Raw genomic sequence first — 107,490 nt, forward strand, 5'->3', positions numbered from 1 at the left:
CCACCCCGCGTCGGTAAACACAACCTTACGGGAGATGGGCCGAGGCGCCAAATCGGGCACCCCGGCCCCCCGTTTCAGCCCTCGCGCGGAGCGATCACACGGGCACCGAACCGGAACTCGCGCTCCTCGCCCGCAGCGAGCCGAACCTGCTGTGCACAGTCCGGTCGGTTGAAGGCGTTCGTCAGGCTCTCGACCGGCTCGAGCGCGATCGACGCCCGCGCCCGGCTGCCCAGCCCATCGCCCGTGTAGACGTGCATGTTGCCCCGCTCCTGCCACACCTCGACCCCGGCGCCCGTCGCCGGGTCGAGGACCCGGGTGCGCGCCAGGCCGTCCGCGTCGGGCACGAGGTCGGTGAACGCGGTGTCGAGCGTGGTCCCGGCGAGCCCCAGCGGCCCGACGGCGGCACGCACCTCCCGGGCCGCCTCGCCGTCGAGCGGGATGAGGCCCGCGTCCGTCGCGACCGTCGCACGCGCCGGCACGTGCAGCTCGAGCGCGTCGATCGTGGCATGGCCCGGGACGCGGAAGTACGGGTGCCAACCCGCCGTGACCGGCGCGGCCAGCCGTCCCACGTTGCGGTAGGACCAGGTGACGTCGAGCGACTCCTCGGTCAGCTCGAACCGGATCCTCGTCTCGAGGTCGAACGGGTAGCCCGCGACGTCGGTCGACCGGACGCGCGTCGCGAGCTCCACCGAGACCGCCCCGTCGACGGAGTCCTCCGCGTCGACGCCCGGCACGAGCTCCCAGTCCTGGAGCCGGACGAAGCCGTGCAGGGTGCCGACCTCGCCCGATGCGGGCGGGACGTGGTGCGTGACGCCGTCGAACGTGTAGGTGCCCGCAGCCACGCGGTTGGCGAACGGGAGCATGAGCCCCGAGCGCGTCGCCTCCTGCGCGAGCAGCTCGGACTCGGCCGCGTAGCCGTCGAGCAGGTCGCGGACCTCACGCTCCTCGGAGCCTGCACCCCACGGCGCCCGCCAGGCCAGCACGGTCGCGCCACGCAGGGCGACGACGAGCTCGGCGCCGCTCGGATGGACGAGTGCGACCGTCGGCAGCGAGCCGAGCACCCCCTCGACGATGTAAGCGTTGCTGCAAACGGTTGCACTGGTCATGAGGCCCAATGTTTGCCTGCCGTACCAGAAATGACAAGCCGCGCCCTCTGGTACCGCGTGTCGTCACCCCGGCGGCGGTTCCGACACCCTCGGCAGGCGGTCCTGAGCCGTGGCGGGCCCAGACACGACGGAGCGCCGCTCCCGACCCTTGCGGATCGGGAGCGGCGCTCCGTCGTCGTGCCGGTCACCTCACCGGCCGACCACCGTCCGAGCACCCCGTGCCGGGGCGCCGTCTCACGGGGTCGTGGTTCCCCCCAGCTCCTGCTCGGCCGCGATGGCCGTCTCGAGGGCGGTCTGGAGGCGTTCCTGCGACTCGCCATAGGCCGCGAAGTCACCCTCGGCGAGGGCGGCCTGGCCGTCCTTGATCGCCTGGCTGGCTGCCTGGAGCGCCTGGTCCAGGCGGGCCCTGGCCTCGGGCGCCTCGGTCCCGGTGTCCGGCGTGGTGCCCGTCCCGGGATCGGTGCCCTCGGCCGGCGGGGTGGTCTCCCCGTCGGTCGGGATCTCCGGCAGGACCTCTCCCCCGGCGTCCCCGGCGTCGGCCCCCGACTCGCCGCCGAAGACCTGGTTGAGGGCCTCGTCGAGCGTGTCAGCGAACCCGACCTGGTCACCGAAGTTGACCAGCACCTTGCGCAGCAGCGGGAACTTGGTCCCCGTCGACGCCTGGACGTACACCGGCTGCACGTAGAGCAGGCCGCCACCCACCGGGAGCGTCAGCAGGTTGCCGTGGATCACGGTCGAGTTGCCTCGGCTGAGGATGTTGAGCTCGTTGGAGACCGTCGGGTTCGAGTTGAACGTGTTCTGCACCTGACCGGGTCCAGGCACGGTCGCGTTGCGTGGCAGCTCGAGCAGCCTGAGCTTGCCGTAGCTGTCCGCCTTGACGCCCGCGGTGCTCCCGGCCTCCGCGTCGACCGCGAGGAAGCCCGTGAGGATCTCGCGGTCGGAGTTGCCGCCCGGGATGAACGTCGTCATGAGCGAGAACGCCGGAGCCTCCTGACCCGGCATCTGGAGCGTCAGGTAGTACGGCGGCTGGTACGGCTTGGAGTTGCCCGTGCCCTCGGCCGTGGGGTCCCGCGGCACGTTCCAGAAGTCCTGACCGGAGAAGAACTCGCGGGCGTCGTCCACGTGGTAGCTCGTGAGGAGCGAACGCTGGACCTTGAACATGTCCTCGGGGTAGCGCAGGTGGCTCATCAGGTCGCCGCTGATCTCGGAGATCGGCTTGAGCGACGTCGGGAACACGTTGTCCCACGCCTTGAGGATCGGGTCCTCGGTGTCCCACGCGTACAGGTCCACGGAACCGTCGTACGCGTCGACCGTGGCCTTGACCGAGTTGCGGATGTAGTTGACCTGCTGCGGCGCCAGCGCGGCCACCGACTGCGAGGTCGCCGTCAGCGTGTCCTGGGTCGCCTCGTCGAGGGGACGCGACGCCGAGTACGGGTAGGAGTTCGTCGTGGTGTAGCCGTCGACGATCCACTTGACGCGTCCGTCGACGACGGCCGGGTAGACCTTGCCGTCGAGCGTCAGGTACGGGGCGACCTTGGCGACGCGGTCGCGCGGCGACCGGTCGTACAGGATCTGCGACTCGTCGGTCACGCGCTCCGAGAACAGGATCTGCTCGGAGCCGAACTTGAGCGCGTAGAGCAGCTTGTTGCCGAACGAGCCCACGCTCGGGCCCGCGACGGCCCCGTCCTCGGCGCCGTAGGTGTTGGTCACCTGGCCGCCCGCGTCGTCGTCCGGGTAGTCGAACTCCCACGACTTGGTGCCCTCGGGGGCGCCGACGATCGAGTACTGGTCGGACTCCGGGCTGAAGTAGATGCGCGGCTCGTACTCGGGCAGCGAGCCCACCGAGGGGATGTCGCCCTCGTAGAAGGCCGGCTGTCCGCCCGGGCCGATCTGGTTGCCGTACGCGGCGACGACGCCGTAGCCGTGCGTGTACACGGTGTGGTCGTTGACCCAGTTGCGCTGGCTCGCGCCCAGACCGTCGAGGTCGAGCTCGCGGACCGCGATCACGGTGTCGCGGCTCTCGCCGTCGATCATGTACCGGTCGACCGAGAGGGTCTCCTGGAAGTTGTAGTACTGCTTGTTCTGCTGGAGCTGGCGGAACGTGGGGCTCACGATCTGCGGGTCGAGCAGACGGATCGACGCGGTCGTGTCGGCGTCCGCGCGCAGTGCGCCCGCCTCCGCCTCGGTCTTCGCGTCGTAGTTCGCGGCCTCGACGTCGTCGAGGCCGAACGCGGACTTGGTCGCGTCGATGTTGCGCTGGATGTACTCGGCCTCGAACTCCTGGGCGTTCGGCGCGACCTGGAAGCGCTGGACGACGGCAGGGTAGATGCCGCCGATCGCGATCGCGGAGACGACCATCAGGCCGACCCCGATCGCCGGCAGGCGCCAGTTCCCGCGGATCGCCGTGAGCACGAACAGCAGCGCCACGAGGATCGCGACACCGGTCAGGATCGCCTTCGAGGGGATCACCGCGTTGACGTCGGCGTACGAGGCGCCGTCGAACTTGTCACCCGACGAGGTCAGCAGCGAGTAGCGGTCGAGCCAGTAGTTCGCGCCGATGAGGAGCATGAGGACCGCAGCCGTCACCGAGAGCTGCACGCGCGCCGCCTTGGTGGTGCGCGGCCCGTTCCCGGCCCCCGCGCCGATGCGCAGGCCGCCGTACAGGTAGTGCGTCGCGAGCGCCCCGATGCCCGCGATGATCACCGCGGCCATGAGGAAACCGACCGCGAAGCGCAGCACGGGCAGCGTGAACACGAAGAACGAGATGTCCATCCCGTACTGCGGGTCCTTGGTGCCGAACGGCTCGGAGTTGAGCGCGAGGATCACCGTGCTCCACTGCGAGGAGGCCGCCGCGCCGGCGAAGAAGCCGATGATGGCCGGCCCCGCGACGGTCACGACCTTGCGCAGCGGCTCGACGGCCTCGCGGTACTGGTCCAGCGTCGCCTGCTCGGGCGTCGAGGGTGCGTAGATGGGGCGCGAGCGGTACGCGAGCGACAGGGACAGGAAGACGAGTCCTCCCATCACCAGGAAGCCGCCGACGAACAGCGCCGCGCGGGTCCCCCACTCGGTCCACAGGACGTCCTCGAACCCGAGCTGGGTGAACCAGAGGACCTCGGTCCAGAACTGGGCGAGCAGGAACAGCAGGAGGACGAGGGCGGCCACGACTGCGACGGCAATGCCGAGCGGGCTACGTCGTCGTTTGGAGCCGGCCTCGCGCCCTGCGGGGCGTCGTGGCGCTGCGGCGAATGACACGGTGGGCTTACCTCTTTGCGTTCGGTCGAGCGTCAGGTCGTCGGGCGTCTGCACCGGCCCCCGTCGCTCGCGCCGACCTCCTGTTCTCACAGGTGGTCCACAGCCCTGACAGGGTCCGGCCACAGGCCGTCCATTCCGTCAACGGCCCGCAGCGGTTCCAGGTTCCCACAGGACCTCGGACCGGACCCGCCGACTGCGCCGACGCCGTCGGGCCTGACATGCTGGTGCCATGCCCGACACGACCGCCCCGGCCCCCAACCAGCCCGACGACCTCACCGCGCCCGCCCCCACGGGCGTGCCCGACGACGCCCCCGCGCCGATCGTCCCCCTCGCCCAGCTCGCGCTCGCCGACGCCGTCCGCGACGTCGAGGCCCACGTCGCGGCCGACGGCTGGGACTCGCCGCCCCGTGTGTTCGCGCTCGTGCGTACCGCCGACGCGATCGCCGCCAACCCCGGCCTGGCCGACCAGCTCCCGCCCGAGGTCGTGACCGCGGCGCGCGGCATCCCCGACCACCTGGTCTCGGTCGAGCAGGAGGGTCTGCCCGACGCCGAGACGCTCGAGGAGCTGCTCGGCACCCTGTCGTGGCCGCCGACGGTCGACGGCGCCGCGATCGTCGCCGAGCGCGTCATCCTGCCGCCCTCGGCCGAGGAGGGCCTGCCGACCGATCCCGCGGCCGCGCTCGCCTACCTGTCCTCGCACCCGGACCGGCAGGACGTGCGCCTCGCGGTCGGCGTCCTGCGCGACGGCACCCCGTGGTGCGCGGTCCGCACGCGGGCCAACGACGACGGGACGGACGTGGCGTTCGGGCCGGACCTGGTCCCCGGTCTCATCGAGGCGCTGCGCGCCACGTTCGAGTAGTCGCAGAGCACGGCGGCGGGGCCGGGCGACCGTGGTCGTCCGGCCCCGTCGTCGTTCCGGCAGCCGGGTCGGCAGCCGTCCCGGTGCGGCCCGTCAGGTCCTCGCGGTCACGAGGTGCACGTCGGCAGGCTCGCGCCCTCGCCCTCGCCGATCGCCACCATCGCGTCACGCGCGTCCTCGAGCGTCGCGATCTTGACGACGTTCAGGCCCTCGGGCACGTTCCCGACGACCTCGTCGCAGTTCGACTCGGGGGCCAGGAACCAGGTCGCACCGTCGCGCTTCGCACCGTAGAGCTTCTGCTGGATCCCACCGATGGGCCCGACGTTCCCCTCGACGCTCATGGTCCCGGTGCCCGCGATGACGTTGCCGTTGGCCTCGTCCTCGGGCGTGAGCTGGTCGATGATCCCGAGCGCGAACATGGTGCCCGCCGAGGGGCCGCCGATGTCGTCGATCTGGATCTTCACGTCGATCGGCAGCTCGAAGTCGGGGTCGATGAAGACGCCCAGGATCGCCTTGCCGTCGGCCTCCTGCGTCGTGATCGTGAGGTCCACGACCTCGCCGTCGCGGTCGACGCCCAGCACCACGTCCTCGCCCGGGGTCACGGTCGCGAGCTCGTCGATGAGGTCCTGGTAGGTCACGACCTCCTTGCCGTCGACCGACGTGATGACGTCGCCCTCCTCGACGACGCCGGCCGCGCCCGTGTCCTTCGCGGCGCCCTGGATCGTGAGCGTCGCGGGCACCTCGTAGCCGAGCTCGGTGAGCGCGGCCACGGTCGCTGTCTCCTGCGAGGACAGCATCTCGGCCTGGCTCTCCTCGGCTGTCTCCTCCTGGGTCACGTTGCGCGGGAACGTCTCCTCGACGGGGCGCACGGACCGCGACCGCTGGGCCCAGCCCTCGACCACCTGGAACAGGTTCGCGGGGTACCCGGGGCCGCCTGCGACCGACACCGTGGTCAGCAGGAGCTCGCCCGTCGAGTCGAACGTCTCAGCACCCTCGATCTGGATGAGCTCGCGGTCGTTCTGCTCGCCGAGCGTGTCCTGCGTGGGGCCGGGCGAGCGCACCACGTAGGGCGCGGGCATGACCGCGAGGCCCGCGACCAGGAGGGTCGTGGCCAGCAACGAGATCCCGAGCGTGAGCGAGCGGCGCGTCACGGGAGGAGGCGTGTAGTCGTCCTCGGGCGGAGGGCCGAACGGGTCGGCGCCGGGCGCGGGCTCGTGCGGGTCTCGGGGGGCGAGCGGTTCTGTCACGTCGCTATCATCCCCGAGAATCCTGAAGGTTCGCTGGCGGTGGGCCGTGAGGTTCCTGCCAGCCCCCGACGACGTCGCGCACGCCGGGAGATCCCCTCACCTCACGGGGAGCACGCCCGACGAGAGGCCCGCCCTGGGCGAGGCCACCGCCCGAGGCGGCTCACCGCCGTCGGGCCTGCCGCCAGATCGCGGCCGTCCCCAGGAACGCGACCGCCGCCCCCGCGGCCCCCAGCGCCGCGGCGTCCCGGCCACCCACACGACGGCCACCCACTGCGATCCGGCCGCGCACACCGTCCATGAGGACGTCGACGCACTCGGCGCTCGACCACGCAGGCACCCAGCCCGCCTCGTGCAGGCCGCGCGCGGAGACGGTCCACGGGTGCACGACGAACGCCATGTCGCTCGCGGGCGAGGGCAGCACGCCCACGCGGTGCAGCCGCTCGGCTGCACCGAACGCGGTCGCCGCGGGCAGGCTCACGGTCGCCAGCCCCGTGCGCTCGACCAGCTCGGCAGGAGTCACCACGTCGGGCTCGCCGAGCTCGTCGATCGCCCCGACCGTGAACGTCCCGGACAGCCCTCCGTCCGCGACGAGGCGGACCGCGGCGGCGAGGTCGTCGGTGTGCACGAGCTGCCAGGGGCGCTCGCTGCCCTTGACCACGAGCAGGCGAGGCGCCTCGAAGTGTCGCGTGAGGATCGTGTCGACCTCGGGGCCGACGACGACCGCGGGGCGAAGGACGGCGAGCCGCACGGGCTCGCCCGCCAGCCCCACCTCGTGGGCGAGCGCCTCCTCGAACGCGACGAGGTCCGCGACGAATCCTGCGGCGTCCGGAGAGACGGGGTCGGCGTCCTCGACGACGGGCCGGTCGGCGCTCGCGCCGTGCACCGTCGCGGACGTGACCGCCACGACCTGGCGCACGCCGTGCGCGGCGGCCGCACGGACGACACGGCGCGCCTGCTCGACGAGGAAGGCCCGGCGCGTCTCGCCCTTGAGCGCCCTGATCCCGAACTCCCCCGCGGGCGCGACCACGACCACGGTCCGCGCACCCGCGATCCACGGCGCGGCCAGGTCGTTGGCCTCGGCCGGCGCCCGCTCTTGGCCCCGCCCGCCGAGCGCCTCACGCACGAGCGCCGCGACGCGCCCCTCGCCCACGACCACGGTCGTGTCGTCGGCGCCCGGGCGCTCGCCCTGACCGTCCGAGGCGGCGTCCGTCGCCGTGCCGTCCCCCTGCCCGACGGCGTCGCTCGCCCGTCCGTCGTCCTCCCCGGGCGCGCTCGACGGACCGGGCGTCCCTGCCCCCGGCGCGCTGCGCCGTGAGCGAACCGAGCCCTCCGACATGCCTCGCGCCCCCTTGCTGGTCCCAGATTGTGGTTACGGTGATTCCTGACGCTATCCCGAGGAGACCCCGATGAGCAGCCAACCGCCCGACGAGTTCGCCTCCGGCGCGGGCGACCAGCCCGACGCGCAGTGGGAAGAACTCCTGCGATCCATGTTCGGCGCGGACGCCGACGAAGCGCTGCGCGAGCTGCGTGCACGCGGTCTCGACCCGGCGGCACTCGCCGCCGGCAGCGGCCTGAGCAACGACCCGGCCGCGATGAAGCACGTGCTCGCCCAGGTCCAGCGGCTCCTCGCGAGCTCGGGCAACGGCCCGGTCAACACCGACGTCGCGCACGACATCGCGCGCCAGGTGGCCGTCGCAGAGGGAGACCCGTCGCTCACGCCCGCCCAGGTGCGGTCCGCGACGGAGGCCCTGTCGGTCGCCGAGCTGTGGCTCGACGCCGTGACCGACCTCCCGCCCGCGGGAGGCAAGCGGTACGCGTGGAGCCGGTCGGAGTGGGTCGAGAAGACGCTCCCCGCGTGGAACGCGCTCGCCGCCCCCGTCGCGTCGTCGGTCGCCGACGCGCTCTCCACGGTCCTGCGTGACCAGCTCCCCGGCGGCGGGGACGCGCTCGACGCCGGGTCGTTCGGCATCCCTGGGCTGCCTGCGGGCGCGCTCGGCGCCGACTTCGACCCCGCACAGATGATGCGCCGGCTCGGTTCCGCGGTGTTCGGCATGCAGATCGGGCAGGCGACGGGGACCATGTCGCGCGAGGTCTTCGGCGTGACGGACATCGGGCTGCCGCTGCTCCCCGAGCCCGCCACTGCGCTGCTCCCCACGAACGTCGCGGCCTTCGCCGAGGGGCTCGACGCACCGCTCGAGGAGGTCCGTCTCTTCCTCGCGCTGCGCGAGGCCGCGCACGCGCGCCTCTTCACGCACGTGAGCTGGCTCCGCGGGCACCTGCTCGGGCTGGTCGAGGCGTACGCGCGCGGCATCACGATCGACCTCGACGCGCTCGAGTCCCAGCTCTCCGACATCGACGTGACCGACACGGGCGCCCTCCAGAACGCGCTGTCGGGTGGGGTGTTCGGCCTCCAGAACACCCCCGAGCAGGAGGCCACGCTGCTCCGGCTCGAGACCGCGCTCGCGCTCGTCGAGGGCTGGGTCGACGAGGTCAGCGCACAGGCCGCGCTCCCCCACCTTCCCCACGCCGTACCGCTGCGCGAGATGCTGCGCCGCCGGCGGGCGGCCGGCGGCCCCGCCGAGCAGATCTTCTCGACCCTCGTGGGGCTCGAGCTGCGGCCGCGGCGCTCGCGCGACGCCGCGACGCTGTGGGCGCTCATCGCGGTCCAGGGCGGCGCCGACGCCCGCGACGCCGTGTGGGACCACCCGGACCTGCTGCCCAGCCCGCTCGACCTCGACGACCCGTCCGGCTACCAGTCGCGGCGCGCCGAGGTCCAGGCCGAGCAGACCGACCTCGACAAGGCGCTCGCGGACATCTTCAACGAGGCCGACGGCTCGACCGACGACACCGAGGCCGACGGCTCCCCGCGCACCTAGCGCGCGGCCTGCCTCGCGGGGGTCTGCGCGCCGCGTCCGGCCGGCACGGCGTGCCGGTCGGGCGTCGCCCGTGGAGCGGGTTCCGGTGCGGCGGCGTCCTGCGCCGGCGCAGGGTGCGCCTCGACCTCGACGTGAGGCGGGGCACCCTTGTCGTCGTCCGGTGACTCGGGGGCACCGCCGTCACGGGTGAACGAGACCCCCTCGAGGAAGCCCTTGGCACGCTCCGTCCGCGGGTAGGACTCGAGCAGAGCCCAGAACCCCGGGCCGTGCCCAGCGTGCAGCAGGTGCGCGAGCTCGTGCAGCAGCACGTAGTCCAGGACCCACTCGGGCATGCCCTGGACGCGCGTCGAGATCCGGATGCTGCCGTCGATCAGGGTGCACGAGCCCCAGCGTCGGCCCTGGTTGCTGGACCAGCGCACGCTCGTGGGGTGCGCCCGTCCGTCGAGGTACTTGGTCGAGAGCTCCGTGGCGCGCGCGACGAGCTCGGCGTCGGAGGGCCTGCGCCGTCGTTCCTTGTCCGCGAGCCGGTCCAGCATCCGCTGCACCCACTCGCGTTCCTGGGCTCGCGTGAACCGCGCGGGGATCGACACGATGGTGCGCTCCCCGTCGCGGTATGCGCTGACCGTGCTCTTGCGACGACGGCTCCGGCGCACCTCGACGTACGTCTCGGCACCACCCTGGGTACCTCGCTCGGCTTCGTAGGCCACGGCACAGACCGTAGTGGTTCATCGTGACATATGCCATAGACCACGCCGACGATTCTGCGACGCGTGTGCGAGAAACCGTCGAGAAACGGTCAAGCGTTGGCCGCGCGCCGCGGACGGGGCAGGCCTGTGCAGACGCGGCTGTGGACAACGTTCGCGAGGGGCGGGGCGCTGGCAGGCTGAACCGCGCAGGCTCCGACGGAGCATCTCCGAGAGCCCACAGCCGAGGAGACGCCCATGGTCGACACATCCCTGTTCCCCGTCCGGCTGCGCCCAGGGACCATCGTGCTGCGCCGCGGCCCCGGCGAGCTGCAGTACGGCACCGACGACCGGTGGAGCGTGCTCCTGAGCGGTCTGAGCGAGGACGAGGAGGCGTGGCTCCTCGACCACGACCGCTCCTCCCGACCTCTCCTGCTGGCCCCGGCCGAGGTCCGTGCCATCCCGCCCGAGCGGCAACGCGCGATCCTGCGCCATCTGCGCGAGGCGCTCCTCGTCGTCGGGCAGCCGGACGAGGTGCGCGAGGACGTGACCGCGCCCGCACGCGGCGCGGCCGACGCCGCGACGCTCTCGCTCCTGCGCCCCGACGCGGCAGGGCACGCGACGCTGTCCCGCCGCGCGAGCGCGGCCGTCGCGATCGACGGCCTGGGAAGGTTGGGCGTCGGGACCGCGGTCGTCCTCGCCACGGCAGGGGTCGGGACCCTCCTGCTCGACGACGCCGCGCCGGTCCAGGCGACCGACGTCGGGCTCGGCGGCTACCGGCCGCGAGACGTCGGGATGCCTCGCCGCGAGGCCGCCGCGCGGCTCCTCGCGGACCTCGCACCGCAGGTGCGGGCCCGGGTGGTCAACGCCTCGCGCTGGGTCTCGCCCCACGCGCAGCGCCCGGACGTGGTCGTGGTGGTCGAGCGCCGCGTGCTTCGCCCCGACAGGTACGGGCGGTTCACAGGCGACGGGACACCGCACCTACCTGTGGTGGTGCGGGAGGCTGACGTGGTGGTCGGACCGTTCGTCCGACCGGGGCGGACGCCGTGCGTCCGGTGCGTCGAGGGGCATCGTGCCGACCTCGACCCGCAGTGGCCGCAGCTCGCGGACCAGCTCCGGGATCCTCAGCGCGAGGTCCTCGACGTCGAGGAGACCACGCTGGCAGCAGTCGGCTCGGCGATCGCCGCGAGCCAGGTGCTCGTGCACCTCGACGGGCTGACGCCCCGCGCAGCCACGGCCTGCATCGAGATCGGTGTTCCCGATGCCGTGCCGAGGCTGCGCGAGGTGGTGAGCCACCCGCGGTGCGGGTGCTCGAGCCTGACGGGTGCGGCGGCCATGTCGTCAGGCCGCCGATGATGCCGAGACGGACCCGGCTGCCCCGCGGGCAGCCGCCTCCTCGGCCTGACGGGCGAGGACCTCGGCCTTGCTCGGCCGTCCACGCCCACGCTTGCGGGCGACAACGGCTCCGTCGACGAAGACCTCGCCGCCCCAGACGCCCCACGGCTCCTGGCGCTCGAGGGCGCCGGCCAGGCAGCCCGCGACGAGCGGGCACGCCTGGCACAGGGCCTTGGCCTGCTCGACCTGGGTCGACTGCTCGGCGAACCAGAGCTCGGGGTCGTTCGTCCGGCACGGCAGGAGACCGGCGAGGAGCCGGTCGAACTCGGCCGCGTCGGACGAACCGAGGGGGGTGGAGAGGGGCTGATGGGGAGTCCAGGGGCCGGATCCGCCCTGGGCAGTGATGTTGTCGAGCAGCGCGGTGAGCCGCACGATGTCCTCCAGTGATGTCCTGTTTGCGTGTGAACTTCTTTGTCACAGGACCCGCAGATGGTCGTCGCGTCCGGGATGGTGGACGGCTGACCGGGAAGACGATCGCATTCGGAGAAACACGAAGGCCGCGGGTCCAGGTGGACTCCGCGGCCTGAGAAGGGTGGTGCCGGTGACTAGACCGGCGACGTCCTCAGTGCGGAGTCGGGCGCGGGGCGGATGACGAGGGATCCGCCGCGTCGTGCGCGGTTGCTCGGATCGGCCGACACATGTGTCGGGTTCGTCGTCAGGATCTGCTTCACCATGTTCACCCACCTCCAATCTCCGTCGAGCGCTCGCCTCTCGGCGCGCGCCTCTCCTACAAGGACTCCTGAACCATATGCCGCCCTCGGAAGGGGGCACAACTTATTTATCGAGATTCTTCTCGACGAGTTTTTCGGGTGGCCGCGAAGGGTCCGCCCGACCCCCAGGTCAGGCCCCGGATCGCGCCACGATGTCCAGCAGGGTCTCGCCGTACTTCTCGATCTTGGCCGGTCCGATCCCGTTGATCTTCGCGAGGTCCGGCACCGAGGAGGGACGCGTCTCGGCGATCGCCGCGAGCGTGGTGTCCACGAGGATCGTGAACGCCGGCTTGTCCGTCTCCTGCGCGACCGACAGCCGCCACTCGCGCAGCTGCTCGAACAGCGCGCGGTCGTACTCACCCGTGAGGTGCACCTTGTTCTGGTTGGCGCGACTGCGTCGAGGGGTGCGCGACTGCTCGTCGTCGGGCCACAGGCCGTCGAGGAACCGGGTGCGACGGCGCGTGGCCCGCCCACCAGGGTTGCGGGACCGGCCGAACGAGACCTGCAGGTGCTCACGGGCACGCGTGATCCCCACGTAGAGCAGGCGTCGCTCCTCGGCCACGGCCTCGTCCGTCTCCGCGAGCGAGATGGGCATGAGCCCCTCGCTCATCCCGGCGAGGAACACCGCGTCCCACTCGAGCCCCTTGGCCGCGTGCAGCGAGGCGAGCGTCACGCCCTCGACCGTGGGCGCGTGCTGGGCCGACGCACGCTCGTCGAGCTCCGCGACGAACGAGGCCACCGTGGGAGGCGCGTCCTCGGGTGCGACGCGCGCGACGTCGTCGGCCAGGGCCACCAGTGCCTGCATGGACTCCCAGCGCTCGCGGGCCGCGCCCCGCGCGGACGGCGGCTCGGAGGCCCACCCGGCCGACATGAGCACGTCGCGGACCGTCTCCGGCATGGGGACCGCCGGGTCCGCGGACCGGGCCGCGCCGCGCAGCAGCACGATCGCGTCACGCACCTCCTTGCGCTGGAAGAAACGCTCCCCGCCACGGACCAGGTAGGCGATGCCCGCGTCCGCGAGCGCCTGCTCGAACCCCTCCGACTGGGCGTTGGTGCGGTAGAGGATCGCGATCTCGCTCGCTCGCGTCCCCGCGGCCAGGAGCCGCCCGATCTGCGCGGCGACGCCCTTGGCCTCGGCCTCGTCGTCGTCGTAGGCGACGTACGCGACGGGCGGGCCCGAGGGCCGCTGGGCGATGAGCTCGAGAGCCTGGTGTGCTCCCCCGCGGCGCCCCGCACGCGCCAGGAGCTGGTTCGCGAGCGTCACGACCTGGGGCGTGGAGCGGTAGTCGCGGACGAGCTTGACGACCTGCGCGCCCGGGTACTTCGTGGGGAAGGTGAGGAGGTGGTGGGGAGTGGCTCCCGTGAAGGAGTAGATGGTCTGCGACGGGTCACCCACGACGCACAGCTCCTTGCGTCCACCGAGCCACTGGTCGAGGACGAACTGCTGGAGCGGGGAGACGTCCTGGTACTCGTCGACCACGAAGTGGCGGTACTGGCGCCGGACCTCGTCGGCCATGGCGCCCTGCGACGAGAGCATGTCGCCGAGCATGAGCAGGACGTCCTCGAAGTCGATGACCGAGCGCTCGGTCTTGACCTCCTCGTACGAGGCGATGAGACGAGCCACCGTCTGGTGGTCGTACCCCGCGGGCGCCGGGCGGTCGATCGCCGCGCACGCCTTCACGTAGTCGTCCGCCGTGACGAGCGAGACCTTGGCCCACTCGACCTCCGAGGACAGGTCACGGACCGCGATGCGGTCCACGCCGAGGCCCAGCCGCCGCGCGGACTCGCCGACCACGGCCGCCTTGTACTCGAGGATGCGCGGCGGGGCGCCGCCCACGACCTTGGGCCAGAAGTAGCTGAGCTGGCGCAGCGCCGCGGCGTGGAACGTCCGGGCCTGGACCCCGGTGGCGCCGAGCTCGCGCAGTCGCGTGCGCATCTCGCCCGCGGCTCGGGCCGTGAACGTCACGGCGAGCACGCTCGTGGGCGTGTACACGCCCGTCCGCACGCCGTAGGCGATGCGGTGCGTGATGGCTCGTGTCTTTCCCGTGCCCGCACCCGCGAGCACGCAGACGGGCCCGTGCAACGCGAGGGCGACATCACGCTGGTCGGGGTCGAGGGCTTCGAGGATCTGGTCCGCTGACTCGTTCGGCATCACGTCGATTCTCTCAGCCGCCGCCCACACCGGACGCCACTCTCCACAGGGTGGGGTCGTCGTCGGGCGCGGTCGCCGTCGAGCGCGACCGGGAACGCGCGACCGGGACGAGGCGTGCCAGCGCTGCCACAATCGACCGATGCGCATCTTCCGCCTTCCCCAGCACACGATCGACCGGTTCGGGAGCTCGGGAGTCGACATGACGCTCCTCCCGTTGGTCGAGCACTCCGAGCGGACGCACGTGAACGTCGCCCGCGTCCGTGCGGGTGGCACGCTGGGTGAGCATCCCGCCACGGCGCCGCAGGTCTTCGCAGTCGTCTCGGGCGAGGCCGTCGTGTCCTCGGGCACAGGCCCCGAGCAGACGAGACTCGCCCTGACGAGCGGCGAGGCAGTCGTCTGGGAGCGGGGCGAGGTCCACCAGACCTGGGCGACCACCGACGTCGTCGCGGTCGTGATCGAGGCCGGGGTCACCGGAGGAGATGCCGTGGTCGGCCTGGGGACACCGTTCGAGGAGGTCACCGACCTCGCCGAACGGCGCTGACGCCGGCACGGTCGCGCACGGGAGCTCGCCGAGCCGAGCACCCCCGACGAAGACCGCCCTCGCCCGACGGGGAACAACCGCACCCCCGCGGACGTTGCCCACGACGGCAGCACCCGGGTCCCGCACCCGGCGCGGCTGCCGGCCCGTGCGCACGCCCGGGCCCCGCGAACGAAGGAGCACCGATGGCCACGGCCCCGACCACCCCCGACGCCGGATCGATCGTCATGTACTCGACGAGCTGGTGCGGATACTGCCGTCGCCTGAAGACCCAGTTCGACTCCGCGGGCATCGGGTACACCGAGGTCAACATCGAGGAGCACCCGGAGAGCGCGGCCTACGTCGAGCAGGTCAACGGTGGCAACCAGACCGTGCCGACCGTCGTCTTCCCGGACGGGACCGCGGCGACCAACCCGTCGCTCGCCCAGGTCAAGGAGCGCCTCGCGGCCTGACCTCCCCGCTTCCGGACGAGGTGCTGTCGCGCACCACGCGGCACGTCGTCGTCGCAGAAGGCCCCGGACCGGAGTCCGGGGCCTTCTGCCGTGCTCGGATCGTGCTCCGCAGCCCGCGGTCGCGCGCACGCGCAGCCCGCACGTGCCCGGCTGACCGGCTACTTCGAGGTTCCCGCCTCGAGGATCGACACGATCGAGAAGAGCGTGAAGCAGACCGCGCCGAGCCCGACCAGGACGTGCGCGCCGACGAAGAAGCCTGGCTCGGTCATGGTCGCCTCGAAGAGGAACGCCGCGAAGAACAGGGGCATCGAGGATCGGCCCGTCGAGCACTCTGGACGACCCCGTGGTAGGTCACTCCCCCGCGAGCGGCCCCCCGAACCACTCCTCGACGAGCGCCCGCGCGATCGAGGACCGGCTCGGCAGCTTCACGTCCCCGCTCTCCGTGGCCTCGGTGAGCTGCGCCCGGGTGAACCAGCGTGCGTCGGTGACCTCCTCGCCGTCGGGCCGGATGTCCGTCGTGAGCGCCGTGGCCGTGAAGCCCAGCATGAGCGAGGCCGGGAACGGCCACGGCTGGCTCGCACGGTAGACGACCTCCCCGACCTGGACCCCGACCTCCTCGGCGACCTCGCGCCGCACGGCCTGCTCGAGCCCCTCGCCCGGCTCGACGTAGCCGGCGAGCGTCGAGAAGCGTCCCTCTGGCCAGTGCGCGGCGTGGCCCAGCAGGAGCCGGTCCTGGCCGGGCCCCGCACCCGGGTCGACGACCGCCATGATGACCGCCGGGTCCGTGCGCGGGTAGTGCTCGATGTCCTGCGCCACACAGCGCCGCACCCAGCCCGCCGCGACCGGGACGGTCGGCTCGCCGCAGCGCGGGCAGCGCTCGTTGGCCGCGTGCCAGGCCGCGAGAGCGACCGTCTCGGTCGCGAGCCCCGTGTCGAGCGGACCGAGGCGCGAGGCCAGCTCGCGCAGGCCCGCCCACTCGTGCGCCCGTACCAGGACGGACAGCGGACCCGAGGGGTCCACGCCCTCGATGTCGAGGTCGAGGTCGTCCGCGTCGTCGGGCAGGAGGAGGGCCAGGAAGGACGTGCCCGACGGCGCGTCCTCGCCGAGGAAGACCCAGCGCGGCGTGTTGCTGTGGTCGCCGGTGGCCGCGTGGGGCTCGGGAACGGCAGCGACGTCCTGAGGGGTGGCGAGCGCGAGGCCGTCCGGCCCGGCCGCGAGACGCCCCCGGTGCAGCAGGACCACGCGGGTCGAGGGGTCCGCGCGCAGCGTCGCGAACAGACCCTCCTCGGTGCGGCGATGCGCCGCACGGTCGAGCGCGGAGTCGGCGAGCGGCAGGTGCGCGGCGAACGCGCTGGGGCGTGCGAAGGGTCCCGCCGGGGACTGCGGGGTCGGGACGGGGGCTGCGGGCAAGGTCTGGTCGGTCACCTGTCGACCGTAGGTCACGCCGGGCGCGCGGCGCTCGCCGTGCTCATCGTGCACCCGGCGCGGCTCGCTTCGCGGACACACCTGCCACCGGGACGGCCTGCCGCCGCGCACCGACTACCGTGGACGCGTGCCACGCTCACCTCTCACCCTCGCCGCGCTCGCGACCGCAGCCGTCCCCGGCCTCGACGTCCGGTCGGTCCGACCGTCCGAGGCGACAGGGGACGACGACGTCGCGATCGTCACCGACGGCGACGGGCAGGAATGGGTCGTCCGCGCTCCTCGCACGCTCGCGGCCGGTGCCGCCCTCGAGGCCGAGACGGCCCTCCTGGACTCGCTGCGCCACTACGTGACGACGGGCGTCCTGTCCTTCACCGTGCCCGACGTGCTGGGTTACGCCCTCCTGCCCGAGGGCGGGCGCGCCGTGGTGCACCACCGGTACGGCGGCGTCCCGCTCGACCTCGACACCCTGCGCCCCGGCCCGGGGCTCGCCGCGGACCTGGGGCGCGTGCTCGCCGCGGTGCACGAGCTGCCGCAGTCCGTCGTCGAGAACGCGGGCCTGCCCGTCTACACGGCCGCCGAGTACCGCGACCGGCGCCTGGCCGAGGTCGACGAGGCCGCGAAGACCGGCAAGGTGCCCGCCCGGCTCCTGCGCCGCTGGGAGGCCGCGCTCGAGGACGTGTCGCTGTGGAAGTACCAGCCGGTCGTGGTCCACGGGGACCTCGGCGCAGGTCAGGTGCTCGTCGCGCGCGGGCGCGTCGTCGCCGTGACCGACTGGGCCGAGGCACGCGTGGCCGACCCCGCCGACGACCTCGCGTGGCTGCTCGTCGCGGCCCCGCCCGAGGCGATCGACTCGATCATGGAGGCGTACCAGCTGCGCCGCACCGAGCTCACCGACCCGCACCTGACGGACCGGGCCCTGCTCGCGGGCGAGCTGGCCCTGGCCCGCTGGCTGCTGCACGGCGTGCGGCACGGGCTCGACGACGTGGTCGCCGACGCCGTCGACATGCTCCTGGACCTGGACGAGGTGACGAGCGGGGACGACGAGCGGTAGCCGGAGGTCGGAGCGATCACGTGCCGCGCCCCGCCACGAGCGCCTCGAGCTCGGCCGCGTCGAGCAGCCGTTCCGGACGCACCGTCTCGTCCGAGCCCAGGTAGTAGAACGCCGCGTTGACCTTCTCGACCGGCAGCCCGGACCAGCGAGACCACGCGAGCCGGTAGACCGCGAGCTGGACCTCGCGCGTGCGCCGGGCCTCGGCGTCGCGCGGAGCCTTGCCCGTCTTCCAGTCCACGACGACGACGGCGTCCCGCGCACCGCCGGCGTGCTCGGGGCTCTCGGGGAAGACGGCGTCGATGCGCGAGCGGAACATGATGCCGCCAACGGGGGTCTCGACGTCGACCTCCACGGCGATCGGCGTGCGCCCCGCCCACTCCGAGGCGAGGAACGTCTGCTGGAGCGCGTCGAGGTCCAGGTCCGGGGAGATGTCCTCGTCGTCAGCCCCTGGCAGGTCATCGACGTCGAGCAGCGACGACGACGTGAAGTACTGCTCGGCCCACAGGTGGAACTGCGTGCCGCGGCGCGCGTGCACCGTGGGCTGCGCGGGCACCGGACGCCGCAGGTGCAGCGCGTACTCGTCCCGGTCGGCGGCGAGCCGCACGAGCCCCGACGCCGAGATGTGTGCGGGGAACGTGATCTCGCTGCTCCGGGCGTCACGGCGGTCGCGCTCCTCGAGCAGGATGCGCGCGAGCTCGCGCAGGTCCGTGCCCGAGGGGTCGAGCAGCGGCGAACGCCCCTCCTGCACCGCGCTCGGCCCAGCACCTGGCCCCTCGTCCGCCACGATCGACGCCCGGGCGTCGATCCGCTCCCGGACCCTGCTCGCGGCCGCCCGCACGATCGCGCGGGCACGCGGCTCGGTCGACGGAAGGACCACCTCGGTCGAGTCTCCGGCCGCGGCGCCGGCGGCCTCGCTCCCACCGGCGGCCGGCTCCCCGCGCGGCCAGTCGGCCTCGTGGACCAGCTCGTCGCGCGGGTTGGTCTCGTCCTTCGCGGGCATGGTGGCCCAGTCGGCGTCGCTGACGATGCCGGCCTCGGCGAGCTCCACGAGGAACGGCGAGGGTGTGCGCGGCCTGGTCGCGTCACGCCACCACGACCCGGCCAGCAGCAGCTCGGCGCGGGCGCGCGTGAACGCCACGTACGCGAGACGGCGCTCCTCGTCGACCTGGTGCTCGCCGCTCGCCGCGAGGAACTCCTTGCGTCGACCGTCGAGGTCCTTGGCGTCCTCCGCGACCTCGTGGTGGAAGACGGGCAGGTCCTCGGCGTCACCGCGCAGCGGGTACGGCAGGTTGCCCAGCCCCGTGAACCAGCCGCTGTCCGTCGGGCCCTTGTCCCCCACCGCAGTGTTGGGGAAGATCCCGTCGACCATTCCCGGCACCGCGACGACGTCCCACTCCAGGCCCTTCGAGGCGTGCACCGTGATGATCTGCACCGCGTCGGGGTCAGGCTCGCGCACTGGCAGGTCGAGGCCACGTTCCTGCGAGCCTGCCGTGCCGAGCCATGCGAGGAAGGCGCCGAGCGTCGGCAGGTCCGCCGACTGCGAGAACGTCGCGGCGACGTCACGGAACGCGTCGAGGTGCGCTCGCCCTCGGTCACCGACCTCCTCGCCGAACCCTCCCGCCGCGAGCGTGGCGGCGGTGGTGACCTCGATGTCGAGGCCGAGGGCTCGCTCGGCCTGCGTCACGAGCTCCGGCAGGGACAGGTACGTCTGCCCGCGCAGGTCACGCAAGACCTTGGCCAGCGCAGCCAGCCGCGCGTGCCCCTCCTCGGTGAGCTCACGACCGTCACGCGCAGCGCGTCCGGGCGCGGGCAGGTCGTCGAGCGCGTCGACGATCGACCGGTGGTCGACCACGTCGCCCTCGACCACGGTGAGCGTCCCGTCCTCGGCGACGCCGGGCAGCTCGGCCTCGCCCGACGCGCCTGCACCGACCGACGCTCCGCCGTCGGGCAGGGCCCCCGGAGAGGAGTCCACCGACGGGCGGCGCGCCGCGTCCCGGCGTGCCAGGTCTGCCGCCCAGCTGCTCAGCGCGTGCAGGTCCGCTGCACCCAGGTTGAGGCGCGGGCCCGTGAGGATGCGCATGAGCGAGTCGCCGCGCGACGGGTCGTGCGCGACCTCCAGGAGTGCGACCAGGTCCACGACCTCCGGTGTCGAGAGCAGGCCGCCCAGGCCCACGACCTCGACCGGCAGCCCCTTGGCGCGCAGCGCGACCTCCATCGCGAGGAACTGCGAGCGTGCACGGCACAGCACGGCCGCCGTCACCCGTTCCTGACGGCGCGTGCGCGGGCGCCAGCGCTCCGCGACGAAGTCCGCGACCGCCGAGGCCTCCTCCTCGAGCGTCGCCGCGTAGACCCCGGTCACGACGCCGCGTCCGGCCCCGGGACGTTCGTCAAGCTGCGGCACGGGCACGCGCGTGGCGCCCTCGCGCAGCGGCGCGGCCGTGACGTTGGCCGCGGCCAGGACGGCCCGGTCGTTGCGCCACGACGTGCTGAGGTATCGCACGTCCGCGGGTGCCCCCGTGCTGCCGGGCCCCGTCGTGCGGAACCGTTCGGGGAAGCGTGCGAGGCCCGACGCGCTCGCGCCACGCCAGCCGTAGATCGACTGGTTCGGGTCGCCCACGGCCGTGACCGGGTGCCCGCCGAACAACGCGCACAGGAGCTCGACCTGCGCGTACGACGTGTCCTGGTACTCGTCGAGCAGCACGACCCCGTACCGCGCCCGCTCCCCTGCCGCGACGGCAGGGACGTCCCGCGCGAGGCGGGCAGCGATCGCGACCTGGTCCCCGAAGTCGAGCGAGTCCGAGGTCCGCTTGCGCTCCTGGTAGGTCTCGACGACGTCGAGCAGCCGGTGCCGCTCCCCGAGCGAGCCGAGGAGCCTCTTGACCTCGGCGTAGTGCTCGGTGCGCTTGCCGCCGAGCGGCGTCGCGAGGATCGAGTCGACGATGCCCGCGATGCCCGCGCGGGCCTCGTCGGGGCTCAGCAGGTGCTCGCTGAGCGCCCCGGACAGCGACAGCACCGCGCCGACGACCGTGGAGAACGCGGCGTCGGTCTGGAGGTCACCCGCCCAGCTCTCGACGACCTCTGCCGCGAGCTGCCACTGGCTGGCCTCCGAGAGCAGCCGCGCGCCGGGCTCGATCCCGATGCGCAGCGCGTGGTCCCCCACGAGCGAGGCGGCGTACGAGTTGTAGGTCGAGATCGCGGGCCGGTCCAGCATCGACAGCGCCGCGCCGTCGTTGCCCAGCGCGCGGTCGAGCTGCAGGAGACGCGACTGGACCCGCTCGGCGAGCTCGCCCGCAGCCTTGCGGGTGAACGTCAGCCCGAGCACGGCCTCCTTGGCGACCCACTCGTTCGCGATGAGCCACACGACACGCGCGGCCATGGTCTCGGTCTTGCCCGACCCTGCCCCGGCCACGACCAGCAGCGGCGCGAGCGGCGCCTCGATCACGGCGACCTGTTCGTCGGTGGGCCGGGGACGACCCAGCATCTCCGCGATCCGCACGGCCGAGAAACGGGGCTCGGGCAGCTCGCGCGTGCCCTCCCCGACGGCCCCGGCCGGTTGTCCGACGGGCCCGAGGTCCAGCTCCTCGAACAGCGACTCGGCGCTCATGCGATCACCTGGCGGCCTTCCGTCATCAGGGGGCAGGACCGGCGCACGGGGCACACCGAGCACAGCTTGTTCTCGCGGGCCGTGAACACCGAGTCGGCCATGGTGTCCGCGACGTCCTCGACGAGCTCGCGTGCCCAGCTCGACCCGTCGGGCTCGGGCTCCAGCGCGGGCTGTGTCCGCAGCCCGGCGTCCTTGCCGTCTCCCACGAACACGAGCTGCGCGCCGGCGCTCCGCGTGCCCTCGGGCAGGTCGAGCGCGCCGCCCTCGACCGCGAGCTGGTACGTACCGAGCTGGGGGTTGGTCACGGCTTCCGCGACGGACGGCTTGGTCTTGCCCGTCTTGAGGTCCGCGACGCGCACCGCGCCGTCCCCGGCGTCCTCGACCCGGTCGATGACCCCGCGCAGCACGGCGCGGCCGATCTCCAGCTCGAACGGCGCCTCGACCAGGAGCGGCTCGCCCGAGGCCTGGAGGTATCCCGCGAGGCGGCCGACCATGTCCTCGGCCTTGTGGCGTGTCTGGGTCGTGGGCCAGCCCGGCGTGAGCGCGAGCTCGGGCCAGCGACGGTCCAGCTCGGCGGCGAGCTCGGAGTGCATGCCGCGCGGGGCCTCCTGCGCGATCGAGTGGACCAGGTTGCCGAGCGACTGGGCCGTCGCGTCGGGGGCCGTGCCGCCCGCGCTCTCCACGGCCCAGCGCAGCGCGCACCTGCTCACCGACTCGACCTTGGACGGCGAGATCATGACGGTGTCCTCCGGCCCCCACAGGGGCTCGGTGCTCGAGACGGGGTTGACGCCGTACCAGGACTCGGGGCGGGCCTCGCCCACCCCTGCGAGCGCCAGGTCGGCGAGCAGCTCCGCGAGCGCCTCGGGACGCTCGGGGTCGGCAGGGCCCCGCTCGTCTCGCGTGGCACCGTCCCCGCGCACGACCTCTTCCACGAGCAGGCTGCGCGCCGCGGCCACGAGACCGCGCAGGTCGAGGGGTGGCCCGACCTGGACACGGCGAGGGTCGCGCTCCTCGTCGGATCCCACCGGGTCGTCCCCGTCGCCACCGTCCTGGGGCCCGCCGTCCGCACCCTCGGGGTCGCCCGGTGCTGCCGGTGGGCACACGAGGTCGACGAAGGGCGAGGGCACCTCGTCGACGTCGCTCACGGCGGTGACGAGCAGGCGGCGCGACGCGCGGGACGTCGCGACCGCGAACGAGCGCAGCTCGTCGGTCAGGACGGCGCGCCGTGCGTCCGGGCCCAGGCCGTGCGCGTCCTGCGAGCGCCCCGCGAGGAGCTCGGCGAGCGCCTCCGAGCCGAGCAGGGAGTCGCGCAGGCGCAGGTCCGGCCACACGCCGTCCTGGACCCCGGCCACGACCACCACGTCCCACTCGCGCCCCGCGGCGCCCGCGGGCGTGAGCGCCGCGACCGAGTCCGTCCCGGCAGCCCTGGCCGCGAGCGAGTCCGCGGGGAGGTCCTGGGACTCGAGGTACTCCACGAACGCCGACGGCGGGGCTCCCGGCATGCGGTCGACGAACGTCTCGGCGGCTCGGAAGAGGGCGAGGACCGCGTCGAGGTCGCGGTCGGCGCGCGCACCGACCGCTCCCCCGCCCAGCGCGGCGTCGCGCCAGCGGTCCGAGAGCCCGGTCGCGCTCCAGATCGCCCAGAGGACGGTCTGCGCGGTCGCGTCGGGGGCCAGCGTGGACTCGCGTCCGGCCGCGATCACCCGGGCCACGGCCAAGGCTCCACGGCGCACGCTCGCGGGCAGCGTCGCGGCGCGCGACGGGTCGAGCAGGACCTCGACCAGGAGGGCGTCCGACGTGCGCCCGCCGCCCGACCCGAGCTCCTCGGCGCGCAGCGCCCGGCGCAGGCGTCGCAGCGCGACCACGTCCAGCCCGCCCACGGGAGAGGTCACGAGCGCAGCAGCCGTCACGGGGTCCAGCTCGTCGAAGGCCGCGCCGGAAACCTGCGGCTCCCGCTCGATCAGGGTCTCGGCGGGGTCTCCCACGTCACGGGTCACGGCGTCGTCGATCCCTGCTGTACCGCGCACGCCGTCCAGGCCCCGGGAGTACCCGGCCGGGGGCAGGCCCACCGCGACCCGCATGATCGCGAGCAGCGGCGTGACCGCGGGCTCCTCGCGCAGCGGGACGTCCGAGCCGAGGATCCCGACGGGCACCGAGGCCGCGATGAGGGCGCGCCGGAGCGTCGCGAGCTGGGCCCCTGCGCGGCAGACCACGGCCATGCGTCCCCACGGCGTGCCGTGCAGCAGGTGCTCGGCGCGCAGCTCACGGGCGACGTACGCGGCCTCCTCGGCGCCGCTGCCGAGCAGCGCGACCGACGCCCCGCGAGGAGCCCCGGCCTCGGGGACGGGAACGGGTGAGGCCGCAGCACCACGGTGGACCGCCCCCGCGACCGTACCGATCTGGGTCGTCACGGTCCGGGTGACGTCGCGCAACGCGTCCTCCTGCCGCCAGGCCGTCCCGAGGACCTCGACGCGCGCGTCGAACTCGCCCGTCGCGGCACGACGGCGCACGGGTGCCGCAGCCCGACCGACCAGTCCCGGGCTCGCGCCACGGAAGGTCTGGACCGCGGTGTCCGGGTCCGCCAGGAGCACGAGGCGTGCGCCCGCGTCGTGCACGACGCGCAAGAAGCGCGCGGTGGCGATCGTCGCCTCCTGGTAGTCGTCCACGACGACCAGGTCCCACGTGGGCTTCACCGCACCCGTGACCTCGTCCTCCCAGGCGAGCAGCGCCTCGGCGGCCTCGTCCACCACGACGGCTGGGTCGTAGCGCGCGCCCAGGTCCGGGGTGCCGACGCGCAGCGCGGTCACGTCGAGGTACTCCTGGTAGACCTGCGCGGCGGTCCGCCACTCGGGCCGCTCGTGCGCCGCGCCCAGGTCGTCGAGGTCCGCGGGCGTCAGGCCGCGCTCGGCCGCGCGCATCAGCAGGTCGCGCAGCTCCTGCCGCAGGCCGCGCAGGGCCAGCACCTCCTCCGGCAGCCCGTCGGGCAGGCGCAGCGGCACGCCGTCCCCGTCGAGGTGCCCTGCGAGGAGCTCGGCCAGGAGGAGGTCCTGCTCGGGACCGGAGATGAGCGTGGGCGGCGGCTCGCCGATCGCGGCCGCGCGAGCACGCAGCACCGCGAACGCCGCCGCGGCGGCCGTGCGCACCATGGGCGCGCTGACCGTCCGGTCCGCGCGGGCCGACAACCGGTCCCGGACCTCTGCCGCCGAGCGCCGCGAGGCCGCGATCACCAGGACGCGCGCCGGGTCGACCCCCTCGCTCAGCGCCTGTGCGGCGACCTCGATGGCCACGGTCGTCTTGCCCGTCCCGGGCGCCCCGACCACCAGGGTCGCCGGTTCCGAGCGCGCCGCGTCGAGCGCGGCCCGCTGGGTCGCGTCGAGCCGGACCGGCGCCGCGGAGGCGGCGTCCGGCAGGACGAGGCGGAGGTCCGGGAGGTGCAGCACGGGAAGATCTCATCACGAGCCACCCACAGCCCGGCGCACCCGGGCGACGGGCACGCCCGGGTCTCGTCCAGTCCCGGGCGGCACACCCTGCCGGGTTCGCGGACGACGCCCGGAGGCCCTAGCCGAGCGTCGGCCACCCGTTGGGCAGGCAGCCCTCGGTCGACATGGACTGCTGCACCATCACAGGGGCGAGCGTCCCGGGTGCCGGGCAGCTCACGTGCCGGTGGCCCAGCACGTGCCCCACCTCGTGGTTCACCAGGTAGTGCCGGTACAGCTCCATGTCGCCGTCGAAGTCCGAGGCCCCCTCGACCCAGCGCGAGAAGTTGAGGATCGCCGCGCCCGTGACGCCGCACGAGTACGTCCCCCCGGTCCTGAGCGGTGCGCACATCCTGTCGGTCGTCGCCGGGCTCGCCAGGATCACGCGGATGCTCGCGTCGCCCCCCGTCCGGGCGAACGTCACACCGTCGACCGGTCCCCAGCCCCGGGGGTCGTTGAGGGTCGCCATGACGGCCGCGGCGAACGTCTCACCGTCCACGGGCAGCCCTTCCTCGACCTCGACGCGCACGGTCTTGACCGTCCCGGCACCTGGCGCCGCGACCTCCGCGGGCACGACCACGAGCGCACCCCCGAGGTCCGGCACCACCTCGGTCCCGACCAGGCCCGACCCCACCTCGACCTCACGTTCGAGCACGAGCGGGAGCGACCCGGGTCCGTCGAGCCCCAGCTGGGGGTCCCGGACGGACCGGCTCGCGGCGTCCTCGCTCCGGGTCTCGGACGCCCCGGCGGTCGGGTCGACCTCCGGGGTGGTCGCGTCGACCGCCGCAGGCGTCTCGTCGACAGCCTGCCCGACGGCGCCGCTCACCGAGCCGTCCGGCGCACCGCCCGCCACCGCGGCGTCGGCCGCCCCAGGAGCTCCCGGCACGAGCGACCCCGCACCGAGCCCACCGGCCCCGAGCCCGGCCAGGAGACCGACCGACGCGAGGACGAGCGCAGGACCGCGACGCATCCCGCGCCGGCGGACCCGTCCCAGACCGGCCCTGGCGCGCGACCTGCGCGAGGTGCGCGGCGCCGTCGGGCGGGCGGACGACGCCTGACCTGCGCGTTCGTGCCACTGCGGGGCGCCCTCCGGACGTCCCCTCGATCCGTCGTGGGGGGCTTCCGGGGGCATCACGTGTCCATGATCGCACCGCCCGTCACGGCCCGTCGCCGCGGCCCGTACTATCGCCGCATGTCGGGGGTCGCAGAGAAGCCGAGAACCACCAGGTCCATACCCGTGCGCATGCCACGGGACGAGCGGCGCGCCCAGCTGCTCGCGGTTGCCGAGCGCCTGTTCTCCGACCACGGCTACCACCACATCACCATGGACGACATCGCGGACGGCGCCGGGGTCAGCAAGCCCGTGCTGTACCGGCACTTCCCGTCGAAGCTCGACCTCTACATGGCCCTGGTCGACGAGCAGGGTGCAGCCCTGGTCCGTTCGGTGCGCGCTGTCCTCGCGCCCTTCCGCTCGGCGGCCCCCGGCACGTCGTCCGAGGACCTCGACGCCCTCGCGGTCGACGGGCTCGCCGTGATCGAGGGGATCGTCCGGGCCTACGTCGACTACGCCCGGTCGGCCGGCCCGTCGGCCGGGCTCCTGTTCGAGTCCGACGTCATGCGCGACCCCGGCGTCCGGGCTCGCGTGCTCGAGCCCGACGAGATCAACTCGCGCGAGTTCGCCGAGGTGCTCGGACGGCTCACGTCGCTCACCGAGCAGGAGGCGCTCGTGGTCGCCCGGACCTGCACCGCGATCGCCCGGACGGCGGCGACCGAGGCCGTGCGCGCCGGGAGCGACGTGACGACCGCCGAGCTGACCCGCCTGCTGCCCGCGCTCGCCTGGCGCGGCGTCCACGGGATGCTCCGCCGCGACGCCTGACGGTTCGGAGCCCCTCGGTACCCCCACCAGCGCGGGAGCACCGGAGGTCACCGGGAATCTCGTTAGTATCGGAGGAGTTGTCGACCAGTGGCCGGCGGGATCACCCGCGGGCGACGCTCGCGAAGGAGAATCACGTGGAAGTCACCATCGGTGTGCAGAACTTGGCCCGCGAGCTCGTGATCGAGACGGAGGAGACCACGGAGGCCGTCGCCGCCGCCGTCTCGGCCGCCCTGGCGGGCGGACCGGCACTCGAGCTGCTCGACTCACGCGGTCGCCGCGTCATCGTCCCGACGTCGTCGATCGGCTACGTCGAGATCGGCACCGAGGAGCAGCGTCGGGTGGGCTTCGGCTCCCTCTAGGGCTCACGAAGAACGAGGGCGGCGCCCCGGCTCGACGGCCGGGGCGCCGCCCTCGTCGTGCGTCACGACGACCTGAGGCGCTCAGCCCGCGAGCCTCTTACCGGACCGCTCAGGCCGCGAGGCCGTCCCCGACCGCTCAGGCCGCGAGGCCCAACCGCCCCATCCTGCGCGTGTGCTCCGCCGTGAGCTGCGAGAACACCCACGCCTGACGGTCCGCAGCCGTCCCCGTCGCGTCCGCCGCCCCGGGGGTCCCTGCCTCGGTGCGGTGCCCCGCACCGTCCGCGAGGAGCCGGCTCAGTCCTTCGCGCTCGGCGAGCAGCGTCTGCACCAGCCCGAGCGCCTCGCCCACGAGCCGCCGCCCCCACAGCGCGAGGCGCGACGCGAGCACGGGGTCCGCCGCCGCGGCGTCCGCGATGACGGTCGCCGAACGCTCGGAGTCGACGCCGTCCGAGAGGATCTCGAGGACCAGGTCGCGCGACTCGTCGTCGAGACCGTCCGCGGCGAGGCGGCAGAAGTCGTCGGCGACGCCGTGGCCGACGTACCCCTTGAGCACGCCCTCCCACCAGGTGCTCGACGGCGTCCGCGCCTCGAAGTCGTCGAAGATGCCGTCGAACGCGCCCATCTCGGCCTCGGGGTCGCCGCCCAGGTCGGCGATGCGCTCGAGGACGCGCTCGTGGCGCGCGAGCATCTTGCCCGCGTGGCGCGAGAGCTGGTGGCGCTGCGTGAGGGTCGGGGCGTGGGCCGCGTCGGCCGCGAGGCGGCCGAAGGTCGCGAGCTCGGTGTACGCGATGAGGCCCAGCAGACCGATCGCGTCACGGTCCGTGGCGAGCTTCTCGGTACCGACGGACGGGTCGTGGTGCTGCGGCTCGCTCATCGGGTCAGGATAGTCGAGTACCGCTGCCCGTCCCCTGTCGGGGGACGCGACATGACGGACCTTGACCGGCTTGACGGGTGCCGTCCGATAGTATGGGGGGGTACATCGGTTGCCCGGTCGTCCGAATCCCCGGTTCCCGGTGGGTGCTCGTGAGCCCCACCCCGTGCCGAAAGACTTGCGAACGACACTGCACGACGCCGACCTCGGTCGGTGCGCGCGGGCGGAACCGGGGTTCGCGCCTCACGGCCGACGACCCCCGACGACGTCCTCGCGGCGAATACCCACGATCGGCTGCCGGCCACTAGGCGCGAGAGACCGTACCTGCCTGGGATCTTCCCGGAGCATCGTGGACCCGCCAACCGTCGGGTCGATCACGCACGTGCGGGGCCTCGCGCCAGACATCAGAACCACGAGGCACCAGTGACCACCACCGAAACACCTGTCGAGCCCACCGAGCTCGACCTCACCCCTGCCGAGTCCCCTGTCGACGACGCACAGGGCACGCTCTCGTCGAGCGTCCAGGCCAAGGACGTCTCCTTCGCGGACTTCGGTGTCCGCCCGGAGATCGTCGAGGCGCTGGCCGACGCCGGCATCACCCACCCGTTCCCCATCCAGGCCATGACCCTGCCCGTCGCGATGTCGGGGCACGACATCATCGGCCAGGCCAAGACCGGTACCGGCAAGACGCTCGGCTTCGGCGTGCCGCTGCTGCACCGCGTCATCGCCCCGGGCGAGGAGGGCTTCGACCAGCTCCCCGCGCCGGGCAAGCCGCAGGCTCTCGTCATCGTCCCGACCCGTGAGCTCGCCGTCCAGGTCGCCGGCGACCTCGAGGCCGCCTCGGCCAAGCGCAGCGTCCGCATCATCCAGCTCTACGGCGGTCGTGCGTACGAGCCGCAGATCGCGACGCTCAACGCGGGCGTCGAGGTCGTCGTGGGCACCCCGGGTCGCATGATCGACCTCATGAACCAGGGGTACCTCAACCTCACGCGCGCTCGCTGCGTCGTGCTCGACGAGGCCGACGAGATGCTCGACCTGGGCTTCCTGCCCGACGTCGAGAAGCTCCTCTCGCGCACGCCCGCGGCCCGCCACACCATGCTGTTCTCGGCGACCATGCCGGGCGCGGTCGTCTCGATGGCCCGCCGCTACATGACGCAGCCGACGCACATCCGGGCCAACGACCCGGACGACGGCGGCCAGACCGTCAAGAACATCAAGCAGGTCGTCTACCGCGCGCACGCGCTCGACAAGGTCGAGGTCCTCGCGCGCATCCTCCAGTCCGAGGGCCGCGGCCTGACGATCGTGTTCGCGCGCACCAAGCGCACGGCCGCCAAGGTCGCCGACGAGCTCGCCGACCGCGGCTTCGCCTCGGGTGCGATCCACGGCGACCTGGGCCAGGGCGCCCGCGAGCAGGCGCTGCGCGCCTTCCGCTCGGGCAAGATCGACGTGCTCGTCGCGACCGACGTCGCGGCTCGTGGCATCGACGTCGACGACGTCACGCACGTCGTGAACTACCAGTGCCCCGAGGACGAGAAGACCTACCTGCACCGCACGGGCCGTACCGGTCGCGCGGGCAACAAGGGCACGGCAGTCACGTTCGTCGACTGGGACGACGTGCCCCGCTGGTCGCTCATCAACAAGGCCCTGGACCTGAACATCCCGGAGCCCGTCGAGACGTACTCGACGTCCCCGCACCTGTACTCGGACCTCAACATCCCCGAGGGCACCAAGGGCCGCCTGCCCAAGTCCGCGCAGACCCGCGCGGGCCTGGACGCCGAGAAGCTCGAGGACCTGGGCGAGACCGGCAAGCGCGGCGGCTCGCCGTCGTCCGCGCGCGGTGGTCGGGACGCGGGCCGCGACGCGGGCCGATCGGGCTCGCGCGACGCCGGACGTTCGGGTGGCCGTGACGGCGGGCGCAGCGGCTCGCGCGACGCCGGCCGGTCCGGTGGACGCGAGGGTGGCCGCAGCACCGAGGGCGCTCAGCGTTCCTCGGGTGCGACGGCCTCCGCAGGTTCGGAGCAGGCTCCGCGCGCCGAGGCTCCGGCCGCCGGGGCGTCCGCGGACGGCGCTCCGTCGCGTCCGCGCCGCCAGCGCAACCGTCGCCGCACGCACGGCGGCGGCTCGGGCGCTGGGACCGCAGGGGCCTCTGCTCCGGCCGAGTGATCCTCGACGCACGACCCTGACGGCGGGCCGTCGCTCCTCGGAGCGGGGGCCCGCCGTCGTCGTCCCGGGACCTTTCCCGAGCGGGGCGCAGCGGCGGCGTGCCCGACGCGCCGGGGCTAGCGTGGATCCATGGAACCTCGCGTCAGCCTGATCACCCTGGGGGTGCGCGACGTCGCCCGGGCACGCGCCTTCTACGTCGACGGGCTGGGATGGGAGCCTGTCGACGAGGTCGCGGGCGAGGTCGTCTTCCTCCAGGTCGGTCACGGCCTGCTGCTCTCGTTGTGGCGCCGGGCCGACCTCCTCGAAGAGGCCGGTCCCGGCATCCACGAGGCGCACCACGGCCCGGTGCCGGTGGTGCCCGTCGCGCTCGCGCACAACGTCGGCTCGCCCGCCGAGGTGGACGACGTCCTGGCGAGCGCGCTCGCCGCAGGAGGCTCCGTCGTCGTGCCTGCTCAGGTGCGCGCCTGGGGCGGCTACTCGGGGTACTTCGCGGACCCGGACGGGTTCCGGTGGGAGGTCGCGCACAACCCGGGCCTCGTGGTGTCCGACGACGGCCGGGTCACCTTCGTCGCGGCCGAGCCCGACCCCGGGGCCTGGTAGGTCCCGGCGGGACGACGTCAGCCGAGGCGGGTGCGGTGCCTCACGCCGTCACGGGACCCAGTCGACGTCGGCCACCTGGTTCCACCCGATGCCCGCCGCGGTCCAGCGCGGGGACACCTGGACGAGCCGGTCACGGAAGTCCGCGTAGCTGCGGTCGGCCTGCTCCGACCACGCGACCTCGGCCGTCGCCGGCAGTCGCGGGAAGAGCATGAAGTCGGCGTACGTGTCGACGGGCACGAACACGTCGGTGCTCGTCGGCAGGCCCGCGAGGCTGTCGGGGTAGGAGCGGTCGGACCACAGCAGCACCTCGACGCCCGCCATGTCGGACTCGTCCGCCAGGGTGCTCTTTCCGTCGGGCGAGGTGAGCTCGGTCGCGGGGTCCCAGTCGTACGCCTCCTCGAGCGTGATGCGCGAGGCCCACTCGAGGCCGTACGGGGTGTCCTCGTCGTACTTCATGTCGAGGTACGTGCGGTCGGCGGGCGACATGATGAGCCGGGCGCCCTTGTCGAGCGCGGCCTGGACGTCGACCAGGTCCGCGTTCTTCGCCTCCCCGCCGATGACCCCGCGCAGCCGCTCCCCCACACCCCAGTACTGGATCAGCGCGCCGGGAGGCAGGTCCTCGGACGCTCCCCACTGGTGCCAGCCGATCACGGTCTTGCCGTGGCCTGTCGCGATCTCGTTCGCGGCCTCGGCGTAGCTCTGGTACCACCCCGGAGGGCTGGGGGCCTCGTCGCCGCCCAGGTGCAGGTACGGGCCGGGGTTCTGCCCCGCGACCGAGGCGAGGACCGTCTGGAGGTAGGCCCGGACGTCACCCATGTTCTCGTCGCTCGCGCAGACGATCGGGTTGTTGACCTCGGGTCCCCAGTAGAGAGGGGTCGCGACGCCGTCGCAGGTGAGCGAGCCGAGCGACGCCTGGGCCGCGAGCGTGTGCCCCGGCCCGTCGATCTCCGGGACGACCGTCATGTACTTGTCGCGCGCGTACGCGACGATCTCCGCGTACTCGTCCGCGGTGTAGTACCAGCGCTCGCCGTCCCCCGTCCCGGGCTCCCACCCCTCCTGCGTCGTGGAGCCGACCTCGGTGAGCCCGGGCAGGGCGTCGACCGCGATGCGCCATCCCTGGTCGTCGGTCAGGTGGAGGTGGAGCGCGTTGAGCTTGTACGTCGACGCGTGGTCGATGAACCGCTTGACCGACTCGACCGGGTAGAAGCGGCGCGCGACGTCGAGCATCGCGCCGCGGTAGGCGAACCGGGGCTCGTCGGAGATGGTGACCGCCGGGGCGGTCCAGCCACCTGCGGGCTCCTCCTGGACCGTGGTCGCCTCGATCTCCGGCGGGAAGAGCTGACGCAGCGTCTGCACCCCACGGAACAGACCAGGGGGCGTCGCGGCGGTCAGGACGATCTGCTCGTCGTCGACCGTGAGCTCGTAGGCGTCGACGCCCGTGTCGTCGAGCAGGCCGTCCCGCTCCCAGACGACCTCGCTGTCAGGGACGAGCTCGAGACGGATCTCGCCCGCGGCGCCGTCGACCGCCGGGCCGAGCGGCAGGTCGAGACCCGTCGCGGTCCCGAGGCGCTCGGCGAGCTCCTCACCGACGTGGAAGACGTCCGGGGCCATGACCTCGGGTGTGACCAGCGCGATCGTGGAGTCCGCGTCGAGCACGAACGCCCCTCCCCCGTCGACGCTCACGTCCGTGGGCACCGGGACGAGCCCGAGGCCGGTCGACGGGACCGTGCTCTCCTCGTCCGTGCAGGCCGTGAGCAGCGCGGCGGTGATGACCGCGGCGATGATCCCCGCGGTGAGGGTGACCGGTCGACGGCGACCTGGCGAGTTCATCAGCACTCCTTCGTAACTCATGACGGAAGAAGGCCGGGCCTTCCTCTTGCCGTCCACCCTAGGGGCGCTCAGAGGCCGGGAGGCTCAGAATGGCCGTCTCGATGAGGTAACGAATCCGGTCCGACCGGTCCCATGACGTCCGGGAGGTCGTACCGCTGTCGGAGCACGTCGTAGCAGCGCGCGACCTCTCCTGTGCAGCGGACGGCCGGGGGTCAGTGATCGCCGCCCTGGTCGCCGTCCTCACCGTCACCGGCACCGCCGTCCAACATGCTGCGGTAGCCGATCAGCTCGATCCCCAGCAGTCGTCCGTTCGCGTCGAGGTCCAGCACGACCTCGCCGTGCAGCTGCGCGTCCTCCACGACGATCTGCCGCACCGCTTCGCCGTCGCCGATGGGCTGCAGCCTGATGTACGCCGCGTCGACCTCTGGGTCGATCTTCAGCACGTGCTCTCCCTCTTGTCCTGGGCCGCGAGGAGCCCCTCACGACCAGCGCCCCTGGCCAGACCTCCCAGTCCGCCGCGCGCCACCGCGCACGAGGCCCCTCGACCGTGCCACCGACGCCCCTCACCGACGCCTGCGCCCGAACGCCCGCGAGACCAGGAGGTCTCGCGGGCGTCGGGGCGCTACGGTCGGCCGGGCGTCAACTGGCCGCCTGGACGAACGCCGTGACCGCGTCCGCGACGAGCTGCACCGCGATGGCCGCGAGCAGCAGACCCGCGATGCGGGTCACGAGGATCGTGCCCGAGTCGCCCAGGACCCGGTGGATGACGTTCGCGAAGCGCATCGCCAGGAAGAGCGTGATGTGGACCGCGACGACGCCCGCCGCGATCGCGACCCAGTCCGCAGCGGACCCGTCGGCTCGCTGGACGAACACCATGGTCGCGACGATCGCACCGGGGCCCGCGAGGAGCGGCGTGCCGAGCGGGACCAGGGCGACGTTGACGCCCTTGTTGCCCGACGGCGTCGGCTCCTCCATCTTTCCCGTCAGCAGCTCCATCGCGACCAGCAGGAGCAGGAGCCCACCCGACGCCTTGAGCGCCGGGAGCGAGATGCCCATGTAGTTGAGGATCTGCTGCCCGAACACCGCGAACGACACGATCACGCCGAACGCGACGAGGATCGCCGTCCTGGCGGCCTGGTTGCGCTGCTTGGCGCCCATGGCGCTCGTCAGGCCCAGGAAGATCGGTACCGTCCCGGGAGGGTCCATGATCACGAACAGCGTGATGAACACCTCGGTGAAGAGGCGGAGGTCCATGATGTCGTTCACGACATCACCGCCCGCGCCGTCATCGGATCACGTCCAACGTGCCTAGCTCCTCGATCGTCTCCAGCACTCGTGGTGCTGTCGTGTTCTCGCCGAGCCGGTTCGGTTTGCCGGCTCCGTGGTAGTCGCTCGAACCCGTCACGAAGAGGCCCAGGGTGTGGGCGATGTCCTCGAGACGGGCAACTTGCTGTGCGCTGTGGTCGCGGTGGTGCACCTCGAGCCCCAGCAGTCCTGCGTCGGCCATCTGCTCGATGACCGCGTCCGGCACCACGCGCCCTCGCCCGTCGGCGCCCGGGTGGGCGAAGACGGGCACCCCGCCGGCTGCGCGCACCGCGCGCACGGCGTCCAGGACGTCAGGGGCGTAGTGCGGCACGTAGTAGCCCGTGCCGGGGTGCAGGATCGTGGCGAATGCCGCCGAACGGTCGCTGACGTGGCCGGTGGCCACCAGGGCGTCCGCGATGTGCGGGCGCCCGATCGTGGTCCCCTCCTCGGTCTGCGACAGGACATCCTCCCACGTCAGCGGGTAGTCCTCGCCGATCCGCTCGACCATGCGCCGGGCCCGCGAGACGCGGTCGACGCGCGTGCGCTCGGTCTCGGCCAGCAGGTCGGGGTGCGTGGGGTCGTGCAGGTAGCTCAGGAGGTGGACCGAGACGCGCCCCGACCGGGCCGAGATCTCCGCACCGCGCACCAGGGCGATGCCGCTGCGGGTGGCGGCCTCCGCGGCGTCGGCCCAGCCCGCCGTCGTGTCGTGGTCGGTGAGGGCCACGACGTCGAGGCCTGCGGCGGCTGCGTCCTCGACGACCTGCGCCGGGACGTCGGTCCCGTCGGACGCCGTGGAGTGGGTGTGGAGGTCGATGAGCACCCCCTCAGGATAGTGAGCGCGCGCGTCGGGGCCCGTCGGGCGGGGCCCGACGACGGCGCTCACCGAGGTGTGCGGGTCCCGCAGGACGCGACGGGCCGCCGCCTCGGCGCCGGTCAGCCGCCTCGGCGCGGGTCAGCACATCTAGCTGACCCGGACGAGGTCGGGGACCTCCGGACGGCTCTGGAAGCCGGCCGACGAGTACGTGGCGACCGCGCCGACGTTCGAGCTCTCGGCGCACACTGTCGCGCTCGAGGCACCCATCTCCCGGAGCGCCGAGGCCGCAGCCAAGGCGATCGCCGTGCCGTATCCGTGGCCTCGGTGGTCACGGTGCACGCCCAGGGGCTCGAGCACGCCGGGCCGCCCTTCTCCCGCCGACCACACGGTGGCTGTCGCCACAGCGGAGCCCTGAGCGTCGTAGGCGAGCAGACAACGGGCTGCGGCGTACGCCGGGCCGGTCGTCATCGTGTGCCAGCGCTCGTCCGTGAATCGAGACGACTCGAACGAGGCCCGCTGAACCAGGGTCCGCACGTGTGCCACCTCAGGGCCGACCTCCTCGATCCGCACGCCGGGGCGGGGCACCGGTTCCGCGAGATCCCGGATCATCGGTGTCCACAGGTCTCCGGCCTGCCAGCCTGCGCCAGCAACCGTGATCGGAACACGCCCCCGAGACGGGCCTCGACCGCGACGGGACCTCCAGGAAGGACTCCACGCGCCGGGTCGGCGACGTCGTCCGCCATCCGGGAGGCAAGTTCTTGGTCGCTCTCGGCGTCCGGCGCGATCGCCAAGCGCAAGAGCGTGCCACCGTCCAGGTAGCCCACGGCGACGGGCCGGCCGTTCACGGCCCACGTGCGAACCCTCCCGGCCAGTGCTGACGCACCGATCTGCCAGGCCCACCCCAGATCACCCGGGTGCAGCTGGACGGACTGGTCTTCCTGCTGCCAACCGGCGAGCGCCGTGATCATCTCGTCCAGCGCGGGGGTGTTCGGAGTGCTCAGCGTGATGGCCATGCCGACATGACACATCGAGCAGTCGGCGTGCACACGTCGACACGCCGGACAAACGGGACACGAACAGAGGCTCGCCGTCTTCTCGGTCGTCCGGGCGCAGCCCACAGCCCCCACAGGACGTTCACGCGAGGCTCCCGGGGCTTTCGCACTGCTCCCAGGTGACACTGGCAGCATCCGAAGCGATGCGAAACAGCCAGCCCTCCCCCCAGGCCTCCGTCTTCCCGTCCGACCCGTCGATCGATCTCCTCCCGAGCCTCGCGCAGGCGTCCTCGGCGGGGACCCCCGCAGCCGTCGTGTTCGTGCACGGTGTGCGCACCTCGAACGCGATCTGGGGGCGCCAGCTCGCCCACGTGCGCGAGGCGGGCCACCTCGCGGTCGCGGTCGACCTGCCGGGCCACGGCGAGCGCAGCGACGAGCGGTTCACGCTCGCACGGGCCTTCGAGATCCTGGACGACGCCGTCGCGTCCTTCCCCGACGACGTCCCCGTCGTCGTGGTCGGGATGTCGCTCGGCGGGTACACGTCGCTCGCCTACGCGGCGAGCCACCCCGACCGGCTCGCGGGCGTCGTGGCGTGCGCGTGCAGCGCGGACCCGCGCGGCAAGCCCGTCGCGCTCTTCCGCGAGGCCGCCGCGCTCGTGGATGCCGCGGGCGCCGCGACCCGCCGTGCGCTGGGCCGCGTCCAGGACGTGCTGCGCGCCGGCAGGTCGCTGCCCGGCGGCGCGCGCGCCTCGGCCCAGCTCACGGGGGCCGGCACGTTCGCCGACCCGCAGCTCCCCGGCCGGCCCGCGTGGCAGGTCGTGACCGACGTGCTGCACGAGCTCGCGGGCCGCTCCTCGCGCGCCGACCTCCGTGCCGCGAAGGTCCCGGTCTGGCTCATCAACGGCCAGCGCGACCACCTGCGCCTCGACGAGAAGCGCTACCTCGACACCGTTCCCGACACGGCCCTGGTGGTCGTGCCGCGCGCGGGCCACGACGTCAACCTCGACGCCCCCGACGCGTTCAACGACGCGCTCTCGCGCGCGCTGGGCGACCTCACGAGCCGCTGGTCCCCCGCGCGACGCGGTGAGCTGGTGGGCGCCTCGGCGTGACACGACCGTCCTGAGCGTCACGTCCGGCGACCCCGGACCGTGAGGACCCAGGACCGACAAGGCCCCAGGCACCCGAGGCGAGAACCGCCGTCGGGCACCTGGGGCCTTCTTCCTGCCACCTGCTCACCTCCCGCACCGGCACGTGCGGGCCGGCGTCAGCCGCAGGACGTCGCCGGGTAGGCGACCTCCAGCGTCCGCGGCTCGGCCCCCGGGAGCGTCACCGTGACGCTCGCCGTCCCGGCCTCGACCGCGCCCGAGCGTGCGTTGAACGTCTGCGCGGCGCTCTTGCCGGGCTGCAGCCCGTGGAAGGACTTCGTCCCGAACGGCGTCGCCAGGACGACGTCGACCGCGGTGTCGGCCGAGCTCGTGGCCTTGACCGAGACCTGGACGTTCTTGCCCACGCAGCGAGCCGTCGCGGAGACCTCGACGGGCAGCGGCGGCAGCGGCGCCGACAGGCTCGGGATGCGGTCCGCGGGCGCCGTGCCCCACGTGAGGCCCGCGCTCGAGTCGGCCAGGTCGAACTCGAGCGTGCCGCCGTCCTGGATCGCCGAGGCGTCCATCCACACGGCCGTGTGCTCTGCGCCGTCGAGCGTGACGCCCGAGACGTAGCTCGGCAGGTCCTCGTTGGCGCCCTCGGCCGAGATGGCGAACGTCGTGCCCGCGTCGGTCGTGACGGTCGCGGACTGGACCTTGGGCGCATTGAGCGCGAGCATGCCCGAGCCCGGCAGGACGGGCTCGAAGCCGAGCGCGGCCATGACGTACCAGGCGGCCAGGGTGCCCAGGTCGTCGTTGCCGACGCCCCCGCCCGGCGTGTTCGGGAACCGGTTGAGGTTCGCGGCCAGCACGTCGTTGGTCTTCCACGGCTGCCCGACGTACCCGTAGAGCCACGCGTTGGTGATCGTCGGCTCGTTGCCAGGGTTGTAGCGGATGGTCTGGTAGTACGAGCTGCCACCGCGCGCCCACGTCGAGGGCGAGACGCCCGGCTTCGCCGCGAGCGCCGGCATGTCGAAGTAGTAGTCGAGGCGGTCGACGAACGCGTCCTCGCCACCCATGGCCTCGGCCAGACCCGTGACGTCCTGCGGGACCATCCACTGGTACTGCCACGGGACCCCCTCGTGGAAGCCCGTGCGCGTGACGTCGGTCAGCTCGGGGAGCGTGACGAACGTGCCGTTGGGACGCTTGGCGTTGACCATGCCCTGGAAGCCGCCCGAGAGCTGGACGTCCGGGTTCCACAGCGTCTGCCAGTTGCGGCCCTTGGCGAGGAAGGTCTCGGCGTCCTCGGTCTTGCCGAGACGCTCGGCGGCCGCGCCCAGGCCCGCGTCGGACAGCGCGAACTCGAGCGTCGACGAGCCGCCGTGGCGGTACTCCTCGTACTGCCCGCCCAGGCCGCCCTCGTTCTCGGGGTAGAACGGGATGTGGCCGTTCTCGTTGTAGAAGGCCGCGCTCTGGCGACCCACCGACGCGACACCGGCGGGCGGGGCCGTCGTGGCGTTCTCCACCAGGTAGCCCCACAGCTCGTCCGAGATGTCGTCGGGAACGGTGCCCAGGGCGAAGTTCTCCGCGAGCCACGGCGTGACCGGGTCGCCCGCCATGATGTTGGTCTCGAGCGCTCCCAGCGACCAGCGGGGCAGCCAGCCGCCCTCGACGCGGTGCTGGTACATCGAGCGGACGATGTCCTCGGCGCGCTCGGGGAGCAGCAGGGCGTGCAGCGTCGCCTGCGTGCGGTACGTGTCCCAGAGCGAGAAGTTCTGGTAGTAGTCCCACCCGTCGGTCGAGTGCTCCTTCAGGTCCATGCCGCGGTACCGGCCGTCGACGTCGTTGCCGATCGTCGGCGAGAGCAGGGTCTTGTAGAGCTGGGTGTAGAAGATCGCACGCTTCTCGGGCGAGGCCTCGATGTCGACGCGGCCCAGCTCGGTGTTCCAGGCGTCACGCGCCTCCTCGCGGATCTCGTCGAACCCGACCTGGACGCCGTCGCGCACGGCCTCGGCCTCGCGGTTGCCGCGCGCGCCGTCGACGCTCACGAAGGACACGCCCACGCTCACCTCGACGTCGCGGTCCGTGGTCGTGTCGAACACCGCGACGGCGCCGTTGCGGCCCGTGGTGACCTGGCTCGTGGTGGAACCCGCGGTGTAGGCGCCGTTGGTGCCCCAGGTGCCGGACGAGGACACGGGGCGGTCGAACGTCGCGCTGAAGAAGTAGCGCTGCTTGGCGGGCGTGCCGCCGCAGAACCCGCCGTTGTCGACCCAGCCCTCGAGCGTGCGGTCGTCGACCCACGTGACCGAGCTGGCGCCCGCGTCGCGCAGCGTCTGCCCGACGTTGAACGACAGGTGCGACGTGGTCGAGGCCGGGAACGTGTACCGGTGCGCACCCACGCGTGTGGTGGCCGTGAGCTCGGCGTGCACGTCGTTGGCGAGAGTCACCTCGTAGAAGCCGGCGACGGCCTTCTCGGTGCTCGCCTGGTCCTTGATCGCGATGGGCGTCCGGGCCGTCCGCGGGGCCGCGGTGGTGTCCGGGGTCACGAGCAGCTCGCCCGCGGCGGGGCAGCCCGCGCTGTTGACGTGCCGGTGGCTGAAGCCCCAGACCCGCCCGGCGTTCTTGCTGTAGGAGGTCGAGGCGTAGGAGTTGGTGTTGTCCGGGCTGAGCTGGACCATGCCGAACGGGACCGTGGCGCCGGGGTAGGCGTTGCCCTCGCTCTCCGTCCCGACGAAGGGGTTCACCTCGAGGGAGTGGTCCGCAGGCGAGCGCGGGCCGGTCGGGTCCGTGGCGCCGGGGGCGGCGGCGACCGGGGAGGCGATGCCCGCCCCGATCAGCAGCGCGAGCCCCGCGGAGAGCGTGGCGAGTCGTGATCGTCTCATGCGTGTTCGTCCTCTTCGACGTCCGAGCGGGCAGCGATGCCCACGACGCTCAGGCCTCGCCCGGCGCGCACCGGTGCGCTGTCCGGTGCTCGTCCGACGACGACGTGGGGTCGCGAGAGCGGCTGGCACCGGTGCCGGACGACGAGCGTCCGCGGCCCAGCATCCCTGCGAATGACTGCGCTGTCAATTGTGAATGACAGCGCAGTCATCTTGCGCGGCCGCAGCGCTGACCGACGGCCGCTCGACGGCCGCCGGACGCTCCGGCACGCCTTCCCGACGACACCGGACGAGCACCCGAGGTACGCCCTCCCGACGGCACCGACGCACCCGAGGGGCGCTTCGTCGTCGGGCCGCACGCCCCCTCCCAGGGACCGATGGGAGACTGGTGGCCATGAGCAACGACACCACCCCCGTCAGCGCCCCGGCCGCGGAGTCCGAGCAGGAGATCGCCGCCCGGAACGACAACCGGTCGCACCGGCCCGACTCGGAGGCCTTCAAGGCGTTCATCACGAGCGGCTGGGCGCCGCGCGCGAGCAGCGACGTCGAGGCCGGCGCCGCCGCCCCGTACACCGCCGCCCGCCGCGCCGAGCTGTCCGCGGGCTTCGCGGGTGCACGCCTCGTGATCCCCGCCGGCCCGCTCAAGGTCCGCTCGAACGACACCGACTACCGGTTCCGCCCGCACTCGGCGTTCGCGCACCTCACAGGCCTCGGCACCGACCAGGAGCCCGACGCGGTCCTGGTCCTGCACCCCGTCGAGCCCGGCACGGGCGACGACGGCTCGAACCACCACGCCGTCCTCTACGTGCGCCCCCTCGCGGCGCGCGACACCGACGAGTTCTACGCCGACTCGCGCTACGGCGAGTTCTGGGTCGGGGCCCGCCCCAGCCTCGACGACGTCACGACCCTCACCGGGGTCGAGGCGGCGCACGTCGACGAGCTGCGCGACGCGCTCGCCAAGGACGTCGGCGAGCACGTCGTGCTGCTCGTCGTCACGGGGGCGGACGAGAACATCGAGGCCCTCGTCGAGGCCATCCGCCTCGAGAACGGCCAGGCCGACGACGCCGCCGCGGACGCCACGCTCGTCGAGGCCGCCTCCGAGCTGCGCCTGGTCAAGGACGCGCTCGAGATCGCGCACATGCGCGAAGCCGTCGACGCGACGATCGAGGGCTTCGCCGAGGTCGTGCGCAACCTGCCCCGCGCGACCGCGCACCGCCGCGGCGAGCGCGTCATCGAGACGACGTTCGACGCGCACGCCCGCCTCGAGGGCAACACGGTCGGCTACGAGACCATCGCGGCCGCGGGCGAGCACGCCACGACGCTCCACTGGATCCGCAACGACGGCCAGGTCCGTACCGGCGAGCTCGTGCTGCTCGACGCGGGCGTCGAGGTCGACTCGCTCTACACGGCCGACGTCACGCGCACGCTGCCCGTCGACGGCACCTACACCGACGTCCAGCGCCGCATCTACACGGCCGTGCTCGACGCCGCCGACGCGGCCTTCGCGGTCGCCGTCCCCGGGGCGCGCTTCCGCGACATCCACGCGGCCGCCATGGAGGTCATCGCCGAGCGCCTCGCCGAGTGGGGCCTGCTGCCCGCGACCGCCGAGGAGTCCCTCGCCCCCGAGGGGCAGTTCCACCGCCGCTGGATGGTGCACGGCACGAGCCACCACCTGGGCCTCGACGTGCACGACTGCGCGCAGGCGCGCCGCGACCTGTACGTCGACGGCATCCTGGAGCCGGGCATGGTCTTCACGATCGAGCCGGGCCTGTACTTCAAGAGCGACGACCTGACGGTCCCCGAGGAGTACCGCGGGATCGGCATCCGCATCGAGGACGACGTCCTGATCACGCAGGACGGCAACGAGAACCTCTCGGCCGCGCTCCCCCGCCGCCCCGAGGACATCGAGGCGTGGATGGCGTCGCTGCGCGACTGACGCACGAGGCGCAGCGGCGACACGCCGCACCGCCGGGCGCACCACCCGGCACGCAGAGGCGGCGGCCCCGAGGACTCCTCAGAGCCGCCGCCTTCGTCGTGCCCTCGGTCGGCCCGTGCAGGGTCGCCGTCCGGGCGCCCGGCGCGTCAGACCGCGCGCGCGACGACGAGCAGCTCGCCGTCGCCCTGCCCGACAGCCTCCCTCCGCCACCCGCCGTCGACCTGCTCGACGGTGAACCCGGCCGCCTCGACGCACCGCCGCACCTCCCCCTCGGCACGGAACCGCAGGGTCGCCGTGCTCGTCAGCACGTCGCCCTCGGGCATCTCGTAGCCGAGCGTGAAGTCGACGACACCGTCACGCTCGCCCGTGACCTCGCTCCAGGTCTGCACGACGCGCCCGTCACCCAGCGCCACCGGGTCGCGGTCTCCGGGAGCGTGCCACGCCTCCCAGGCGCGGTCACGGGGGTCGCGGGTGTCGAAGACGAGGACGCCACCGGGCACCAGGGCCCGCCGGAGGTCCGCGAGGACGCCCGCCCACTCGTCGTCGGCGACGAAGAGCTGGGCCACGTGGCTCGTCATGAGGGCGACGTCGAACGTACCCGCGGGCGCGTCGACGGACGTCCCGTGGATCCAGGTCACGCCCTGGGCGCCCGTCCGACGCCGGGCCGCGTCCAGAGAGGCGCCCGCGGGGTCGACGCCCGTCACCTGGTGCCCGGCGTCGGCGAGGGCGACGGTCAGCCGCCCCGTGCCGCACCCGAGGTCGAGCACCCGCCCGCCGGGACCCTCGGCCGCGCGGGCGAGGAAGTAGTCGTCGTCCCGACCCCACGTGTTCTGGGCGTCGTAGACCTCGACGAGGCGGGCGTCGCGGAACTCGGCCTGGTGCGCGGCGGGGTGCATGGCGGGGTGCATGGCGTCACGCTATCCGGCCGCCCGTGCGCAGGTCGCCTGAAATCCACCTCTTGTGTACGCCACACACAGTGCGTATGGTCTACACAGTGTAGGAAGTACACAACAGTCTGCGACGCACACGGAGGTAACGATGCCCGACCCGATGATCGACGTCCGGGGGCTCACCCGGTCCTACGGAGACCACGCCGTCCTGCAGGGCGTGGACCTGTCCGTCCGACGAGGCGAGATCTTCGCGCTCCTCGGACCCAACGGCGCGGGCAAGACGACCGCCGTCAACATCCTCACGACCCTCGTCCGGCCCGACGCCGGCACCGCGACCATCGCGGGGCACGACGTCGTCCGCCAGGCCGCCCGGGTCCGCGAGGTCATCGCGCTCACGGGCCAGTACGCCTCGGTCGACGAGTTCCAGACGGGCGAGGAGAACCTCGCGATGATGGCCACGCTCGCGCACCTGCCCCGCGCGACGGTCAGGGCCCGCACGGCCGCGCTCCTCGACCGCTTCGACCTGACCGACGCCGCCCGGCGACGCGTCGAGACCTACTCGGGCGGCATGCGACGCCGCCTCGACCTCGCGATCAGCCTGGTCGCGAACCCGCAGGTCCTGATCCTCGACGAGCCGACCACGGGCCTGGACCCGCAGTCGCGCTCCGAGCTCTGGGACGTCGTCCGCGAGCTCGCGGCCGACGGCATCACGGTCCTGCTCACGACCCAGTACCTCGAGGAGGCGGACCGGCTCGCCGACACCATCGCGGTGCTCGACGGCGGACGCATCGTCGCGCGCGGGACCACGAGCGAGCTCAAGGCCCTCGTCCCCGGCCAGCACGTGCGAGTCGACGTCGAGGACTCCCACGCGCTCGCGTCCGTCCAGGAGATCGGGCTCGAGATCTCGGGGATCGACGAGAAGGACCTCGCGGCGACGATCCCGACGACGGACCCGCTCCGCACGGTCCGCGACGTCCTGGCGCGGGCCGACGAGCAGGGCATCCCTGTCACCGGCGTGTCCGTGGTCAAGCCCTCGCTCGACGACGTCTTCCTCGCCCTCACGGGGTCGCGCGCCGCGCGCACCGCCCGCCCGCCGCAGAGCACCTCGGGCACCCCGTCCGTCCCCACCCGGCCCGCGGCCTCCCCCGCGACGACGAAGGCAGGCCTGCGATGAGCACCACGGCACCGACCACCACGCGGCGACCCGTACCCGACCGCGCCTCGCGCACGGCCCCGAGGGCCGTCCGCCAGTCCCCCGCGACCGCGCTGCGCGACGTCTCGGCCATGACGGGCCGCGAGCTGCGTCGCACGCTGCGCAGCGTCGACGGGCTCGTCACGGCGCTCATGCTGCCCGTCCTCATCATGCTCGTGTTCGTCATCGTGTTCGGTGGCGCGATCGAGGACGACGGGAGCTACGTCGACTACGTGGTGCCCGGGATCCTGGTCCTGTGCCTGGGCTTCGGTTCGGCGACCGCCGCGCTCTCCGTGGCCCAGGACATGACGAGCGGAACGATCAACCGTTTCAAGACCCTGCCCATCTTCGGGCCCTCGGTCCTGTGGGCGCACGTCCTGGCCAGCACGGTCCGCAACCTCGTCTCGGCCACGCTCGTCCTGCTCGTGGCCGTCGCGCTCGGCTTCAGCCCGGGAGCCGACCTGGGCGGGTGGGTGGGCATCGCGGGCCATCTCGCCCTCATGGTCCTCGCGTTCACGTGGCTGAGCTGCCTCGCGGGCCTTGTCCTGAGCGTCGACGCCGCGGCGAGCTTCAACATGTTCTTCCTGTTCGTGCCCTACCTGTCGAGCGGGTTCGTACCGGTCGAGACCATGCCGACGTGGCTGCACGGCTTCGCGACGCACCAGCCGTTCACGCCCGTCATCGAGACGTTGCGTGCACTGCTCTCGGGGACGTCGACCGCGGGGCAGCTCGTGCCGGCGCTCGCGTGGCTCGTCGGCATGTTCGTGGTCTCGTGCGCCGGGGCGTCGATCCTCTACCGACGTCGGACGGCGCACTGAGGGTGCTCGGCCCGTGCGGCCCACGCCCCCTCGCCCGTCGCGGCGCAGACCTGCGATCCCGCACGGACCGGCGATGATGTACCCATGACGGACACCACCGATCCCGGCCTGCCCCACGCCATCGCCCTGGCGTGGGGCGTGGCCGAGAACCCGCAGCGCGGCCCTCGGCGCGAGCTGAGCATCGAGCGGATCGTCGAGCAGGCCATCGAGATCGCCGACGCCGAGGGGCTCGGCGCGCTCTCGATGAGCAAGCTCGCGGCAGCCCTGGGGTACACGACCATGTCGCTGTACCGCTACGTCACGAGCAAGGACGACCTGCTGCTCCTCATGCAGGAGCAGGCGATGGACATCGATCTTCCCTCGGGGGCGCACCCCGAGCTCACCGCGGTCATGGAGGGGCGGATCCCCGCGGGCGAGGGGCCCACGTGGCGGCGCGGCCTGCGCGAGTTCGCGCTCGCCTCCCTCGCGGTCTACGAGGCCCACCCGTGGTTCCTCGACGTCGCGGTCCAGGGCGTCCCGCTCACGCCCAACAACCTGCGGTTCGTCGACCTGGGTCTGCGCGCGATGCACGACACGTCGTTGTCCGACGCCGACAAGCTCGCGATGATCATGCTCGTCACGAGCTACGCGCAGAGTGCCGCCCGGATCCAGCGCGAGCTGCGCGGAGCCCGGCAGGACCCCGGTGGGCGCGACGTGAGCGGGGCCGCGTACGCCGAGGTCTTCTCCGAGCTGGTGACCCCCGAGAGGTTCCCGTACCTGCACCCCGTGGTCGCCTCGGGCGCGTACCTGAGCGACGACGACGGGGTCGACGACGTCGTGTTCGGACTCGAGAGGGTCCTCGACGGGATCGGGGTCTACGTCGAGCGGACGCCCGTCGAGCGCGCCGAGTCTCCGCTCCCTCCGCACGAGGCGCGCGAGGCCGCCGAGCTCTACGCGCGCGACGCCAAGGTCAAGGAGGCGTCCAGGGCCCGCCGCGAGGCGGAGAAGGCCGTGCGCGAGGCCGAGAAGCGCCTCAAGGAGGCGCGCAAGCGTGAGCGGGACGCGGCCAAGGCCGCAGCGGAACGCGCCGCGCGCGACTGAGCGGTGGCCGGGGTCCGCTCCGGCCACCTCCTGACCGCCGGGCGTCGGTGCGGCCGGTCAGCCCCCTGGCCGCTCGTCGGTGGTCGAGGAGCGTCGAGACAGCCAGCCGGGCAGGTCTCCGACAGGTCGTTCGTCCGCCACGTCGGCGAGCGCGTCGACCAGCGCGTCGAACCGCGCGTCACCGAGCCGGAGCCGCCACGCGTCCATGACGCGCTCGAACCCGGCCGCGCTGGCCGCCAGGAACTCCTCTGCACGGGGCGTGCGGCGCAGCAGCACCGCCCTGAGGTCTCCCGGGACCGGCTCGCGGGAGACGTACCCGGACTTCTCGAGGCCGGCCGCCGTCTTGGCCGCCGCCTGCTTCGAGACGCCGAGCCGCTGACCGAGCTCGTTGATCGTGCACCCGTCGGGCCCGATCGCCTGGAGCGCGAACCCGTGCAACGGCCGCACCTCGGGGTACCCCTGCTCGGCGAGGTCGTCGTGGAGCGCATCGATGCTGCCGCGGAACGCGCCCGCGAGCAGGAGCACGACGCGCCATCCAGGTTCGCTCATCTCAGGACCTCCCTGTCGACAACATGGTTGACGATATCGCGGTGGCGTGGTTCCGTTGATGGACAACCATGTTGTCAATCCAGGGAGTCGACATGCCTGACCTCAAGATCGCTCGCTCGGACACCCGCGTCACCGAGACACCGAACGCCTCGATGACGACGCTCGCCTCACCCACGCAGGGCGGCACCACGACCGTGAGCCTGTGGCGCGTCGTCATGCACGCCGGTCAGCAAGGTCCTCAGCACTCGTTCGACAGCGAGCAGGCGTGGCACGTGCTCGACGGCGCAGCGACGGTGGCCGTCGACGACGAGACCGTCGACCTGTCGGCCGGAGACACCGTGGTGCTGCGCGCCGACGCCTCACGCCGGGTCAGCACCGCGTCGGGCGCCGAGTTCGTCGTCACCGGCCTCGCCGGCGCTCTGGCGACACCGATCTCACCCGAGGGTCCCGGCGAGCCGGTCTCGCCCCCCCCTGGATCGGATAGCCCCCTCCGCCCCGCGAGCACCACCTGTCCCCTGCCGGACGGCGGAGGAGCGACCCGGGGGCATCGCGCCGGGGCCGTGGCAAGGACCTAGCGCGTGCCCGACGACGTCTCGTCCGTCGCGCCGTCGGCTGCGGCCTGGGCGTCGGTCGCCGGACGGGTGTGCCCCTCGGCAGACGCGCCGTCAGCGGGAGCGGGCGGCGTGACGTCGCTGCGCATGGCTCCGTAGCGCGGCGCGCCCGAGGGCGTCGTCCAGCGCGGGTCCGGAGTCCTGACCGGAGGGGCCGGCTGGGCCGGGGCGTCGGCCGTCTGGACCGGTGTCGCGACCGGAGCGGGCGCCTGCGGAGCCGGCGGCTGCTGGGCCCCCCACGTCTGGCCCGGCTGCTGGCCGGGCGCCTGGCCCGGCTGTCCCCACTGGCCCGGCTGCGCGGGCGGCCCGGCCGGTCCCGCGACCGGCGGGACCTGACGCGCGATGGCCGCGGCGCCGTCGGGCATCTGGGACAGGAGGCGACGCGCGTCGCCCGCGCGCTCCGCGAGGCACAGCAGCGAGTACGACGACGCCACGATCTGGCTCGACGACGTGAAGTCGCGCTTGCCCCCCGTGAGCGAGTACGACAGGACCGAGAACAGCAGGCCGAAACCCGCACCCAGACCGATCGCGGCGAGCATCAGCCCGCCACCGCTGTTGAACATGTACAGCAGCAGACCCACGAACAGGCCGAACCACGCACCGGACGCGAGGCCCGCGAGCGCCACCCGGCCGTACGTGAGACGGCCCATGACGCGCTCGACCATGCGCAGGTCGGTGCCGACGATGGTCACGTACTCGACGGCGAACTTGTTGTCGGAGAGGTAGTCGACGGCCTTCTGCGCCTCGAGGTAGGTCGCGTAGGACGCGATCTGCTCCCCGCTCGGCGGCGTCGGGACCTTGGGCGCGGAATTGGGACGAGTCATGCTCATCTGCCCAGTCTCCCGTACATGTCGGTGTGAGGCGAGGGGGTTCGCTCTGGGGGTATCGCCGCGGGAGGGACCGCGTCGAGGGAGAGGGCCGGCACCCTCTCCCTCGACGACGTCCCTCGGCCTCCCGGGAGGACCCCGTCAGGCCGCGTTCAGCACACCCAGCAGGCGCACGACCTCGTCGCGCATCGCGTCGCGGCCCGCACCGAGGTACTTGCGCGGGTCGACGACGGCCGGGTTCTGGTCCAGGTAGGTGCGCAGCGCCCGCGTCAGGGTGTTGTTGAGGTGGGTCGAGATGTTGATCTTGGTCATCCCCTCCTCGACGGCACGCGTGAGGTCGGCGTCGGCGACGCCCGAGGACCCGTGCAGCACGAGCGGCACGGGCACGACCGCCCGCAGCTCGGCGATCCGCTCGAAGTCGAGCGCGGCCGTGCGGTCGGTCATGGCGTGCGACGAGCCGACCGCGACCGCGAGCGCGTCCACGCCGGTCGCGGCGACGAACGCCACGGCCTCGGCCGGGTCGGTGCGCACGCCCGGGGCGTGCACGCCGTCCTTGCCGCCGACCTTGCCGAGCTCGGCCTCGACGAAGACCCCGCGGGCGTGGGCCTCGCGCACCACGTCGGCCGTCGCCTCGACGTTGGCCTCGTAGTCGAGCGCGGACCCGTCGTACATGACCGAGTTCAGGCCCAGCGCGATGGCCTCGCTCACGAGCGCGCGGTCCTCGGCGTGGTCCAGGTGGACCACGACCGGTGCGCTCGACGCGCGGGCGATCGCGAGCGTCGCGAGAGCGATGGGTTCGAGGCCGCCGTGGTACTTCGCGGCGTTCTGGCTGATCTGCAGGACGACGCCCGTGCCGGCACGGGCGGCCGCGGCCACGAAGGCCTCGGCGTGCTCGACCTGGATCACGTTGAACGCGCCGACCCCCCGACGCTCGGCGCGGGCTCCGTAGATCAGCTGGCTGGCGGTGACGAGCGGCATTCAGTCCTCCGTGGTTCTCGGGGTGTCGTTCACGTTCTCGGTCAGGACGCGGTCGGCGAGCAGCCGCACGTCCTCGGGGTCGACCTCGCCCGCGACGGGCTGCAGCACCGCTGCGGCCGACGTGGCGACGGTCAGGGCCAGGCGCTCGGCCCAGGGCCGGCCGACGCTCACCGCGAGCGCCGCCATGGCCGCGTCACCGGCGCCGGTCGGGTTGCCGTGCACCGGGGCGTCGAGCCGGGCCCGCGCCGCGGGCGCCGTGGACCCGGGCTCGAACGCCGCGAGCCCCTTCTCGCCGTCGGTCACGACGACGTCGTGCGCACCCAGGCGCTGCAGCGCGGCCACGCCCTGGGCCAGGTCGGGCGTCCCGGTCGCCTCGGCGAGCTCGGCGCGGTTGGGCTTGATGAGGTCCGCGCCCGCCTGGGCGGCCCAGAGCAGCCCGGGCCCCGACACGTCGACGTGGACCGGGCAGCCGGCCTCGCGCAGCGCACGCACCAGACCGGTGAACCGGTCCTGCGTCGTGCCGGGAGGCAGCGAGCCGGAGATCGTCACGACCGGGCGGTCCACCGCGAGGCCGACCGCGGTGCGGACGAGCAGCCCCCACTCCTCCTCCGTGAGCACGGCCCCCGGTTCGTTGAGGACCGTGGGGTGACCTCCGTCGTCGGGCCCTGCGTGCTCCGGGACCACCGCGACCGCCTGCCGCAACGCACCCGCCACCGGGACGAGCGTCGCGGGCTGGCCCGCGGCCTCGAGGTCGGCCGCGAAGGCCGGCGCGAGGATGCCGCCCACGGGGGCGACCGCGACCGAGACGCCGCCCAGCGCGCGCACGACGCGCGCGACGTTGACCCCCTTGCCGCCCGCGCGGGCCGCGACGGACCGGACCCGCAGCGCCTCGCCCGGGTCCAGACGGTCGACGCCGTAGGTCACGTCCCACGCGGGGTTGGGTGTGAGGCACAGGACCCGGACCTGCCTGCCGGCCGTCACAGCGCCTCCAGCGCCGCAGCGGTCACGGCGTCCCACGCGAGGACCGACGCCCCGTACGTGCCGGCCGCCGACCCGAGCGTGGCCGGGACGAGCCGGGGCGCGGGATGGATCGTGAGGTACGAGCGCACCGCGGCGTCGAGCGGGACCATGAGGTCGTCACCCGCGCGCACGAGACCGCCGCCGATCACGACGACCGGCAGCGCGAGGAGGCGGACCATCTCGGCGACCAGCTCGCCGAGCCGGTCGATCGCGCGGTCCCAGACCTCGCGGGCCACGACGTCGCCCGCGTGGGCACGTGCCAGGACCTCGGCCGAGCCGGGGACCTCGTCGGACGTCGCGCCCGTGAGCTCGCGGTAGCTGCGCGCCATGCCCGCGGCCGACGCGAACGTCTCCGCACAACCGGTGCCACCGCAGGGGCACGACGCCCCGCCGTGCGCACCACCGTGACCGATCTCGCCCGCGTACCCGCCACCCACGTAGACCTGACCGTGCAGCACGACCGCCGCGGCGATGCCCGTGCCGATCGACACGTAGGCGTGGTCGGGCGCTCCGCGGCCCGCACCCAGGCGGGCCTCGGCGAGGCCCCCCGCGCGCACGTCGTGGCCGAAACCCACGGGCAGGCCCGTCGCGTCCGCGACGACCTGCCGCAGCGGCAGGTCGACCCAGTCGAGGTTCTCGGCGCTCACGACGAGGCCCGCCGACTCGTCGACCGTGCCCGGCACCGCGAGGCCCACACCCAGGACCTGGTACCCCGCGGGCACCTCGGCACGCAGCGCCTCGACGGCCGCCAGGACCGCGGCGACCGAGGCCTCGGGGCCGTCGGCCGCGCGGGTCGGGGTGACCCGCTCGACGAGGATCTCGTCGAGCGCGTCCGGGTCGCTGCCGCGCGTGACGATCGCGGACTTGATGTCGGTCCCGCCGACGTCGAGCGCGATCACCGCCCGACGCAGGCCCGCCCCCGGGGCCCCGGTCGCCGCCCCTCCGTGGGACGGCGACAGGAGCTCCGGGACGGCGGGGAAGGCGAGCTGCTCTTCCCCGACCATCATGATGCCGAGTCCTCCAGGATGATCGAGCGCGTCAGGTGGCGCGGGGCGTCGGGGTCCAGGCCCTTGCGCTCGGCGTTCGCGACCGACAGGAGCTGGCAGCGCACGAGCGTGAGCTGCGCGTCCTCGTCGAAGCGGACCACGAGGGCCCCCGTGCGCTCGATGTCCTCGACCAGGCCCGGGACCTCGGCACCGAGCAGGAAGACGGCGCTGGTCTCGTCGGAGATGCTGATGGGGCCGTGGCGGTAGTCCATGGCCGGGTACGACTCGGCCCACGCGAGGGACGCCTCGCGCATCTTGAGCCCGGCCTCGTTCGCGAGCCCCACGGCCATGCCGCGACCCAGGAACGTGAACTGGGTGCGGGCCAGCACGGCCTCGGGGACCTCCCAGCCCACGACCTCTTCCGCCGCGGTCGCGAGCGCCTCGATGTCGTCGCCCAGTCCCGCGCGCAGGAGCGTGAGCGCGGCCGTCGCGAACCGGGTCTGGACCACGGACTGCTCGTCGGCGAAGGGCATCACGACCACGTCGTCCGCTGCGCTCGCGCCGGGCGAGGTCGGGTCGCCGACGATCGCCAGGGTGCGCTGCTTGCCGTCGAGCACCTCGAGGAGGTGCAGGATCTCGGTGGTCGTCCCGGAACGGGTGATCGCCACGACACGGTCGTACTCACGGCCCGCCGGGTACTCGCTGCCGGCGAACGCGTCCGTGACCCCCTGACCCAGCTCCTCGCGGCGGGCCGCGTAGGCCTGGGCGATGAACCAGGACGTGCCGCAACCGACGATCGCGACGCGCTCGCCCGGCTGCGGGAGGACCGCGGCGCTCTCGGCGGCGAGGCGGGCCGCCTCGCGCCAGACCTGGGGCTGGCTCGCGATCTCGACGCTGACGTGGGAGGTGCTCATGGTGATGTCAAACCCTTCTGGTGTGGCCACCGGGCTGCGCGGTCGGCGCGGTCCGGCGTCCGTCGTGGTGCGGACGTGTGAGGCGGGAGCGGCGAGGTCTCGTCCTAGACGACGATGACCTCGACGCCTGCATCCCGCAGGGGCGCGAGCTGTTCCTCGGTCGCGCCCGAGTCGGTGACGAGCGTGGTGATGCGGGAGATGTCGCAGATCTGCGCGAACGAGCGCTCGCCGACCTTGTCGGAGGTCCCGACGGCGATCACGTGGCGCGAGTGCTCGACGAGCGCGGACGTGACCCCGGCCTCGTCGGGGTCGCCGCACGTGAGCCCCGCCTGGGCGTCGATGCCGACCATGCCGAGCACGAGCACGTCGAGCCACAGGGTGCGGGCCATGCTCACGGCCATGGGGCCCGTGAGCTCGTAGGACTGGGCGCGCGCCGTGCCGCCCAGGCACACCGTGCGCAGCTGCGGGCGCAGGACCAGCTCGGCGGCGATGTTGAGCGCGCTCGTCACGATCGTGTAGACGTGCTCGCCGTTGCGGGCCGCGTGCTCGGACCCCTGGTCCGAGAGCTCGCCGAGCGCCTTGGCGACCAGGGTCGTGGTGCGCCCGCCGTTGAACCCGATGACGGCCTGGTCCGCGTGGCGCTGCGTGACCAGGTGGGCCGCCGCCTCCGCGAGACGCTGGCGGTCGTCGAGCTGCTTGCCGTACCGGCCGGGCAGGCCGTACGCGACCGAGGCCGCGACGATCCCCCCGTGGGTACGGTGCGCGAGCTGGCGGTCGGCCATCTGGTCGAAGTCCCGGCGCACGGTCGACTCCGAGGTGCCGAACAGCTCCGCCACCTCGGTGACGGAGAGCCGGCGGCGGTCCGCCAGGAGCGCGAGCATGCGCTCCCAGCGGACCGACTTGCTGAGTCCGCCCGACGGCTCGGCGGCAGCGCCGCCGAGCTCGTGGGTCGCGTCCTCGATGCGTGTCACTTGATGCTCCCTGCGGTCAGACCTCCGACGAGACGCTTCTCGATGATCGCGAAGAGGATGATGACAGGCACGATGGCGACGATCGAGACGCCGAACACGTACTGCCACGCCGAGTCGTACTGACCCACGAACTTCGTCAGCGCCACGGACAGCGGCTGGTTGCCGGCTGTCGAGAGAATGACGAGGCTGGCGGCGAACTCGTTCCACGCAGCGACGAAGGTGAAGATGATCGCCGTCACGATACCGGGCCAGACCAACGGCAGGTTGATGCGGAACAGCGTCGCCCAGCGCCCCGCACCGTCGATCTGCGCGGCCTCGTCGATCTCCTTCGGGACGCTCGCGAAGAAGCTGTGCATGATCCACACCGCGAACGCCAGGTTGAAGGCTGCGTTGACCAGGATCATCGCGAGCCAGGTGTCGACGATCCCGAACGCGAGGAACTGTCGGAACAGGCCCGCCACGAGCACGGCCGGCTGGAGCATCTGCGTGACCAGCACGAGGAACAGGAAGGCCATGCGGCCCGGGAACCGGAAGCGGGCCGTGAAGTACGCGGCCGGCAGGGCCACGATCAGGACCAGGACCGTCGCCGCGACCGAGATGACGATCGTGGAGACGAGGTTCTGCGGGAGCGGCGTCTCCGGCGTGGACCACATGGTGACGTAGTTGTCGAGGTGCCACTGCTCGGGGAAGTACGTCGGTGGGATCCGCAGGATCTCGGCACGGCTCTTGAGCGAGCCGAACAGCATGATGCCGTAGGGCAGCAGGAAGAGCAGCGCCACGAGGATGCCCGCGACGACCCGCCCGGGGATCGACCCGCCCGAGCCGGGGCCGCCGGTCGCGTACCTCGAGGCCTTCTTGAGGGGCTGGGCGGGACGGGCGTCGGGCTCGCGCGTCAGGACTCCGTTGCTCACTCGTCCACTCCCTTCATCGGCTTGACGATGCGCATGTAGAGCGCGATGACCGCGATCACGATCACGAAGTTCACGACCGACAGGGCGCTCGCCTGGTCGACCGCACGGTCGGACTGGATGAGCTTGAAGATGAGCGTGGTCGTGGTGTCCGCGTCGTACCCCGGGATCGACCCCGTCATGAGTCGCAGGATCGGCAGCGAGTTGAAGACGTTGATGATGTTGATGATCGCGGCGACGGCGAGAGCCGGCTTGAGCTGCGGCAGGATGATCGAGAAGTAGACCTGCCGGTGCGAGGCGCCGTCCATGCGTGCCGCCTCGACCACGTCGCCCGGGATCGACTGGAGCCCGGCGAGGAGCGTGTACGTCGTGAACGGCAGCGAGACGAACACCGCCACGACGATCGCGACGACGAACGCCGACGTGGCGTTCTTGGTGAAGCCGAAGTCCGGGCTGTCGAGGATGCCGACGTCCGCCAGGAACTGGTTGATGATGCCGTAGTTGGGCTGGAGCCCGTAGTACACGACGGTCGTGGTCATCACGACGCTCGCGGCCCACGGGACGATGACCGCGAGGCGCACGATCTGCCGGCCCGGGAACTGCTTGTTGAGGAAGTTCGACAGCGCGAGCGACAGGACGACCGTGAGGGCGACGACGGCGACGACCCACACCGCGGTGTTCGCGAGCACGCGAGGCAGCGCGGGGATGGCGAAGACGTCCAGGTAGTTCTGGAACCCGGCGCTCCCCCGGTCGATGCCCGACTGCGAGATGTCACGGGTCGAGCTGAAGACCATGTACCCCGCGGGGAACAGGACGATCAGGATGATCAGCGCGAGGCTGGGACCGATCCAGGGAAGTGCGGTGAGCAGGTCCCGGAACGAGCGGCGTGGCCGCTCGGGTGAACCGGCGGCTGGCGCCGGGGCGGTGGTGGTGGTCGAGCTCATCGAGGTCCTTCGGTGCCGGGTCCTGGTCCCCGCGGGGCGGCCGGTCGAGCCGGCCGCGCGCCGCGGGGACCAGGACTGCTGGACGGGCAGTTACCGGTCCGGGGTCAGGAGTCGGCCTTGGCCTGGATCTCCTGGAGGACCGCTGCCGCGTCCTTGCCCTGCGCGACCTGTCCGATGAGCGACTGCATCGCCCCCTGCGTGGCCGACCACTGCGGGTTCGTCGACGGGTAGAACTGCGCGTCGGGCAGGAGCGCGAGGAACGGAGCGATCGACTCCTTGGTCGCGAGCTCCTCCGAGCCGGACTTCGTGACGGGGATGAAGCCCTCGGCGTCGACCCACGGCACGTACACGTCGGGCGTGTAGTAGTAGTCGAGGAACTTCGTGATCGCGTCCTGCTTCTTGCCGTCGTTCTTGAACGCCATCAGGTGGTCGGCGACCCCCAGCGTGACGGGCGAGCCGTCCTTGGTGGCGATCGGCGCGGTGCCGTAGTTCAGGTCGGGGTTCTTCTCGGCGATCTGCCCGATCGTGGGCGGCAGGCCGACGATCATGCCGATCTTGCCCTGGATGAACGTGTCGATGAGGGGCGTGCGGTCGGACGCTCCGGCGTCGGGCTGCGTGAGCCCGCTCGTGGCGAGCTTCTGGAAGAACTGCGTCGCCTCGAGGTTCTCCGGGGTGTCGACCGTGATCTCGGACGCGTCGCCGTAGCCGCCGCCTCCGCCGAAGAACCAGATGCCGGCCTCGGCCTGAGCCTCCTCCGAGCCGAGCGGCAGGCCGTAGCCGTACACGTCGCCCAGCGCAGAGATCTTGGTCGCCGCTGCCTCGAGCTCGTCCCACGTGGTGGGGGGCGCCGCGACGCCCGCCTGCTCGAAGATGTCCTTGTTGTAGAACATGGTGCGGGCCGAGGCGATGAGCGGCAGACCGTACTGCTTGCCGTCGATCGAGGCGTTCTCGACGAACGACTCCTGGAAGTCCGCGATGGTCTCGGGCGAGAGGACCTCGTCGGCCGAGTAGAGCAGGTCGTCCTCGACGAACCCTGCGAAGGCGTCGATGTTGAGGATGTCGGGGGCCTGGTTCGACTGGACCTTGGTGCGGACCACGTCGTTGATGTTGTCCCAGGACTGGACCTCGAGCTTGACGTCGATGTCCGTGTTCTCGGCCTCGAAGCCCTTGATCACGTCCTCCCAGAGCGACTTCGTCTGGTCGGAGTAGGTGGGGACCAGGAGGTTCAGGGTCGTGGCGCCGTCGGCCGCCGTGCTGTCGCTGCCGCTGTCGCCGCCGAAGCCGCACGCCGAGAGGGCGAGGCCCGCGACGATCGTCATGCTGACGAGCCGGATCGGGTTCTTCATGAGTACTTCCTCCGCTTCATTGCTTTGAGGTGTTGCTCGAGCTGTGTCGCTGCAGGGTGCTCTGCCGCGATGAGGGCTCCGTCACGTTCCGTCATCCAGGATGACAGATCTTGATCGATTGCGCCTCGTTGGTTCCAGATTCAAGCAGGTTCAACTCGTCTAGTCCAGTGGTCTCTCCCCGAAAGAAGGTCACGACTTGGCCACGGTCCGCACGCCCTCGCAGGACGACGCCCGCCGTGCGAGCAGCGCGCCCGACCGCACCCACCTCGCGCGGCCCGTCGGGGCGCCGCCCCCACGGGTGGTGCGTAGTCTTGCGACGTGAGTGCAACTACCCGCGTCTTCGTCGCGCGCCTGGCCGGTACGGCGGTGTTCGATCCCCTCGGTGACCAGGTCGGACGCGTGCGTGACGTCGTCGTCCTGCTCCGTCCCAAGGGCGCTCCGCGCGCGGTGGGTCTCGTGGTCGAGGTCCCCGGGAGACGGCGCGTGTTCCTGCCCCTGACCCGCGTCACGAGCATCGACGCCGGGCAGGTCATCAGCACCGGGCTCGTCAACATGCGCCGCTTCGAGCAGCGCGCCATGGAGACCCTGGCGGTCAGCGAGCTCCTCGACCGCACCGTCCAGTTCGTCGACGGGTCGGGGTCCGCGACCGTCGAGGACCTCTCGATCGAGAAGCAGCGCACGGGCGACTGGCTCGTCAACCAGCTCTTCGTGCGCCGCCAGACCGCCCCCAACGCGCTCGGCATCCGGCGGCGCGGCGACGCGTTCGTCGTCGAGATCGGTGCCGTCACGGGGCTCGCCGGCACACCCGAGACCCAGGGCGCGGCCCGTCTGCTCGCGGCCTACGACGACCTCAAGCCGGCCGACCTCGCCGACGTCCTGCACGACCTGGGAGACACGCGCCGCCTCGAGGTCGCCACGGCGCTCGACAACGAGCGCCTCGCCGACGTCCTGGAGGAGCTGCCCGAGGACGACCAGGTCGCGATCCTCTCGGGCCTCGACACCGACCGTGCCGCCGACGTCCTCGAGGCCATGCAGCCCGACGACGCCGCGGACCTCCTCCACGAGCTCCCGCAGGAGCAGGCCGCCGAGCTCCTCGAGCTCATGGAGCCCGAGGAGGCGCGCGACGTCCGACGCCTGCTCGCCTACGACGAGGACACCGCAGGCGGCCTCATGACGACCGAGCCCGTGATCCTCGGCCCCGAGACGACGATCGCCACCGCGCTCGCCCAGATCCGCCGCCAGGACGTGCCCCCGGCGCTCGCCGCGATGGTGTTCGTCGTGCGCCCGCCGCTCGAGACCCCCACGGGCCGCTTCCTCGGCATCGTGCACTTCCAGAAGCTCCTGCGCGAACCCCCGCACGTCTCGGTCGGGTCGGTGCTCGACTCGGACATCGAGTGGGTGCGACCCGACGCGCCGCTCGGGCGCGTCACGCGCCTGCTCGCGGCCTACGACCTGCTCGCGCTGCCCGTGCTCGACGACGAGAAGCGCCTGCTCGGCGCCATCAGCGTCGACGACGTGCTCGACCACATGCTCCCGGACGACTGGCGCGAGACCGACGACGAGTCCGAGGAGACGAGCCTGGGCACCCAGACCCCCGCGTCGTCCGCGTTCCCCGTCCGCCGAGGAGGTCACCGTGGCTGAGCGCCTCGACACCCCCAAGGCCGCGCGCCGCACCCTGCTGCCCCGCGTGCGGGTCGAGCAGGACGCGTTCGGCAAGATCTCCGAGGGCATCGCCCGCTTCATGGGCACCCCGCGGTTCCTGCTCTACATGACGGTCTTCTGCCTCCTGTGGCTCGGGTTCAACACCTGGGGACCCGAGTCCCTGCGGTTCGACTCTGCCGCGCTCGGCTTCACGGCCCTGACCCTGATGCTCTCGCTCCAGGCGTCCTACTCGGCACCGCTCATCCTGCTCGCGCAGAACCGCCAGACGGACCGCGACCGCGTGAGCGCCGAGCAGGACCGCCAGCGCGGCGAGCGCAACCTCGCGGACACCGAGTACCTCGCACGGGAGATGGCGGCGCTGCGCATCGCGCTGAGCGAGGTCGCGACGCGCGACTTCGTCCGCTCCGAGATCCGCAACCTGCTCGAGGAGCTCGACGAGAAGGAGACCGAGCGCGCGGAGGCGGCCGAGGCCGCCCGCGGCGACGGCACGGAGCCCGGGCTCGACGCCCCGCTCCCCCGGTCCTCCCCGTCCTCGCGGTCGGGGGCGCGCGACGCGCGCCGGTCCTCGGGAGGCGGCCGCCGTGCGGACGCCCCGCCGGAGCCGCGCTGACGCGAACGGCTACTGCGTCTCCTGCACCGCGACCGCCCGCAGGCGGTCCGCGAGCGCCGCGTCCCCGCGGACGACCAGCCCGTCCCGTTCCCCACGCCCCCAGAGCCACAGGTCGAGGTCCCAGGCGGCCCCCGAGACCTGCGCGCTCGTCGATCCCGGCAGGTCCACGAGCTGTGCCGAGTCGAGGTCGTACGCGGTGCCCGACTCGGGCCCGGTCCCTGTGAGGCGCCCGAACGCCAGCTCCCACGAGCGGGGTGTCTCGCCCGGCCCGTCGACCGCGACCGAGATCGTGCTCCCGTCGGGAGCAAAGGTCGCCCACTCGGGGATGCCGTCGACCAGCACGCGCAGGATCTCGTCGACCCCGTCCGCGGCCACCTCGGGGTCGGCGCTCGTGACGTCCCGGCCCGCGGTCTGCTCGGCGTCGACGCGATGGACGAGGGCCTCGTGCGCCTGCCGGCGCCGGACCCAGCCGACGGTACGGCCCGCGTCGTGCCACGACCAGCACGGCTCGTGGGGGTCCCGGCCCGCGAGCGCGGCGAGCAGCCGGGCGGTCGCCTCGGCGGCGAGCGTCGGCAGCGCCGCGTCGTCGTCGGGCCGTCGGAGCGTGCGCACGTCGTCGCCGTCGAGCCCGCGCCCTTCCGCAGGCCCGACGACGGCGCTCCAGAAGTCCTGCACCTCGGCCAGGTGGTACGTCAGGTCCGCCGCGCCCCACTCGGGGCAGGCCGGTACGCGCGCGTCCGGCCGCGCCGCACGGACGGCGTCGAGGAAGAGAGCCGAGTCACGGGCGATCGAGGCGAGGGCGTCCATCCTCGAACGCTAGACGCCCGCTTAGGATGGGGCCATGGCTGGCGGCTCCGCAACACCCACGACCGATGCACTCGAGGACCTCGTCCGGACGGCTCTGACCCAGGTCATGGACCCGGAGATCCGGCGCCCCGTGACCGAGCTGGGGATGGTGCGCTCGGTCGACGTGAGCGTCGACGCCGCTGCCCCGGGGGGGGCGCACGTCGTGGTCGGCATCGACCTGACCGTCGCGGGCTGCCCCATGAAGTCGACCCTGGTCAAGGACGTCACGGCGGCCGCGCAGACCGTGGCCGGTGTCGGGAAGGTCGACGTCGACCTGGGCGTCATGAGCGCCGAGCAGCGATCGGAGCTGCGCACCATGCTGCGCGGGGGTGTGGGCGAACCCGAGATCCCGTTCGCCAAGCCGGACTCGTTGACCAAGGTCTACGCGATCGCCTCGGGCAAGGGCGGCGTGGGCAAGTCGTCGGTGACCGCCAACCTCGCGGTCGCGCTCGCCGCGGACGGCCTCAACGTGGGCGTGGTCGACGCCGACATCTACGGCTTCTCGATCCCGCGCATGCTGGGCGTGGACCGGGCTCCGACGCGCGTGGACAACATGCTGCTGCCGCCCGTCGCGCACGGGGTCAAGGTCGTCTCGATCGGCATGTTCGTGCCGCAGGGGCAGCCCGTGATCTGGCGCGGTCCCATGCTGCACCGCGCGCTCCAGCAGTTCCTCGCGGACGTCTACTGGGGCGACCTGGACGTGCTCCTGCTCGACCTGCCGCCGGGCACGGGCGACATCGCGATCTCGGTCGCCCAGCTCCTGCCGTCGAGCGAGATCGTGGTGGTCACCACCCCGCAGGTCGCGGCCGCCGAGGTCGCCGAGCGCGCGGGGTCGATCGCGACGCAGACGCAGCAGGGCGTGCTCGGCGTCGTCGAGAACATGTCGTGGCTCGAGCAGCCGGACGGGTCCCGGCTCGAGCTGTTCGGGTCCGGAGGCGGGGCCAAGGTCGCCGAGAACCTGTCCAAGGCGACGGGCGGCACCGTGGAGCTCCTCGGACAGGTCCCGCTCGACGTGACCCTGCGCGAGGCCGGTGACGCCGGCACGCCCGTCGTGCTGACGAACCCCTCGTCGCCGGCCGCGGTCGCGCTGCGCCAGGTCGCGACGCACCTCGCGACCCGCAGCCGCGGGCTCGCAGGCCGCCGCCTCGGGCTCTCGCCCGTCTAGGCCTCGTCACCTCACACGTCCCGCACCCGGGCCCGGTCCGTACCGACCGGGCCCGTCGTCGTCGGGCCTCTCCTCTCCCCGGGCCCACCCGGGGATCCCGACGAGTGCCGACTGCGCGACCGCACCTCACGCCGGGCGCGGCGACCGGACGCGCGGTCCCCGTGGTCCTCCTCCGGTGTATGGTGCGCAGATCGTTTGTCAGAAGTGCGACCAATGAGGGTTGTCCAGGGGGACACAGGCAGACATCGCGGCAGGAAACTGACCCGATCGTGATCTTTCACGCATCCATCTCATACCTGGGGTGGATACGTGGGCGCTCGCCCACCCCCTAGTCTTCCCAGAGCATGCCTGGACCTTGAGCTGTCGGCTCATCGGATTTCACCTGGAGACCTGCCGTGGGCGTCACACGCCGGATCATCTTTCCTACCCTTCGTCTCGTGATCTGGGCGGTGATCGCGGTGACCCTGGTGGTGATCGCGTTCAAGTCGGCCCCCCAGGCGGCGGGCGACGCCGAGACCCCGTCGGCGGTCGTGACACTTCCGCAGGTCGCGGTCGCCAAGGGACCCATCACCAACACCGTGACCCTCACGGGGTCCGTCGTCGCGGACCCGGCGAGCGAGGAGAAGGTGACCCAGCTCGGCAAGGTCACCGCCGTGCACGCCAAGGTCGGTGACGTCGTCGAGGCCGGTGCCCCGCTCCTCGAGGTCACGCTCGAGACCCCGCAGGACCCCCTGATCACCACGAACAAGGAGACGGGCGAGGAGAAGGTGACCGAGCGCAAGCCCAAGGTCACCCGGACCACCATGAAGGCCGGCTCGGCCGGGACCGTCGCGACGTTCACCGCGATCAAGGACCAGGAGGTGAGCGTCGGCGAGACGTTCGCGTCGATCTCGCCCGGAACCCTGTCGGTGACGGCGTCCATGCTCCCCGAGCAGCAGTTCCGCCTCCTGACGATCCCCACCGAGGCGACGGTCACGGTCACGGGCGGCCCCGCCCCGTTCACCTGCACCTCGTTGCGCATGGGCACGGCGGCCGCGGCATCGACCACCGGGGCCGAGGAGACGGGCAACGAGCCCGGCGCGACGCCCTCGGCGTCGATCACGTGCGCGGTCCCCGCGGGCACGGTCGTGTTCGCGGGCCTGGCCGCCAAGCTCGAGGTGACCGCGGGCTCGGCCGAGGATGCCCTGCTGGTCCCCATCACCTCGGTCCAGGGCTCGGTCGAGACGGGCAACGTGTGGGTCGTGGCCGAGGACGGCACGAACACCGAGAAGGCCGTGAAGCTCGGCATCACGGACGGCTCGCAGGTCCAGATCGTCGAGGGGCTCGCCGAGGGCGACCTCGTCCTCGAGTTCGTGCCCGGCCAGGACGTCGCTCCGGTCGACGAGGGCATGATGTACGGGGGCTCGGCCGGATGAGCCTGCTCGAGCTGCACGGCGTGACCCGGTCGGTCCGACTCCCCGACGACCGGATCCTTCAGATCCTGCGCGGGATCGACCTGACGGTCGACGCGGGCGAGCACGTCTCGATCGTGGGGCGCTCGGGGACCGGCAAGTCGACGCTCCTGAACATCCTGGGCCTGCTCGACACCCCCACGGCCGGCGAGTTCCTGCTCGACGGCGTGCCCATCGGCCGCCTGTCCGGCCGTGTCCGTGCACGCCGGCGCGGCGCCGACTTCGGCTTCGTGTTCCAGCAGTTCAACCTTCTCCAGGCCCGTACGGCGCTGGAGAACGTCGCGGCCCCCCTGCTCTACGCCCAGGGCAAGCAGTTCTGGAACCGCAAGAGGCTCGCAGCCGAGATGCTCGAGCGCGTCGGCCTGGGCGACCGCCTCGACACCATGCCGGAGAAGCTCTCGGGCGGCGAGCAGCAGCGCGTCGCGATCGCTCGCTCGCTCGTCCGCGGCCCCCGCGTCATCCTCGCCGACGAGCCCACGGGCGCGCTCGACGTCGACACGGGCGGCGAGGTCATGGACCTGCTCGACACGATCGCCCAGGAGAACGGGTCCGCTCTCATCGCCATCACCCACGACCTCGCGGTCGCCTCGCGCGCCAAGCGCCACTTCCGCCTCGCGGAGGGCGTCCTGGCGCCCATCGCGATCGGCGCCCGCAGCGCGGGATCGCTCGACGGGCTGGGCACGACCATGGAGCACGTGCCCGACGGCGAGGACCACCAGGCGGAGCACGTCGCCGTGCCGCTGGGGACCGTGGCATCGGCAGCGGCGGCCACCGGCTCGGCCGGGGCGCACGGCTCCGGCTCCGGCTCCGGCAGCACCCTCGACGACCTCTTCGGCGACTCGGTGGTGGCCTCGTGACCGGGTTCTTCGGCGCCCTGGCGGAGGCCTGGGACGAGCTGCGCGTCCACAAGCTCCGCGTGCTGCTCGCCCTGATCGGCGTGGCGGTGGCGGTCTGCGCGATCACGACCATCACCGCGGCCGGCGACATGCTGCGCCAGGTCTCGGCCGAGTCCAACGAACGCTGGGGCGGGCGACCCGCGACCCTCAACGTCTCGGCCTGGCCCACGGGCCAGGAGATGCCGGGCGTGGAGGAGTACGTCGCGGCGTACGACGACATCACGGCACGCTACGAGGTCGAGTACTCCTCGATGGTCATGTGGGCCCAGACCCCCTTCCGGTTCCCGGGCGGGACCATGGAGACCCAGACCAACGCGGTGAGCGCCGACTGGGCGACCATGCACCGGTTCGTGGTGGACGGCGGGCGCTGGTTCACGGAGGCCGACGCGGAGAACCTGTCGCCTGCCCTCGTGGTCAACCATGCCTTCCTCGAGGCCCTGGGCCAGCGCATCGAGGACCATCCGACCATCGTCATCGGCGGCGAGAACCCTGTCCTCGCGACGATCGTCGGCACCTACCCGGACAGCTGGCCCGGCGAGGGACCTGCCGCCTACATGCTCGTGGAGTCCCACCTGCGGTGGGCCTCCCCCACGTCGCTCGTGAACTCCGGCGCACCGTCGCTCGAGCTCTGGGTCCCCACGGACACGGCCGACGTGCTCACCGAGGCCGTCCGCCGCGACCTCACGGGCGCGATCCCCGGGACGCAGGTCGAGGTCAGCCGCATGGACAGCCCCGACATGGGCATGATCGACGGCGCGACCAAGTGGCTCATCCTCGGTGTCAGCACGATCGCCCTGCTGCTCGGTGGACTGGGGCTCGTCAACATCGCCCTCGTGACCGTCCGGTACCGGATCCGTGAGATCGGCATCCGACGCAGCTTCGGCGCCTCGTCCGGGCGCGTCTTCTTCTCGGTGCTCATGGAGAGCGTCGTCGCCACGATCGTGGCCGGGGTCGTGGGCGTCTCGCTCGCGATCGTGATCCTGCACAACGTCCCGCTCGACACGCTCATGGGCTCGACCGTCCAGGACCGCCCGGGCTTCCCGGCCTCGGCAGCCGTCACGGGCATGGTCGCCGCGGTGAGCGTCGGCGCGCTCGCCGGGCTGATCCCCGCGCTCGTCGCGGTACGGGTCAAGGTGATCGACGCCATCCGCTACTGATCGGCGCGGACCGACGAGCACGCGGCCGTCCACCTCGCGGGGTGGGCGGCCGTCGTGCGTCCCGGGGCGCGTACGCCCGTCGCGGTGATGTTCACTCTTGTTGCTTTCTGTTCGAATGTGTCACCATGGCAGCATGCTCGCCTCCCAGCGCCACGAACGCATCCTCGCGGGGCTCCGCGACCACGGCGCCGTCCGGATCGCGGACCTCACCCAGGAGCTCGGCGTCTCCGACATGACCGTGCGACGTGACCTCCTCGAGCTCGCCGAGCAGGGACTGCTCCGCAAGGTCCACGGGGGCGCGGTCTCCCCGCAGGCCACGTCGCACGAGCCCGGGTTCGAGGCCAAGAGCGCGCTCGCTCTCGACGAGAAGCGTGCGATCGCCCGCGCCGCCGTCCGTCTCGTCTCCCCCGGCTCCTCGATCGCCCTGTCGGCCGGCACCACGACCCACCTGCTCGCGGTCGAGATCGCGGCGGACCCGAGCCTGCGCCCTCTGACCGTCGTGACCAACTCGCTCCCGGTCGCCGAGGCCCTGCACCGGGCGGGCGACCCTCAGCTCGAGACCGTGCTCACGGGTGGTTCGCGCACGCCGTCGGACGCCCTGGTCGGCCCCCTCACCGAGGCCGCGCTCGCGAGCCTGCGCGTCGACCAGACCTTCCTGGGCGCGCACGGCGTGAGCGTCGAGGCGGGGCTCACGACGCCCAACCTCGACGAGGCCGCGACGAACCGCGCCCTCGTCGCGATCGCCGGAAGCACGGTCGTGCTCGCCGACCACACCAAGTGGCGCACCACGGGCCTGAGCGTCTTCGCGCGGCTCGACCAGGTCGACGTGCTCGTGACCGACGACGCGCTCCCGTCCACCGATCAGGAGGCCGCGCGCGACGTCGTCGAGCAGCTCCTGGTCGCCTCGCGCGACGAGCCGACCCGGCTCCCCCGAACCCCATCCACCCCCGCACACCAGGACGGTCGTACCTCCCGATGAACCAGCACCTGCGCCGCACCCCGACCCGCCTGGCCGACGGCCGCGAGCTCGTCTACTTCGACGACTCGCCCGCGTACGTCTCGGGCGAGCTCACGCGTCGGCTCGACGACCCCCGCCCGCTGGGCGACCGGTTCGCCGCCGTCACCGGCCCCGACGGGCACGAGCACCCCTACACGGGCCCCGAGATGCGCCTCGACCCGCTGACCGGCGACTGGATCCCGATGGCCGCGCACCGCATGAACCGCACGTTCCTGCCCGCCGCCGACTCGTGCCCGCTGTGCCCGGCGCGCCCCGGCGCCGCGTACTCGGACGGCGAGGTCCCGGACACCGGTTACGACGTCGTGGTCTTCGAGAACCGCTTCCCGTCGCTGCAGTTCGTGCCGGGCGTCGCTGACGGCACAGGTGCCGAAGACGGCTTCTTCGGTGGCGAGGGCACGCTCGAGACCCGCGCTCCGGCGTCGGGCCGTTGCGAGGTCATCGTCTTCTCGAGCGACCACTCCTCGTCGTTCGGCGCGCTGCCCCCGCAGCGCGTGCGCACCATCATCGACGCGTGGGCCGACCGCACCGAGGCCCTCGGACGCGAGCCCGGCGTCGAGCAGGTCTTCTGCTTCGAGAACCGCGGCCAGGAGATCGGCGTCACCCTGCACCACCCGCACGGCCAGATCTACGGCTACCCGTACATCACGCCCAAGACGCGCGCGATGCTCGACCAGGCCCGCGCCCACCACGAGCGCACGGGCGGCAACCTGCTGCGCGACGTCCTCGACGCCGAGCTCGCGGACGGCCGCCGGATCGTCCTGGAGACCGAGCACTGGGTCGCCTACGTGCCCTTCGCGGCCCGGTGGCCCGTCGAGGTGCACGTCGCGCCGCGCCGTGACGTGCCCGACCTGCCCGCGCTCACCGACGCCGAGCGCGACGACCTCGCGGTGACCTACCTCGAGCTCCTGCGCCGCCTCGACCTGTTCTTCGAGGGGCCCGACGGCGCCCCCGTCCCCCTGCCCTACATCGCGGCCTGGCACCAGGCCCCGGTGCGCGAGGGCCGCGAGCTCTCGCGCCTGCACCTGCAGGTCTTCTCGGTGCTGCGCGCACCGGGCAAGCTCAAGTACCTCGCGGGCTCGGAGTCGGGCATGGGCGCGTGGGTCAGCGACACGACCCCCGAGCGGATCGCGGCGCGCCTGCAGGCGCTCGCCCCGGCCCCGGCCGCGCAGTGGGTCGAGTCCTGGCCCGACGACGTCGGCGCGGACCGCGTCCGGCAGGCCTTCGCGGCGGCGTACCCCGCGGACGGCACGGAAGGCGGGGACGAGGCGGACGGCGCGTCGGACGTCCGCGTCTACGCCGCCCCCGGGCGCGTCAACATCATCGGCGAGCACACCGACTACAACGCCGGGCTGTGCCTGCCCGTCGCGCTCCCCCACCGCACGTACGTCGCGCTGCGCCCCCGGACCGACTCGGTCGTTCGCCTCGCCTCGGCCCAGGAGCCGGGCGCGGCCTGGACCGGGCGGCTCGAGGACGTCGCACCGGGAGCCGTGACCGGCTGGGCCGCGTACGTGGCCGGGGTCGCGTGGGCGCTCGGACAGCACCTCGAGGAGACGGGCCGCTCGGCCGGGACCATCCGTGGTTTCGACGCCGTGGTCGACTCGTGCGTGCCCTACGGTGCGGGCCTGTCGTCGTCGGCCGCGCTCGAGTGCTCGGTCGCGGTCGGGATCGACGACGTCGCGGGTCTGGGGCTGGCTGCCACCGATGCGGGACGCGCGACCCTCGCGGCCGCCGCGATCCGCGCCGAGAACGAGGTCGCAGGCGCCCCGACCGGCGGCATGGACCAGTCGGCCTCGCTGCGCTGCGCCCCGGGTCACGCGCTGCTCCTCGACTGCCGCCCGGGTCTCGACCCGGTCGACGCGGTCGAGCAGATCCCGTTCGACCTCGCGGCCGAGGGGCTCGCGCTGCTCGTGATCGACACCCGGGCCGAGCACGCGCTCGTCGACGGCCAGTACGCCCAGCGCCGCGCGACGTGCGAGGCGGCCGCCGCGACCCTGGGCCTCGCGAACCTGCGCGAGCTCGCGGACTCGGTCGCCGGTGCGGCTGCCGCCACGGGCGACCCCGCGTCCCACGAGGCCGCGTTCGCCGAGGCTCTCGGCGCGGCGCTCGACCGCCTGCCCGACGACGTCTCGCGCCGCCGCGTGCGCCACGTCGTCACGGAGATCGCCCGGACCCAGGACCTGGTGGCGCTGCTGCGCGCAGGGCGAGCCTCCGACGTCGGGCCGCTCATGGACGCGTCCCACGCGTCCCTGCGCGACGACTACGAGGTCTCCGCGCTCGAGCTCGACGTGGCGGTCGAGGCCGCGCGCGAGGCCGGCGCCCTGGGGGCCCGCATGACGGGTGGCGGGTTCGGCGGCTCGGCGATCGCACTGGTCCCGGCCGAGCGCGCGTCCGCTGTCGCGGACGCCGTGGCCGGAGCCTTCGCCCGCGAGGGCCTCGCGGCCCCCGGCTTCCTGCTGGCCGTGCCGTCAGCCCCGGCCGGCGCCTGCTGACGCACCGCTGCCCACAAGGGTGCGCGGCGAGGACTCCTCGCCGCGCGCCCCGTCCGGCTCGGTGCCGCGGGCAGGGCCCCTCCGCCCGCCGGGGAGCCACCAGTTCCAGCGCCCCAGGAGCGACATCGAGGCCGGGAGGAGCAGGCCGCGGACGATCGTGACGTCGAGCAGGACCGCGACGGCCATCCCCACACCGATCTCCTTCATGGCCACGAGGTCCCCCAGAGCGAAGCCCGCGAACACGATCCCGATCGACACGGCCGCGACCGTGATGACGGGGCCCGACGCCACGATGCCCGCGAGGACGGCTCGGTCGTTCGCGCGGCGGTCGTCCCCGGTCCGTCGGCGCCACTCCTCCGCGATGCGCGCGAGGAGGAACACCTCGTAGTCCATCGACAGACCGAACAGGAAGACGAACAGCAGCGCGGGACTCGTGGCGTCGATCGTGCCCGTGGGCTCGAAGCCCAGGAGCCGAGCTCCCCAGCCCCACTGGAAGATCGCGACGAGCACCCCGAGCGAGGCCGTCAGCGCGAGCAGGTTCAGGACCAGCGCCTTGAGCGGGACCACGACCGACCGCGTGAGCCAGCCCAGCAGGAGCATGGCCGGCAGCACGACCGCGGCGAAGGCCCACGGGAGCCGGTCCCGGGACTGCTGGGTCGCGTCGACGAGCTCGGCCGCCGGCCCCGCGACCTGCACCGAGAACGGCACGTCGAGGCCACGGACGTACCGGACCACGGACTGCGCCTCCTCACCCGTGGCCGTGCCCTCGGGGGTCACCTCCGCGACCGTCACGTCCGCCGGGAAGTCTTCGAGGTGCCGGACGTCCTCGACGCCGGGCGACGCGTAGACCGCGTCGAGCAGCGACCGGACCTGCGGGTCCTCGACGGACGCCCCCAGGACGAGCGTGACCGGCTGGACCCCCAGGACGTCGAAGTCCTGCTCGATCTTCTCCTGCGCGACCCGCTCCGGGGTTCCCGGCGGCAGCGACCGGGCGTCCGAGCTCCCCAGCGCGAGCGAGGCCAGAGGGGCGCTCAGGAGCAGGAGGACGGCCGCTGAGCCCAGCGTCACCGCGACCGGCCGGCGCTGGGCGAACGACGCCGACCGCGCGAGCAGCCCGGCTCCCGTCCCCGTCCGGCGGCGAGCCCAGGTCCGGGTCCGCGGGGCAGGGATCGAGGCGTGCAGCACCGCGACCAGGGCGGGGACGAGCGTGAGCCCCGCGACGGTCGTCAGACCGACCACGAGCAGGCCGCCCAGCGCCATGCTCGCGAGGAGCGGGTCGGCGAGGACGAGCAGCCCCGTGAGCGCCGAGGCGACCGCGAGCCCCGAGACGAGGACCGCCCGGCCCGCGGTCGACACGGTCCTGGACAGCAGCTCCTCGAGCGTCGCCTCAGGGGCCCGTTCGCGCTCCTCCCGGAACCGCACGATGACCAGGAGGCTGTAGTCGACGGCCAGACCGAGGCCCAGGAGGGTCACCACGTTGACCGCGAACTCGCTCACGGGGACCGCACCGGCCAGGGCGCTCAGCGCAAGGAGGGAGGCCGCGATCGACGCGAGCGCGGCGGCCACGGGCAGCAGGCCGGCCCGCAGGCCGCCCAGCACGAGCACGAGGACCACGCACAGCACCACGAGAGCGACCGACTCGCCCACGACCGCGTCGGCCGTGGCGATGTCGGCGAACGTCCGCTCGGCCATGAGCTCCCCGCCCACGACGACCTCGGGCGCGTCGAGGGTCTGCAGGGTCGCGGCCACGCGGTCCCCGACCTCGAGCGCCTGGGCGTCCGTGAGATCCCGCTCGAGCTCGACCGCGACGAGCGAGCTGAACCCGTCGTCCGAGACGAGGCCGCCGGACGTGAACGCGTCCGTGACCTCCAGGACCCCCGGGATCTCGCGCACCTCCTGCATGACGCGGTACGCGCTCTCGACGAGCGAGGGGGTGAAGAAGTCGACGCCACCGACGACCGCGGTGAGCGTCTCGCCCTGCGGGTCGAGCTCGTCGAGCAACGCCTGTGCCTGTGCGGCGGGCGCACCGGCCGGAAGGCTGTCGACCGCGGTCGTGCGGTCGAAGACCCCGCCGCCGACCACCGCCCCCAGGAGAGCGAGCGTGGCCCACAGGGCCAGGACGAGAACTCGGTGACGGACCGTGACCCGACCAAGGTGCGCGAGCATGGTCGACTACCTCTCGACGACAGACGAGGCGTCGTCGTCGACGCCCCGGCAGATGGTGACAGACGCCGCGCGACGAGGGCAAACGTGCGGCGCGGCGGTGGAGCGGGGCGGCGCGGGGCCGCGCTGCGTCGCGCGGCCCCTCTGCACCGGGTGCGCGACGCGGCGGCGACCCACCGTACGTGTCGCCGCCGCATCGTGCGCTCAGTCAGGGGGCTCGGGCGGCGGCCGGCTCAGCCGCCCGCCGCCCGAGGGTGCGTCAGCCGCAGCTCGACGCGTCGTAGGTCGTCTCGACCACGACCTCCTTGCCTCCGGAGCTCGCCGTCACGGTCGCGGTCCCGGCCTCGATCGAGGTCGAGCGTGTCGCGAACGTCTGCTGAGCCGACTTGCCCGGCAGGACGCCAGTCATGGTCTTCTTGCCGAACGGCGTGCTGAGCACGACGTCGACGGGCACCGTGTCGTCGTTGACGGCACGCACGCTCAGCGTGACCTTGCCGGCCACGCACTTGGGCTGGACGGTCACCGACACCGCGAGCTCGGGCTCGGGCTCGGCACCCAGGTCCTTGACGCGGATGTTCCGGTAGGAGACCGTCTCACCGTTGCCGTGGTTCTGGATCCCGATGAAGCCGCTCGACAGGTCGCGCGCCGGGTCGGTGCTCGTGAAGTCGTTGACGAGCACGTCGTTGAGGTAGATCCGGATCCGGTCGCCCTCGACGCGGATGTCGTACGCGTTCCACTGGCCCACGGGCTTGAGCGCCGCGGTCACGGCCGCTGCGTCAGCGCCCTGGAACGTGTAGATCGCACCGGTCGTGCGGTCGGCGGCGTCGCTCGCGTCGATCTGGATCTCGTACCCCTGGTTGACCGCGACCCAGGGGTCGTTGCCGGGGTTCGGGAAGCCGACGAACACGCCGCCGTTGTCGTCCTTGACGAGCTTCCAGTCGAGCTTGAGGGAGTACTCCTCGAGCTCCTGGGCCGTGTACCAGAGCAGACCCATGCCACCGTTGGTGCGGATCGAGCAGTCGTCCTGGCGACCGAACGTGCCGGCGCCCGCAAGGCTCCAGTCCGCGAGGCTCGCGAGGGTGCCGTCGAAGATGCCGCGGTAGCCGTCCTCGACGTCCGCCGGGGAGCAGATGTCGGGGTTCTGCCCGATCGAGAGCACGTCGAGGTTCACGTTGCCCTGGTCACCCTGGTCGTACTTGAGGGTGATCGTGTTGTGGCCCGCGACGAGGTCGAGATCGCGCGTGATGGTCGCCCACTTCTTCCAGTCACCGGTCGTGGGGAGGGTCCACGGACCGACCTTCTGGTCGTTGACGTAGAGCGAGACGTTCTTGGCGCGGAGCTCGGTGTACGGGTGGATGCCGTTCGCGTAGCGTAGGTTGACCGGGTAGGTGCCCGCCTCGGGTACCGTCACGGCGAACGTGCGACCGGAGCCGACGTTCTGCATGCCGGCGGCGAAGCCCGAGCCGGAGTAGTTGCTGTGGTCCGAGCCGAGGCTCGAGCTGCCGAGCGGCTGCGCCTCCTCGGCCTCGTACCAGCCGCGGTCCGCCGGGGCGACGTAGCCCGGCAGCGAGTTGAGCGTGTACCAGGCCTCGGTGCTCAGGAGCTCAGCACCCTCGTCCGAGGCGAACGGGCGCGGCGAACGCAGGTGCACGACGTGGCCGGGCTTGAGACCCTCGACCTCGAGCGTGACGGTCGTGCGGTCCTCGGACACCGTGGCGTCGGTGACGAACAGCGGCGTCTCGTCGACCTTGGGGCCGCCGTACTGCTGCGTCGGCACGTAGCGCCACTGCTTGAGCGTGTAGGCGTCGGCCAGCTTCGCGACCACGGCGTCGGACACCGGGTCGGTGTACTCGATCTCGAACCCGCCCTCGACGACGCGCATCTCCTTCATGTCGAACGAGTCCTCGTCGACCAACGAGAGCTTCTGGAGACCGAACCGGAGCTTGCCGGACTCGCCCCAGTTGCCGCCCTCGCCCGTGCCACCGACGTACAGCGCACCGTCGGGGCCCGTGATGACGCGGTTGGCACCGACCTCGAGGCCCGCGGTGTGGCGGAAGACCGCACCCTGGAACTCGCCGTCGACCTTCTCGAGGAACGCGCGCTGAAGCCCGCCGTAGGTGACGTCGCCGAGCAGCATCTGTCCGGCGAACTCGCCGTCCTCGACGAGGATCGGGTTGCCCGGGGAGTTCGCGATCTCGTTCTGCGGGAGCCACAGCGCGGGCTGGGACACGGGGTTCGCGTCGAACTTCCCGGCAGGGGTCGTGAAGTGGTTGAAGAACTTGTCCTGCTCGATGTGGACGAGCTTGTTCGCAGGGAGCCAAGCGCCCTGGTTGTCCGTCCCGAAGATCTCGCCCTCGGGACCGAACCCGATGCCGTTGGGGGTGCGCAGGCCGCCCGCGACGTAGGTGACCTCACCCGTCGCGCGGTCGATCTTGATCGAGGTGCCACGGTTGGCGGCGGGCTGCGGGGTGGTCGTCGCGCCGCCGTTGTCGATCGCGACCGAGAGGTTGACGTAGAAGTAGTTCTCGTCGTGGATGAGACCGAAGGCGAACTCGTGGAAGTTGCCGCCGTCGGGCCACCCGGCGATCTTGGTGTGCGTGTCGTAGAAGCCGTCGCCGTCGGGGTCGGTGAGCTGCGTGAGCTGGTACCGCTCGGAGACGAAGATCGAGTCCTCGATGACCTCGATGCCCATGGGGTTGAGGAGCTGGTCGGCGACCTTCGTCACCGTGACGTCCTCGGGGCCGGTCGCGTCGATCACGCCGTCGAGGAGGTACACCTCGCCCGACGTCGGGTTGGGCCGCCAGCCACCGGAGCTCACGTCACCCGTGGTCACCACGGCCAGCTTCTCGTCCGGGGTGAACGCGAGGCCCGAGACCTTGGGCTCGAAGCCCGCAGGACGCAGGTCGACGAGCTCGTAGTTCGGGTTGACGGTGTCCAGGCGCAGGCCGTCGCCCGAGGTGTCCGTCGCCCCCTCGCAGTACTTGTTGCCGGGCGCGGTCACGCGCACGACGTTGGCCTCGGTGCTCAGCACCGACGTCGGGACCACCACGAACGACGACGCGCCAGGGGTCTTCCACGCGAGCGTCAGACGCTGCTTGTCGGTGCCCTCGTAGTACTCGACCCGCAGGTCGTGGGCACCGGCGGTGAGGGTGATCGCACCCTCGACCGAGGTCGAGTCGTTGGGTCCGTCGTTCTCGAGCACGAGCTGGTCGTCGATGTAGACGAGGGCGCCGTCGTCGTTCGTCACGCGGAACGAGTACTCGCCCTCCGCGGGCACGGTGAGCGTCGCCAGGGCGTGGGTGATGAAGCGGTCGGACGCACCGAACTGCTCCGGGGTGCTCCAGTCGATCGTCGGCATGAGCTTGTCGACGTTGGGCGTGGTCCCCGACTTGAGGGTGCACACGGAGCCGGGATCCTGCGCGAGCTGGAAGGTGCGCAGCGTGACGCCGGGCTCCATCTCGGTCTCGGCCGCGGTGGCCGACGGAAGCGTCCCGGCGAAGGCGAGGGGTACGAGCAGTGAGGCCCCGAGCAGGCCGGAGAGGCCTCTTCGATGGCGTGAGGGGGTTCGCACTGGAGATCTTCCTCCTTGAAGACGAGTCAGCGTTGACTCTCGGACCCTAAGGAGGCTTTTGCTCGCTGTCAACCAAAAGTTGCAAGTTGTTAGGCAGATTGAGACCGGACGATCCGGCGCCGCCTTGTGGACCGGATCGACCGGCGCTGGCGCCGCCTTGTGGACCGGATCGGTCGGCGCCGCCGCGCCGAGTGCATGATTCTGCTGCGACACGCCCGGCGAGTCGCCGCAGAATCATGCACTCGGGCGCGGGTCGCGGCTCGTGTCGTGGTGGATCGCGACAAACACCGACCACGGTTCGCCGTCGGCCACCGGCTCGCGCTGCCGGAAGTCCTCGAGGACCTCGTTGAGGCGCCGCGAGAGCTCGTCACGGCCCTCGGCGTCGAGCCGCAGGCCGAGCCGCCCCATGTCGACACGCGCCGGGTCGGCCGCCGACAGCTCCTCGAGGAACGCGTCGAGGAGCACCTGGTGACCGCCAGGCCCCAGGTCCGTCGTCCAGGACCGGCCCGTCGCGAGGTACGGGACCTCCCGCGCTCCGCGCGCCCCGGTGCGCGCGGGCTGCGCCGTGAGGAACCCCCGGGCCACGAGCGTCCGGACATGATGGAGCGTCGTCGCCGGGTTCTTGCCGAGGAGCTGGGCGATCTCCTTGTTGGTCCGCGGTTCGTCGAGGCAGATACGCAGGATCCGCACGCGCACCGTCGACGCGAGAGCGCGCGCGTCGGCGTCCCGTTCGGCGACCGAGTCGCCGGCCGTCGGCAGGTCGGCGGTCGGCGCGTGCGCACCGCGCCCTGCGGCCGCGGCTGCGGCTGCGGCTGAGTGCGGCGCGCTGGGGGCTGCATGGTCCGGGGTCACCCCCACAGGCTAACTGATTGACATTTCCCAATCACTTGCAGCACGCTGTCCCGCATGACGTCTGACGAACCGCAGGTGCGCACCGCTGCGTCCCCGCGCAGCCTGATCCACCACCGCGACTTCCGCTACCTGTGGGGTGGCGATGCGCTGGGGCAGCTCGGTGCGCAGCTCACGGGGTTCGTCCTGCCGATCTTCGCCGTGTCCCACCTGCACGCGACCGAGTGGCAGATGGGCGCCCTCAACGCGGCGGAGACGGCGGCGTTCCTGCTCCTCAGCCTGCCGGCCGGGGCGTGGGTCGACCGCATGCGCAAGCGCCGCGTGCTCGTCGCGGCCGACCTCGCACGCGCCCTCATCCTCTCGGTCGTGGTCGTCGCCGCCCTGACGGGGCACGCGAGCATGGGGCTGCTCATCGGAGCCGCCGTGGTCATCAGCACCTTCAGCCTGTTCTTCGACGTCGCGCACCAGAGCTACGTCCCCGGCCTCGTGGGGCTCGACCACGTCGTCGAGGGCAACTCCAAGCTCCAGGCGACCCAGTCCGTCGCGATGATCGCCGGTCCCGCGATCGGCGGGGTCGCGCTGCGGGTGCTGTCCGCTCCCTTGGTGATGGTCGCGACCGTCGGCACGTACCTGGCCAGCGCGTTCGCGATGGCGCGGATCGGCCACCGCGAGGACCTGCCCGACCCCGCGTCGCGACGCCCGCTGCGCACCGAGATCGCCGAGGGGCTCCGCTTCGTCGCGAGCGAGCCGCTGCTCCGACGGATCCTCGCCTGCACCTCGCTCAGCAACCTGGGCGGGGCGATCGGCAACGCCGTCGTGGTGATCTTCGCCCTGCGCACGCTCGACGTCGGGACCGCGACCTACGGCGTCGTGCTCTCGGCGAGCGCCGCGGGCGGCCTCCTCGGCGCGGTCGTGGCCGACCGCGCCGCCCGCTGGGTCGGCCCAGCACGGATCATCCCCGCCTCGGCGGTGTTCACGGGGCTGTCCTACGCCATCACGCCCGCCGCGGCCATCGTGGCGGCGACGGGCGCGACGACCGGCGCCGGGGAAGCCCTGGTCCCGGTCGTGCTCGTGGTCGGGGGGTTCGTGTTCAACCTCGCGGTCGTCGTCTACAACGTCGCGCAGGTCAGCTTCCGTCAGCGGCTGTGCCCGCCCGCGTTGCTGGGCCGCATGAACGCCTCGGCCCGCTTCATCGTGTGGGGCCCCATCCCGATCGGCGGACTGCTCGGCGGATGGATCGGGACGGTGTGGGGCGTGACCCCCGCGCTGTGGATCGGGGCGGCCGTCATGACGCTGGGCGCCCTGCCCGTCCTCCTGTCGCCGCTGTCACGCATGACCGAGCTCCCGGTCCCGGCCCACGACTGATCCGGGGAGCCCCGGGCTCAGAGGTCGTACGTCGCGACCAGCGCGGCGTGGTCGCTCCAGCGGCTCTCGTAGTCGTCGGCGCGGTCCACCTCGACCTTGACCGCGTGCTCGGCCAGGGCCGGGGACGCGAGCTGGTAGTCGATGCGCCAGCCCGAGTCGTTGACGAAGGCCTGGCCACGCCAGGACCACCAGGTGAACGGGCCGGGGCCCTCTCCGCCGTGACGACGCCCGAGGTCGACGAACCCCAGATCGTCGAACCAGGTGTCGAGGTAGGCGCGCTCCTCGGGCAGGAAGCCCGCGGACTTCTGGTTGCCCTTCCAGTTCTTGATGTCGACGTTCTTGTGCGCGATGTTCAGGTCTCCCGCGACGACGACGAGGCCCCCTGCGGCCGAGAGCTCGCGCAGGCGCTCGGTGACCTTCTCGAGGTAGGCGTACTTCTCGTCCATCTTGGGCGTGCCGGCCGTGCCCGAGTGGATGTAGGTCGAGACGACCGTGAGCTTCTCGCCCGAGGGCAGCTCGAGGTCCGCCTCGACCCAGCGACCCGTGTCCACGGGCGGCTCCGGCTCCCCCTTGCCCAGGCCGATCCGCACGGCCGTCACAGGCAGGCGCGACGCGACCGCGACCCCTGCCCGGCCCTTGATGTCGCACGCCTGGTGGGCGATGTGCCAGCCCTCGCCCAGGAGCTCGTTCAGGATCTCGTCGGGGGCTCGCACCTCCTGGAGGAGCATGACGTCCGGGGTGCGCGAGGCGACCCAGGCGTCCATGCCCCGACGGTAGGCGGCGCGGATCCCGTTCACGTTGGCAGTAGCGATCGTCAGCACCCGGCCATCAAACCCCACGCCACCCACACGGGGGAAAACGAGGCCGCGAGACGCTCGTCACGGCGTCACGACCTCACGACGCCGGTCGTCGTAGGCGCCCGGCGAATCGGCCGCCCACCTCGGGTGCGTCGCCTCCGCGGCCTGCGGCCCCCTCAGGACCAGCGCGACGCCCTTCACGCTCCCGACGGGCCGACGGGGAGCCTGGCCTCACGGAAGCGCCCCGCGAGCACGACCGTCGCGAGCGCCAGCACGGCCAGCACCCCGAACCCCAGCCGCAGCGTGTCGGTCGTCGCGAACACCCCGGTCATCGCGCCACCGAGCACGGCGCCGACGTAGGTGAAGACGTTGAGCCGGGCCACGGCCCGGTCGGTCGCCTCCTCGACGGTCGGCCCGACGCCGGCCGCCGGGCCACCACCGGCAGCAGGTGCCACAGGGGCCACGGCAGCACCGGCCACCGACTCCGCGGCCCGGTCTCCCGCGGCCGAGAACGCCATGGGAGCCACGACCCCGAGCCCCAGCCCCGTCGCGGCGAACCCGAGGACCGCGAGCGGCCACACCGGCGAGACCGCGACGAGCCCGAGCCCCACGACCCCCACCGCACCGCCGAGCGCCACGACACGCACGCGCCCCCAGCGCTCGACCGCGCGGTCCCCCAGGAGGCGCGAGCAGATCAAGGTCGCCTGGTAAGCGCCGAACCCCAGCGGCCCGACGACGGCGCTCGCCCCGAGCACGTCCTGCAGGAAGGTCGCACCCCAGCTCGAGACCGCGGAGTCCGCGACGGGGAACGCCAGCATCGCGAGGCCCAGCACGATCACGGTCCCCGCCCCGACCATGCCCGTCGTGGCACGAGGAACCCGCACGGCGGGAGCCACCGCACCGCCATGCCTTTCGCCCTCGCCGCCTGCCCCGGACCCGCCGCCCGTCCCCGTGACGGGAGCGGCGCCGTCGGGCACCTGACGCGTGCCACCCCCGACCCGACCGGGCACCCCCGCCTCCCCCGCGACCGCGACCGCCGCGGTCCGCGAGAGCAGCCCGGCCCGCAGCACGAGCGCCGTCACCGCGACGGCCGCAGCGACCAGCGCCAAGGACACGGGCAGCGCGATCCCGAGCCCCGCCGCGCCCGACACAGCGAGCGACCCGACGACCCCGCCCGCGGCGTTGGCCGCGAAGAACGACGCGATGAGGCTGCGTCCGTACGCGCGCTGCACGTCGATGCCCTGCATCGACGTCGAGGCGTCGACCGACCCGAGCGCCAACCCGTACACCGCGAACGCGAGGAAGAACGTCGCGAGCAGCCCCGCCCCCGCGCTCAGTCCGACCGCGAGGATCCCGGCGGCGGCCACCAGGAGCCCACCGGTCACGACGCGCGCCGACCCGAAGCGGGCGGCGAACCAGCCGGACAGCGCGCTGCCCGTCCCTGCGCACACGCAGACCCCGAGGATCACGAGCGTGATGACGTCGGGGCCGATGCCCAGGTAGCGCTCGTACGTGGGGACGTTGGTCAGCATCACGGCGAAGCCGAAGCCCTGCGCCGCGTACGCGGCCGTGGCGCTCCAGCGCGCGCGGCGCACGACGTGAGGGACGACGAGAGGGGCGGGGACGAGGGCCGCGATGCCGTCGTCTCCCCCGGCCCGGGACGCGGGGGTCATGGCGGAACACTAGTCCTGCTCGGCAGTCCGGCACGACGGTACGTCAGAAAAGAGGCGTCGGAGAGAGCAGGACGGGCGCGCCCCGGAGGCCGCGCCCGTCCCGATGTGTCCGGAGAGCCACAGCCTCAGGCGGTGATCCCCGCGGCGCGCTCGGCCGAGTCGACGACGTTCGCCAGGAGCATCGCGCGCGTCATGGGCCCGACGCCCCCGGGGTTCGGGGAGATCCAGCCCGCGACCTCGGCCACGGCCGGGTCGGCGTCCCCGACGACACGGCTCTTGCCGGTCTCCTCGTCGACCTCGCGCGAGACGCCCACGTCGATCACGACGGCGCCCGGCTTGACCATGTCGCGCGTGATGATGCCCTTGACGCCTGCCGCGGCCACGACGACGTCGGCCCGGCGGACGAGCGAGGCCAGGTCCTGGGTGCCCGTGTGCGTGAGCGTCACGGTCGCGTTGACCGCGCGGCGCGTGAGGAGCAGGCCGATCGAGCGGCCCACGGTCACGCCGCGGCCCACGACCACGACCTCCTTGCCCACGAGCGAGATCCCGTGGCGCTCGATGAGCTCGATGATGCCGCGCGGCGTGCACGGCAGCGGCGACGTGACCTCCTCGTTGACGCGCAGCACGAGGCGGCCGAGGTTGGTCGGGTGCAGACCGTCGGCGTCCTTGTCGGGGTCGATGAGCTCGAGCACGCGGTTGGTGTCGATGCCCTTGGGCAGCGGGAGCTGCACGATGTAGCCCGTGCACGCGGGGTCCTCGTTGAGGCGGCGGACCGCGGCCTCGATCTCCTCCTGCGTGGCCTCGGCGGGCAGGTCCTCACGGATCGACGACAGCCCGATCTCGGCGCAGTCGCGGTGCTTGCCCGCGACGTACCACTGCGAACCGGGGTCGTCGCCGACCAGGAGCGTGCCGAGTCCCGGCACGACGCCCCGCTCGGCGAGGCCGACGAGGCGGGTCTTGAGCTCGGACTTGATGGCGGCGGCCGTGGCCTTGCCGTCCAGGATCTGCGCGGTCATGGGGCTCCTCAGGGTCTGGCGGGGACGAACAGACCGCTGAGTGCGGAGCTCTTGTGCGACTCGCCGGGCGTGTCGCACAAGAGCTCCGCACTCAGCGGCTCACGGGTGACTACTGCGACAGACCCGGGTACAGCGGGAAGTCGGCCGTCAGCTTCTGCACACGAGCGCTCAGGCCCTCGACATCGGCGCCCGCACCTGCCTTGAGCGTGGCCGCGATGATCTCGGCGACCTCGGTGAACTCCTCGTCGCCGAAGCCACGCGTCGCGAGCGCGGGCGTGCCGATGCGCAGGCCCGAGGTGACGCGCGGGGGGCGCGGGTCGAACGGCACGGCGTTGCGGTTCACGGTGATGCCCACGGCGTGCAGGAGGTCCTCGGCCTGCTGGCCGTCGAGCTCCGAGTGGCGCAGGTCCACGAGCACCAGGTGGACGTCGGTGCCGCCCGTGAGGACGGACACGCCCTTCTCCGCGACGTCTGGCTGGGCCAGGCGGTCCGCGATGATGCTCGCGCCGCGCAGCGTGCGCTCCTGACGGTCCTTGAACGCGTCGGAGCCGGCGATCTTGAACGACACGGCCTTGGCCGCGACGACGTGCATGAGCGGGCCGCCCTGCTGACCCGGGAACACGGCGGAGTCGATCTTCTTGGCGAACTCCTCCCTGGACAGGATGAAGCCCGAGCGGGGGCCGCCGATGGTCTTGTGGACCGTCGAGGACACGACGTCGGCGTAGGGCACCGGGGACGGGTGCAGGCCCGCGGCGACCAGTCCGGCGAAGTGCGCCATGTCGACCCAGAGCTTGGCGCCGACCTCGTCCGCGATCTCGCGGAACGCCGCGAAGTCGATGTGGCGCGGGTACGCGGACCAGCCGGCGATGATCACGTCGGGGCGGGTCTCGAGGGCCGTCTTGCGGACCTCGTCCATCTCGATGCGGTACGACTGCGGGTCCACGCCGTACGCGGACACGTCGTACAGCTTGCCCGAGAAGTTGATCTTCATGCCGTGCGTGAGGTGGCCGCCGTGCGCCAGCTCGAGGCCGAGGATCTTGTCGCCCTTGTTGATGAGGGCGTGCAGCACGGCCGCGTTGGCGGTCGCACCCGAGTGAGGCTGGACGTTGGCGTGCTCGGCGCCGAACAGCGACTTGGCGCGCGCGATCGCGAGGTTCTCCGCGACGTCGACCTGCTCGCAGCCACCGTAGTAGCGGCGGCCCGGGTAGCCCTCGGCGTACTTGTTCGTCAGGACCGAGCCCTGCGCCTGCAGGACGGCGCGCGGCACGAAGTTCTCCGACGCGATCATCTCGAGGGTGTCTCGCTGGCGGGCGAGCTCCCCGTCGAGGACCGCGGCGATCTCCGGGTCGACCTCGAGCAGGGACTGGTTCAGGACGTTGTCCGGCTGGGCGCTCATGCGTCTCCTTGGGTTCTGTCTGCGGATGACGGTCTCGTGGGGAGGCGTGCTCTATCCGGGCACGTCCCCACAGGGGGCGACCCGGGGCCCAGGCGAACGACCCGTCGTCTACACAGCATGCCGCTCCCCGGTGGTGATCCACCATCCCCGTCCGTCCCGTGGCCTCCCCGGAGGGCGGCGTGCGGGGCGCGGGTGCGCCAGTCGCGACGTGCACGATCCTAGCCCACGTCGGTGGGCCGCGGCAGGTGGTCCGTATCACGGCACGTCCAGGCCGCGCCGGGCGGGGGTCGGGCCCGACGGCGGAGCACGCGCCGGGCGGTCGGGCGCCCCTTCCCGCGAAGGCCGTCGCCCTCGGCGGACGAGGTGCGCTCCGCCGTCGGGCGCCCGGCACAGCACAGCGGGGTGCGCGCGGCTCTCGCCGCACGCACCCCGCTGGTCCGGTCACGGCAGGACGGGTGTGCGCCCGTGCTGCCGTCCCCCCACCGCACCTCTCCTCACGACGGATCAGGAGAGTGCGGCGCGCCTCTTGCTCAGCAGGTCGAACGCGACCGCGAGGAGCAGGACCAGGCCCTTGATCGCCTGCTGCCAGGCGGCGTCGACGGCCATGATCGACAGACCCATGTTGAGCACGCCCATGATGAGCGCACCGATCATGGCCCCGGACACGCGTCCTACGCCGCCCGCGACCGCGGTGCCGCCGATGAAGCACGCGGCGATCGCGTCGAGCTCGTAGTTCATGCCCGCAGCGGCCACGCCGGCCCCGGCACGTGACGTCGTGATGACGGCCGCGACCGCGGCCAGGACACCCATGTTGACGAAGATGCCGAAGTCGACCCGACGCGAGTTGACTCCCGACAGGACCGCCGCGTGCCGGTTCCCGCCGATCGCGTAGATGTGCCGACCGAACACGCTGCGGTTGAGCACGAACGAGTACGCGATGATGAGGATGCCCACGATGAGCAGGACGATCGGCGTGCCGCCCGAGCTGAGCGAGAGCCAGTACGTCACGACACCGATGAGCACCGCGGCCAGGACGATCTTGACGACGAACGCGGGCAACGGCTCGACCGCGAGCTCGTGGCGACGCAGCGAGGTCCGCGAGCGCCACTGCGCGATCGCGAAGGCCACGATCCCGATCGCACCGATCACGAGGGTCACGACGTCGAGGTTCCCGACGAACCCGAACCAGTTGGGCACCGAGCCGTTGCTGATCGCGATGAACCCGCTCGGCAGGCCGGCGACCGTGGTGCCGACCAGGACGATCGCCAGGCCACGGAAGATGAGCATGCCCGCGAGCGTCACGATGAACGCGGGTATCCCCACGTACGCGACCCAGAAGCCCTGCCACATCCCGACGAGCGCCCCGACCCCGAGGGACAGGACCACGGCGAGGAGCCACGGCAGGTCCCACTGGCTCATCATGATGGCGCACAGGCCGCCGACGAACGCGACGACCGAGCCGACCGACAGGTCGATGTGTCCTGCGACGATCACCATGACCATGCCGATCGCGAGGATCATCACGTAGGCGTTCTGCTGGATGAGGCTCGCGACGTTGTTCGGGTAGAGCAGTCGTCCGTCCGTGAGGACCTGGAACAGCAGGACGATCACGAGCAGTGCCGCGACGATGCCGTACTGGCGGACGTTGCGGCCGAGGTATTCCCTGACGGCGTTCATCGGACGGTGACTCCCTTGTCCATGGTCATGTAGTGCATCAGTGCTTCTTGGGTGGCGTCGGCGCGCGCGACCTCGCCGGTGATCCGGCCCTGGCTCATCGCGTAGACACGGTCGCACAGGCCGATGAGCTCGGGGAGCTCGGAGGAGATGACGACGACGGCCTTGCCGGCGTCGGCGAGCGCGTTGATGATCGCGTAGATCTCGTACTTGGCGCCCACGTCGATGCCGCGCGTCGGCTCGTCGAGGATGAGGACGTCGGGGTCGGAGTAGACCCACTTCGACAGGACGACCTTCTGCTGGTTGCCGCCCGAGAGCTTCCCGACGACGGCCTCGACCGTCGGGGCCTTGATCCGGAAGTCGGTGCGGTAGCGCTCGGCGACCTGGGTCTCGGCCTGCGAGTCGACGACGCCCCAGCGTGAGACCTTGCCCAGCGCCGAGGCCGAGATGTTCTCGCGGATGGTCTGGATGAGGTTGAGCCCGTACCGCTTGCGGTCCTCGGTCGCGTAGGCCAGCCCGTGGGCGATGGCCTCCTTGACGCTGCGCGTCCGGATGAGGGTCCCGTTCTTGTACACGCTGCCGGAGATCCTGGAGCCGTACGAGTGCCCGAACACGCTCATCGCGAGCTCGGTGCGCCCTGCGCCCATGAGGCCGGCCATGCCGACGATCTCGCCCGCGCGCACGTGCAGGTTCGCGTGGTCGACGACGACACGGTCGGTGTCGATCGGGTGGTGCACCGTCCAGTCCTCGATGCGCAGGACCTCGTCGCCGATCGTCGGCTCGTGCTCCGGGAAGCGGCTGTCGAGCGAGCGGCCGACCATGCCGCGGATGATGCGGTCCTCGGTCACGGGCTCTTCGCCGTGCAGGTCGAGGGTCTCGATCGTGGCGCCGTCGCGGATGATCGTCACGCGGTCGGCGATCGCGGCGATCTCGTTGAGCTTGTGGGAGATGATGATGCAGGTGATCCCGTGGCTGCGGAACTCGTCGATCAGCTTGAGCAGGTGGGCGCTGTCCTCGTCGTTGAGCGCCGCGGTGGGCTCGTCGAGGATGAGCAGGTCCACGCGCTTGGACAGCGCCTTGGCGATCTCGACGAGCTGCTGCTTGCCGACCCCGATGTCCATGGCCTTGGTCGCGGGGTTCTCGCCGAGCCCCACGCGCTCGAGCAGCGCGGCGGCCTCGCTCGTGGTCCGGTGCCAGTCGACGATCCCCGCCGAGGCCTTCTCGTTGCCGAGGAAGATGTTCTCCGCGATCGACAGGTGCGGCACGAGCGCCAGCTCCTGGTGGATGATGACGATCCCGCGGGCCTCGCTGTCCCGGATGGTCCGGAACTCGCACGTCTCGCCGTCCATGACGATCGTGCCCTCGTAGGTGCCGTGCGGGTAGACGCCCGACAGCACCTTCATCAGGGTCGACTTGCCGGCCCCGTTCTCCCCGCAGATCGCGTGGACCTCGCCTCGACGCACGTCCAGCGTGACGTCCTGCAAGGCCTTGACGCCGGGGAACTCCTTGGTGATCCCCCGCATCTCGAGGATGTTGCTCTCGCTGGCCATGGGTCAGCTCCTCACTCGTCCGTTCCTGTCGGCGGGATCGCGCGGCCGTCGGCCGACCGCGCGATCCCGCCGCTCGTCATGCTCCTGTCGTGCTCACCGCGCCCGGCCCCGGGGCGACCCCAGGGCCGGGCGCGGCGCCGACCGGTCAGAGGCCGAGCTGGTCGGCCGTGTAGAAGCCGGAGTCGACGAGCGACGACTGGACGGTGTCCGACGTGACGACCTGCGGGTCGAGGAGGTAGGACGGCACGACCTTCACGCCGTTGTCGTAGGTCGTGGTGTCGTTGACCTCGACCTCCTCGCCGTCGATGATCTGCTGGACCATCGTGGCGACCTGGTCACCGAGCGTGCGGGTGTCCTTCCAGACCGTCATGGCCTGCTTGCCCGCGAGCATGTTCTTGACGTTGGCCTCGTCGGCGTCCTGACCCGTGACGAGCGGCCAGGCGTCGCCCGGGGTGTAGCCGCCACCCTCGAGCGCCTGCTCGATGCCGAGCGCGAGCGAGTCGTTGGGCGACAGGACGACGTCGACCTTCTTGTCGGTGTAGAACGAGTTGAGCCGGTTCTCCATCTCGGACTGGGCCTTGGCGGACTCCCAGCCCTGGATGCCGATCGTGGTCCAGTCGTCGACCGTGGCGGGTGCCTTGCCCGAGGGCACGACGAGCTGGCCCTTCTCGACGTAGGGGCTCAGGACGTCCCAGGCTCCCTTGAAGAAGAAGCGGGCGTTGTTGTCGTCGGGCGACCCGGCGAAGGGCTCGAGGTTGAAGGGGCCGGCACCGCCGGCCAGGCCGAGCTGCTCGACGATGAACTCGCCCTGGAGCGTGCCGACCTTCTCGTTGTCGAACGTCGCGTAGTAGTCGACGTGCTCGGAGTCGTTGATCAGTCGGTCGTAGGCGATGACCGGGATCTCCTCCTTGGCCGCCGCGTCGAGGACGGGGCCCAGCGCCGTGCCGTCGATCGAGGCGATGACGAGGACGTCGGCCCCCTGGTTGATCATGTTCTGCAGCTGCGTGATCTGCTGGTCGACCTTGTTGTCGGCGTACTGGAGGGTGGTCTCGTAGCCGGCTCCTGCGAGCAGCTCCTCGAGGTGGGCACCGTCGTTGTTCCAGCGCTCGAGGCTGCGGGTGGGCATCGCGATGCCGATCAGGGGCGTGTCGGTCCCCGTCTCGCCACCGCCGGACTCTCCACCCGAACGCTCCGAGCTGCAGGCCGTGAGAGCACCGAACAGCAGCGTCATCCCGGCAGCTGCGGCGACCGCCTTGCGCATAGACGTCATCGTCATTCCCTTTCGTCTTCGAACCAGGGCGGGCCTCAGCTGTGAGGCCCGGGATGCCTCCGAGCCGCGGAGGGAATCCGCGAGGCCTCGGTCGGCACTGCAGTGAAACTAGCCACCCTTGAGTTCGAGCGTCAAGCGCAGTAATCAGTTCGTGACCTAATTGTGTTCGAGACTCGAACTCAGAGTGGGAGCGGTACCACCCGGAGCACCTCGCGGATTCCCGGTTCTGCCTCCGTTCTGCGGCTCCCAGGAGCGTGTACGCTCCTTCCTGTGAACAACGACCGGTCCACGCCCGGCTCGCAGACCTCACTCCGAGAAGCGAACCGAACGCGCATCGTGGATGCGGTGAAGCGCTACGGCGGACTCACCCAGGTCGAGCTCGCCGAGGCCACGGGACTCTCGACGGCGACGGTGTCGACCATCGTCAAGGAGCTGACCCAGGCAGGGGTCGTCGACACCCGACCCACCTCGCGCTCCGGACGACGCGCCCTCAAGGTGACCCTCGCCCGCCAGCTCGGTCTCGTGGCAGGCATCCAGTTCGGCCACCGCCACCTCAAGGTCGCGCTCGGCGACTTCGGCCGCACGATCGTGGCCGAGCAGCAGATGCCCCTGCCCGTCGACCACCGCGTCGACACGGGCCTGGACCGCGCAGCGCTCCTCGTCATGGACCTCCTCGAGCGCGTGGGCGCGTCCACGGACGAGCTCCTCACGGTCGGCATGGCCCTGCCCGCCCCGGTCGACATCTCGACCGGGATGATCTCGGTGCGCGGCATCATGCGCGGCTGGGACGACCTGCACGTCGGCCAGGTCATGTCCAAGCGCCTGGCCCGCCCCGTGGTCGTGGACAACGACGCGAACCTCGCCGCGCTCGCCGAGGCCGAGCTCGGTGCGGCCCGCGCCGTCCGCGACTCGGTGTTCGTCCGGGTCTCGTACGGGACCGGGGCCGGCGTCGTGATCAACGGGAACGTCCATCGCGGGTACGCGGGCACGGCCGGGGAGATCGGGCACGTCCAGGTCGACCCCGCAGGACCCATCTGCCGCTGCGGCAACCGTGGTTGCCTCGAGACGGTCGTCGGTTCCGACGCGCTCCTCGCCCTCCTGCGCTCGAGCCACGGCGACCTCACGCTGCGCGACGTCATCTCCCGGGCGCTGGCCGGCGACCCGGGCTGCAGCCGCGTGGTGGCCGACGCCGGTGATCGCATCGGCATCGCGGTCGCCACGCTCGCGAGCGCCATGAACCCCCAGGTCATCGTCGTGGGGGGCGAGCTCGCGGAGACCGGCGAGATCCTCGCTGGCCCCCTGCGCGACGCGGTCCGCCGGCACCTGGTGCCCAACACGATCGCGCCCGTCGAGGTCGTGCTGAGCGAGCTCGGACCCCAGGCCGAGGTCATGGGTGCGCTCGCGCTCGCGCTCCAGTCGACCGACGTCGCGAGCGACGTCCGCCTCGCCCCCGGCACGCCCGGCCCGGTCGGGCTGGCGTCGGCCCAGGACCCTGGTGGCGCGGGCCGGTCGGGAGCCCCCGGATGACCCGGGCCCTCCGGGCGACGCCCCGACCCAGGACCCCGACCACCGCACGACCGCCGCACCACGACGACGTGGTGGGCACCCCGACGCCCCCAGGCGCCCGAGCACGAACAGGTGACACGACGTGAGCAGCTCCTCCGCCCTCCCCGCACTGTCGCTGCACGGCATCGACAAGTCGTTCGGCGCGGTCCGCGCCCTCGAGGGCATCGACCTCGAGGTCCATCGCGGCGAGGTCGTCGCGCTCGTGGGCGACAACGCCGCGGGCAAGTCGACGCTCGCCAAGGTCATCGCGGGCGTGCTGACCCCGGACGCCGGCATCATCGAGTCCGACGGCGTCCCGGTCACCATCCCCTCCCCGGCCGCGGCGCACGCGCTGGGCATCGCGACCGTCTTCCAGGACCTCGCGCTGTGCGACAACCTCGACGTGGTCTCCAACCTCTACCTGGGGCGCGAGCTGCACCGGGGTCCGCGCCTCGACGAGGCCGCGATGGAGGAGAACGCGCGGCGCATCCTGCGCGACCTCACGTCCCGCATCCCCTCGGTGCGCACGCTCGTCTCCGACCTGTCGGGCGGGCAGCGCCAGAGCGTCGCGATCGCCCGCACGCTCCTCGGCGACCCGCGCATCGTGGTGCTCGACGAGCCCACGGCCTCGCTGTCCGTCTCGCAGACGGCCGAGGTCCTGACCCACATCGAGCGCCTGCGCGACCTGGGCCACGCCGTGATCCTCATCAGCCACAACATGACCGACGTGCGCGCGGTCGCGGACCGGATCGAGGTGCTGCGCCACGGGCGCAACAACGGCAGCTTCTCGGGACCCGGCACGAGCTACGAGGAGATCATCGCCGCGATCACCGGCGCCATGACGACGCCGCGACGCAGCGTGCGCCTGGGCTGAGCCCAGGCCGACGGGTGGTGCCGGGGCCACCGAGCGTCCCGAAGGGCCCTCCGTCCGCAGGCCCGGACCCGCCGGACTGCTCCCCGCACCGTGCGTGGCGCCGTCGGGCCACCCGACGCGCACGAACGTGCCGCGGCCGCGAGCGCCGCACGTGACGTCCCCGTGAACGGGACGTCAGCCACCGTGACGGGGCGTTACCACCGGGTTGCCGACCTGTGGAGATGTGGGCGCACACCTCGCATCACGCGCGAAACGGACGGCGCGGTGCTTCCGTCCTGCCCGCGTCTGCCCCTACGTTCGGAGCACGACACCGCAGGAGGTCCGGGGACACCCGGTCGCCCGCCGTCGTGACAGGCACGCAGGGGTGTCTCTGCCCGTCCCGACGTCATCGCCGCCGCCGCTCTCGAGCCGCCGTGCGCGTCCTGCGCGCCACGACGACCCGACCTGGTCTCGTCGTCCGGCGGAGGTACGCATGGGAAGCAGCAGGCTCGCGGCGGTACGGCTCCTGGCCGTGGTCGCGGTGGCGTTCGGGCTCGTCTACATCGGCTGGCGCTGGACGGGGACCGTCGCCTGGGACGCCTGGTGGATCGCGGTCCCCCTGGTCCTGGCCGAGACGTACAGCCTCGGCGAGACCGTCCTCTACGCGCTGACGATGTGGAACGCGAGACGGCGGGCGCCCGCTCCCCCGGCGCCCGAGGGCCTGAGCGTCGACGTGTTCGTCACGACGTACAACGAGCCCGTGGACCTGGTGCTGCGCACCGCGATCGCCGCACGCGACATGACGTACCCGCACGCGACGTGGATCCTCGACGACGGCAACCGGGCCGAGCTCGAGGTCGCGGCCTCGCGCGTGGGGATCGGGTACATCACCCGCGGTCCCGAGTGGGAGGGGCGCCCCCGGTTCGCCAAGGCGGGCAACGTCAACAACGCGCTGTTCCGCACGAGCGGCGACCTCGTCGCGATCCTCGACGCCGACCAGGTCCCCGAGCCGCGGTTCCTCGACCGGGTCCTGGGGTACTTCGACGACGAGGAGGTCGCGTTCGTCCAGACGCCCCAGCACTTCTGGAACGTCCCCCCGAACGACCCCCTGGGCACCCAGGCCGAGCTCTTCTACGGACCCATCCAGCAGGGCAAGGACGGGTGGGGGGCCGCGTTCTTCTGCGGCTCGAACGCGGTCCTGCGGCGTGAGGCGCTCATGGCGCTCGGGCTCACCCGGTTCAGCCGGGACGCCCGGGGCAGCATGCGGGCCGCGCTGCGCGCCGGCAGGTCGCGCCTGCAGGACCTGCTGAGCCAGCTCGCGGTCCGCGAGCCCACGGCCATGCCCGTGGCCGAGCAGGCGCTCGCCGCGGTCCGGCGCGCCGAGGGGCAGTTCCGTCGGGGCGACGTCCTGACCGAGATCACGTCCGAGCTGAGAGCGGCGTTCGCCGCAGCCCTCGCTCCGCGCCCCGGGGCAGCACCGCTCCCCGAGGAGGTCGCGGGAGAGCTGCTCGAAGAGCTCGACGGCGTCCTGGAGCTGGTCGACGTGGCCCGCACCGACCAGGCCCTGACGATCAACCCCCTCGACACGACGACCATCACCGAGGACATGGCCACGGCCATGCACCTGCACGCGATGGGCTGGACGAGCGTCTACCACCACGAGGTGCTCGTCCACGGCCTCGCGCCCGAGGACGTGGGCACCGCGCTCTCCCAGCGCCTGCGCTGGGCGACGGGGTCGATGCAGGTCTTCTTCCGCGACAACCCGCTCATGGTCCGCGGCCTCACGCTCGCCCAGCGGCTCATGTACCTGGGCACCATGACGAGCTACCTGAGCGGGTTCGCCGCCCTGGTCTACCTCTCCGCACCGGTGCTCTTCCTGACGGTCGGGATCTTCCCGCTGCACGCCGACCCCACGTTGTTCTTCCTCCACTTCATCCCGTTCTTCGTGGCCTGCCAGCTCCTCTTCCAGCTCTCCGGCCGGGGCAGCCGTGGGCTGTGGCGGGGGCAGCAGATGTCGTTCGCGCTGTTCCCCACGTGGATAGCGGCCACGCTCTCCGGGGCGTCGGCGGTGTTCCTCGGCAAGCACATCGCGTTCTCGGTCACCTCCAAGACCAAGCAGGCGACGGGCACGGGCTACCGGCACGTGCTCCCCCAGGTCGTGGCCACGGCCGTGCTGCTCGTGGCCTCGGCGATCGGCGTGGCCCGCATGCTCGCGGGCGAGGCCTCGGCCCCGGCGACCTACCTCACTCTGGCGTGGGTCGTGGTCGACCTCGCCCTCCTGTCCGCCGCGCTGCGTGCAGCGCGGTACACCGGTCCCGGCGACTCCGTCGTGGACCCCACTCCCCCGTCCGCCGCGCTCCTCGCGGCCCAGGCCGTGAGCGACGGGCTCGACAGCAACGACAGCAACGGCGCTGGGCTCACCTCCCTCCTCGACCCGACGGATCTCCCGCTCGACCTCACCGTCCGCCACGCACCCAGGAGCTCACCATGGCCACCATCGTCAGCGCACCCGACCTCACCCTGACCCACCCCGTCACGAGCATCGACCTCCCGACCGGCGGCAGGCTCGACGCAGCGGCCGTCCTGGCCCTGCGCGGCCCCGTGGCCGCAGCCGTCGCCGACGGCCCGGTGCTCGTCCTGCTCGACGTCTCGGGCGTCGACGGCGTCTCGCCGTCGGGGGTCGCCGGGCTGCTGGACCTGCTGCGTGTCGTCCGCTCGCGCGGCGGCGACCTGCGGTTCTTCGGGGCCTCGGCGGCGGTCCGGCACGCCTTCACCGCGCTGCGCCTGGACACCGTGGCCCGCATCTACGGCGGCCACGACGAGGCGCGGGGACTGCTCGCCACCCGGGCCTCCTGATGACGTTCTACCTCCCTGGGACGAGCGGGCGCCGGCGGCGGCCCGGCCTGGTGACGCCCGTCATGATCATGTTCCTGGGCGTGGGGGCGGTCGGCGCCGGGTTCGCGGTCGCGGGTCCGCCCGAGGCCGGGCCGCCGCCTGCCCCCGAGGCCTGCACGGCCGACGCCGCGCAGGTCGTCCCCGACGACGGCACGCTGCTCGGGGTCAACCTCGACTGGGCGTCCGAGACGCTCGAGGAGCACCGGACGTACCTGGGCCACGCCCCGGCCGTCGCGGTCCAGTTCTCCGACGTCCCCTACGACCGGGCGACCTGGGAGCACACGGTCAGCGCGGTCACCCAGATGAAGGCCAACGGCGGGGTGCTGCTCCTGACCCTCGAGCCGCACGCGGGCCTGGCCGCCATGAGCGACGAGGTGATCGCGACGCTCGCGCACGACCTGCGCGAGGTCAACCAGCAGGGAGTCGCGGTCGTGCTGCGGTTCGCGCACGAGATGAACGGCTCGTGGTACGCGTGGGGCCAGCAGCCCACGGCGTACGTCGAGACGTTCCGGCGGGTCGCCGCGGCGGTCCACGACCAGGCGCCCGGCACGGCCATGATGTGGGCGCCCAACTACGGGGGCGGGTACCCGTTCACCGGGGGCCAGTTCGCGGCGCTCCCCGGGTCGGCCGACTACGCGGCCCTCGACACCGACGGCGACGGCACGGTCACCATGTCCGACGACAGCTACCTCCCGTACTTCCCCGGGGACGACGCCGTCGACTGGGTCGGCGTCTCGCTCTACCACTGGGGCAACCAGCGCCCCTGGGGCAACAACGAGGTCCCCGAGGACGGCAAGTTCCTCGCGATGCTGACGGGCACCTACGTCGGCACGGCCGGGGACGACGCCGCCGTCCCGGACTTCTACACCGTGTACGGAGTCGAGCACGGCCACCCGGTCGCGGTCCCCGAGACCGCCGCGATCTACACGCCCTCGCGCGGTGGCGCGGCCGAGCTCGACATCAAGCGCGCCTGGTGGCGGCAGGTCTTCTCCCCCGAGACCCACGAGCGGTTCCCGCAGCTCAAGATGGTCAACTGGTTCGAGTGGGACAAGTACGAGATCGAGATCGACGACGACGTCGACTGGCGTGCGGCGGGTGCCCCCGACGTGCGTGACGCGTTCGTCGCCGACCTCCCGTCGTGGCTGCGCTACGCCGAGGACGTCTCGACCTGCAAGGAGTGATCATGCGCACCTCCACGTCCCCCAGCCTCCTGCTCTCGGCCGTGATCGTGGTCGCGGTGCTCGGGACGCTCGCGGCCGCCGCCGTCGGGCCTCCGGTCGCCCGGACCGCGAGCGCCGCCCCGACCATGGGTGCTCCGCCCGGGCCGCTCACCTGGTCCGACGAGTTCGACGGCGCCCCCGGCGCCCCGCCCGACCCTGCACGCTGGCGCCTCGAGACGGGAGGCAGCGGGTGGGGAAACAACGAGCGCCAGTACTACACCGACAGCCCGAGCAACGCCTCGACCGACGGGGCGGGTCACCTCGTCGTCACGGCCCGCAAGGAGAACCCGGCCGGCTATCAGTGCCACTACGGACGCTGCGAGTACACGTCGGCACGGCTCATCACCGCGGACCGGTTCGCCCAGCAGCACGGGCGCTTCGAGGCACGCATCAAGATCCCGGGCGGGCAGGGGACGTGGCCCGCGTTCTGGATGCTCGGGCAGAACATCTTCACCTCGGAGCCGTGGCCCGCGAGCGGCGAGATCGACGTGATGGAGAACGTCGGTCAGGAGCCCGGCACGGTGTGGGGAAGCCTGCACGGTCCCGGGTACTCGGGGGCGGACGCGGTGCACGAGTCGTTCACGCTCCCCGGGGGGCAACGCGTCGCCGACGACTTCCACACCTTCACGGTCGACTGGGCACCGGACTCGATCACCTGGTACGTCGACGGCGTCGCATACTCGCACAAGACCGCCGCCGACACCGGCGGGGCACCCTGGGTGTTCGACGACCCGTTCTTCCTGCTGCTCAACCTCGCGGTCGGTGGGGACTGGCCGGGAGCACCCGACGCGAGCACCCCGCTGCCCGCGCAGATGGTCGTCGACTACGTCCGGGCGTACGCGTGGGACCGACCCGACGAGCCGGGCACGTCGCCCGTCGCCACGACGGGGCAGCTCGTGGGGCTCGGCGGGACGTGCCTCGAGCTGCCCTGGGGCGACACCGCCCCCGGCGTCCCGGTCCAGGTCCGCACGTGCTCGGACGCCGCCCACCAGCAGTGGACGCTCGAGGCCGACGGCACGGTCCGCACGCTCGGACGCTGCCTCGACGTCGCGTGGGGCGCCCGCGAGGACGGCGCGAAGGTCCAGACCGCGCCGTGCTCGGGCGATCCTGCCCAGCAGTTCGTGCTCACCGCGAGCCACGACCTGGTCAACCCGCAGGCCGACCGGTGCGTCGACGTCAAGGACTTCAGCACGGCCGACGGATCGCCCGTCCAGCTCTGGAGCTGCGCCGGGACCGCCAACCAGAAGTGGTGGGTCCGCTCCCCCTGAGGCCGTCGTCCGAGCCGTCCCGCGCGCCTCGGGACGTGCCCGCGCGGCGTGCGCCCCGCCGTCGGGCCGGTGCGGTCCCCGCCCAGGACGCAGCGAGGCGCGTCCCCGTCCAGGGGACGCGCCTCGCCGGTGCGTGAGGGCTCAGTCCTGCCCGACGGCGTCGCTCGCGTTGCGCGCCTCGGCCTCGCCCAGGATGCGGCGCAGGTACGTGTACGTGAGGTCGCCCGCGGCCTTGTCGTACTGCTCCTCGTAGCCGTGACGCGTGTAGAGCTCGAGGTTCTGCTTGGAGTCCTTGCCCGTGAAGACCCAGATCTCCGTGGTCTCCTCGGGCAGGTGCGGCAGCACCGCGAAGAGCATCTGCGTGCCGATCCCGCGACCCTGCAGGTCCGGGGCGACAGCGAGCCGGCCCAGCGTGGCCTTGCCGCCCTCGATCTCGACGCGCACCGAACCGACCAGGCGCGGCCCCTGCCACGCACCGAGCGTGATGACGCCCGGCGTCGCCAGGTCCGCCTTGAGCTCCGCGAGCGTCTGGGTCAGCGGCGGGATGTTGGGGTCCCCGTAGAGCTGCGCCTCGGTGACGAACGCTGCCCGGCGGAGCGTGAGGAGCTCCCCCGCGTGCTCGTCCGTGACGAGGTCCATGGTCATCGGCGTGTCGGTCATGGTCCCATCGTGTCAGATCCGGGCACCCTCGACGTCCGCGTCCGCGGGTGGAATGCCGACCGTCTCACCCCCTCGATCGCGGCTACCCTGGGACCGTGTCCAGCACTCCTTCGTCGAACGCTCCCGCGCCCACGCCCACCCACTGGGTCCTCACGCTGTCCTGCCCGGACGGTCCGGGGATCGTGCACGCCGTCGCGGGGACGCTCGCCGAGCACGGTGGCAACATCACCGAGTCTCAGCAGTTCGGCGACCCGCTGTCGGGGCTGTTCTTCATGCGTGTCCAGGTCGAGTCGACCGCCTCGCGCGACGAGCTCGAGGCCGCCCTGGCACCCGTGATCGAGGCGTTCGACATGACGTGGAACCTGGACGTCGTCGGGCGCCGCGTGCGCACGCTCGTCATGGTGTCCAAGGCTGCGCACTGCCTCGTCGACGTGCTCTACCGCGAGCGCTCGCAGGGCATGCCGATCGAGGTCGTGGGCGTCGTGGGCAACCACCGCGACCTCGAGGACATCGCCGCGTTCTACGGCAAGCCGTTCCACCACGTGCCCGTCACGCGCGACACCAAGGCAGGGGCCGAGGACCGGCTGCGCGAGCTCGTGGCCGAGCTCGACGTCGAGCTCGTCGTCCTCGCGCGGTACATGCAGATCCTGTCCGACGACCTGTGCCGCGACCTGTCGGGCCAGGTCATCAACATCCACCACTCGTTCCTGCCGAGCTTCAAGGGCGCCCGCCCCTACGCCCAGGCCCACGACCGCGGCGTCAAGCTCATCGGCGCCACGTCGCACTACGTGACGGGCGACCTCGACGAGGGGCCGATCATCGAGCAGGACGTCGAGCGCGTCGACCACTCGCGCGCCGTCGAGGACCTCGTGGCGCTGGGCGAGGACGTCGAGCGCCGCACGCTCGCACGGGCCGTGCGCTGGCACGCCGAGCACCGCGTGCTGCTCGACGGGCACCGGACGATCGTCTTCCGCTGACGGACCCTGTCGCATGTGCCGAGCGTGCAGTTCGGGCTGTCGCACGCCTCGATCGACGACCCGAACTGCACGCTCGGCGACATGACGATCACTCCTCGGGCCACGCTCCACGTCGTCACGACCCGGTGGACCAAGCGCTCGCGCGGCGGCGTCAGAGCGGCAGCTTGAACCCCTCGTGCGACTGCGCGTAGCCGAGCGAACGGTAGAACCGGTGCGCGTCCCCGCGAGCCTTGTCCGACGTGAGCTGCGCGAGCGACGCACCACGCTCGCGCCCGCGCTCGTGCGCCCACGCCATCATCGCGCGCCCGATCCCCTGTCCGCGCTGCCGCGAGTCGACGCGCACGGCCTCGACGAGCAACCGGGTCGCCCCGCGCCGCGAGATGCCCGGGACGAACGTCAGCTGCATGACCCCGACGACCTCGCCGCCCACGTCCGCGACCACGAGCTCGTTGTTCGGGTCCGCGTCGATCGCGGCGAACGCGACGTGGTGCTCGTCCCCCAGCTCGCCCGTGCGCCGGGCGGCGATCGCGTCGTCGGCGATGAGCTCGACGACGCGGGCGAGGTCGTCGAGGCGGGCGGTCCGGAAGGTCACGGGGCTCGGGGTGGGCGCGGTCGTCACGGCTGGGCACGCTACCAGCACCGGAAGGCGAGGGGCCCATCGCGCCTGCAGCGCGAGGGCCCCTCTCGGACCCGGCCCGGCTCGAACGGGCAGCCACCCTCACCAGCTGCAGGCAGGACGCGCCTTACCGGGTAGGCGCGCCTTGGGCGGGTTCAGAGATGAACGTACATCGAGCGATGGAGCAGGTCATCGTCTTTTCGGGGGACGCACCCTAGGGCCTCGCGGCCCGCACCGCGGCCGCGAGCCGGGCCACCGCCTCCTCGACGCGCGCGTCCGCGAGGTTGCCGTACCCGACGACGAGCCGGTCCGTCTCTCGATCGCTACCGTCGGCGGCCGTCGCCCGGTACCGCTCGATCGCCGTGACCGACACCTCGCGCAGCACCGCCTCACGCACCACGTCCGTGGCCACGACGCCGGGCGGGAGCGTGACCACGGCGTGCATGCCCGCGGCGATCCCCGTGACGCTCGCGCCGCCCGGCAGCGCGGCCCCGAGCGCGGCCACGAGCGCCTCGCGGCGGCGACGGAACCGGCCGCGCGACGCGCGCAGGTGCCGCTCGTACGCGCCCGAGACCAGGAACCTGGTCAGCGCGAGCTGGTCGATCGTGGACGGTCCGGCACCACCCCGGTCGACGACCCTGTCGAGCCACCCGGGCGGCAGGACGGCCCACCCCAGCCCGAACCCGGGGGACATCGTCTTGCTGAGCGAGCCCAGCAGCATGACGCGGTCGGGCGCGAGGCCCTGCATCGCGGCCACGGGGCGGCGGTCGTAGCGGAACTCGGCGTCGTAGTCGTCCTCGACGAGCACGCCGTCGACGTCCCGCGCCCAGCGCACGAGGGCCTCACGGCGCCCCGGCGACAGGGCAGCACCCGTGGGGAACTGGTGGGCGGGAGTCACGAGCGCGGCCCGCGCCCCGGTCCGGCGCGACGCCGCGAGGAGCGCGTCGACGTCGACCCCGTCCTCGTCGACCGGGACGGGCACGGGCGTGAGCCCTGCGGCCGCGGCCGTCTCGCGCAGGCGCGGCCAGCTCGGGTCCTCGACGAGGAGAGCCCGGTGCCCGGCCTGGTGCAGCGCGGCGGCGATCCGCCGCATCGCGTCGTCCGCGCCGTGGGTCACGACGACGTCGCCCGCCCCTGCCCGCACGTGCCGGGCGCGCGCGAGGTAGGTCGCGAGCGCCGCCCGGGTCGCGGGGTGACCGGTCGGGTCCGGCGCGGCGAGGTCGGCGTCGGGGGCGACGGCAAGGGCTTCGCGCAGCGCGCGGACCCAGGCGGCGCGCGGGACGTGCCGCAGGTCGGGCACCCCGGGCCCCAGGTCGAAGCGCGCTCGCGGGGCACGGGTCCCCGTGCCTGCACGGCCCGACGACGTCGCTCGCGTCCCGACGTCGTCGTGTGCGGCTCGGGAGGACGGCGGGGCGGTCCCGGCCGCGAGCGGCACCCTCGTCCCCGAGCCGGTCCGGGACTCGAGGAAGCCCTCGGCGACGACCTGACCGTAGGCCTCGGTCACGACCCAGCGCGAGACACCGAGCGTCTCGGCGAGCACCCGGCTCGGCGGCAGGGCTGCGCCCGGAGGGACCCTCCCCGAGAGGACTGCGGCCCGCACCGCGTCACCGAGCCGGGCGTGGAGCGGTGCCGGCCCCTCGCCCAGGTCGAGGACTGTCTCCCAGGCGAGCGCCGCCGTCGGGCCTGGGCCGGACGAACCGGACGCACGGGACACGTCCGCCGCGAACCGCCGGCGCGAATTGGTCTGGTCCGATGCCATGCCAATGGACCGTACACCCAGGCCGCTCGCCTTCTAGCGTGGAGAGCGTCAACCCGCCGCACCCTTCACCGGAGACCACCATGCGCTACCGCACCCTCGGCGACGGCCGCACGTCCTTCGACGTCAGCACGCTCTGCCTCGGCACCATGAACATGGGCACCCTGACGGACGTGGAGACCTCGTTCGCGATCCTCGACCGCTACCTCGAGGCCGGAGGGACCTTCCTCGACACGGCCAACAACTACAGCTTCTGGGCAGGAGGGAACGGGCGCGACAGCGAGGACCTGATCGCTCGCTGGCTCGTGAGCCGAGGGGTGCGCGATCAGGTCCGGATCGCGACCAAGCTCGGCGCGGCCAAGAAGGACCCCGCCCTGCCGTTGTCCAACACTCCCCCGACCAACTTCCAGGGCCTGGCGGCCGAGACCGTCGCGTGGGAGGCGTACGAGAGCCTGCGGCACCTCGGGGTCGACCGGCTCGACGTCCTCTACGGGCACGTCGACGACCTCGACACCCCGCTCGCGGAGACGGTCGGAGCCTTCGGCAAGCTCCAGGCCGAGGGGGTCGTGGGGATCTCGGGCATCTCGAACGTCGCGCTGTGGCGCGTGGTCGAGGCGCGTGAGGAGGCGCTGCGACAGGGCGTCGCCCCCTACGGGGTGGTCCAGGAGCAGCTCAGCTACCTCTACCCGACTCCCGACCCCGACCGGCACAACTGGGCCTCGCCCGAGCTGCTCGACTACGCACGCTCGACCGGGAGCGACGAGCGCCCGCCGCTCGCGGTCACGGCCTACTCCCCGCTCCTGCAGGGGGCCATGGTGCGCGACGACAAGGAGCTGTGGGAGGGGTACGGGCACCCGACCTCGCTCGAGCGTCGGCGTGTGCTGCACGAGGTGGCACGCCAGGTCGGCGCGACGCCGAACCAGGTCGCGCTCGCGTGGCTGCTCGGCGGTCCGGTGCCCGTGATCCCCGTGGTCGGGCCCAGCACCGTCGCGCAGCTCGACGAGCTGCTCGGCGCGGCGGACCTGGACCTCGACCCGGAGGTGCGGGACCGGCTCGACGCGGTCTGACCCCGGCGACGCACCGAGTGCGAAGCTCGTGCGAGAGAGTCTCGCGAGAGCTCCGCACTCAGCGGACCGGCAGGGAGGCTAGGAGCAGTCGCGTGCCCCGTACGACACGTCGTAGACCGTCCGGACCTCCTTGCCGCCGATCGTCGCCGTCCCCGTGACCGTGGCCGTCGCGGCGGGGATCGTCGCCAGACGCGTCGCGAACGTCTGCTGGGCGCTCTTGCCCGGCAGCACGCCGGTGAAGGTCTTGGCGCCGAACGGCGTCTCGACCTTGACCGCGGCGGGGACCGGACCCGCGTTGACCGCGCTGACCGTGAGGGTCGCGCGTCCTGCGACGCACTGGGTGCGCGTCGAGGTCGTGAGCTCGACCTTCGCGGCCTTGGGCTCGACGAGCACCGCGACCGAACGTGCCGGGACGGTGACCGTCCCGGTCGCCGCGTCCCATGTCGTCGTCTTGACGACCGGGTCGGCTCCGCGAGCCTGGACGGGAGAGAGCGAGTACTCGCGTCCCGAGAGGCCGGCGACCGTCTGCGTGACCGGCTCGGGCGAGGCGTTGAAGACGACGAGCGCGCCGTCGAGCTCCTTGTCCACGTCCTTGCCGATCGTGTCGTCGATGCTCATGACGATCACGCCGGGCGTCTGACCGGTCCCCGCGTCGGGGAACGTGACCTTCTGGTTGATGAGGTCCGCGCTGCCCAGGCGGAACAGGTCCGTCGAGGAGCGCAGCCGCAGCAGGTCGGCCGCGTTGTCCGAGGCCGACGCGATGTCCTGGGCGGTCGGCTTGAGCGCGGGGTTCGCGAGCAGGGGCGCCATGAGAGGCCACTTCTCACCGTTGTCCGCCTCGAGCGGCAGCCCCTTGCCGAACCCGTTGTCGGTGCCCGTCCAGTCGATCGCGTTGTACCAGTCGCCCGAGTCGTAGCTGTTGCGGTCGAGCGACTTGGAACGCAGCAGGTCGGTGCCCGCGTGCCACAGCGAAGGCGTCTGCGAGAGAGCCGTCGTGGCGAGCGAGACGTTGTTCATGCGCACCCGGTCGGCCATCGACGTGTCCGTCGGCAGCTTGAGGGTCAGCAGGTCGAACAGCGTCTCGTTGTCGTGCGCGTCGACGTAGCTGATGATCTCCTCGGGAGAGTCCGCGTAGCCTGCGGGCGCACCCCGGTAGTCGATCTGGTCGCCGCGCAGCGCCTCACCCGTCGAGGTCGTGAACGTGAAGCTGCGCAGGTTGCCCGCGAGGCCCAGACGGACCAGGTCCGTCTCGTGACCCAGCGACGCCAGCTCGTCGTCGGACCCGTCGTTCACGGTCCCCGGCTCCCCCGCCCGGGCAGGCTGCCCGTTCGGGTCGGTCGCCAGGCCCGTGCCGAACCCCTGCGTGAAGGTCGAGGCCCCGTCGACGGGAGACCCGCCGTGGACCGCGTCACGCAGACGGTCGGAGAACGTACCGATGCCCGTGCCTCCGAGCTGGCCCTGCGTGGCCTGCTCGAAGAGCGCGTTGTCGGCGACCTCGCCGAAGTTCCAGCCCTCGCCGTACAGGTACACGGCCTTGCCGTCCACGCCGTCCTTCTTGAGCGTGAGCTCGTCGAGCGCGGCCCGGACGTCGAGCATGTTCTGCTTCGAGTGGTGACCCATGAGGTCGAAGCGGAAGCCGTCGACCTTGTAGTCGCGGGCCCACGTGACGACCGAGTCGACCATGAGCTTGCCGGTCATGGCGTGCTCGGTCGCGAGGTTCTGGCAGCAGGTGCTGGTCTCGACCGCACCCGTCGTCGTGTTCTGGCGGTGGTAGTAGCCGGGCACGACCTTGTCCAGGACGCTCTTGGCGTCCTGACCGCTCGCTGCGGTGTGGTTGAACACCTGGTCGAGCACGACCTGGAGCCCGGTCTGGTGCAGCGACCCGACCATGGTGCGGAACTCCGCGGCACGCGCCGAGCCCTCGGCGTCGACCGCGTACGAGCCCTCCGGCGTCGAGAAGTGCAGCGGGTCGTAGCCCCAGTTGAAGCCGTCCGTGCCCTGGATCGCGGACACCGCGGCCTGCTGCTCGGTGCCGTCGGGCGCGAAGCCGTTCAGGTCATCGGTGACCGACTGCTTGGACCTGTCTTCCTCGATGGTCGCGATGTCGAACGTCGGCAGCAGGTGCACCGTCGTCAGACCGGCGTCGGCCAGCTCGGCGAGGTGCGTCATGCCGGCCGACTTCTTCTCGCCGAACGCGAGGTACGTGCCACGCTTGGCGGCAGGCACCGTGGTGTCGGCGATCGAGAAGTCCCGGACGTGCAGCTCGTAGATGGTCTGGTCGACGGCCCGCTCCACGACGGGAGCCGGCGTGTCCTTCCAGACCTTCGGCTGGGTGTCCTTCGCGTCGAGGTCGACGACGACCGAGTGGGTCGAGTTGAGCGTCAGCCCCAGCGAGTACGGGTCGGTCACGACGTTCGTCTCGACCTTGCCCGTGGACGGGACGAAGACCTTGACCTCGTAGAGGTACCTGGCCCCGACCCAGCCGAACTTCTTGTCGGCGTCCTTGCCGTCGACCGTCCACGTCCCGTCCGACTGACGCTCGGCGGGGAACCGCCGCGCGTCCTCGTTCTTCAGGTCCGCGGCGTCGCCCGAACCGGGCCACGCGAGGAGCGTGACGCTCTTCGCCGTGGGAGCCCACAGCGCGAACGAGGCCCACTTGCCGTTGGTGTAGATGCTCGCGCCGAGCGTGCGGTCCGCGGCGCCCTCGGCGAACAGGTCGTCCAGGACACCGGGGAGCTGTACGCCGGTCGCCGCGGTGAGCGGAGCGTCCGCCGCGGTACCGGCGCGCTGGGCGACGAGGAGCTGCCCCGTGAGCGCGGTCGTCGCCGCGTCCACCGAGATCGGCTCGCCGTCGGCGCCTGTGACCCGCAGGGCCACCGCGTCGGCGAGGGCCGGGAAGTCCTCCGCGACGTCGTCGGGCAGGCCCGCCGGGTCGAGGACCAGACCGAACGACGACGACCCCTCAGGCGCGACGACCACACCGTCGGCGACGCTCAGGCCGCCCGCCGGTGCGGTGTGCAGCGTCCAGCCCAGCGTCGCCGGGTCGGCGCCCGCGAGCAGCTCGCGCGGCCACGCGACCAGGTCGCTGGTCACCCAGTGCGCGGCCTGCTGACCGGTCCCGGGCAGCGGGGGATCCGCGACCTCGATCGTGAGCACGTGCGTCGCGAGGACGTACGAGAACGTGACCGACTTGCCGTCGGACGCGCTGAACGAGTAGTTCTGGCCGTCCTTGACGCCGCCGACACCGTAGTTCTCCGCCCAGCTCAGACCGTGCGCGACCTTTCCCTCGTAAGCACCCGTGGCGAGCGCCGACGTCGTGAGCGTGTAGACCCCGTCACCGTCAGGGTCACGGAGCCACGAGCCCATGCAGTCCGGAGACCAGGCGGCCGAGCAGCCGAGCTGGTCCTGGAACGAACCCGCGACCGTGATGATCGGGCCCTGTGCAGAGCTCGAGAAGTCGTGCGAGACCGGGTCCCAGTAGAACGTCACGGGGCCACCCGCGGTCGTGTACGTCGCGTTGGCACCGTCCTTCGCGCCGCCGACACCGTAGTTGAGGTCCCAGGACCCGTTGATCGCGACCTTGTACTCGTAGGTACCCGCCGGGATGTCGAACGTGCCCGCGTAGACGCCGTCGGCACGCTTGGTGAGCTTGGCCGCCTCGCAGCCGGGGGCCCAGTCGCCCGCGCAACCCATCTCGGAGTTGTGGCTCCCGGCGACCGTCACGAGGTCGATGTCCGTCGGAGGTTCGACGTCCTCGTCACCGCTCACGGAGTTGCCCACGCTCGCGAACGTCGAGGCCGCGTGGCGGTCACCGTCGGCGTCGACCGTCACGGCCCGGTACTCGACGAGCGTGCCCTTGGCCAGGTCGCTCACGTCGTGGAAGACGCGCGGCGAGGTGTCTTCGGCCGTGCCGAGGCCCTGCCACTCGTCGGACCCGACGACGCGCCAGGCGAAGCTGGTCTCGGACCACGCGGCATCGTCGACGTCCGCGGCGACCGGGGCGACCCCGGTGAGGCCCGCCCCCGCGGCCGGTACGGCCACCGAGACGTCCCCCGTGGACTCGACGCCCACGGCGCGGTCCGCCTTGAGCACGACCGAGCCGAGGGCCGGGACCGTGAGCGAGACCTTGCCGTCGTCACCGGCCGTGACCGCGTCGCCGCCGCCGTAGAGCGGCGCGTACGTCGCGCCGGGCGTGAGCGTGGTGAAGCTGACCGTCTTGGCCGCGGCCGAGTTGTTCAGCCCCACGAGGTGCTCGATCTTCTCGGTGCGGTCCACGCGCGAGAACGCGTAGACGCCCGCGCCCGAGTCGGTGTAGCGCTCGATCTGGGCACCCTGCGCGAGCGCCGGGTTCTCGGAGCGCAGCGCGGAGAGCTCGGCGATGTGGGTGTAGAGCGGCGACGTGGTGTCGTAGCGGTCCTGGCTGCCGGCGGTCTCGCCCGTGATCAGCTTCTGGTCCGCGTACTCGTCGACCTGGGTCGCGAACAGCGACTGCCGCGCGTTCTTGTCCTTGCCGTCGCCCGCACCCGCGAAGCCCTGCTCGTCGCCGTAGTAGACGACCGGCTGACCACGCGTGAGGTACATGAGGTCGTGCGCGAGCTCGTCACGACGCTGCGCGTCGCCCGTGGTCTGCAGCAGGTACCCGATGCGGCCCATGTCGTGGTTGCCGAGGAACGTGGGCAGCGCCGACGCCGAGGAGTCCGGCGTCGTGTACATGTCGTCGCTCGCGAAGAGCTGGGACAGGCCCTTGGCGCTGTTGCCGCTCGCGAAGCTCGCGGCCGAGGACTGGAACGCGAAGTCGAGAACGGAGTTCATGTCCGTCTTGCGCACGTAGGGCGAGAGCTTGGCCGCGTCGGCGTCGTAGATCTCGCCGAACATGAAGAAGTCGTCCTTGCCCTTCGAGTGGGCGTAGTCGAGGACCTCAGTGGTCCAGGTCTCCCAGAACTCGAAGTTGACGTGCTTGACCGTGTCGATGCGGAAGCCGTCGATGCCGAGGTCGACCCAGCCCTGGTAGACGTCGACGAACCCGTCGACGACACGCGGGTTCTCGGTCATGAGGTCGTCCAGGCCGTCGAAGTCGCCGTAGGTCACGGACTCGCCCGACCACGTCGAGTTGCCGCGGTTGTGGTAGAGCGTCGTGTCGTTGAGCCACGCGGGGACCTTGGCGTCCTTCGCGTCCTCGGCCACCACGGGCGTGTAGGGGAACGACGTCGCGGCGTCCATCGCGGGGAACGTGTCCTTGCCCGCGTGGTCGGCCGGGTCGAACGCGGTGCCCGCGGCGTCCTTGTACGGCGAGGTCGCCTGGTCGACGTACGAGTACTGCTTCTGCTCGTTGTCGATCAGGTCGGCCGTGTGGTTGGTGATGATGTCGAAGTAGACCTTGATGCCCTTGGCGTGGGCCTCGTCGATCAGTGCCTCGAGCTCGGCGTTGGTGCCGAGGTGCGGGTCGATCTGCGTGAAGTCGGTGACCCAGTAGCCGTGGTAGCCCGCCGACGCGTTCGCTCCCTCGCCCTGGACCGGGTTGTTCTTGAACGACGGGGTCAGCCAGATCGCGGTGGTCCCGAGCCCGTCGATGTAGTCGAGCTGGTCGCGCAGGCCCTGGATGTCGCCACCCTGGTAGAAGCCCTTGTCCGTGGGGTCGTAGCCCGAGTGCAGCGCACCGCCCTCGATGCCGGCCTCGTTGTTGGTGGGGTCGCCGTCCGCGAAGCGGTCGGTCATCACGAAGTAGAACTGCTCGTCGGAGCCGGCTTGGCGCACGGGCGGGGTCACGATCTTTGCGTCGCTCGCCTCGTCGTAGGCTCCCCCGAGCTCGACGGGCGCGAGCGAGACGCGCTTGGCGACGTCGTCGAACGTGAAGCGCAGGGTCGTGGGGCCACCGACGACCAGCGGGATGTTGTCCGCGCCGCCGTTCAGGCCGTAGGCCTCGTCCCACGTGTCGTTCACGGCGACCTTGTACTCGTAGGTGCCCGCGGGCACCGTGAAGTCGGCCGAGTAGACCCCCTCGGCGCCGGTCGGCGCGAGCTCGGTCGCGGCGCAGGCCGGGTCCCAGTCGGCTGCACAGCCGGCCTCGTCCTGCAGGCTGCCGACGAGTGCGAAGGTGCGGGCCGCGTCCGTCGCGGACGCCGCGGGGCCGGTCGCCGCGTTGGCGACGGCCGTGAAGCCTGTCAGCCCGGTGAGCCCGACGGACAGCGCCGCGAGGGACGCTGTGGCGCGGCGCGGTCTGGACGACCGCCTGGGGCGGGGTGATGCCATGAGGACTCCCTTGTCGACCGGGGAGTCGGACGTGCGTACGCACCGCCGGGTGACCGAGCCCCTGCGCTCCACGTGGTCTCCCGAGCCGGGCGCTCCCCGACGCCGGCTGACCCAGACTGTAGCCGTTGCTGAAAGTTGCAGCAAGGGTGCAACCGCATGTCGGCACGCCGAACCCGTGGCCTCCACGACGGGGACGACCCCGGACAGCGCGAAGCCCGGCCGGGAAGCGTGATCGCTGCCCGGCCGGGCCAGGGGGCTGGAGGACGTCAGCCCGCGAGGTGGCTCCAGCGCGGCGCCAGGTCGCTCCAGGGCCCGACCTCCGCGACGGCACCCTCGTGGAGCACCACGACGCGGTCCGCGCGGGCCAGCGCCGCACGCTTCGAGGTCGAACCGATCACCGTGGTCCCCCGCTCACGGAGCGACGACCACAGCTCGATCTCCGTCGCGGCGTCGAGAGCGCTCGACACGTCGTCGGCCAGGAGCAGCTCCGCGTCGGTCGCGAGCGCGCGGGCGAGCGCGAGCCGCTGCACCTGACCGCCCGAGAGCCGGACCCCTCGGTGCCCCACGAGGGCCTCGTGACCGCCCGCCTCGACCACGTCGCGCTCGAGCCGCGCGGCCGCGACCGGGCCGTGGACCTCGCGCTCGTGGCCGAGCCGCACGTTGTCCGCGAACGTCCCCGACAGGACGCGCGGGACCTGCGCGACGTGCGCGACCTGGCCCGGGCGCAGGAACGTCTGGGCATCCTCGACGTCCGTCCCGTTCCACCGGATGTCACCCGTGTGCTCCATGAGCCCCGCGAGCGCCGCCAGCAGGCTCGACTTGCCCGACCCGACCTGGCCGAGCAGGAGCACGAGCTCGCCGCGCTCCACGCTCAGGTCGACGCCGTGCACGCCGATCGTGCCGTCGTCGTGCAGCGCGCTCACCCCCGCGAGCTCCAGGAGCTCGAGCGCCTGACGCGGGCCGGGGGCAGGGGTGGGTGCCTCGCCCGTGAGGAGGTCGACGCCGCGAGGCAGGTCCATGAGGTCCGCCCCGGCCGCGAAGCGGCTCGTCGCACGCTGCCACGAACGAGTCCCGGGAGCCTCCGTCACGACCGCCCCGGCGACGACGCCGAACCAGCCGAAGCCGTTGACCGCGTTCGCGACCAGGAGCGCGGTCGCGAGGTCCCACGTCCCGGTGAGGAGCCCGGCCCAGGCCGCGACGACGCCGAGCTGGATCATCACGAGCGGCACGCCGTCGAGCGCGGCCTGCACGCGGTGCTCGAAGACCGCGGCACGCACGCGGCCCGCGTCGACCTCGTGCAGGTGCGCGTGCACCTGGGGCGTCCGGGCGGCCAGCTTGACCGAGCGCGCCGAGTCGAGCGCCGAGACCAGGGCCCGCCCGAACCGGGCGCGCGCGGCCGACGATCGCGTCGCCGAGCGGCCCGCGATGGGGCGCCCGAGCGTCGACGCCGCCGCCGAGACGACCATGACCGCGAGCAGCACGGCCCCGGCGAGCCACGACCGGCTCAGCAGCGCCGTGACACCGGCGATGACGAGGCCGTTGACGAGGTCCACCCAGCGGTCGGCGTACCGCACGAACCGGTCGGCGTCCATGGCACGCGCCACGACCTCGCCCGGGGGTGTGGCCGAGAGGCGGTGCTGGCGCGTCTGGCCCGTCATGACCGACATGCGCACCCGCAGCAGGACCTCGATCCACCAGCGGGGGTAGACGTACAGGGCCCGTGCGAGGCACAGCGGCGCGACCACCAGGAGCACCGCGAACGGGACGAGCAGCGCCGCGGGGAACCCCTCGTCGAGCCCCTGGACCGCGTGGCCCCAGAGGAAGCCGGTCACGGCCCCCTGCGCCGACACGAGGCTCGCCACCAGGAACAGCACGGCCCCCACGACACCCCACGCCGGCCGCACGAACAGCGCGTGCAGCACGCCGCGCGCGAGGCTGGGGCCTTCACCCGGGTCCGCCAGGGTCGGCGGGACGCCACGCCGACGCCGGCCGCCGACGGCCTCGTCGAACGCGCCGGGCGCGCCGGTCGTCTCCGGGTCCGCTCCCACGACGGCGGCGGCGACAGCGGCCGAGACCACACCGCCGTCCGCCTCAGCAGCGGCGAGTCCGACCGCCGCAGCGTCCTCGCGGCCCTCGCTCCCCCGGTCGACGAGCGCGACGTCAGGCGAGCCGCCCTGCGCGACGCTCGCCTCCAGCAGGTCGCGATAGGGACCCGCGACGCGCGCGAGCGTGGCCCGCACACCCTGCTGGACGACGCGCCCCCGGTCGAGCACCGCGATCAGGCCCGCGCGCTCGATCGTCGTGAGCCGGTGCGCGACGAGCACGCCCGTGCGCCCAGCGAGCAACCGCTCCGACGCCGCCACGACGCGCGCCTCGGTCAAGGGGTCCATGCGTGCCGTGGCCTCGTCGAGGACCACGACCTGGACGTCTCGCACGAGCAGGCGGGCGAACGCGACGAGCTGTTCCTCGCCGGCCGACAGCGACGTCCCGCCCGGGCCGAGCAGCGTGTCCAGACCGTCCGGCAGGCCGGCGACCCACTCGTCGAGGCGCAGCTCGCGCACCGCGTCCTCGACGGCCGTGCGCGGCACGTCGGCGAAGAGCGCGACGTTCTCCGCGAGCGTGCCCGCGAGGATCTCGGTCCGCTGGGTCACGACGCCGACCGCGGCGCGCAGCGCCTGCAGGTCGAGGTCTCGCACGTCCACGCCCCCGAGGAGCACCGCACCGGGCGGTGGCTCGACGGCCCGGGACAGCAGCGACGCGAGCGTCGACTTGCCCGAGCCCGTGCGGCCCACGAGCGCGACCGTCGCGCCCGCGGGCACGTGCAGGCTCACGCCGTCCAGTGCGAAGGTGCCCTCGGCGTACGAGAAGTGCAGGTCTCGGAGCTCGATGCCCACGGGCCCGGCCGGCACGTCGCGCCCGCCCACCGGCTCGGGGGCGACCGAGAGCATCTGACGGATGCGCGTGAGCGCCCCGAGCCCCTCCTGGATGTCCGGGAGGTGGTGGACCAGGTTGTCGGTCTGCCCCACGAACATCGACGTGACCAGGAACAGGGTGACGAGACGGTCGACGCCCAGCTCGCCGTCGGCGGCGAGGGCAGCCCCCGCGACGGCCACGCCCGCGAGCAGCGACGCGAGCACGAGCCCGGCCCGGCGGAGCATGCGCGACTCGACCGACAGCACGGCCTCGAAGCGTCGGTGGACCTGCGCCGACCGCTCGGCGAGCCTGCGTACCGCGAACGACTGCCCCAGGCTCGTGCGCAGGTCGTCGCGTGCTGCGACCGCTTCCTCGAACACCGCGGCGTGGTCCGTCCAGGCCGCCTCCTCGACGACCTTGCGGCGAGCGATCTCGCCGAGCATGGGGCGCACGATCAGCGCGGCGACCAGACCGAGCACAGGGAAGAGGATCCAGGCCGGCCACCAGGTGAGCCCGGCGACGACCCACATGGGGATCACGCCGACGAGGGTGCGGCCCGCCCCCCAGGCCTGCCGGCGCACGAGCGTGCCGACCGCGTGGGTGTCGTCGTCGACCCGGTCGAGCACCTCTCCGACGGCCTGCTCGGTGAGCGTGGCGAGGGGCTGGTGCAGCGCCGCGGACAGGAGGTCGCCGCGCAGCCGCCCCTCGGCCCGGTCGACGACTCCCGCCCAGACCACCTGGCCGATCGTGTCGAGCAGAGCCGCGCTCACGATGCACGCGGCCAGGAGCTGGAGCGTGGCCGTCGTCGGGTCCGCCGCGAGCCACCCCGCGACGACCGTGCCGAACGCACCACCGACCGCCCCGACGGTGAGCGCGACGAGCGCGAAGACGGACTGCGGGCCGCGCAGCCGCCGCCAGTCCAGGCGGCGGGCGGGGTCCGTCGAGGAGACGGTCGGTGAGGAAGGGGCAGCGTCGGGGCCGGTCGGAGAGCCGGTGGGTGCATCGGTCATGGCCAGCCGATCCTATGGCGGGGGTACGACGCGCACGCAGGCATTTTCCGGCCCTGCGTCCTGGTCCGGACGTCATGGTCCGGACGACGGTGTCCTGTTGCGGGAACCCGCGGGACCGGCCACAGGGACCGGCCACGCAGCGGGTCGGGGGCCCCGGGGCCCCGCCCCCCCCCCCCCGGGGGCCCACCCGGCCCGGGCCCCCCCCCGCGGGGCCCGCCTCCACCGGCGCGGGGCCCGCGGCGGGGGTTGGGCCCCGCGGGCAAGGCCAGGAAACGC

79 protein-coding genes and 3 pseudogenes are annotated in these 107,490 nt (G+C 72.6%); 35 read left to right on the plus strand and 47 right to left on the minus strand.

Features of this window, described 5'->3' with window-relative positions:
- Nucleotides 1-74 precede the first annotated feature (74 nt).
- Complete coding sequence (locus tag ACFWGN_RS05255; RefSeq protein ID WP_377615994.1) at nt 75-1,106, minus strand: aldose 1-epimerase; 1,032 nt, start codon at nt 1,104-1,106, stop codon at nt 75-77.
- A gap of 234 nt (nt 1,107-1,340) precedes the next feature.
- Nucleotides 1,341-4,358, minus strand: a complete 3,018-nt coding sequence (locus ACFWGN_RS05260; RefSeq protein WP_191802849.1) for a UPF0182 family protein — start codon at nt 4,356-4,358, stop codon at nt 1,341-1,343.
- 229 nt (nt 4,359-4,587) lie between these two features.
- On the opposite strand from ACFWGN_RS05260, the gene ACFWGN_RS05265 reads away from it, so the two are divergent.
- Nucleotides 4,588-5,217 (plus strand): PPA1309 family protein, encoded by a 630-nt coding sequence (locus tag ACFWGN_RS05265; RefSeq protein WP_377615995.1) that lies wholly within the window; start codon nt 4,588-4,590, stop codon nt 5,215-5,217.
- 107 nt (nt 5,218-5,324) lie between these two features.
- Here the strand turns inward: ACFWGN_RS05265 and ACFWGN_RS05270 are convergent, their stop codons facing one another.
- Together ACFWGN_RS05270 and ACFWGN_RS05275 are read right to left on the minus strand one after the other, a co-directional pair.
- Nucleotides 5,325-6,464, minus strand: a complete 1,140-nt coding sequence (locus tag ACFWGN_RS05270; RefSeq protein WP_377615996.1) for a PDZ domain-containing protein — start codon at nt 6,462-6,464, stop codon at nt 5,325-5,327.
- 160 nt (nt 6,465-6,624) lie between these two features.
- A complete protein-coding gene (locus tag ACFWGN_RS05275) occupies nt 6,625-7,800 on the minus strand; it encodes an NAD-dependent epimerase/dehydratase family protein (protein WP_377615997.1) in 1,176 nt (391 codons plus the stop codon).
- A gap of 70 nt (nt 7,801-7,870) precedes the next feature.
- Between ACFWGN_RS05275 and ACFWGN_RS05280 the strand changes: the two genes are divergently transcribed.
- On the plus strand, nt 7,871-9,340 hold the full coding sequence (locus tag ACFWGN_RS05280) for a zinc-dependent metalloprotease (protein WP_377615998.1): 1,470 nt from the start codon (nt 7,871-7,873) through the stop codon (nt 9,338-9,340).
- Nucleotides 9,341-9,492: 152 nt separating this feature from the next.
- Here ACFWGN_RS05280 and ACFWGN_RS05285 read toward each other — a convergent pair.
- Nucleotides 9,493-10,047, minus strand: a pseudogene (locus ACFWGN_RS05285) (SprT-like domain-containing protein); the annotation flags it as partial.
- 234 nt (nt 10,048-10,281) lie between these two features.
- Here ACFWGN_RS05285 and ACFWGN_RS05290 point away from each other — a divergent pair.
- A complete protein-coding gene (locus ACFWGN_RS05290; protein WP_377615999.1) occupies nt 10,282-11,379 on the plus strand; it encodes a ThiF family adenylyltransferase in 1,098 nt (365 codons plus the stop codon).
- Here the strand turns inward: ACFWGN_RS05290 and ACFWGN_RS05295 are convergent.
- Nucleotides 11,365-11,790, minus strand: a complete 426-nt coding sequence (locus tag ACFWGN_RS05295) for a WhiB family transcriptional regulator (protein WP_377616000.1) — start codon at nt 11,788-11,790, stop codon at nt 11,365-11,367. The two genes, ACFWGN_RS05290 and ACFWGN_RS05295, sit on opposite strands and share 15 nt — an antisense overlap.
- A 468-nt stretch (nt 11,791-12,258) precedes the next feature.
- The gene (locus tag ACFWGN_RS05300) at nt 12,259-14,280 is read right to left on the minus strand and encodes an ATP-dependent DNA helicase UvrD2 (RefSeq protein WP_191802840.1); all 2,022 of its coding nucleotides are present in this window, start codon (nt 14,278-14,280) and stop codon (nt 12,259-12,261) included.
- Nucleotides 14,281-14,419: 139 nt separating this feature from the next.
- Between ACFWGN_RS05300 and ACFWGN_RS05305 the strand changes: the two genes are divergently transcribed.
- The gene (locus ACFWGN_RS05305; protein WP_191802838.1) at nt 14,420-14,821 is read left to right on the plus strand and encodes a hypothetical protein; all 402 of its coding nucleotides are present in this window, start codon (nt 14,420-14,422) and stop codon (nt 14,819-14,821) included.
- Between the two features lie 182 nt (nt 14,822-15,003).
- Complete coding sequence (locus ACFWGN_RS05310) at nt 15,004-15,270, plus strand: mycoredoxin (RefSeq protein ID WP_377616001.1); 267 nt, start codon at nt 15,004-15,006, stop codon at nt 15,268-15,270.
- A 158-nt stretch (nt 15,271-15,428) separates the two neighbouring features.
- Here the strand turns inward: ACFWGN_RS05310 and ACFWGN_RS05315 are convergent, their stop codons facing one another.
- Together ACFWGN_RS05315 and nudC are read right to left on the minus strand one after the other, a co-directional pair.
- Nucleotides 15,429-15,578 (minus strand): DUF2776 family protein, encoded by a 150-nt coding sequence (locus ACFWGN_RS05315; RefSeq protein ID WP_191802836.1) that lies wholly within the window; start codon nt 15,576-15,578, stop codon nt 15,429-15,431.
- A 43-nt stretch (nt 15,579-15,621) separates the two neighbouring features.
- Nucleotides 15,622-16,695 carry an NAD(+) diphosphatase gene (gene nudC, locus ACFWGN_RS05320; RefSeq protein ID WP_377616002.1) on the minus strand — a complete coding sequence of 358 codons (1,074 nt, stop codon included), beginning with the start codon at nt 16,693-16,695 and terminating at the stop codon, nt 15,622-15,624.
- A gap of 127 nt (nt 16,696-16,822) precedes the next feature.
- On the opposite strand from nudC, the gene ACFWGN_RS05325 reads away from it, so the two are divergent.
- Nucleotides 16,823-17,746 (plus strand): phosphotransferase, encoded by a 924-nt coding sequence (locus ACFWGN_RS05325; RefSeq protein WP_191802834.1) that lies wholly within the window; start codon nt 16,823-16,825, stop codon nt 17,744-17,746.
- A 16-nt stretch (nt 17,747-17,762) separates the two neighbouring features.
- On the opposite strand, the gene ACFWGN_RS05330 is transcribed toward ACFWGN_RS05325, so the two are convergent.
- The 3 genes from ACFWGN_RS05330 to ACFWGN_RS05340 form a co-directional block, all read right to left on the minus strand.
- Nucleotides 17,763-21,350, minus strand: a complete 3,588-nt coding sequence (locus tag ACFWGN_RS05330) for a UvrD-helicase domain-containing protein (RefSeq protein ID WP_377616003.1) — start codon at nt 21,348-21,350, stop codon at nt 17,763-17,765.
- Nucleotides 21,347-24,790, minus strand: coding sequence for an ATP-dependent helicase (locus tag ACFWGN_RS05335; protein WP_377616004.1), 3,444 nt, complete (start codon nt 24,788-24,790; stop codon nt 21,347-21,349). Before ACFWGN_RS05335 ends, ACFWGN_RS05330 begins: the two co-directional genes overlap by 4 nt.
- Before the next feature lie 118 nt (nt 24,791-24,908).
- Entirely contained in the window at nt 24,909-25,796 is an 888-nt protein-coding gene (locus tag ACFWGN_RS05340; RefSeq protein WP_377616005.1) for a DUF3152 domain-containing protein, read from the minus strand.
- Nucleotides 25,797-26,069: 273 nt separating this feature from the next.
- Between ACFWGN_RS05340 and ACFWGN_RS05345 the strand changes: the two genes are divergently transcribed.
- Together ACFWGN_RS05345 and ACFWGN_RS05350 are read left to right on the plus strand one after the other, a co-directional pair.
- Entirely contained in the window at nt 26,070-26,702 is a 633-nt protein-coding gene (locus ACFWGN_RS05345) for a TetR/AcrR family transcriptional regulator (RefSeq protein WP_225220193.1), read from the plus strand.
- Nucleotides 26,703-26,836: 134 nt separating this feature from the next.
- Nucleotides 26,837-27,061: a DUF3107 domain-containing protein gene (locus tag ACFWGN_RS05350; protein ID WP_056647744.1), complete on the plus strand. Its 225-nt coding sequence runs from the start codon at nt 26,837-26,839 to the stop codon at nt 27,059-27,061.
- 136 nt (nt 27,062-27,197) lie between these two features.
- On the opposite strand, the gene ACFWGN_RS05355 is transcribed toward ACFWGN_RS05350, so the two are convergent.
- Nucleotides 27,198-27,935, minus strand: a complete 738-nt coding sequence (locus tag ACFWGN_RS05355; RefSeq protein WP_377616006.1) for a ferritin-like fold-containing protein — start codon at nt 27,933-27,935, stop codon at nt 27,198-27,200.
- A gap of 420 nt (nt 27,936-28,355) precedes the next feature.
- Between ACFWGN_RS05355 and ACFWGN_RS05360 the strand changes: the two genes are divergently transcribed.
- Nucleotides 28,356-30,095, plus strand: a complete 1,740-nt coding sequence (locus tag ACFWGN_RS05360) for a DEAD/DEAH box helicase (RefSeq protein ID WP_377616007.1) — start codon at nt 28,356-28,358, stop codon at nt 30,093-30,095.
- Nucleotides 30,096-30,224: 129 nt separating this feature from the next.
- Nucleotides 30,225-30,695 (plus strand): VOC family protein, encoded by a 471-nt coding sequence (locus ACFWGN_RS05365; RefSeq protein ID WP_191802821.1) that lies wholly within the window; start codon nt 30,225-30,227, stop codon nt 30,693-30,695.
- A gap of 48 nt (nt 30,696-30,743) precedes the next feature.
- Here ACFWGN_RS05365 and ACFWGN_RS05370 read toward each other — a convergent pair whose 3' ends face one another.
- From ACFWGN_RS05370 to ACFWGN_RS05395, 6 genes are all read right to left on the minus strand, one after another.
- On the minus strand, nt 30,744-32,525 hold the full coding sequence (locus tag ACFWGN_RS05370) for a beta-N-acetylhexosaminidase (RefSeq protein WP_377616008.1): 1,782 nt from the start codon (nt 32,523-32,525) through the stop codon (nt 30,744-30,746).
- Between the two features lie 212 nt (nt 32,526-32,737).
- On the minus strand, nt 32,738-32,968 hold the full coding sequence (locus ACFWGN_RS05375; RefSeq protein WP_377616010.1) for a DUF2283 domain-containing protein: 231 nt from the start codon (nt 32,966-32,968) through the stop codon (nt 32,738-32,740).
- Between the two features lie 196 nt (nt 32,969-33,164).
- Nucleotides 33,165-33,791, minus strand: a complete 627-nt coding sequence (locus ACFWGN_RS05380; RefSeq protein WP_056647728.1) for a MarC family protein — start codon at nt 33,789-33,791, stop codon at nt 33,165-33,167.
- 19 nt (nt 33,792-33,810) lie between these two features.
- Nucleotides 33,811-34,650, minus strand: a complete 840-nt coding sequence (locus ACFWGN_RS05385) for a PHP domain-containing protein (RefSeq protein ID WP_377616011.1) — start codon at nt 34,648-34,650, stop codon at nt 33,811-33,813.
- A gap of 141 nt (nt 34,651-34,791) precedes the next feature.
- On the minus strand, nt 34,792-35,178 hold the full coding sequence (locus ACFWGN_RS05390; protein ID WP_377616012.1) for a GNAT family N-acetyltransferase: 387 nt from the start codon (nt 35,176-35,178) through the stop codon (nt 34,792-34,794).
- A 71-nt stretch (nt 35,179-35,249) separates the two neighbouring features.
- A complete protein-coding gene (locus ACFWGN_RS05395; RefSeq protein WP_377616013.1) occupies nt 35,250-35,657 on the minus strand; it encodes a hypothetical protein in 408 nt (135 codons plus the stop codon).
- A gap of 182 nt (nt 35,658-35,839) precedes the next feature.
- On the opposite strand from ACFWGN_RS05395, the gene ACFWGN_RS05400 reads away from it, so the two are divergent.
- Nucleotides 35,840-36,745: an alpha/beta fold hydrolase gene (locus tag ACFWGN_RS05400; RefSeq protein ID WP_377616014.1), complete on the plus strand. Its 906-nt coding sequence runs from the start codon at nt 35,840-35,842 to the stop codon at nt 36,743-36,745.
- A gap of 155 nt (nt 36,746-36,900) precedes the next feature.
- On the opposite strand, the gene ACFWGN_RS05405 is transcribed toward ACFWGN_RS05400, so the two are convergent.
- Nucleotides 36,901-39,600: a GH92 family glycosyl hydrolase gene (locus tag ACFWGN_RS05405; RefSeq protein ID WP_377616015.1), complete on the minus strand. Its 2,700-nt coding sequence runs from the start codon at nt 39,598-39,600 to the stop codon at nt 36,901-36,903.
- A 391-nt stretch (nt 39,601-39,991) separates the two neighbouring features.
- Between ACFWGN_RS05405 and ACFWGN_RS05410 the strand changes: the two genes are divergently transcribed.
- Nucleotides 39,992-41,533 (plus strand): aminopeptidase P family protein, encoded by a 1,542-nt coding sequence (locus ACFWGN_RS05410; protein WP_377616016.1) that lies wholly within the window; start codon nt 39,992-39,994, stop codon nt 41,531-41,533.
- Nucleotides 41,534-41,679: 146 nt separating this feature from the next.
- On the opposite strand, the gene ACFWGN_RS05415 is transcribed toward ACFWGN_RS05410, so the two are convergent.
- Nucleotides 41,680-42,441, minus strand: a complete 762-nt coding sequence (locus tag ACFWGN_RS05415; protein ID WP_377616017.1) for a class I SAM-dependent methyltransferase — start codon at nt 42,439-42,441, stop codon at nt 41,680-41,682.
- Between the two features lie 130 nt (nt 42,442-42,571).
- Between ACFWGN_RS05415 and ACFWGN_RS05420 the strand changes: the two genes are divergently transcribed.
- The 3 genes from ACFWGN_RS05420 (at nt 42,572) to ACFWGN_RS05430 (ending at nt 45,513) form a co-directional block, all read left to right on the plus strand.
- The gene (locus ACFWGN_RS05420) at nt 42,572-43,597 is read left to right on the plus strand and encodes an ATP-binding cassette domain-containing protein (RefSeq protein ID WP_377616018.1); all 1,026 of its coding nucleotides are present in this window, start codon (nt 42,572-42,574) and stop codon (nt 43,595-43,597) included.
- Nucleotides 43,594-44,433 carry an ABC transporter permease gene (locus ACFWGN_RS05425; RefSeq protein WP_377616019.1) on the plus strand — a complete coding sequence of 280 codons (840 nt, stop codon included), beginning with the start codon at nt 43,594-43,596 and terminating at the stop codon, nt 44,431-44,433. The genes ACFWGN_RS05420 and ACFWGN_RS05425 overlap by 4 nt, the downstream gene beginning before the upstream one ends.
- Before the next feature lie 84 nt (nt 44,434-44,517).
- On the plus strand, nt 44,518-45,513 hold the full coding sequence (locus ACFWGN_RS05430; RefSeq protein WP_377616020.1) for a TetR/AcrR family transcriptional regulator: 996 nt from the start codon (nt 44,518-44,520) through the stop codon (nt 45,511-45,513).
- A 57-nt stretch (nt 45,514-45,570) separates the two neighbouring features.
- Here ACFWGN_RS05430 and ACFWGN_RS05435 read toward each other — a convergent pair whose 3' ends face one another.
- On the minus strand, nt 45,571-46,062 hold the full coding sequence (locus ACFWGN_RS05435; protein WP_377616021.1) for a MarR family winged helix-turn-helix transcriptional regulator: 492 nt from the start codon (nt 46,060-46,062) through the stop codon (nt 45,571-45,573).
- A 92-nt stretch (nt 46,063-46,154) separates the two neighbouring features.
- On the opposite strand from ACFWGN_RS05435, the gene ACFWGN_RS05440 reads away from it, so the two are divergent.
- Nucleotides 46,155-46,637 (plus strand): cupin domain-containing protein, encoded by a 483-nt coding sequence (locus tag ACFWGN_RS05440; protein ID WP_377616022.1) that lies wholly within the window; start codon nt 46,155-46,157, stop codon nt 46,635-46,637.
- Here the strand turns inward: ACFWGN_RS05440 and ACFWGN_RS05445 are convergent.
- The 9 genes from ACFWGN_RS05445 to ACFWGN_RS05485 all read right to left on the minus strand — a co-directional run bounded on the left by ACFWGN_RS05445 (nt 46,634) and on the right by ACFWGN_RS05485 (nt 55,567).
- Nucleotides 46,634-47,503, minus strand: a complete 870-nt coding sequence (locus ACFWGN_RS05445) for a general stress protein (protein ID WP_377616023.1) — start codon at nt 47,501-47,503, stop codon at nt 46,634-46,636. The genes ACFWGN_RS05440 and ACFWGN_RS05445 overlap by 4 nt on opposite strands.
- 138 nt (nt 47,504-47,641) lie before the next feature.
- Nucleotides 47,642-48,478, minus strand: coding sequence for a class II fructose-bisphosphate aldolase (locus tag ACFWGN_RS05450; RefSeq protein ID WP_191801199.1), 837 nt, complete (start codon nt 48,476-48,478; stop codon nt 47,642-47,644).
- Entirely contained in the window at nt 48,479-49,459 is a 981-nt protein-coding gene (locus tag ACFWGN_RS05455; RefSeq protein WP_377616024.1) for a 1-phosphofructokinase family hexose kinase, read from the minus strand.
- Nucleotides 49,456-50,505 carry an ROK family protein gene (locus ACFWGN_RS05460; RefSeq protein WP_377616025.1) on the minus strand — a complete coding sequence of 350 codons (1,050 nt, stop codon included), beginning with the start codon at nt 50,503-50,505 and terminating at the stop codon, nt 49,456-49,458. Before ACFWGN_RS05460 ends, ACFWGN_RS05455 begins: the two co-directional genes overlap by 4 nt.
- Complete coding sequence (locus ACFWGN_RS05465; RefSeq protein ID WP_377616026.1) at nt 50,502-51,398, minus strand: SIS domain-containing protein; 897 nt, start codon at nt 51,396-51,398, stop codon at nt 50,502-50,504. The genes ACFWGN_RS05460 and ACFWGN_RS05465 overlap by 4 nt, the downstream gene beginning before the upstream one ends.
- Nucleotides 51,399-51,502: 104 nt before the next feature.
- Complete coding sequence (locus ACFWGN_RS05470) at nt 51,503-52,369, minus strand: DeoR/GlpR family DNA-binding transcription regulator (RefSeq protein ID WP_235534247.1); 867 nt, start codon at nt 52,367-52,369, stop codon at nt 51,503-51,505.
- Entirely contained in the window at nt 52,366-53,280 is a 915-nt protein-coding gene (locus tag ACFWGN_RS05475) for a carbohydrate ABC transporter permease (RefSeq protein WP_377616027.1), read from the minus strand. The genes ACFWGN_RS05470 and ACFWGN_RS05475 overlap by 4 nt, the downstream gene beginning before the upstream one ends.
- Entirely contained in the window at nt 53,277-54,221 is a 945-nt protein-coding gene (locus tag ACFWGN_RS05480) for a carbohydrate ABC transporter permease (RefSeq protein ID WP_377616028.1), read from the minus strand. The genes ACFWGN_RS05475 and ACFWGN_RS05480 overlap by 4 nt, the downstream gene beginning before the upstream one ends.
- Before the next feature lie 104 nt (nt 54,222-54,325).
- Nucleotides 54,326-55,567, minus strand: coding sequence for an extracellular solute-binding protein (locus tag ACFWGN_RS05485; protein ID WP_377616029.1), 1,242 nt, complete (start codon nt 55,565-55,567; stop codon nt 54,326-54,328).
- 318 nt (nt 55,568-55,885) lie between these two features.
- On the opposite strand from ACFWGN_RS05485, the gene ACFWGN_RS05490 reads away from it, so the two are divergent.
- Together ACFWGN_RS05490 and ACFWGN_RS05495 are read left to right on the plus strand one after the other, a co-directional pair.
- Nucleotides 55,886-57,208 (plus strand): magnesium transporter MgtE N-terminal domain-containing protein, encoded by a 1,323-nt coding sequence (locus ACFWGN_RS05490; RefSeq protein ID WP_191801211.1) that lies wholly within the window; start codon nt 55,886-55,888, stop codon nt 57,206-57,208.
- The gene (locus ACFWGN_RS05495; protein WP_377616030.1) at nt 57,201-57,839 is read left to right on the plus strand and encodes a DUF1003 domain-containing protein; all 639 of its coding nucleotides are present in this window, start codon (nt 57,201-57,203) and stop codon (nt 57,837-57,839) included. Before ACFWGN_RS05490 ends, ACFWGN_RS05495 begins: the two co-directional genes overlap by 8 nt.
- A 9-nt stretch (nt 57,840-57,848) precedes the next feature.
- Here the strand turns inward: ACFWGN_RS05495 and ACFWGN_RS05500 are convergent, their stop codons facing one another.
- On the minus strand, nt 57,849-58,646 hold the full coding sequence (locus tag ACFWGN_RS05500; protein ID WP_377616032.1) for a maleylpyruvate isomerase N-terminal domain-containing protein: 798 nt from the start codon (nt 58,644-58,646) through the stop codon (nt 57,849-57,851).
- Nucleotides 58,647-58,680: 34 nt separating this feature from the next.
- Here ACFWGN_RS05500 and ACFWGN_RS05505 point away from each other — a divergent pair, with 34 nt between their 5' ends.
- From ACFWGN_RS05505 to galK, 7 genes and pseudogenes are all read left to right on the plus strand, one after another.
- Nucleotides 58,681-59,850 (plus strand): Mrp/NBP35 family ATP-binding protein, encoded by a 1,170-nt coding sequence (locus tag ACFWGN_RS05505; RefSeq protein WP_377616033.1) that lies wholly within the window; start codon nt 58,681-58,683, stop codon nt 59,848-59,850.
- A 437-nt stretch (nt 59,851-60,287) separates the two neighbouring features.
- Nucleotides 60,288-61,265 (plus strand): secretion protein HlyD, encoded by a 978-nt coding sequence (locus tag ACFWGN_RS05510; RefSeq protein ID WP_377616034.1) that lies wholly within the window; start codon nt 60,288-60,290, stop codon nt 61,263-61,265.
- A complete protein-coding gene (locus tag ACFWGN_RS05515) occupies nt 61,262-62,158 on the plus strand; it encodes an ABC transporter ATP-binding protein (RefSeq protein ID WP_377616035.1) in 897 nt (298 codons plus the stop codon). Before ACFWGN_RS05510 ends, ACFWGN_RS05515 begins: the two co-directional genes overlap by 4 nt.
- Complete coding sequence (locus ACFWGN_RS05520; protein WP_377616036.1) at nt 62,155-63,354, plus strand: ABC transporter permease; 1,200 nt, start codon at nt 62,155-62,157, stop codon at nt 63,352-63,354. Before ACFWGN_RS05515 ends, ACFWGN_RS05520 begins: the two co-directional genes overlap by 4 nt.
- Before the next feature lie 133 nt (nt 63,355-63,487).
- Complete coding sequence (locus ACFWGN_RS05525) at nt 63,488-64,333, plus strand: DeoR/GlpR family DNA-binding transcription regulator (protein ID WP_377616037.1); 846 nt, start codon at nt 63,488-63,490, stop codon at nt 64,331-64,333.
- Nucleotides 64,330-65,523 (plus strand): annotated as a pseudogene (gene galT, locus ACFWGN_RS05530) (galactose-1-phosphate uridylyltransferase); the annotation flags it as partial. The gene ACFWGN_RS05525 and the pseudogene galT, both read left to right, overlap by 4 nt.
- Before the next feature lie 132 nt (nt 65,524-65,655).
- Nucleotides 65,656-66,861, plus strand: a pseudogene (gene galK, locus ACFWGN_RS05535) (galactokinase); the annotation flags it as partial.
- Here galK and ACFWGN_RS05540 read toward each other — a convergent pair.
- The 3 genes from ACFWGN_RS05540 to ACFWGN_RS05550 form a co-directional block, all read right to left on the minus strand.
- Nucleotides 66,838-69,027 carry an MMPL family transporter gene (locus ACFWGN_RS05540; protein ID WP_377616038.1) on the minus strand — a complete coding sequence of 730 codons (2,190 nt, stop codon included), beginning with the start codon at nt 69,025-69,027 and terminating at the stop codon, nt 66,838-66,840. The pseudogene galK and the gene ACFWGN_RS05540 overlap by 24 nt on opposite strands.
- 256 nt (nt 69,028-69,283) lie before the next feature.
- Nucleotides 69,284-72,595 carry a family 16 glycoside hydrolase gene (locus ACFWGN_RS05545; RefSeq protein WP_377616039.1) on the minus strand — a complete coding sequence of 1,104 codons (3,312 nt, stop codon included), beginning with the start codon at nt 72,593-72,595 and terminating at the stop codon, nt 69,284-69,286.
- 234 nt (nt 72,596-72,829) lie between these two features.
- Nucleotides 72,830-73,447: an ArsR/SmtB family transcription factor gene (locus tag ACFWGN_RS05550; RefSeq protein WP_377616040.1), complete on the minus strand. Its 618-nt coding sequence runs from the start codon at nt 73,445-73,447 to the stop codon at nt 72,830-72,832.
- A gap of 54 nt (nt 73,448-73,501) precedes the next feature.
- Between ACFWGN_RS05550 and ACFWGN_RS05555 the strand changes: the two genes are divergently transcribed.
- Nucleotides 73,502-74,809 (plus strand): MFS transporter, encoded by a 1,308-nt coding sequence (locus ACFWGN_RS05555; protein ID WP_377616042.1) that lies wholly within the window; start codon nt 73,502-73,504, stop codon nt 74,807-74,809.
- Nucleotides 74,810-74,826: 17 nt separating this feature from the next.
- Here ACFWGN_RS05555 and ACFWGN_RS05560 read toward each other — a convergent pair whose 3' ends face one another.
- From ACFWGN_RS05560 to chvE, 7 genes are all read right to left on the minus strand, one after another.
- Entirely contained in the window at nt 74,827-75,630 is an 804-nt protein-coding gene (locus ACFWGN_RS05560) for an exodeoxyribonuclease III (RefSeq protein WP_056647669.1), read from the minus strand.
- 173 nt (nt 75,631-75,803) lie between these two features.
- Entirely contained in the window at nt 75,804-77,279 is a 1,476-nt protein-coding gene (locus ACFWGN_RS05565) for an MFS transporter (RefSeq protein WP_377616043.1), read from the minus strand.
- A 125-nt stretch (nt 77,280-77,404) separates the two neighbouring features.
- Nucleotides 77,405-78,295 (minus strand): bifunctional methylenetetrahydrofolate dehydrogenase/methenyltetrahydrofolate cyclohydrolase, encoded by an 891-nt coding sequence (locus ACFWGN_RS05570; protein WP_191801233.1) that lies wholly within the window; start codon nt 78,293-78,295, stop codon nt 77,405-77,407.
- A 109-nt stretch (nt 78,296-78,404) separates the two neighbouring features.
- Nucleotides 78,405-79,691 (minus strand): serine hydroxymethyltransferase, encoded by a 1,287-nt coding sequence (gene glyA / locus ACFWGN_RS05575; protein WP_377616044.1) that lies wholly within the window; start codon nt 79,689-79,691, stop codon nt 78,405-78,407.
- A 504-nt stretch (nt 79,692-80,195) separates the two neighbouring features.
- Nucleotides 80,196-81,368: a multiple monosaccharide ABC transporter permease gene (mmsB, locus tag ACFWGN_RS05580; protein WP_354511044.1), complete on the minus strand. Its 1,173-nt coding sequence runs from the start codon at nt 81,366-81,368 to the stop codon at nt 80,196-80,198.
- Entirely contained in the window at nt 81,365-82,915 is a 1,551-nt protein-coding gene (mmsA, locus tag ACFWGN_RS05585; protein WP_191801237.1) for a multiple monosaccharide ABC transporter ATP-binding protein, read from the minus strand. The genes mmsB and mmsA overlap by 4 nt, the downstream gene beginning before the upstream one ends.
- A 145-nt stretch (nt 82,916-83,060) precedes the next feature.
- Entirely contained in the window at nt 83,061-84,185 is a 1,125-nt protein-coding gene (gene chvE / locus ACFWGN_RS05590; protein WP_377616084.1) for a multiple monosaccharide ABC transporter substrate-binding protein, read from the minus strand.
- Between the two features lie 270 nt (nt 84,186-84,455).
- On the opposite strand from chvE, the gene ACFWGN_RS05595 reads away from it, so the two are divergent.
- The 6 genes from ACFWGN_RS05595 to ACFWGN_RS05620 all read left to right on the plus strand — a co-directional run bounded on the left by ACFWGN_RS05595 (nt 84,456) and on the right by ACFWGN_RS05620 (nt 91,966).
- Entirely contained in the window at nt 84,456-85,712 is a 1,257-nt protein-coding gene (locus tag ACFWGN_RS05595) for an ROK family transcriptional regulator (RefSeq protein ID WP_191801241.1), read from the plus strand.
- Nucleotides 85,713-85,833: 121 nt separating this feature from the next.
- Nucleotides 85,834-86,604: an ATP-binding cassette domain-containing protein gene (locus tag ACFWGN_RS05600; protein WP_191801243.1), complete on the plus strand. Its 771-nt coding sequence runs from the start codon at nt 85,834-85,836 to the stop codon at nt 86,602-86,604.
- A 472-nt stretch (nt 86,605-87,076) separates the two neighbouring features.
- Entirely contained in the window at nt 87,077-89,107 is a 2,031-nt protein-coding gene (locus tag ACFWGN_RS05605; RefSeq protein WP_377616045.1) for a glycosyltransferase family 2 protein, read from the plus strand.
- Complete coding sequence (locus ACFWGN_RS05610) at nt 89,071-89,439, plus strand: STAS domain-containing protein (protein WP_191801247.1); 369 nt, start codon at nt 89,071-89,073, stop codon at nt 89,437-89,439. The genes ACFWGN_RS05605 and ACFWGN_RS05610 overlap by 37 nt, the downstream gene beginning before the upstream one ends.
- Complete coding sequence (locus ACFWGN_RS05615; protein ID WP_225219963.1) at nt 89,439-90,659, plus strand: glycoside hydrolase family 26 protein; 1,221 nt, start codon at nt 89,439-89,441, stop codon at nt 90,657-90,659. The genes ACFWGN_RS05610 and ACFWGN_RS05615 overlap by 1 nt, the downstream gene beginning before the upstream one ends.
- 2 nt (nt 90,660-90,661) lie before the next feature.
- Nucleotides 90,662-91,966: a family 16 glycosylhydrolase gene (locus tag ACFWGN_RS05620; RefSeq protein ID WP_377616046.1), complete on the plus strand. Its 1,305-nt coding sequence runs from the start codon at nt 90,662-90,664 to the stop codon at nt 91,964-91,966.
- A gap of 141 nt (nt 91,967-92,107) precedes the next feature.
- Here ACFWGN_RS05620 and ACFWGN_RS05625 read toward each other — a convergent pair whose 3' ends face one another.
- Entirely contained in the window at nt 92,108-92,626 is a 519-nt protein-coding gene (locus tag ACFWGN_RS05625; RefSeq protein WP_191801251.1) for a GNAT family N-acetyltransferase, read from the minus strand.
- Between the two features lie 95 nt (nt 92,627-92,721).
- On the opposite strand from ACFWGN_RS05625, the gene purU reads away from it, so the two are divergent.
- Entirely contained in the window at nt 92,722-93,603 is an 882-nt protein-coding gene (purU, locus tag ACFWGN_RS05630; protein ID WP_377616047.1) for a formyltetrahydrofolate deformylase, read from the plus strand.
- Nucleotides 93,604-93,618: 15 nt separating this feature from the next.
- Nucleotides 93,619-93,771, plus strand: a complete 153-nt coding sequence (locus ACFWGN_RS05635; protein ID WP_377616048.1) for a hypothetical protein — start codon at nt 93,619-93,621, stop codon at nt 93,769-93,771.
- Here the strand turns inward: ACFWGN_RS05635 and ACFWGN_RS05640 are convergent.
- Together ACFWGN_RS05640 and ACFWGN_RS05645 are read right to left on the minus strand one after the other, a co-directional pair.
- Nucleotides 93,755-94,222 carry a GNAT family N-acetyltransferase gene (locus tag ACFWGN_RS05640; protein WP_377616049.1) on the minus strand — a complete coding sequence of 156 codons (468 nt, stop codon included), beginning with the start codon at nt 94,220-94,222 and terminating at the stop codon, nt 93,755-93,757. The two genes, ACFWGN_RS05635 and ACFWGN_RS05640, sit on opposite strands and share 17 nt — an antisense overlap.
- A gap of 211 nt (nt 94,223-94,433) precedes the next feature.
- Complete coding sequence (locus ACFWGN_RS05645; protein ID WP_377616050.1) at nt 94,434-95,978, minus strand: PLP-dependent aminotransferase family protein; 1,545 nt, start codon at nt 95,976-95,978, stop codon at nt 94,434-94,436.
- Between the two features lie 80 nt (nt 95,979-96,058).
- Here ACFWGN_RS05645 and ACFWGN_RS05650 point away from each other — a divergent pair, with 80 nt between their 5' ends.
- Nucleotides 96,059-97,042, plus strand: coding sequence for an aldo/keto reductase (locus tag ACFWGN_RS05650; protein WP_377616051.1), 984 nt, complete (start codon nt 96,059-96,061; stop codon nt 97,040-97,042).
- A gap of 78 nt (nt 97,043-97,120) precedes the next feature.
- On the opposite strand, the gene pulA is transcribed toward ACFWGN_RS05650, so the two are convergent.
- On the minus strand, nt 97,121-103,291 hold the full coding sequence (gene pulA / locus ACFWGN_RS05655; RefSeq protein WP_377616052.1) for a pullulanase-type alpha-1,6-glucosidase: 6,171 nt from the start codon (nt 103,289-103,291) through the stop codon (nt 97,121-97,123).
- A gap of 266 nt (nt 103,292-103,557) precedes the next feature.
- Nucleotides 103,558-107,214 (minus strand): ATP-binding cassette domain-containing protein, encoded by a 3,657-nt coding sequence (locus ACFWGN_RS05660; protein ID WP_377616053.1) that lies wholly within the window; start codon nt 107,212-107,214, stop codon nt 103,558-103,560.
- Nucleotides 107,215-107,490 lie beyond the last annotated feature (276 nt).

It is taken from the genome of Oerskovia sp. NPDC060338, assembly GCF_042726295.1.
GTDB classification, from domain to species: domain Bacteria; phylum Actinomycetota; class Actinomycetes; order Actinomycetales; family Cellulomonadaceae; genus Oerskovia; species Oerskovia merdavium.

Coding starts and splice junctions, on each gene's coding strand:
- ACFWGN_RS05645 (WP_377616050.1), bottom strand. CDS start 95,978: ATGGCATCGGACCAGACCAATTCGCGCCGGCGGTTCGCGGCGGACGTG.
- pulA (WP_377616052.1), bottom strand. CDS start 103,291: ATGGCATCACCCCGCCCCAGGCGGTCGTCCAGACCGCGCCGCGCCACA.
- ACFWGN_RS05275 (WP_377615997.1), bottom strand. CDS start 7,800: ATGTCGGAGGGCTCGGTTCGCTCACGGCGCAGCGCGCCGGGGGCAGGG.
- ACFWGN_RS05365 (WP_191802821.1), top strand. CDS start 30,225: ATGGAACCTCGCGTCAGCCTGATCACCCTGGGGGTGCGCGACGTCGCC.
- glyA (WP_377616044.1), bottom strand. CDS start 79,691: ATGAGCGCCCAGCCGGACAACGTCCTGAACCAGTCCCTGCTCGAGGTC.
- ACFWGN_RS05610 (WP_191801247.1), top strand. CDS start 89,071: ATGGCCACCATCGTCAGCGCACCCGACCTCACCCTGACCCACCCCGTC.
- ACFWGN_RS05445 (WP_377616023.1), bottom strand. CDS start 47,503: ATGAGCATGACTCGTCCCAATTCCGCGCCCAAGGTCCCGACGCCGCCG.
- ACFWGN_RS05465 (WP_377616026.1), bottom strand. CDS start 51,398: ATGAGCACCTCCCACGTCAGCGTCGAGATCGCGAGCCAGCCCCAGGTC.
- ACFWGN_RS05370 (WP_377616008.1), bottom strand. CDS start 32,525: ATGAACTCGCCAGGTCGCCGTCGACCGGTCACCCTCACCGCGGGGATC.
- ACFWGN_RS05480 (WP_377616028.1), bottom strand. CDS start 54,221: ATGAGCTCGACCACCACCACCGCCCCGGCGCCAGCCGCCGGTTCACCC.
- ACFWGN_RS05315 (WP_191802836.1), bottom strand. CDS start 15,578: ATGCCCCTGTTCTTCGCGGCGTTCCTCTTCGAGGCGACCATGACCGAG.
- ACFWGN_RS05340 (WP_377616005.1), bottom strand. CDS start 25,796: ATGCGTCGCGGTCCTGCGCTCGTCCTCGCGTCGGTCGGTCTCCTGGCC.
- ACFWGN_RS05540 (WP_377616038.1), bottom strand. CDS start 69,027: ATGCTCGCGCACCTTGGTCGGGTCACGGTCCGTCACCGAGTTCTCGTC.
- ACFWGN_RS05615 (WP_225219963.1), top strand. CDS start 89,439: ATGACGTTCTACCTCCCTGGGACGAGCGGGCGCCGGCGGCGGCCCGGC.
- ACFWGN_RS05570 (WP_191801233.1), bottom strand. CDS start 78,295: ATGACCGCGCAGATCCTGGACGGCAAGGCCACGGCCGCCGCCATCAAG.
- ACFWGN_RS05605 (WP_377616045.1), top strand. CDS start 87,077: ATGGGAAGCAGCAGGCTCGCGGCGGTACGGCTCCTGGCCGTGGTCGCG.
- ACFWGN_RS05430 (WP_377616020.1), top strand. CDS start 44,518: ATGACGGACACCACCGATCCCGGCCTGCCCCACGCCATCGCCCTGGCG.
- ACFWGN_RS05420 (WP_377616018.1), top strand. CDS start 42,572: ATGCCCGACCCGATGATCGACGTCCGGGGGCTCACCCGGTCCTACGGA.
- ACFWGN_RS05650 (WP_377616051.1), top strand. CDS start 96,059: ATGCGCTACCGCACCCTCGGCGACGGCCGCACGTCCTTCGACGTCAGC.
- ACFWGN_RS05555 (WP_377616042.1), top strand. CDS start 73,502: ATGACGTCTGACGAACCGCAGGTGCGCACCGCTGCGTCCCCGCGCAGC.
- ACFWGN_RS05450 (WP_191801199.1), bottom strand. CDS start 48,478: ATGCCGCTCGTCACCGCCAGCCAGCTGATCTACGGAGCCCGCGCCGAG.
- chvE (WP_377616084.1), bottom strand. CDS start 84,185: ATGACGTCTATGCGCAAGGCGGTCGCCGCAGCTGCCGGGATGACGCTG.
- mmsB (WP_354511044.1), bottom strand. CDS start 81,368: ATGAACGCCGTCAGGGAATACCTCGGCCGCAACGTCCGCCAGTACGGC.
- ACFWGN_RS05525 (WP_377616037.1), top strand. CDS start 63,488: ATGCTCGCCTCCCAGCGCCACGAACGCATCCTCGCGGGGCTCCGCGAC.
- ACFWGN_RS05625 (WP_191801251.1), bottom strand. CDS start 92,626: ATGACCGACACGCCGATGACCATGGACCTCGTCACGGACGAGCACGCG.
- ACFWGN_RS05500 (WP_377616032.1), bottom strand. CDS start 58,646: ATGGACGCCCTCGCCTCGATCGCCCGTGACTCGGCTCTCTTCCTCGAC.
- ACFWGN_RS05300 (WP_191802840.1), bottom strand. CDS start 14,280: ATGCCGAACGAGTCAGCGGACCAGATCCTCGAAGCCCTCGACCCCGAC.
- ACFWGN_RS05415 (WP_377616017.1), bottom strand. CDS start 42,441: ATGCACCCCGCCATGCACCCCGCCGCGCACCAGGCCGAGTTCCGCGAC.
- ACFWGN_RS05290 (WP_377615999.1), top strand. CDS start 10,282: ATGGTCGACACATCCCTGTTCCCCGTCCGGCTGCGCCCAGGGACCATC.
- ACFWGN_RS05255 (WP_377615994.1), bottom strand. CDS start 1,106: ATGACCAGTGCAACCGTTTGCAGCAACGCTTACATCGTCGAGGGGGTG.
- ACFWGN_RS05620 (WP_377616046.1), top strand. CDS start 90,662: ATGCGCACCTCCACGTCCCCCAGCCTCCTGCTCTCGGCCGTGATCGTG.
- ACFWGN_RS05435 (WP_377616021.1), bottom strand. CDS start 46,062: ATGAGCGAACCTGGATGGCGCGTCGTGCTCCTGCTCGCGGGCGCGTTC.
- mmsA (WP_191801237.1), bottom strand. CDS start 82,915: ATGGCCAGCGAGAGCAACATCCTCGAGATGCGGGGGATCACCAAGGAG.
- ACFWGN_RS05310 (WP_377616001.1), top strand. CDS start 15,004: ATGGCCACGGCCCCGACCACCCCCGACGCCGGATCGATCGTCATGTAC.
- ACFWGN_RS05280 (WP_377615998.1), top strand. CDS start 7,871: ATGAGCAGCCAACCGCCCGACGAGTTCGCCTCCGGCGCGGGCGACCAG.
- ACFWGN_RS05565 (WP_377616043.1), bottom strand. CDS start 77,279: ATGACCCCCGCGTCCCGGGCCGGGGGAGACGACGGCATCGCGGCCCTC.
- ACFWGN_RS05660 (WP_377616053.1), bottom strand. CDS start 107,214: ATGACCGATGCACCCACCGGCTCTCCGACCGGCCCCGACGCTGCCCCT.
- ACFWGN_RS05305 (WP_191802838.1), top strand. CDS start 14,420: ATGCGCATCTTCCGCCTTCCCCAGCACACGATCGACCGGTTCGGGAGC.
- ACFWGN_RS05410 (WP_377616016.1), top strand. CDS start 39,992: ATGAGCAACGACACCACCCCCGTCAGCGCCCCGGCCGCGGAGTCCGAG.
- ACFWGN_RS05330 (WP_377616003.1), bottom strand. CDS start 21,350: ATGAGCGCCGAGTCGCTGTTCGAGGAGCTGGACCTCGGGCCCGTCGGA.
- ACFWGN_RS05395 (WP_377616013.1), bottom strand. CDS start 35,657: ATGGCCATCACGCTGAGCACTCCGAACACCCCCGCGCTGGACGAGATG.
- ACFWGN_RS05345 (WP_225220193.1), top strand. CDS start 26,070: ATGCCACGGGACGAGCGGCGCGCCCAGCTGCTCGCGGTTGCCGAGCGC.
- ACFWGN_RS05425 (WP_377616019.1), top strand. CDS start 43,594: ATGAGCACCACGGCACCGACCACCACGCGGCGACCCGTACCCGACCGC.
- ACFWGN_RS05405 (WP_377616015.1), bottom strand. CDS start 39,600: ATGAGACGATCACGACTCGCCACGCTCTCCGCGGGGCTCGCGCTGCTG.
- ACFWGN_RS05460 (WP_377616025.1), bottom strand. CDS start 50,505: ATGATGGTCGGGGAAGAGCAGCTCGCCTTCCCCGCCGTCCCGGAGCTC.
- ACFWGN_RS05485 (WP_377616029.1), bottom strand. CDS start 55,567: ATGAAGAACCCGATCCGGCTCGTCAGCATGACGATCGTCGCGGGCCTC.
- ACFWGN_RS05440 (WP_377616022.1), top strand. CDS start 46,155: ATGCCTGACCTCAAGATCGCTCGCTCGGACACCCGCGTCACCGAGACA.
- ACFWGN_RS05355 (WP_377616006.1), bottom strand. CDS start 27,935: ATGAGCGAGCCGCAGCACCACGACCCGTCCGTCGGTACCGAGAAGCTC.
- ACFWGN_RS05515 (WP_377616035.1), top strand. CDS start 61,262: ATGAGCCTGCTCGAGCTGCACGGCGTGACCCGGTCGGTCCGACTCCCC.
- ACFWGN_RS05265 (WP_377615995.1), top strand. CDS start 4,588: ATGCCCGACACGACCGCCCCGGCCCCCAACCAGCCCGACGACCTCACC.
- ACFWGN_RS05505 (WP_377616033.1), top strand. CDS start 58,681: ATGGCTGGCGGCTCCGCAACACCCACGACCGATGCACTCGAGGACCTC.
- ACFWGN_RS05400 (WP_377616014.1), top strand. CDS start 35,840: ATGCGAAACAGCCAGCCCTCCCCCCAGGCCTCCGTCTTCCCGTCCGAC.